Origin of the sequence: Amycolatopsis sp. NPDC004169, assembly GCF_040610315.1 — a bacterium.
Lineage (GTDB): Bacteria > Actinomycetota > Actinomycetes > Mycobacteriales > Pseudonocardiaceae > Amycolatopsis.
Genome location: NZ_JBEXMD010000014.1, coordinates 1 through 112,034 on the forward strand (window position 1 = coordinate 1; position 112,034 = coordinate 112,034).

108 protein-coding genes and 3 pseudogenes (1 of these 111 running past the window's edge) are annotated in these 112,034 nt (G+C 73.2%); 42 read left to right on the forward strand and 69 right to left on the reverse strand.

What is annotated here, in order from left to right:
• Positions 1-125 precede the first annotated feature (125 nt).
• The 3 genes from ABZX11_RS20280 to ABZX11_RS20290 are packed head-to-tail and all read right to left on the reverse strand — an operon-like array spanning position 126 to position 1,960.
• Complete coding sequence (locus ABZX11_RS20280) at positions 126-794, reverse strand: CBS domain-containing protein (protein WP_354914879.1); 669 nt, start codon at positions 792-794, stop codon at positions 126-128.
• Between the two features lie 41 nt (positions 795-835).
• Positions 836-1,348 (reverse strand): universal stress protein, encoded by a 513-nt coding sequence (locus ABZX11_RS20285; RefSeq protein WP_176177170.1) that lies wholly within the window; start codon positions 1,346-1,348, stop codon positions 836-838.
• Positions 1,349-1,372: 24 nt separating this feature from the next.
• The gene (locus ABZX11_RS20290; RefSeq protein ID WP_354914881.1) at positions 1,373-1,960 is read right to left on the reverse strand and encodes a hypothetical protein; all 588 of its coding nucleotides are present in this window, start codon (positions 1,958-1,960) and stop codon (positions 1,373-1,375) included.
• 185 nt (positions 1,961-2,145) lie between these two features.
• On the opposite strand from ABZX11_RS20290, the gene ABZX11_RS20295 reads away from it, so the two are divergent.
• Positions 2,146-2,544, forward strand: a complete 399-nt coding sequence (locus ABZX11_RS20295; protein WP_176177168.1) for a CBS domain-containing protein — start codon at positions 2,146-2,148, stop codon at positions 2,542-2,544.
• 3 nt (positions 2,545-2,547) lie between these two features.
• On the opposite strand, the gene ABZX11_RS20300 is transcribed toward ABZX11_RS20295, so the two are convergent.
• The 6 genes from ABZX11_RS20300 to ABZX11_RS20325 all read right to left on the reverse strand — a co-directional run bounded on the left by ABZX11_RS20300 (position 2,548) and on the right by ABZX11_RS20325 (position 10,711).
• Positions 2,548-3,522 carry a nitroreductase family protein gene (locus ABZX11_RS20300; protein WP_354914883.1) on the reverse strand — a complete coding sequence of 325 codons (975 nt, stop codon included), beginning with the start codon at positions 3,520-3,522 and terminating at the stop codon, positions 2,548-2,550.
• Positions 3,523-3,631: 109 nt separating this feature from the next.
• Positions 3,632-4,996, reverse strand: coding sequence for an MBL fold metallo-hydrolase (locus ABZX11_RS20305; protein WP_354914885.1), 1,365 nt, complete (start codon positions 4,994-4,996; stop codon positions 3,632-3,634).
• A gap of 18 nt (positions 4,997-5,014) precedes the next feature.
• Positions 5,015-6,607, reverse strand: coding sequence for an ABC transporter permease (locus ABZX11_RS20310; RefSeq protein ID WP_354914887.1), 1,593 nt, complete (start codon positions 6,605-6,607; stop codon positions 5,015-5,017).
• Positions 6,604-7,506: an ABC transporter ATP-binding protein gene (locus tag ABZX11_RS20315; RefSeq protein WP_354914889.1), complete on the reverse strand. Its 903-nt coding sequence runs from the start codon at positions 7,504-7,506 to the stop codon at positions 6,604-6,606. Before ABZX11_RS20315 ends, ABZX11_RS20310 begins: the two co-directional genes overlap by 4 nt.
• Positions 7,503-9,746: a phosphoenolpyruvate synthase gene (ppsA, locus tag ABZX11_RS20320; protein ID WP_176177163.1), complete on the reverse strand. Its 2,244-nt coding sequence runs from the start codon at positions 9,744-9,746 to the stop codon at positions 7,503-7,505. The genes ABZX11_RS20315 and ppsA overlap by 4 nt, the downstream gene beginning before the upstream one ends.
• The gene (locus ABZX11_RS20325; RefSeq protein ID WP_354914892.1) at positions 9,743-10,711 is read right to left on the reverse strand and encodes a nitroreductase; all 969 of its coding nucleotides are present in this window, start codon (positions 10,709-10,711) and stop codon (positions 9,743-9,745) included. The genes ppsA and ABZX11_RS20325 overlap by 4 nt, the downstream gene beginning before the upstream one ends.
• Positions 10,712-10,879: 168 nt before the next feature.
• Between ABZX11_RS20325 and ABZX11_RS20330 the strand changes: the two genes are divergently transcribed.
• The 3 genes from ABZX11_RS20330 (at position 10,880) to ABZX11_RS20340 (ending at position 12,513) form a co-directional block, all read left to right on the forward strand.
• Positions 10,880-11,329 (forward strand): universal stress protein, encoded by a 450-nt coding sequence (locus ABZX11_RS20330; RefSeq protein WP_176177161.1) that lies wholly within the window; start codon positions 10,880-10,882, stop codon positions 11,327-11,329.
• A gap of 69 nt (positions 11,330-11,398) precedes the next feature.
• Positions 11,399-11,965, forward strand: a complete 567-nt coding sequence (locus tag ABZX11_RS20335; RefSeq protein ID WP_354914894.1) for a hypothetical protein — start codon at positions 11,399-11,401, stop codon at positions 11,963-11,965.
• A 65-nt stretch (positions 11,966-12,030) separates the two neighbouring features.
• Positions 12,031-12,513, forward strand: coding sequence for a hypothetical protein (locus ABZX11_RS20340; protein ID WP_354914896.1), 483 nt, complete (start codon positions 12,031-12,033; stop codon positions 12,511-12,513).
• A 12-nt stretch (positions 12,514-12,525) separates the two neighbouring features.
• Here the strand turns inward: ABZX11_RS20340 and ABZX11_RS20345 are convergent, their stop codons facing one another.
• The 7 genes from ABZX11_RS20345 to ABZX11_RS20375 form a co-directional block, all read right to left on the reverse strand.
• Positions 12,526-15,135, reverse strand: a complete 2,610-nt coding sequence (locus tag ABZX11_RS20345; RefSeq protein WP_354914898.1) for a cation-transporting P-type ATPase — start codon at positions 15,133-15,135, stop codon at positions 12,526-12,528.
• On the reverse strand, positions 15,132-15,845 hold the full coding sequence (locus tag ABZX11_RS20350) for a hypothetical protein (protein ID WP_354914900.1): 714 nt from the start codon (positions 15,843-15,845) through the stop codon (positions 15,132-15,134). Before ABZX11_RS20350 ends, ABZX11_RS20345 begins: the two co-directional genes overlap by 4 nt.
• Complete coding sequence (locus ABZX11_RS20355) at positions 15,842-16,210, reverse strand: hypothetical protein (protein WP_176177157.1); 369 nt, start codon at positions 16,208-16,210, stop codon at positions 15,842-15,844. The genes ABZX11_RS20350 and ABZX11_RS20355 overlap by 4 nt, the downstream gene beginning before the upstream one ends.
• A gap of 4 nt (positions 16,211-16,214) precedes the next feature.
• The gene (locus ABZX11_RS20360; protein WP_354914902.1) at positions 16,215-17,300 is read right to left on the reverse strand and encodes an acetate kinase; all 1,086 of its coding nucleotides are present in this window, start codon (positions 17,298-17,300) and stop codon (positions 16,215-16,217) included.
• Between the two features lie 11 nt (positions 17,301-17,311).
• Positions 17,312-19,924 (reverse strand): GNAT family N-acetyltransferase, encoded by a 2,613-nt coding sequence (locus ABZX11_RS20365; RefSeq protein WP_354914904.1) that lies wholly within the window; start codon positions 19,922-19,924, stop codon positions 17,312-17,314.
• A gap of 66 nt (positions 19,925-19,990) precedes the next feature.
• Entirely contained in the window at positions 19,991-20,401 is a 411-nt protein-coding gene (locus ABZX11_RS20370; protein ID WP_354914906.1) for an Hsp20/alpha crystallin family protein, read from the reverse strand.
• 144 nt (positions 20,402-20,545) lie between these two features.
• Positions 20,546-22,240: a GAF domain-containing protein gene (locus tag ABZX11_RS20375; protein ID WP_354915342.1), complete on the reverse strand. Its 1,695-nt coding sequence runs from the start codon at positions 22,238-22,240 to the stop codon at positions 20,546-20,548.
• 146 nt (positions 22,241-22,386) lie between these two features.
• Between ABZX11_RS20375 and ABZX11_RS20380 the strand changes: the two genes are divergently transcribed.
• Complete coding sequence (locus tag ABZX11_RS20380; RefSeq protein ID WP_176177153.1) at positions 22,387-23,376, forward strand: nitroreductase family protein; 990 nt, start codon at positions 22,387-22,389, stop codon at positions 23,374-23,376.
• Positions 23,377-23,582: 206 nt separating this feature from the next.
• Here ABZX11_RS20380 and ABZX11_RS20385 read toward each other — a convergent pair whose 3' ends face one another.
• Positions 23,583-24,218 carry a response regulator transcription factor gene (locus tag ABZX11_RS20385; protein ID WP_176177152.1) on the reverse strand — a complete coding sequence of 212 codons (636 nt, stop codon included), beginning with the start codon at positions 24,216-24,218 and terminating at the stop codon, positions 23,583-23,585.
• Positions 24,219-24,381: 163 nt separating this feature from the next.
• Here ABZX11_RS20385 and ABZX11_RS20390 point away from each other — a divergent pair, with 163 nt between their 5' ends.
• The 3 genes from ABZX11_RS20390 to cydD are packed head-to-tail and all read left to right on the forward strand — an operon-like array spanning position 24,382 to position 30,139.
• The gene (locus ABZX11_RS20390; RefSeq protein WP_354914908.1) at positions 24,382-25,776 is read left to right on the forward strand and encodes a cytochrome ubiquinol oxidase subunit I; all 1,395 of its coding nucleotides are present in this window, start codon (positions 24,382-24,384) and stop codon (positions 25,774-25,776) included.
• A 14-nt stretch (positions 25,777-25,790) separates the two neighbouring features.
• A complete protein-coding gene (gene cydB / locus ABZX11_RS20395) occupies positions 25,791-26,810 on the forward strand; it encodes a cytochrome d ubiquinol oxidase subunit II (RefSeq protein ID WP_354914910.1) in 1,020 nt (339 codons plus the stop codon).
• The gene (gene cydD, locus ABZX11_RS20400) at positions 26,807-30,139 is read left to right on the forward strand and encodes a thiol reductant ABC exporter subunit CydD (protein WP_354914912.1); all 3,333 of its coding nucleotides are present in this window, start codon (positions 26,807-26,809) and stop codon (positions 30,137-30,139) included. Before cydB ends, cydD begins: the two co-directional genes overlap by 4 nt.
• A 381-nt stretch (positions 30,140-30,520) precedes the next feature.
• On the opposite strand, the pseudogene ABZX11_RS20405 reads toward cydD, so the two are convergent.
• The 15 genes and pseudogenes from ABZX11_RS20405 to ABZX11_RS20475 all read right to left on the reverse strand — a co-directional run.
• Positions 30,521-31,762: pseudogene (locus ABZX11_RS20405) on the reverse strand (GAF domain-containing protein); the annotation flags it as partial.
• Between the two features lie 153 nt (positions 31,763-31,915).
• The gene (locus ABZX11_RS20410) at positions 31,916-32,521 is read right to left on the reverse strand and encodes a hypothetical protein (RefSeq protein WP_354915364.1); all 606 of its coding nucleotides are present in this window, start codon (positions 32,519-32,521) and stop codon (positions 31,916-31,918) included.
• Positions 32,518-33,075 (reverse strand): inorganic phosphate transporter, encoded by a 558-nt coding sequence (locus tag ABZX11_RS20415; protein ID WP_354915345.1) that lies wholly within the window; start codon positions 33,073-33,075, stop codon positions 32,518-32,520. The genes ABZX11_RS20410 and ABZX11_RS20415 overlap by 4 nt, the downstream gene beginning before the upstream one ends.
• Positions 33,038-33,520, reverse strand: a pseudogene (locus ABZX11_RS20420) (inorganic phosphate transporter); the annotation flags it as partial. The pseudogene ABZX11_RS20420 and the gene ABZX11_RS20415, both read right to left, overlap by 38 nt.
• 3 nt (positions 33,521-33,523) lie before the next feature.
• Positions 33,524-35,869, reverse strand: a complete 2,346-nt coding sequence (locus ABZX11_RS20425) for a phosphoketolase family protein (RefSeq protein ID WP_354914915.1) — start codon at positions 35,867-35,869, stop codon at positions 33,524-33,526.
• Entirely contained in the window at positions 35,866-36,771 is a 906-nt protein-coding gene (locus tag ABZX11_RS20430; RefSeq protein ID WP_354914918.1) for a universal stress protein, read from the reverse strand. The genes ABZX11_RS20425 and ABZX11_RS20430 overlap by 4 nt, the downstream gene beginning before the upstream one ends.
• A complete protein-coding gene (locus ABZX11_RS20435; RefSeq protein WP_176177144.1) occupies positions 36,768-37,376 on the reverse strand; it encodes a CBS domain-containing protein in 609 nt (202 codons plus the stop codon). Before ABZX11_RS20435 ends, ABZX11_RS20430 begins: the two co-directional genes overlap by 4 nt.
• A gap of 98 nt (positions 37,377-37,474) precedes the next feature.
• Positions 37,475-38,587: a CHAD domain-containing protein gene (locus ABZX11_RS20440; RefSeq protein ID WP_354914922.1), complete on the reverse strand. Its 1,113-nt coding sequence runs from the start codon at positions 38,585-38,587 to the stop codon at positions 37,475-37,477.
• A 73-nt stretch (positions 38,588-38,660) separates the two neighbouring features.
• Positions 38,661-39,071, reverse strand: a complete 411-nt coding sequence (locus tag ABZX11_RS20445; RefSeq protein ID WP_354914925.1) for a hypothetical protein — start codon at positions 39,069-39,071, stop codon at positions 38,661-38,663.
• Positions 39,068-39,979, reverse strand: coding sequence for a universal stress protein (locus tag ABZX11_RS20450; protein WP_354914928.1), 912 nt, complete (start codon positions 39,977-39,979; stop codon positions 39,068-39,070). The genes ABZX11_RS20445 and ABZX11_RS20450 overlap by 4 nt, the downstream gene beginning before the upstream one ends.
• Positions 39,963-40,241, reverse strand: coding sequence for a DUF1918 domain-containing protein (locus tag ABZX11_RS20455; RefSeq protein WP_176177140.1), 279 nt, complete (start codon positions 40,239-40,241; stop codon positions 39,963-39,965). The genes ABZX11_RS20450 and ABZX11_RS20455 overlap by 17 nt, the downstream gene beginning before the upstream one ends.
• A 13-nt stretch (positions 40,242-40,254) precedes the next feature.
• Positions 40,255-41,625, reverse strand: coding sequence for a DUF4389 domain-containing protein (locus tag ABZX11_RS20460; RefSeq protein WP_354914931.1), 1,371 nt, complete (start codon positions 41,623-41,625; stop codon positions 40,255-40,257).
• Positions 41,622-42,011, reverse strand: a complete 390-nt coding sequence (locus tag ABZX11_RS20465) for a flavodoxin domain-containing protein (protein ID WP_354915348.1) — start codon at positions 42,009-42,011, stop codon at positions 41,622-41,624. The genes ABZX11_RS20460 and ABZX11_RS20465 overlap by 4 nt, the downstream gene beginning before the upstream one ends.
• A gap of 132 nt (positions 42,012-42,143) precedes the next feature.
• Positions 42,144-42,725, reverse strand: coding sequence for a CBS domain-containing protein (locus ABZX11_RS20470; RefSeq protein ID WP_176177136.1), 582 nt, complete (start codon positions 42,723-42,725; stop codon positions 42,144-42,146).
• Between the two features lie 11 nt (positions 42,726-42,736).
• Positions 42,737-43,519: a universal stress protein gene (locus ABZX11_RS20475; RefSeq protein ID WP_176177135.1), complete on the reverse strand. Its 783-nt coding sequence runs from the start codon at positions 43,517-43,519 to the stop codon at positions 42,737-42,739.
• A 178-nt stretch (positions 43,520-43,697) separates the two neighbouring features.
• Here ABZX11_RS20475 and ABZX11_RS20480 point away from each other — a divergent pair, with 178 nt between their 5' ends.
• Positions 43,698-43,934, forward strand: a complete 237-nt coding sequence (locus tag ABZX11_RS20480) for a hypothetical protein (RefSeq protein ID WP_354914936.1) — start codon at positions 43,698-43,700, stop codon at positions 43,932-43,934.
• Between the two features lie 42 nt (positions 43,935-43,976).
• On the opposite strand, the gene ABZX11_RS20485 is transcribed toward ABZX11_RS20480, so the two are convergent.
• Both ABZX11_RS20485 and ppk2 read right to left on the reverse strand, forming a co-directional pair.
• Positions 43,977-44,168: a hypothetical protein gene (locus ABZX11_RS20485; RefSeq protein WP_176177133.1), complete on the reverse strand. Its 192-nt coding sequence runs from the start codon at positions 44,166-44,168 to the stop codon at positions 43,977-43,979.
• A gap of 15 nt (positions 44,169-44,183) precedes the next feature.
• Positions 44,184-44,990: a polyphosphate kinase 2 gene (gene ppk2, locus ABZX11_RS20490; protein ID WP_176177132.1), complete on the reverse strand. Its 807-nt coding sequence runs from the start codon at positions 44,988-44,990 to the stop codon at positions 44,184-44,186.
• 130 nt (positions 44,991-45,120) lie between these two features.
• Between ppk2 and ABZX11_RS20495 the strand changes: the two genes are divergently transcribed.
• Positions 45,121-46,251 (forward strand): site-2 protease family protein, encoded by a 1,131-nt coding sequence (locus tag ABZX11_RS20495; protein ID WP_354914940.1) that lies wholly within the window; start codon positions 45,121-45,123, stop codon positions 46,249-46,251.
• 85 nt (positions 46,252-46,336) lie between these two features.
• Here ABZX11_RS20495 and ABZX11_RS20500 read toward each other — a convergent pair whose 3' ends face one another.
• On the reverse strand, positions 46,337-48,601 hold the full coding sequence (locus ABZX11_RS20500; RefSeq protein ID WP_354914943.1) for a heavy metal translocating P-type ATPase: 2,265 nt from the start codon (positions 48,599-48,601) through the stop codon (positions 46,337-46,339).
• A gap of 266 nt (positions 48,602-48,867) precedes the next feature.
• Here ABZX11_RS20500 and ABZX11_RS20505 point away from each other — a divergent pair, with 266 nt between their 5' ends.
• On the forward strand, positions 48,868-49,884 hold the full coding sequence (locus tag ABZX11_RS20505; protein WP_354914946.1) for a hypothetical protein: 1,017 nt from the start codon (positions 48,868-48,870) through the stop codon (positions 49,882-49,884).
• Positions 49,885-49,940: 56 nt separating this feature from the next.
• On the opposite strand, the gene ABZX11_RS20510 is transcribed toward ABZX11_RS20505, so the two are convergent.
• Both ABZX11_RS20510 and ABZX11_RS20515 read right to left on the reverse strand, forming a co-directional pair.
• Complete coding sequence (locus ABZX11_RS20510; RefSeq protein ID WP_176177128.1) at positions 49,941-50,564, reverse strand: CBS domain-containing protein; 624 nt, start codon at positions 50,562-50,564, stop codon at positions 49,941-49,943.
• 20 nt (positions 50,565-50,584) lie between these two features.
• Positions 50,585-51,466: a universal stress protein gene (locus tag ABZX11_RS20515; RefSeq protein ID WP_176177127.1), complete on the reverse strand. Its 882-nt coding sequence runs from the start codon at positions 51,464-51,466 to the stop codon at positions 50,585-50,587.
• A gap of 299 nt (positions 51,467-51,765) precedes the next feature.
• On the opposite strand from ABZX11_RS20515, the gene ABZX11_RS20520 reads away from it, so the two are divergent.
• The 3 genes from ABZX11_RS20520 to ABZX11_RS20530 all read left to right on the forward strand — a co-directional run bounded on the left by ABZX11_RS20520 (position 51,766) and on the right by ABZX11_RS20530 (position 54,171).
• The gene (locus ABZX11_RS20520) at positions 51,766-52,638 is read left to right on the forward strand and encodes a universal stress protein (protein WP_354914951.1); all 873 of its coding nucleotides are present in this window, start codon (positions 51,766-51,768) and stop codon (positions 52,636-52,638) included.
• 134 nt (positions 52,639-52,772) lie between these two features.
• Positions 52,773-53,213: a hypothetical protein gene (locus ABZX11_RS20525; protein ID WP_354914954.1), complete on the forward strand. Its 441-nt coding sequence runs from the start codon at positions 52,773-52,775 to the stop codon at positions 53,211-53,213.
• Positions 53,214-53,217: 4 nt separating this feature from the next.
• Complete coding sequence (locus ABZX11_RS20530) at positions 53,218-54,171, forward strand: magnesium transporter CorA family protein (protein WP_354914957.1); 954 nt, start codon at positions 53,218-53,220, stop codon at positions 54,169-54,171.
• Here the strand turns inward: ABZX11_RS20530 and ABZX11_RS20535 are convergent.
• Genes ABZX11_RS20535 through ABZX11_RS20575 form a run of 9 tightly spaced genes read right to left on the reverse strand, consistent with a single transcriptional unit; the run spans position 54,149 to position 64,001 of the window.
• Positions 54,149-56,731, reverse strand: coding sequence for an HAD-IC family P-type ATPase (locus ABZX11_RS20535; RefSeq protein ID WP_354914960.1), 2,583 nt, complete (start codon positions 56,729-56,731; stop codon positions 54,149-54,151). The two genes, ABZX11_RS20530 and ABZX11_RS20535, sit on opposite strands and share 23 nt — an antisense overlap.
• The gene (locus tag ABZX11_RS20540; RefSeq protein ID WP_354914963.1) at positions 56,728-57,789 is read right to left on the reverse strand and encodes a YbdK family carboxylate-amine ligase; all 1,062 of its coding nucleotides are present in this window, start codon (positions 57,787-57,789) and stop codon (positions 56,728-56,730) included. The genes ABZX11_RS20535 and ABZX11_RS20540 overlap by 4 nt, the downstream gene beginning before the upstream one ends.
• 4 nt (positions 57,790-57,793) lie before the next feature.
• Entirely contained in the window at positions 57,794-58,315 is a 522-nt protein-coding gene (locus ABZX11_RS20545; protein ID WP_176177122.1) for a flavodoxin domain-containing protein, read from the reverse strand.
• A gap of 11 nt (positions 58,316-58,326) precedes the next feature.
• Positions 58,327-58,596, reverse strand: a complete 270-nt coding sequence (locus tag ABZX11_RS20550; protein ID WP_354914967.1) for a DUF1876 domain-containing protein — start codon at positions 58,594-58,596, stop codon at positions 58,327-58,329.
• Between the two features lie 9 nt (positions 58,597-58,605).
• A complete protein-coding gene (locus tag ABZX11_RS20555) occupies positions 58,606-60,228 on the reverse strand; it encodes an NAD(P)-binding protein (protein WP_354914970.1) in 1,623 nt (540 codons plus the stop codon).
• Positions 60,228-61,223: a thiamine pyrophosphate-dependent enzyme gene (locus ABZX11_RS20560; RefSeq protein ID WP_354914973.1), complete on the reverse strand. Its 996-nt coding sequence runs from the start codon at positions 61,221-61,223 to the stop codon at positions 60,228-60,230. The genes ABZX11_RS20555 and ABZX11_RS20560 overlap by 1 nt, the downstream gene beginning before the upstream one ends.
• 6 nt (positions 61,224-61,229) lie before the next feature.
• Entirely contained in the window at positions 61,230-62,471 is a 1,242-nt protein-coding gene (locus tag ABZX11_RS20565) for a transketolase C-terminal domain-containing protein (protein ID WP_354914976.1), read from the reverse strand.
• Complete coding sequence (locus tag ABZX11_RS20570; RefSeq protein WP_354914979.1) at positions 62,455-63,111, reverse strand: 2-oxoacid:acceptor oxidoreductase family protein; 657 nt, start codon at positions 63,109-63,111, stop codon at positions 62,455-62,457. Before ABZX11_RS20570 ends, ABZX11_RS20565 begins: the two co-directional genes overlap by 17 nt.
• Complete coding sequence (locus ABZX11_RS20575; protein WP_354914982.1) at positions 63,108-64,001, reverse strand: fructose-bisphosphate aldolase; 894 nt, start codon at positions 63,999-64,001, stop codon at positions 63,108-63,110. The genes ABZX11_RS20570 and ABZX11_RS20575 overlap by 4 nt, the downstream gene beginning before the upstream one ends.
• A gap of 159 nt (positions 64,002-64,160) precedes the next feature.
• Here ABZX11_RS20575 and ABZX11_RS20580 point away from each other — a divergent pair, with 159 nt between their 5' ends.
• Complete coding sequence (locus ABZX11_RS20580) at positions 64,161-64,514, forward strand: spore germination protein GerW family protein (RefSeq protein ID WP_176177116.1); 354 nt, start codon at positions 64,161-64,163, stop codon at positions 64,512-64,514.
• Between the two features lie 6 nt (positions 64,515-64,520).
• Here ABZX11_RS20580 and ABZX11_RS20585 read toward each other — a convergent pair whose 3' ends face one another.
• Entirely contained in the window at positions 64,521-65,015 is a 495-nt protein-coding gene (locus tag ABZX11_RS20585; protein ID WP_354914985.1) for a MarR family transcriptional regulator, read from the reverse strand.
• A 456-nt stretch (positions 65,016-65,471) separates the two neighbouring features.
• Between ABZX11_RS20585 and ABZX11_RS20590 the strand changes: the two genes are divergently transcribed.
• Positions 65,472-65,723, forward strand: a complete 252-nt coding sequence (locus ABZX11_RS20590; RefSeq protein ID WP_176177114.1) for a hypothetical protein — start codon at positions 65,472-65,474, stop codon at positions 65,721-65,723.
• Here the strand turns inward: ABZX11_RS20590 and ABZX11_RS20595 are convergent.
• Positions 65,695-68,301, reverse strand: a complete 2,607-nt coding sequence (locus tag ABZX11_RS20595; protein ID WP_354914988.1) for a SpoIIE family protein phosphatase — start codon at positions 68,299-68,301, stop codon at positions 65,695-65,697. The two genes, ABZX11_RS20590 and ABZX11_RS20595, sit on opposite strands and share 29 nt — an antisense overlap.
• A gap of 546 nt (positions 68,302-68,847) precedes the next feature.
• Here ABZX11_RS20595 and ABZX11_RS20600 point away from each other — a divergent pair.
• The 7 genes from ABZX11_RS20600 (at position 68,848) to ABZX11_RS20630 (ending at position 74,716) form a co-directional block, all read left to right on the forward strand.
• Complete coding sequence (locus ABZX11_RS20600; RefSeq protein ID WP_303247019.1) at positions 68,848-69,540, forward strand: response regulator transcription factor; 693 nt, start codon at positions 68,848-68,850, stop codon at positions 69,538-69,540.
• Entirely contained in the window at positions 69,537-70,916 is a 1,380-nt protein-coding gene (locus ABZX11_RS20605; RefSeq protein WP_354914992.1) for an ATP-binding protein, read from the forward strand. Before ABZX11_RS20600 ends, ABZX11_RS20605 begins: the two co-directional genes overlap by 4 nt.
• 44 nt (positions 70,917-70,960) lie before the next feature.
• On the forward strand, positions 70,961-72,346 hold the full coding sequence (locus ABZX11_RS20610; protein ID WP_354914995.1) for a ferric reductase-like transmembrane domain-containing protein: 1,386 nt from the start codon (positions 70,961-70,963) through the stop codon (positions 72,344-72,346).
• A gap of 14 nt (positions 72,347-72,360) precedes the next feature.
• A complete protein-coding gene (locus ABZX11_RS20615; protein WP_354914998.1) occupies positions 72,361-72,783 on the forward strand; it encodes an FMN-binding protein in 423 nt (140 codons plus the stop codon).
• 35 nt (positions 72,784-72,818) lie between these two features.
• Positions 72,819-73,517: an FAD:protein FMN transferase gene (locus ABZX11_RS20620; protein ID WP_354915001.1), complete on the forward strand. Its 699-nt coding sequence runs from the start codon at positions 72,819-72,821 to the stop codon at positions 73,515-73,517.
• 44 nt (positions 73,518-73,561) lie between these two features.
• Complete coding sequence (locus ABZX11_RS20625) at positions 73,562-74,068, forward strand: DUF2231 domain-containing protein (RefSeq protein WP_354915004.1); 507 nt, start codon at positions 73,562-73,564, stop codon at positions 74,066-74,068.
• Between the two features lie 174 nt (positions 74,069-74,242).
• Positions 74,243-74,716 (forward strand): hypothetical protein, encoded by a 474-nt coding sequence (locus ABZX11_RS20630; protein WP_354915008.1) that lies wholly within the window; start codon positions 74,243-74,245, stop codon positions 74,714-74,716.
• Here ABZX11_RS20630 and ABZX11_RS20635 read toward each other — a convergent pair.
• The 5 genes from ABZX11_RS20635 to ABZX11_RS20655 are packed head-to-tail and all read right to left on the reverse strand — an operon-like array spanning position 74,706 to position 79,123.
• Positions 74,706-75,167, reverse strand: coding sequence for a hydrogenase maturation protease (locus tag ABZX11_RS20635; protein ID WP_354915011.1), 462 nt, complete (start codon positions 75,165-75,167; stop codon positions 74,706-74,708). The two genes, ABZX11_RS20630 and ABZX11_RS20635, sit on opposite strands and share 11 nt — an antisense overlap.
• A complete protein-coding gene (locus ABZX11_RS20640; protein WP_354915014.1) occupies positions 75,164-76,456 on the reverse strand; it encodes a Ni/Fe hydrogenase subunit alpha in 1,293 nt (430 codons plus the stop codon). The genes ABZX11_RS20635 and ABZX11_RS20640 overlap by 4 nt, the downstream gene beginning before the upstream one ends.
• On the reverse strand, positions 76,453-77,205 hold the full coding sequence (locus ABZX11_RS20645) for an oxidoreductase (protein ID WP_176177100.1): 753 nt from the start codon (positions 77,203-77,205) through the stop codon (positions 76,453-76,455). The genes ABZX11_RS20640 and ABZX11_RS20645 overlap by 4 nt, the downstream gene beginning before the upstream one ends.
• Complete coding sequence (locus ABZX11_RS20650) at positions 77,205-78,017, reverse strand: FAD/NAD(P)-binding protein (protein WP_254897349.1); 813 nt, start codon at positions 78,015-78,017, stop codon at positions 77,205-77,207. Before ABZX11_RS20650 ends, ABZX11_RS20645 begins: the two co-directional genes overlap by 1 nt.
• A complete protein-coding gene (locus ABZX11_RS20655; protein ID WP_354915019.1) occupies positions 78,014-79,123 on the reverse strand; it encodes a 4Fe-4S dicluster domain-containing protein in 1,110 nt (369 codons plus the stop codon). Before ABZX11_RS20655 ends, ABZX11_RS20650 begins: the two co-directional genes overlap by 4 nt.
• A 136-nt stretch (positions 79,124-79,259) precedes the next feature.
• Between ABZX11_RS20655 and hypF the strand changes: the two genes are divergently transcribed.
• From hypF to hypE, 4 genes are read left to right on the forward strand one after another with little or no spacing between them, the layout of a single operon-like run.
• Positions 79,260-81,545 carry a carbamoyltransferase HypF gene (gene hypF, locus ABZX11_RS20660; RefSeq protein WP_354915022.1) on the forward strand — a complete coding sequence of 762 codons (2,286 nt, stop codon included), beginning with the start codon at positions 79,260-79,262 and terminating at the stop codon, positions 81,543-81,545.
• A complete protein-coding gene (locus ABZX11_RS20665; protein ID WP_354915025.1) occupies positions 81,542-81,811 on the forward strand; it encodes a HypC/HybG/HupF family hydrogenase formation chaperone in 270 nt (89 codons plus the stop codon). Before hypF ends, ABZX11_RS20665 begins: the two co-directional genes overlap by 4 nt.
• Positions 81,808-82,914, forward strand: a complete 1,107-nt coding sequence (gene hypD / locus ABZX11_RS20670; protein WP_176177097.1) for a hydrogenase formation protein HypD — start codon at positions 81,808-81,810, stop codon at positions 82,912-82,914. The genes ABZX11_RS20665 and hypD overlap by 4 nt, the downstream gene beginning before the upstream one ends.
• On the forward strand, positions 82,911-83,957 hold the full coding sequence (gene hypE / locus ABZX11_RS20675; RefSeq protein WP_354915029.1) for a hydrogenase expression/formation protein HypE: 1,047 nt from the start codon (positions 82,911-82,913) through the stop codon (positions 83,955-83,957). Before hypD ends, hypE begins: the two co-directional genes overlap by 4 nt.
• Positions 83,958-83,962: 5 nt before the next feature.
• On the opposite strand, the gene ABZX11_RS20680 is transcribed toward hypE, so the two are convergent.
• A complete protein-coding gene (locus ABZX11_RS20680) occupies positions 83,963-84,775 on the reverse strand; it encodes a hypothetical protein (RefSeq protein WP_354915032.1) in 813 nt (270 codons plus the stop codon).
• A 610-nt stretch (positions 84,776-85,385) separates the two neighbouring features.
• Between ABZX11_RS20680 and ABZX11_RS20685 the strand changes: the two genes are divergently transcribed.
• Both ABZX11_RS20685 and ABZX11_RS20690 read left to right on the forward strand, forming a co-directional pair.
• Positions 85,386-85,823 carry a pyridoxamine 5'-phosphate oxidase family protein gene (locus ABZX11_RS20685; protein WP_354915035.1) on the forward strand — a complete coding sequence of 146 codons (438 nt, stop codon included), beginning with the start codon at positions 85,386-85,388 and terminating at the stop codon, positions 85,821-85,823.
• Complete coding sequence (locus ABZX11_RS20690; protein ID WP_354915038.1) at positions 85,820-86,122, forward strand: hypothetical protein; 303 nt, start codon at positions 85,820-85,822, stop codon at positions 86,120-86,122. Before ABZX11_RS20685 ends, ABZX11_RS20690 begins: the two co-directional genes overlap by 4 nt.
• Here ABZX11_RS20690 and ABZX11_RS20695 read toward each other — a convergent pair.
• Positions 86,119-86,484 carry an HPF/RaiA family ribosome-associated protein gene (locus tag ABZX11_RS20695; RefSeq protein WP_354915041.1) on the reverse strand — a complete coding sequence of 122 codons (366 nt, stop codon included), beginning with the start codon at positions 86,482-86,484 and terminating at the stop codon, positions 86,119-86,121. The two genes, ABZX11_RS20690 and ABZX11_RS20695, sit on opposite strands and share 4 nt — an antisense overlap.
• Before the next feature lie 152 nt (positions 86,485-86,636).
• On the opposite strand from ABZX11_RS20695, the gene ABZX11_RS20700 reads away from it, so the two are divergent.
• The 7 genes from ABZX11_RS20700 to ABZX11_RS20730 all read left to right on the forward strand — a co-directional run bounded on the left by ABZX11_RS20700 (position 86,637) and on the right by ABZX11_RS20730 (position 92,953).
• Complete coding sequence (locus ABZX11_RS20700) at positions 86,637-87,452, forward strand: NAD(P)H nitroreductase (protein WP_354915044.1); 816 nt, start codon at positions 86,637-86,639, stop codon at positions 87,450-87,452.
• A 64-nt stretch (positions 87,453-87,516) separates the two neighbouring features.
• Positions 87,517-87,891: a nitroreductase family deazaflavin-dependent oxidoreductase gene (locus ABZX11_RS20705; RefSeq protein ID WP_354915047.1), complete on the forward strand. Its 375-nt coding sequence runs from the start codon at positions 87,517-87,519 to the stop codon at positions 87,889-87,891.
• A 1-nt stretch (position 87,892) separates the two neighbouring features.
• Positions 87,893-88,117 carry a hypothetical protein gene (locus ABZX11_RS20710; RefSeq protein WP_176177091.1) on the forward strand — a complete coding sequence of 75 codons (225 nt, stop codon included), beginning with the start codon at positions 87,893-87,895 and terminating at the stop codon, positions 88,115-88,117.
• A 30-nt stretch (positions 88,118-88,147) separates the two neighbouring features.
• Positions 88,148-88,477 carry a hypothetical protein gene (locus ABZX11_RS20715; RefSeq protein WP_354915050.1) on the forward strand — a complete coding sequence of 110 codons (330 nt, stop codon included), beginning with the start codon at positions 88,148-88,150 and terminating at the stop codon, positions 88,475-88,477.
• A gap of 356 nt (positions 88,478-88,833) precedes the next feature.
• Positions 88,834-90,789, forward strand: a complete 1,956-nt coding sequence (locus ABZX11_RS20720; RefSeq protein WP_354915053.1) for a DUF6541 family protein — start codon at positions 88,834-88,836, stop codon at positions 90,787-90,789.
• Positions 90,790-90,946: 157 nt separating this feature from the next.
• The gene (locus tag ABZX11_RS20725; protein WP_354915056.1) at positions 90,947-92,089 is read left to right on the forward strand and encodes a hypothetical protein; all 1,143 of its coding nucleotides are present in this window, start codon (positions 90,947-90,949) and stop codon (positions 92,087-92,089) included.
• 354 nt (positions 92,090-92,443) lie between these two features.
• Complete coding sequence (locus ABZX11_RS20730; RefSeq protein WP_354915059.1) at positions 92,444-92,953, forward strand: hypothetical protein; 510 nt, start codon at positions 92,444-92,446, stop codon at positions 92,951-92,953.
• A 349-nt stretch (positions 92,954-93,302) separates the two neighbouring features.
• Here ABZX11_RS20730 and ABZX11_RS20735 read toward each other — a convergent pair whose 3' ends face one another.
• The 5 genes from ABZX11_RS20735 to ABZX11_RS20755 form a co-directional block, all read right to left on the reverse strand.
• Positions 93,303-93,572, reverse strand: a complete 270-nt coding sequence (locus tag ABZX11_RS20735) for a hypothetical protein (RefSeq protein ID WP_354915062.1) — start codon at positions 93,570-93,572, stop codon at positions 93,303-93,305.
• Between the two features lie 816 nt (positions 93,573-94,388).
• On the reverse strand, positions 94,389-94,850 hold the full coding sequence (locus ABZX11_RS20740; RefSeq protein WP_354915065.1) for a hypothetical protein: 462 nt from the start codon (positions 94,848-94,850) through the stop codon (positions 94,389-94,391).
• A gap of 91 nt (positions 94,851-94,941) precedes the next feature.
• Positions 94,942-96,267, reverse strand: a complete 1,326-nt coding sequence (locus ABZX11_RS20745; protein WP_354915068.1) for a wax ester/triacylglycerol synthase domain-containing protein — start codon at positions 96,265-96,267, stop codon at positions 94,942-94,944.
• Positions 96,268-96,485: 218 nt separating this feature from the next.
• Positions 96,486-97,415: a hypothetical protein gene (locus tag ABZX11_RS20750; protein ID WP_354915071.1), complete on the reverse strand. Its 930-nt coding sequence runs from the start codon at positions 97,413-97,415 to the stop codon at positions 96,486-96,488.
• Positions 97,416-97,774: 359 nt separating this feature from the next.
• Positions 97,775-99,259 carry a hypothetical protein gene (locus ABZX11_RS20755; RefSeq protein ID WP_354915074.1) on the reverse strand — a complete coding sequence of 495 codons (1,485 nt, stop codon included), beginning with the start codon at positions 99,257-99,259 and terminating at the stop codon, positions 97,775-97,777.
• 333 nt (positions 99,260-99,592) lie between these two features.
• Here ABZX11_RS20755 and ABZX11_RS20760 point away from each other — a divergent pair, with 333 nt between their 5' ends.
• Positions 99,593-100,129: an SRPBCC family protein gene (locus ABZX11_RS20760; RefSeq protein ID WP_354915077.1), complete on the forward strand. Its 537-nt coding sequence runs from the start codon at positions 99,593-99,595 to the stop codon at positions 100,127-100,129.
• Positions 100,130-100,172: 43 nt separating this feature from the next.
• Here the strand turns inward: ABZX11_RS20760 and ABZX11_RS20765 are convergent, their stop codons facing one another.
• Together ABZX11_RS20765 and ctaD are read right to left on the reverse strand one after the other, a co-directional pair.
• Entirely contained in the window at positions 100,173-100,916 is a 744-nt protein-coding gene (locus tag ABZX11_RS20765; RefSeq protein WP_354915080.1) for a sigma 54 modulation/S30EA ribosomal C-terminal domain-containing protein, read from the reverse strand.
• Positions 100,917-100,963: 47 nt separating this feature from the next.
• A complete protein-coding gene (gene ctaD / locus ABZX11_RS20770) occupies positions 100,964-102,703 on the reverse strand; it encodes a cytochrome c oxidase subunit I (RefSeq protein ID WP_354915083.1) in 1,740 nt (579 codons plus the stop codon).
• Positions 102,704-102,923: 220 nt separating this feature from the next.
• On the opposite strand from ctaD, the gene ABZX11_RS20775 reads away from it, so the two are divergent.
• Positions 102,924-103,190 (forward strand): hypothetical protein, encoded by a 267-nt coding sequence (locus ABZX11_RS20775; RefSeq protein WP_354915086.1) that lies wholly within the window; start codon positions 102,924-102,926, stop codon positions 103,188-103,190.
• Here ABZX11_RS20775 and ABZX11_RS20780 read toward each other — a convergent pair.
• Positions 103,160-103,339, reverse strand: a complete 180-nt coding sequence (locus tag ABZX11_RS20780; protein ID WP_354915089.1) for a hypothetical protein — start codon at positions 103,337-103,339, stop codon at positions 103,160-103,162. The two genes, ABZX11_RS20775 and ABZX11_RS20780, sit on opposite strands and share 31 nt — an antisense overlap.
• A 34-nt stretch (positions 103,340-103,373) precedes the next feature.
• Positions 103,374-104,237 carry an oxygenase MpaB family protein gene (locus ABZX11_RS20785; protein WP_354915092.1) on the reverse strand — a complete coding sequence of 288 codons (864 nt, stop codon included), beginning with the start codon at positions 104,235-104,237 and terminating at the stop codon, positions 103,374-103,376.
• A gap of 229 nt (positions 104,238-104,466) precedes the next feature.
• Here ABZX11_RS20785 and ABZX11_RS20790 point away from each other — a divergent pair, with 229 nt between their 5' ends.
• Complete coding sequence (locus tag ABZX11_RS20790) at positions 104,467-105,846, forward strand: DUF2867 domain-containing protein (RefSeq protein ID WP_354915095.1); 1,380 nt, start codon at positions 104,467-104,469, stop codon at positions 105,844-105,846.
• A gap of 97 nt (positions 105,847-105,943) precedes the next feature.
• Positions 105,944-106,853, forward strand: a pseudogene (locus tag ABZX11_RS20795) (IS5 family transposase).
• Here the strand turns inward: ABZX11_RS20795 and ABZX11_RS20800 are convergent.
• On the reverse strand, positions 106,850-107,368 hold the full coding sequence (locus ABZX11_RS20800; RefSeq protein ID WP_354915098.1) for a TetR/AcrR family transcriptional regulator: 519 nt from the start codon (positions 107,366-107,368) through the stop codon (positions 106,850-106,852). The pseudogene ABZX11_RS20795 and the gene ABZX11_RS20800 overlap by 4 nt on opposite strands.
• Before the next feature lie 231 nt (positions 107,369-107,599).
• Here ABZX11_RS20800 and ABZX11_RS20805 point away from each other — a divergent pair, with 231 nt between their 5' ends.
• Complete coding sequence (locus tag ABZX11_RS20805; RefSeq protein ID WP_354915101.1) at positions 107,600-108,832, forward strand: glycosyltransferase; 1,233 nt, start codon at positions 107,600-107,602, stop codon at positions 108,830-108,832.
• A 109-nt stretch (positions 108,833-108,941) separates the two neighbouring features.
• Here the strand turns inward: ABZX11_RS20805 and ABZX11_RS20810 are convergent, their stop codons facing one another.
• Positions 108,942-109,625 carry an SDR family NAD(P)-dependent oxidoreductase gene (locus ABZX11_RS20810; RefSeq protein ID WP_354915104.1) on the reverse strand — a complete coding sequence of 228 codons (684 nt, stop codon included), beginning with the start codon at positions 109,623-109,625 and terminating at the stop codon, positions 108,942-108,944.
• Between the two features lie 42 nt (positions 109,626-109,667).
• A complete protein-coding gene (gene folE, locus ABZX11_RS20815; RefSeq protein ID WP_176177071.1) occupies positions 109,668-110,288 on the reverse strand; it encodes a GTP cyclohydrolase I FolE in 621 nt (206 codons plus the stop codon).
• A 257-nt stretch (positions 110,289-110,545) separates the two neighbouring features.
• Between folE and ABZX11_RS20820 the strand changes: the two genes are divergently transcribed.
• Positions 110,546-110,863: a DUF3099 domain-containing protein gene (locus ABZX11_RS20820; protein WP_354915351.1), complete on the forward strand. Its 318-nt coding sequence runs from the start codon at positions 110,546-110,548 to the stop codon at positions 110,861-110,863.
• Here ABZX11_RS20820 and ABZX11_RS20825 read toward each other — a convergent pair.
• Entirely contained in the window at positions 110,828-111,730 is a 903-nt protein-coding gene (locus ABZX11_RS20825; RefSeq protein WP_354915107.1) for a MerR family transcriptional regulator, read from the reverse strand. The genes ABZX11_RS20820 and ABZX11_RS20825 overlap by 36 nt on opposite strands.
• A protein-coding gene (locus ABZX11_RS20830) for a ferrochelatase (protein WP_354915353.1) crosses the window boundary here: on the reverse strand, positions 111,685-112,034 show its end. Its footprint extends 688 nt past the window's final position; 350 of the gene's 1,038 nt are visible here — the last part of the coding sequence; the start codon falls outside the window, past its right edge; the stop codon is at positions 111,685-111,687. Before ABZX11_RS20830 ends, ABZX11_RS20825 begins: the two co-directional genes overlap by 46 nt.

Sequence of the window (112,034 nt, forward strand, 5' to 3'; positions counted from 1 at the left end):
GCGGCGTGCTCCCGGTCGTGATGGCCCGGGGTGGGGCGCCCCCCCGGGGGGGGGGTGGGCGTTGGGCTCTCCCGGTGATTGGCGGCCCCGGTGGTTTGGGTCGGGGGCCCGCTTCTCCGTGGCTCTCAATAGGTCGGCCGCTTCCGGCTCAGCACCCCGGGCGGCCCGGACGGCGTCGGCGACACGCCCCGGTCGTCGAACCGGCCTCGAAGCGTCTGCCGCACCTCCACCACCCCGTCGACCCGGCGGACCAGCGCCACGATCACCGGGATCATGCTCTGCCGCTCCACCGTGCCGTTGAGGGTCACGATGCCGTTGTGCACGGAGACGTACAGCGAAGCGGGGTCCATGGCCATCTCCCGCAGCAGCACCTCCTCCCGGACCTCGTCCCGGATCTCGCGGTCCGTGCGCAGGAACACCCGCAGCAGGTCCGAGCGGGACACCACGCCGACGAGCTTGCCCTCGTCGTCCACCACCGGCAGACGGTGGAAATGGTGTTCCTCGAGCAGCTTCGCGGCCACCGTGACGTCGTCGCCGGTGCGGACGACGACCGCCGGGGCCGTCATCAGGTCCGCCACGAACGCCGCGCCCGCCTTGCGCTTCGCCTGGCGGGAACCGGGCTTGAGCAGACCGTGCGGGGCCTCGCGCTCGAGCAGGTCACCCTGTGAGACGACGCCGAGCACCTTGCCGCCGGAGTCGACCACGGGCGCCCCGCTGATGTTCCAGCCGGCCAGCAGGAGAGCGACCGCCTTGAACGGCGTGTCCGGGCCCACGGTGGTCACTTCGGTCGTCATGACCGAGCCCACCTTGCGGTGACTGGGCATCTCGACCTCCTTCACAGCAGCGGCCCGGGGTAGTACCCGGCCGCGGGCTCCGGCTCCGGCTTCTCGTCCTTCTCCGGCTCCGGGACCGTCCGCGCCGGGATCACCACGACGGGGCAGCTCGCTTCACGCAGGCAGTGCTCGGCGACCGAGCCGACCAGCAGCTTCAGCAACCGGTTGTGGCCGTGGCTGCCGAGGACGAGCATCGAAGCGGTCTTCGACGCCTCCTCCAGTGCCACCGTCGGCGAGTGTTCGACCAGCTCGGCCCGGACGGCGACGCCCGGGTGCTCGGCCCGCACCTCGCCGACGACCTCGTCCAGCTGGCGCCGTTCACGGTCGGCGACCGTCTGCGGTGTCCCGGCGACCGCCGCGCCGAGGTCGTAGACCGGCTCGAACGTCCACGCGCGCAGCGCGACGACCTGCCGGCCGCTCACCGCCGCTTCGGACACCGCCCAGCGCAGTGCGGCCGCGCTGATCGCCGAGTGGTCCACGCCGACGACGATGTCGCCCTGGTTTGCCGTGGTCATGTCGGTTTCACCTTCTCTTCGTCCTCAAGAACGGGTTTTGCGGTCCTGGTCGGCGAACCACTCCTGCTGCCAGCGGGCATAGCGGAAGCGGTCGAGCGAGAACACCGAAAGCCGGTAGGCGACGGCCAGCAGGATCAGCGCCGCGAGCCACAGGCCGAGCCCGACGCCGGCGGCGTCGATCACCACGGCCGCGCTGCTGAGCGGCGGGTCCACCGGGGTGCCGTCGCGATCCACCCAGACGTCGAGCCGGTGCCCCTTGAGCGTGCCCTCGTCGGCGACGACCTGGCCGACGCGGCGAGTTCCGTCCGGGAGCACCCAGGTCGCGTCGGTGGGTGCGCCGCCGCCGAGGGAGCCGGTCCGCGAGTTCACGTTGATTTCGGGGCCATCGGCGAGCAGGGTCGCGGTCACCAGGGTGCGCTCCGCCAGCTCCTGGGCCGACTGCGCCTGCTGGCGCGCGAACGTCTCGGAGCCGACGCTCGCGGCGGCCGGCAACGCGACGAGGGCGAGCAGTACCCCCAGGGCGAGCAGGCCACCCTGGAGCCGGTCCGAGGGGCGCGCCACCGAACCCCGGGGCGGGACCAGCGTGCGCCACATCCGCGCGATCCGGTTCATGGTGGGCGTCCTTCCCTTCGGTGTTCCCTTTCCGCTTCCAGGATCACCGGACGTCCGGGTCCACCGAAGAGGCCTTGGGCCCCGGACCGGAGTCCGTCGGCGGCCGCGCCGGGGACTTAGGACCCTGTGCCGTCCGCGGCACCCGCGGGATGGTCGGAACACCCGCAGGAAACGGAGCAGGAACCATGCGCGCACGCGACATCATGACCACCCCGACGTTCGCCCTGGCGCCGACCGCGACGCTCGAAGAGGCCGCGAAGGTCATGACCGCGCACGGGTTCACCACCATGCCGGTGGTCGACGCGGACGGGCGGCTGCTCGGCCTGCTGTCCGAAGTGGACATCCTGCGGGTGCCGGCCCCGCCGGGCGACCCGGACACCGGCGTGCTGCTCGACGGCGGCCCGCGCACGGTGGGCGCGGTCATGCGCACGAGCGGGCTGGCGGTACCGGCGGACACCGACGTCGGCGAGCTGGCGCGGCGGATGACCGACGCCGGCGTGCGTTCGGCGCCGGTCGTCGAGGGCGGGCACGTCGTCGGGATGATCACCTTCCAGGACGTGCTGCGCGCATCGGTCCGCCGCTGAGCTTCACCCGGCCGTGGTCCGGTGGGTCAGCACCTCGTGCACCGGGCGGCGGCCGGTCAGCCGGGTCGGGTAGCCGTAGCCGATGCGCAGCAGCGTGTGGGGTTGCCCGGCTCCGGCGAAGAGGCGGTCGAGCGACTCCCGCGTGCGCGGCGTCTCGAACGGCTGGGACAGGAACGACGTCGCCAGGCCTTCGGCGGTCGCGGTGAGCAGGACCCGCTGCATGGCCATTCCGGCCCGCACCTCCGCGTGCGGGCCCCGATCACGGGTGAGCACGGCACCGAGCAGGGGTTCCTGTTCGTACTCGCGCGCGGGCAGGTCCCGGTCTTCGTGCGACGCGCGCAGCGAGACGATCCCGGGTCCGTGCGACGGTGGCCCGGACGCGATCTTCGGCACGCCGTCGGGGCTTTCGGGCTCGCGGTGGGTCCAGAACGCGGCTTCGGCGCGGAACTCCTCGTCGTCCGCCTGCAGCGCTTCGGCCTGCCGCACCAAGGAGGCGACCGGGGTGTACCGGCCGGACGCGTCGAGGTACTCGATCTGCCCGCCTTCGTGCAGGGCCGCCGACTTGAGCGTGGCCCGCACGACCGGCGGCACTTCCTTGTCCAGCAGCGGCCGCCGGTTCGTGTGCCGGCGGAACACGGCCTCGGCGAGCTTGCGTTCGGCCGCGGTGGCCTTCTCGTTGCCGTCGAGCCGGATCACCGCGACGAGGTCGGGCTCGGCCGGGTCGGGCAGCAGCCGCACGACCGCGGCGAGCCCGTTGGCCCGCAGGCTGATCTGCAGGTTGAGGGCGGCCGCGCCGCAGGACAGCCGCGCCTCCCGCCCGTGCGGATCCGCGACCCCGAGAACGCGCTCCCGGTCCAGCCAGACCTCGACGACTTCGTCCTCGACGACGAACCGCCACGGCTGGGTGTTGTGCGGCGAAGGCGCGCGCACGGCCGAGGCGAGGGCCTGGTCGAACACGCTGGGCAGTGGTCGGCTCATCGTCGGGCTCCGGTGTCCGGGGAACGGGCACCTTCAGCATCACCGGAGGCCGCCGGGCGCCGCGACGGCCGCGCGTCACGTCCGGGGAGGACCAAAGGCCTTCCCGGTGTCAGCACAGCACTCGCTCACCCTCCTCGGGAACCACCGCGCACCAGTCCGCTTGCGCGTGCAGCGCCTTCGCCAGCGCCTGCGCTGCTTCCGCGTCCCCCTCGGCCACGAACGCCGTCTCGGGCGCCGGGGTGGCGGTCGCCCACGCGAGGACTTCCTCCGGGCCGGCGAACGCACCCGTGCCGCCGAGTGTGGTCACCTCCGCGCGGACCGGGACGTACCGGCCGTGGATCTTCAGGTGGCGGGCACCGTTCGCGAGCTGCGCCGCGCGTGTCCCCGGCGCCGGGTGTCCGCACAGCACGACTCCGCCGCGGCGATCCGGCAGCACCCGGGCGAGGTGCCGGAGGACGCGCCCGGAGTCCGCCGTCCCCAGACCGGCCAGGATGACCGACGGCCCGTCCGGGGGTTCCGCCCGCAGCTGGGAAGCCGGCACGCGCGCACCGCGGCGCAGCTCGCCTGCCGCCTTGCGGTGGACCTCGAGACCGAGGTCGCCGTCCAGGACCACCGGCACCGGTGGGAGCTGCCCGGTCTCCGTGAGCGCCCGAAGCACCTCGACGCCACCGTCCACCGAAACCGGGACGACCACGCACCCGCCCCGCCGCACCGCGCGGTGGATCGCCGCGGCGAACCGGCCGGGCAGGTGGCCGCCGGCAGCCGGCCGGGGTGCCGCGAGGACCAGCACGTCGGAGCGGGGACACGGGTCCGGTGCCCGCAGCAGCGGGTGGTCCGCCGTCCCCAGCGGGCCCGCGAACACCACCGAACGGCCGCCGGCCCGCACCCGCAGCCAGGCTGCGCCCAGCAGGCCGCCGGCGCGGCCGAACTCGATCTCCACGCCGCCGAAGCGGTGCAGCGACCCGAATTCCACCGGCCGGACCAGGGCCAGCGCGCGGGTGACGTCCTCCACGCGGAACGGCGGGACACCCGGCGGCGGCGGGCAGACCTGGGCAGCGTCTTCGGCGAACTGCTTCGCGGCATCGGACAGCACCACCGGCAGCAGCGCGGCCGTGGCCGGAGTCGCGAACACCGGCCCGTGCCAGCCTTCGGCGACCAGCTGCGGCAGGAATCCGGCGTGCCCGAGGTCGGCGCTCGGCAGGATCACCGCGTCGGCCGCGTGCAGTTCGTCCGGCCCCGGCGAGAAGTTGCGGCGCCACGCCGTCTCCGGCCCCTCGAAGAGCCCGCAGCCGACCAGCAGCGTGGTGTCCGCCGCCAGCAGGTACCGGGCGCCGCCCAGGAACGTCAGGAGCGGATCGGCGTGCGCCGGGTGGTGCGCGGTCACGTGCAGCCGCCCCGGCCACGGGCTGGTGCGGTAGCGCGCGGAAGCACGGCGGGCGGCGCTGAGCGCGGCGGCGCGGGATCCGTCGGACATCGAGACTCCCTTCGTGGATCAGCCGGCGATGTCACGCCGGCGGAACCCGGTCACCCCCGCCACGACCAGCGCGGCGCCCAGCGCCGTGAGCCAGAGCAGCGGCGCCGCCTGGACGGTCCCGCCCGGCAGCTTCGGCGAGTGGGTGAACGGCGAGAGGTCGAGCACCCACTGGTCGAACTTCAGCAGCACACCGAACTCGCCGAGCAGGAGGAACGTCACCAGCGCCACCCACGCGGCGGTCAGCGCCCGGCCGAGGAGACCGAACACGACGGTCGCGATGCCGGCCAGCACCCACACCGCGGGCAGTTGCGCGAGCGCGGCGCCGATCAGCCGGGCCACCTCGGGCCCGACCCGGCCCAGGTGGGCGCCGTTCGTCAGCCCGGCCGCCAGCCCGAGCGCGGTCAGCAGGACCGCGGGTGCCCCGGCGGCGAAGGCGAGGTAGCCGCCCAGGAGCCGGCGCCGGTCCACCGCGGCGGCCAGCAGCGGCTCGACACGCAGGGCCCGCTCCTCGGCGCGGAGCCGAGCCAGCACGGAAACCACGTAGGCCGACGTGATCACCCCGCTCGCCGCCAGCTCCGCCGCGAGGAACGCGTCCGAGATCCCCTTCTCGCCACCGAGCGCGGTGATCATGGCCTGCGCCTGGGCGTTCGTCAGCATCGAGCCGACGTTGCCGGCCAGGCTGCCGCACACGAGCCCCAGCAGGACGTACGCGCTCGTCCACACCGCGAGCGTGCCGCGGTTGAGCCGCCACGCCAGTCCCCCGGTGCTCCCCAGCGACCGGCCGGCCCCGGCGGGGCCCGGGTGGTCGGGCAGCAGGCCCGCGTCGAGGTCCCGGACCCGTGCCAGCGCGATGGCGACCCCGCCGAGCGCCGCGGCGGCGACGGCCGGGACGGTGAGCACCCACCAGACGTCACCGGCGAACGGGCGGACCTCTTCGCTCCACCCGATCGGCGACAGCCGGGAAAGCCACCCCGGACCGGCGGAGTCGCCCACCGCCCGCAGGAAGTAGGCGGCGACCAGGAAGAGCACGGCCAGGCCCGAAGCGGACCGGGCGCTCTTGGTCAGCTGGGCCGTCACCGCGGCCGCGCCGCCGAACACCAGGCCCGCGGCGGCCCAGCACAGCCCGAAGGCCAGCGAGCCGCCGGCTGGCAGCCCGGTCGCGGCGAGAGCGGCCGCGGTGGTCAACCCGAGCACGACGCTCGCGCCCGCCGTCACGGCGAGCCCGGCGACCAGCCCGGCATACCGGCCCACCACCGTCGAGCCGAGCAGCTCGCGCCGTCCGGCTTCCTCCTCGGCCCGGGTGTGCCGGACCGCGGTGAAGATCATCACCAGCCCGACCAGGGCGGCCCCGAACGCGGTCAGCTTGAACACCGAGGTCGCGCCGAGCGTCGGCTCGTGCACCGGCCCGTACAGGGCGCGCAGGGACGGCACCCCGTTGATGGCGGCCGCCGCCGCGTGCAGGTCGGCGTCCGTCGGGTAGACGGCCATGGTGGCGGCCGCCGCGGACGCCGCCGTCGCCGCGAACACGAGGATCCAGACCGGCAGCCGGATCCGGTCGCGGCGCAGGGCCAGCCGGATCAGCGCGGCCGTGCCGGCGAAGACGCCGCTCATGCCGGCACCGCCTCCCGCTCGCCGCGGTAGTGCCGCAGGAACAGCTCTTCCAGAGTCGGCGGACGGCTGACCAGGCTGTGCACCCCGCACTGCCCCAGCGCGGCCAGCACCGGGGACAGCGCGGCGGTGTCGACGGTCAGCCGGACGTCGGAACCGTCCACGGCGAAGTCGTGCACCCCGGGCAGCGTGGCGAGGCCGTCCGGCGCCCCCGCCACCCGGGCGGTGATCGTCGTACGGGTGAGGTGGCGCAGGTCGTCGAGGCTGCCCGCGTCCACCACCCGGCCGGCGCGGATGATGCTGACGCGGTCGCACAGGGCCTCGGCCTCGGACAGGATGTGGCTGGACAGCAGGATCGTGCGGCCCCGCTCCCGTTCTTCCCGGATGCACTCCCGGAAGGTCTCCTCCATCAGCGGGTCGAGCCCCGCGGTCGGTTCGTCGAGCAGCAGCAGCTCGACGTCGGAAGCCAGCGCGGCGACGACGGCGACCTTCTGCCGGTTCCCCTTCGAGTAAGCGCGGCCCTTGACCCGCGGGTCGAGCTCGAACCGGTCCAGGTACCGCGCGCGGCGCGCCGGATCGAGGCCGCCGCGCAGCCGGCCGAGCAGGTCGATCACTTCACCGCCGGTCAGGTTCGGCCACAACGACACCTCACCCGGCACGTAGGCCAGGCGCCGGTGCAGCGCCACGGCGTCGTGCCAAGGGTCCCCGCCGAGCAGCCGCATCTCGCCGCCGTCGGCGCGCAGGAGACCCAGCAGCAGCCGCAGCGTCGTGGTCTTCCCGGCACCGTTGGGCCCGAGGAAGCCGTGCACCTCCCCCGCCTCGACGGTCAGGTCGAGCCCGTCGAGCGCGCGGGTGCGCCCGAACGACTTGCGCAGGCCGCGGATCTCGATCGCCGCGCTCATCGGGTGGCCTCCAGCAGGATCCGCCGCTCGGCCGACGCGATCGCCGCGCGGGCGGGGCCGATGACGTCCGGGTTGACGGAAATCGACGTGATGCCGAAACGCACCAGGTGCTCGGCGAAGCCCGGTTTGGTGGAGGGCGCCTGGCCGCACAGCGACGACGTGATGTTCTTGTGCCGGGCGATCCGGACGATCCGCTCGATCGCGTCGAGCACCGCCGGGTCGGCCTCGTCGAACAGCTCCGCGCACTGGCCCGAGTCGCGGTCGACACCCAGCATCAGCTGGGTGAGGTCGTTGCTGCCGATCGAGACGCCGTCGATGCCCATCCCGGCGTACTCGCCCAGCCAGTGCACGACCGAGGGCACCTCGGCCATCACCCAGCGGTGCAGGCCGCGCTGCCGGCCGAGGGGGCTGGTGTCGACCAGCTCCAGGCACTCCTCCAGCTCCCACTTGGTGCGCACGAACGGGATCATCAGGTGCAGGTTCGGCGTCTGCTCGCGCACCCGGGCGAGGGTCTCCAGTTCGAGGGCGAACAGGTCGCGCTCGCGCACGTACCGGTAGCAGCCGCGGTAGCCGATCATCGGGTTGCTCTCCACCGGCTCGAACTCCTCGCCGCCGGCGAGCCCGCGGAACTCGTTGCTGCGCAGGTCGGTAGCGCGGTAGACGACCGGGCGGGTGCCGAACGGCTTGGTGATCTTCAGCAGCGACTCCGCCATCTCGTCCACGAAGGACCGCTCTTCGCCCTTGGCCAGCAGGTCACGCGGGTGCCGCCCGCCGAGGGCCTCGGTCAGGAGGAACTCCGCGCGCAGCAGGCCGACGCCGTCGACCGCCTGCGCGGCGACCTCTTCGGCGTGCTCGGGCATGGCGAGGTTGACGTAGAGCTTGGTGCCGATGGCTTCCGGGGCCACCGGGGCGACGACGGGTGCGGTGTGCGCGGGGGCCTTCTTGGCCGCGCCCGGGCGGACCTCACCCTGGGTGCCGTCGACGGTGACCAGGCTGCGGTCCACCAGCACGCGGGTGGCGTCGCCGGTACCGACCACGGCAGGAACGCCCAGCTCCCGGGCGACCACGGCCGCGTGGCAGGTCATCCCGCCGCCGTCGGTGACCACCGCGGCGGCCCGGCGGATGGCGGGCACCCAGTCCGGGTTGGTCATCGGCGCGACCAGGATCTCGCCGTCGCGCAGGTGCTTGGCCTCGACCGGGTCGTGCAGCACGCGGACCGCGCCGCTGCCTTCGCCCGGCGACGCGCCGAGCCCGGTGACGAGCGCGACGGTGCTCGCCGGCGTGACCGGCGGCAGCGTGGTGATCGGCCGGGACTGCACCAGGAAGATCTCGCTGTCGGCGATCGCGAACTCGATGTCCTGGGGCACGCCGTAATGCTCCTCGACGCGGGTGGCCATCCGGGCCAGCTCCAGCACGACGGTCTCGCTCAGCACCCGGCGGCCGCCCGCCGGCTCCGGCAGCTGGATGGTGACGTCGCCGCCGCCTTCGTCGGCGATGATCTTGTGGGTCTGCTTCCCGATCCGCACCGAGAGGATCAGCAGCTCCTGCTTGCCGACGACGTAGGTGTCGGGCTCGACGGCGCCGCTGACGATCGCCTCGCCCTGGCCGAACACGGCTTCGACGACGACGCGATCGCGGTCGCCGGTGCGCGGGTCGGCGGTGAAGATGACGCCGGAGCGCTCGGAGCGGATCATCCGCTGCACGACGACGGCGATCGCCGGTTCGCCGGTGAACCCGCGGCTGGCGCGGTAGCTGACGACGCGCGGGCTGAACAGCGACGTCCAGCAGTCCACGACGTGCTCGGCGACGGCGTGGTCGCCCCAGATGTTGGTGTAGGTGGCGTTCATGCCCGCGAACGACGCTTCGGCGCCGTCCTCGCCGGTGGCCGAGGACCGGATGGCGACCGGTGTCGACGCGCCGAGCTCGCGGTAGGCCTGCGCGATCTCCTCCCGCAGCTCGCCGGTCAGCCCGGCCAGCCGGACGAGGTCCCGGATGCGGTCGCACTGCTCGGCCAGGAAGTTCGCGTCGTCCACATTGGCCAGAGCCTTGGCGTGCAGGTCGGCCACCTCGGAGCGGACGCCGGCCTTCTCCAGCGCGGCCCAGTAGCCGTCGCGGGAGATCACGAAGCCGCCCGGCACGGGGAACCCGGCGGAGATCAGCTCGCCGAGGTTGGCCCCCTTGCCCCCGACGGTCTCGTCGTCGGTGAGCCGGATTTCGGCCAGGTCGCGTACGTAGGTCATCGGGTTCCTCCTGGAGGTGCGAACAGCTCGCCGAGCGGGAGCCGGGGCGAGGGGGCAGCGGGGACGGCCGGGTAGCCGTAGCGGAAGATCGCCTGCGGGACGCCGGGCAACGCGAGCTCGGACACGAGCCGCGCGCGGAAGCCGGTCAGGTGCAGGGGCTGGGTGATGACCGAGCCGGCCAGCGCCTTCGACGCCGCGGTCAGCCAGGTGCGCTCCAGCGCCGCGCCGGCGGCCAGCTGGTCGGCCCGGTTGTCACCGTCGGTGCAGAAGACCAGCCAGTTCTCCCCGGCCAGCCGGTCGGCGAGCACGGCGTCGTCGGGAATCGGCGTGTCGGGCCGGACGATCCCCGCGAACGGAAGTGGTTCGGGGCCGAGCGCGTCGTCGGCGATGCCGTCGCCTGCGGCGTCCCAGCCGTGGGTGTGGGCGGTCCACACCGCGAGCTCACGCTGGTAGCCGCGGTCGTCACGGAGGACGCGCGCGGCGAAGCCGAGGAGCTGGGCCAGCTTGTCCAGCCGCGCGGGCCGGACGATGTGCACGCCGCTCGTTTCGCCGGCGGCGACCAGCGCGTGCTGCACGGTCGTGGGCACCCGGCTGTGGAAGAACCGGTGCCGGTGACTGCGGCGGCGGCCGATCGCCTGGTACAGCAGGTAGGCGCGGGTGGACGTGGCGCGCCGGCGGCCGATCGTCACCGTGGCCACGACGGCGCCGTCGCCCCGCAGGCCGACGTGGCAGTCCCGGCCGAGCGCGCGGACGGCCAGTTCGAGGTTGGTCAGCGCGGCACCGCAGGAGAGCACGCGGTCCCGGTCGGACGGATCGTGCCGGCGCAGGTGGACGTCCCGGCGTTCGAGCAGGTCGACCTCGGTCCCGCGGACGAGCAGCTGCCACGGCTGGCTGTTGTGCACCGAAGGCGCCCGGCTGACGGCGCGCGCGAGGACGCCGAGCTGCTCCGTGGTCAGGACGGTCATCGCGGTCCCTCCTCGGCGCGGAGCCCGATGCCCCGCCGACGTCATCGTCGCGAGACCGGCGGGGGCCGCACCGGAGCACAAAGTCCTCCGCTCCGGCGGAATTCGTCCCCTACCGGGCCGCGGCCGCCCGGCCGCACGATGGGCCGTCGCAGAGGAAAGAAGGAAGTCATGAGCACTGGTCGCGTCATCATCGTCGGCATGGACGGTTCACCGCGCGGCGACGCGGCCCTGCGGTGGGCCCTCGAGATCGGCGCCCACGAGGGCGACACGGTCCGCGCGATCCTCGTCCTGCCGCGGGACACGCTGCTGCCGGGCACGTCGTTCGCGATCCAGCCGCACGGCCGCGTCCCCGAAACCGGTTTCTCACTCGACTCGCACGTGCGCGAGCTGGCCATCGAGACCCCGGCATCGGTGGAGACCCGGACGGTCCACGGCGACCCGGCGACCGAGCTGGTGACGGCCTCGGCGGACGCGGATCTGCTGGTGCTCGGCGCCCACCGCGGCGGAGCGGTGGCGGATCTGGTGCTGGGCAGCGTGGGCCGGGAGTGCGTGCGGTACTCGCGGTGCCCGGTCGTGGTCATCACGCCGGAGGCAGCGAATCGGCTCGCGTCGGTCTGACCCCCGGAGGCCGTGCAGGCCGACTGGCAATTCCGAGGCGAAGTGCTCATGAGATGAGACCCTTGGCTGATGATCGGCTACCCCTGGCATGTCGTCGCTGCGGCGCCCCTCGCTCTTGATTGGACCGAGCAAGGCGGAGAATGGCTCCACCACTTCTCCAGCGCGCTGGCAGGCAAGTCGGTTTCCGTCGGAGGCCACCGCTATGACGACACGACAGCACCCTTCATCCAGATCACTCTTCAGGGTGAGACTGTTGCCGGGACGGTCGTCCTCCTCGCGGTCACCGATGATTCCGTTTTTGTCCTGATAGCCGGAGAGTCGGATCCCGGTGAGGAGCTCATCGGCATTATCACCGCAGCAGCCGCGCAAGCGACCGCCACCCTTGGCGACGAGGGTGAGGCGATTCCATGGACGGCGATTATCGGGCCTGGACCTGAGCGGATCAGCGGCCACCCGAGCCGACTGACGGCTGACGTGTCGATTGGGCCGATGCGACTGGTGTCCACCGACCAGGTCCTCGTCGAGCCCGAGAGCACCCAGCAGCGTACCCTCATCGCGCGGCTACAACTGGTCTGCGGCCGGTGTCCGCGCGACAAGGGGAAGACACGTTCGACATTTCCTCGGCAACGACATTGACGTTGCCGGAGGGGCTTGATTCGGCCTGGGACCGTATCCAGCGAGAGCCAGTGCTGACTGCCGCATTGGACACCTACCTCGAAGGAATTCAAGCCCTGCCGCGCCACCCCTCCTTCGCCGCGGTGTCCTTCGTCGCCTCCGTCGAGACCATCGCGGGCAAGCTTTTCAAGTTCGAGAGCTGCAAGAAGTGCCGGAACCGGTTGGGCCTCGGAGCAGGTTTCAAAGCTGCGCTTCGCAAAGTCCTGAGCGAGGAAGAAGCCGCAGCCCTGGATCCCGTTTACAGCGCTCGCTCGAAAACAGTCCACGCCGGCATACTCCATGGTGGCGAAACCACGCCCGGCATCCTGTTCCGCGGCCCTTGGAGTCGAAACAACACCGACGACTTCCGCTGGCGAACGCTCTTGCGCCTTCAACGAGCTACCCGTCTTCTCCTGGCATGGGCCATCACGAACCCCTGGCCGGCACGGATTTTGGTTGCGCCGGCTTCCGCCGAAGGGGAACACGTGACCCCCTCCGGCGACGCCTCTGCGCAAGGTGTCGAAGGGTAAGCCCGGCTCTTCTTACACCGACCGGCGGCGGGTGGCCCAGCGGAACAGCTCGTCCGCACCCCACACGATCACCGGCATCGGCAGCAGCATCGCCATCACCCAAGCCGGCAGCGCCGCCGTCCCGAACACCAGTTGCAGCGGCGGCAGGTAGATCAACGCAGCCGCGAAGACCAGCTCGAACACGATTCCACCAAGCAGCAACCGGTTGGTCGTCAAGCCCACCGAGCGCAGCGACACCCGCTCGGTCCGGGCCGCGAACGCCGTGCCCACCTGGCAGAACACGATCGCCGCGAAGCTCGCCGTCGTGGCCTGCAGGTAAGCGTCGTGCAGCGCGCCCGCAGAGACGTCCGCGCCCGGGTGCCAGCCCGCCGCGTACAGCACCGCGAAGAACGCCCCGAGCACCAGTACGCCCGACACCAGGCCCATGATCCCCCACGCCCGCAGCAACATCCGGCCCGTGACCACACCTTCGGAACGGCGACGCGGGCGGCGGGACATCAAGCCGGGCTCCGCGGGTTCGCGGCCCAATGCCAACGCGGGCAGGGTTTCCGTGCCCAGGTCGATCGCCAGGATCTGCAGCACCGTCAACGGCAACGGGATCATCCCGCCCGACACCGCGAACAGCAGGAACGGCAGCACCTCCGGCACCGCGTGCGCGAAGATGTACAGCACGAACTTCCGGACGTTGTCGAAGACCCGCCGCCCCTCCCGGACGCCGGCCACGATCGTCGCGAAGTTGTCATCGGTCAACACCACCGTCGCCGCTTCCTTGGCCACGTCCGTGCCGCCGATGCCCATCGCCACGCCGATGTCCGCGCGGCGCAACGCCGGGGCGTCGTTGACGCCGTCGCCGGTCATCGCCACCACTTCGCCGCAGTCGCGCAACGCGTCCGCGATGCGCAGCTTGTCCTCCGGTGCCGCCCGGGAGAACACGATCTCGCCGTTGGCCGTCAGCGCGTCGTCGAGAGCCGGCTCCGAGAGCTCGGCCAGCTCCTCGCCGCTGATCACCCGGTCCGCGCCGATCCCGACGCGGCGGGCGATCTCCGCCGCCGTGCGGCCGTTGTCGCCGGTCACCACGTGCACCCGGATGCCCGCCGAATGGCAGTCCGCGACCGCGGCGGCCACCTCGGGCCGCGGCGGGTCGACCAGGCCCACCAAGCCGAGCAGGGTCAGGCCGGTCTCGGCCTCGTCGCGGCTGCCCGGCAGCGCGGCCACCCGGCGGCCGGCGACCGCCAGCACCCGCAGGGCGCGGCCCGCCATCTCGTCGACCAGCGCCAGGAGCCGGGCCCGCTCTTCGGCCGGCATCGCGCACCGGGGCAGCACCTGCTCCGGCGCCCCTTTCGTCGAGACCGAAAGCGCATTCCCCACGAGGTCCACAGTGGACATGCGCTTGAGCCGTGGATCGAACGGGTACAAGGCCTTCCGGCCGGCGTCGCGGAGGGACGGATCCGCGCCGTTCGCGTTCGCGTACCGCAGCAACGCCAGTTCGGTCGGGTCACCGCTCGACGCGGTGACGTCGGCGGTGGTGCACCGGGCCAGTGCCTCGACGAACGCCTCGCCCACCGGGTGCACCTCCTCGACGGTCATCTCGTTCCGCGTCAAGGTCCCGGTCTTGTCGGTGCAGATCACCGTCGTCGACCCCAGTGTCTCCACCGCGGAAAGCCGCTTCACCAGCGCGCCGGCCTTGGCCATCGACCGAACGCCCGCGGCCAGGGCCAGGGTGATCGTCGGCAGCAGGCCCTCGGGGACATTGGCCACCAGCAGGCCGATCGCGAACACGAACGCCGCCGACCACGACAGCCCGGCCAGCCAGCCCAGCGGCAGGAAGCCGATGCCGACGACGACGGCCACCAGCGCGATCAGCCACGCGACCCGCCGCACCTGGCGTTCGAGCGGGCTCTCTTCACGCCCGACGCGCGACGACAGCGACGCGATCCGGCCGATCTCGGTGTGCCGTCCGGTGGCGTGGACGACCCCGTGCGCGGCACCGGCGACGCAGACCGTGCCGCTGAAGACGAGCACCGGCGAGTCGAGGGGGCGGGATGCGTCGTCGTGGGCGTCGGCCATCCGGGTCACCGGTATCGACTCCCCCGTCAGCATCGACGCGTCCACGTCCACCGTGCCGTCGATCAGCCGGGCGTCGGCGGGGATCCGGTTGCCCTCCGCCAGGACGAGGACGTCGCCGGGGACCAGCTCGGTCGCGGGCACGTGCCACACCTGGCCGTCGCGCAGTACCGGCGCCCGGTCGGGCAGGTACTTCCCCAGCGCCTCGACGGCCTTCTCCGCCTGCTGTTCCTGGACGAAGGCCAGCAGGCCGTTGAGCAGGATGACGCCGGCGATGGCGATCGCCAGGTTCGTCGTCCCGGCGATCCAGGCCAGCCCGCCCGCGACCCACAGCAGCAACGCGAGAGGGTGGACCAGCTGCCGTCCCAGCTCGATCGGCCACCTCCGGCCGCCGTGCGACGGCAGTGCGTTCGGACCGCTCACCTGCAGCCGGCGGGCGGCTTCCCGTGCTGTCAGGCCGCTCGGCGTGGTCCGCAGGTCCCGCAGCAGCCGGGAGACCGGCTCCCGGGCGTCGACCGGTGGTGCCTCGGCCGGGCCGGGCTTCAGGTGCGTGGTCATCGTGGTTTCCTTCGCTTCGAGGTGGCGAGGCCGACCAGCAGCAGCGCCTGCGGGGTGCCGGGCAGGATCTCGGGCTGCCGGGCCCGCTCGACGAACGTCTGACGGGGCAGCAGAACGCCGCGGGACGCAAAGCTGCGGACGGCCGCTGCGAGCCGGGTGCCGTGGAGTGCGGCGCCCGCGAGGACGTGGTGCCGGCGGCTGTCGGCCTGGGTGGTGACGAGCAGGGCGGACCGGCCCGTGACGTCGGCGCCGAGCTGCTCGAGGGCAGGCACCCAGCCGGGCCGCACGATGCGCACGTCGGTCTCCGGCCAGAAGTTCTCGCTCGCGAGTGCCCCCAGCACGGCCAGGCTGACCGGCCGCAGCTCCGGCTCGTCAAGCCTGCGCAGCGCCGTGTACCGCGCCCATTCGACGCTCGACGGCGGTCGCGGCGGGCCGGCGCGGACGACCGCCGCGACGTCGGGGCGGTCGGTGTCGTCCGGGAACGCCACGACCGGGTCGCGGCCCAGGATCCGCAGCACCGTCCAGACGGTCGACAGTGCCGCGCCGCATTCGATCAAGGCCGCGTTGCGTGCCCGGTCGCGCCGGGACGGCGGCTCGGTCAGGACGACCTCGTCCGGCCGCACTTCGGCGACGCACCGGTTCGGGCCCAGCCGCACCAGCGCGTCGCCCAGCACGGCGCGGGACGAGGTGTCCCAGTGAAACGCGGTCATCTGTCGGGGCGGCAGGTGGCGAGGAGCCCGTCGACGTCGGTCACGGTGACGCGGTTCTCCAGCCCCGGCGGGACTTCCGGCCGGACGTCCGGGTCCGGGGAGACGAGCGCCACCGGCACGTGGTCGCGGACGGCGCACACGACGCCGAACTCGCGCGCGGTCAGCTCGGGCTCCTGGCCGCGGACGTCCACGACCAGGTCGGGCTGGGCGAACGGCTCGTCGAGCGGGCAGCGGCCCCCGACCGCCAGCGCCCGGCAGAGCCCGGCGCGGCTGTGACACCGGCTGACCAGGCAGCCCGCGTCACGCAGGGGCTGGACGAGGAAGTCGGCGTCGCCGAAGGACGCCTCGGTGAGCAGGACGTGCACGGGGTCACCTCACGGACACTCGGGCGAGCGCCTCTTCGGCGCCGCGGGCCAGCTCCAGGTCTTCCCGGGGCAGCACGATCAGGGCGGGCACCGGGGAATCGGCCGCCGTGACGATCCGGTCGACGTCGGTGCGCGGGACGGCTCCGGCCCGCAGGCCCAGCACACCCAGTCCGTCGATGACGGACGTGATCAGCTCGGGCTGGTGCTCGGCGACCCCGCCGGTGAACACCACGGCGTCCAGCCGGGACAGGCTGGTCGTGGCGGCACCGATCTCCCGGCGCAGCCGGTGCCGGTAGACGTCGAGGGCCACCGAAGCGTCGCCATCGCCGCGGGCGGCCGCGGCCAGCACGCGCCGCAGGTCGCCGTTGGTGCCGGTCATCCCGGCCAGCCCGGAACGGTGGAACAGCGCCTCGGCCATCTCGGCCGGGCTCATCGGCGCCGTCTGCATCACGTGCAGCAGCAGGCCCGGATCGACCGAACCCGACCGGGTGGCCATCATGGCGCCTTCGAGCGGGGTGAAGCCCATGCTCGTGTCGACGCCGTGGCCGTCGCGGATCGCGGTCACCGACACGCCGGCGCCGACGTGGGCGCACACGAGTTGCAGGTCCTCGGGCGCCCGGCCCAGCAGTTCGCCGGTGCGGCGCAGGGAGTACTGGCACGACAGACCGTGGAAACCATAGCGGCGCAAGCGGTTCTGCACAGTCCACGCCCGGGGCAGCGGGTACCGCGCCGCCGCTTCCGGCATCCGCGCGTGGAAGGCCGTGTCGAAGCAGGCCACCACCGGCACGTCCGGCAGCAGGCGGCGGACTTCCCGCGTGACCTCCAGCGAGAGCGGCTGGTGGTTCGGTGCCAGGGAGGTGAGCCGTTCGAGGTTGGCGAGCAACGTGTCGTCCACGCGGGCCGGAGCCTTCTGGGAGCCGCCGTGGACGAACCGGACGGCAACGGCGTCCACTGCGGACCACCGGCGGATCGCGTCGCCCACCACGGCCGGGCCGGTCGAGTCCCAGGCGGCCCAGCCGACCGCGGTGCCGTCGACGACCAGCGACACCTTCACGCTCGACGAGCCCGGGTTCAGGGTCAGCACACGCACGGGTCGCTCCTTCAGTCTCGCAGCCGGCGGAGGAACGGGTCTTCGGCCGCGACGGGCTCCAGGCGGGCGCGAACGTCGAGCGCCACGCAGCCCTCCGAGCCCACGCGCACCGGGTTGAGGTCCAGCTCGGCCAGTTCCGGCACCAGTTCGGCGAGCCGGCTGACCTTCAGCAGCAGGTCGCGCACCGCGGCCCGGTCCAGCCCGGCCGCCCAGAGCGCCTTCGATGCGCGCAACCCGTCCAGGAGCAGGTCCGCGTCGGCGCCGGTCAGCGGTGCGAGCCGGGCGGCGTGGTCGGCGATCAGGTCGGTGTCGACGCCGCCGAGGCCGAACACGACCAGCGGCCCGAACACCGGGTCCGAGCGCACCCCGACCAGCAGCTCACGGCCCGGTTCGGCCATCGGCTGGACCGTCACGCCACGCAGGGCGGACCCGAAGCGGGACCGCAGGACCCGGAACGCCTCCACGATCCGGTCGGCCCCGCGCACGTTGAGCAGCACACCCCCGCCGGCGGTCTTGTGCAGCAGGCCCTCGGCGTCGGCCTTGAGCACCACCGGCGAACCGAGGTCGGCGGCCGCGGCGTCCATCGAGTCGCCTGCCTCGACGTAGTGGGTCTCCACCAGGGGGATGTCCGCGAGCCGGAGCAGTTCGACGGCGTCCGACGGCGAGAGCCAGCCTTCGTGCTCGCGGGCGAACGCACGCAATGCGTCCGGCGCTTCCAGCGGCTCGAGGTGGTCGTCGGCTTCGGGCCGGTTCAGCCACTGCTCGTAGCGGACCAGCCGGGCCAGCACCGCGGCGGCTGCCGCGGGGTCGTCGTAGCAGGCGGTGACGCCGCGGCCGGGCACCAGCGGCGCCACCCGGGCGCGCTGCCCGGGCCGGACCGCGAAGACGGTCTTGTACTCGGGCGGGAGCACCGCGGCGAGTGACGTGCCGGGGTCGCCGACCGCGGTGGGCACGGTCGCGGCGATGACCGCGTCGACGCCGTCGTCGTCGAGGACCGCGCGCAGAGCGTCGGCGAAGACCTCCGCACGCACGGCCGCGGTCGTGTCGACCGGGTTGTGCACCGCGGCTTCGGCGGGCAGCAGCTTCGCGAGGCGGTCCCGGGTGTCCTGGGACAGCTCGGCCATGACGAGGCCCTCGCGTTCGCAGGCGTCGGCGGCGAGCACTCCGGCGCCACCCGCGTTGCTCACCACGGCCACCCGCGGGCCGCCGGGCAGGAGCTGCCACGACAGGCCGGCGATGACGTCGACCAGCTCGGCGACGGTGTCGACGGCGATGACGCCCGCCTGCTCGAACAGCGCGTCCCGGGTGACGGCGGGGGTGGCGGCCGCGGCGGTGTGCGAAGCGGCGGCGCGCTGGGCGGTGTCGCCGCTGCCGGAGCGGACGGCGAGCACCGGACGGGTGCGGGCGAGCCGGCGGGCCAGCCGGCTGAACTTGCGCGGGTTGCCGAACGACTCGAGGTAGAGCACGGCCAGTCCGGTGCGGAGGTCGGCGGCCCACCACATGAGCAGGTCGTTGCCGCTGACGTCGTACTTGTCCCCGGTCGAGACCAGGTTCGACACGCCGAGGCCGAGGTCACCGAGAGATTCGGCCAGCGCGATGCCGACGCCGCCGGACTGGGTGACGACGCCGATGTTGCCCGGCTTGACCGGGGTGGCGAGGAACGTCAGGTCGTAGGGGCGGGCCGGATCGGTGGAGACGACGCCGAGGCAGTTGGGCCCGACCAGCCGGAGACCGTACTCGCGCACGGCCGCGTGGACGCGCTCGCCGGCGCCGGTGCCGGTCAGCCCGGAGGAGATGAGGACGACGGCCCGGACCCCGCGCTTCCCGCACTCTTCGACCGCCTGTGCGGCGGCCGGCGCGGGCAGGCAGATCACCGCGAGTTCGGGGGTGCGGCTCAGGGCCGCGACGGAGGGCACGCTCGGCACGCCGAGGATCTCGTCCGCGTGCGGGTTCACCACCTCCACCGGGCCGGGGAAGCCGGAGCCGACCAGGTTGGCCAGCACGGCGTTCCCCACCGAACCCGGGCGGCGCCCGGCCCCGATCACGGCGATCGAGGACGGCCGGAACAGGTGGGCGAGGCTGGCGGCGTCGGCGACCGAATCGCGTTCGAGGACCGCCTCGACGTATGCCGGGTCGTCTTCGAGGATCATCACGACGTCGCGCTCGGGACCACCGACGCTGGCCTCGAAGCGCAGGCCGAGGTCCTTGAAGACGTGGAGGACGTTGGCGTTCTCGGCGAGCACTTCGGCGAGGAACCGTTTCAGGCCGGTCTTCCGGGCGTGGGAGACGAGGTGCTCCATCAGCAGGGTCGCCACGCCCTGGGTGCGCACGGTCGCGTCGACCACCAGGGCGACTTCGGCGTCGGACGAGTCCTTCAGCACCTCGTAGTTCGCGACGCCGACGAGCTCCCCGCGCCGGTAGCAGCCCACGGCGTAGTGGCCGGGACCGGGGTCGGCGGCGATGCCGGCCGCCAGTTTGTCCAAACCGGACGGAGTGCCGAAGAACCGGAAGTAGGTGTCCTGCTTGGTGAGCCTGGTGTGCAGGGCGAGCACCTCGGCGGTGTCGGCCGGGTGCAGCGGGCGCACGAGCACCACGTCACCGTGCGCGAGCAGGGCCCGGGTCATCGCATCTCCTCGGGGCATGAGGGTGGGCGCGGCCGATCGAGGGCCGCGCCCACCGCGGAGGGTCACCTAGTCCTTGGTGACCTGGATCTTCACGTGTCTGTCGCGCGGGTGCTCCGAAACCGGCATCGAGATCTCGAGGATGCCGTCGGTGTACGTCGCCTTGACCTTCGCCGGGTCGGCCCCGGCCGGCAGGCTGACCGTGCGGCTGAAGGTGCCGTAGAAGAACTCACTGCGGCCGCCTTCGGCGGTTTCCTTCGCCTCACGCTCGGCGGAGATGGTCAGCAGCCCGTTGTGCGTGGTGACGGAGATGTGCTTCTCCGGGTCGAAGCCGGGCAGTTCGGCCCGCACGAGGTACTTGCCGTCCTCAGTGGACTCCTCGATCCGGACCGGGTTGTGCTCGGCGAACGGCCAGGGGTTCTCCAGCCACGCCGCGATGCTCGGCAACGCCAGGCGTGAGCCCGGCACCAGGGCAGTCATCCGTTCCTCCTTCCCTGCGACTTCGGGGGTCGCAGGACAAGGAGACCTCGGTTCGGTGGCCCGGCGACGCGGCCGGATTGCCTGAACCCTGAGGACTTTCGTCACTGAAAAGCGGCCGGTGCCGCCGACCGATCTACCGGACGCTCAGCCGACCGGGGCCGACCACTCGATCCTGACCCCGCCGTCGGGGCCGCTGTCCAGGGAGAACGTGCCGCCCGACGCCTCCGCACGGTCACGCAGGTTCCCGAGCCCGCTCGGGGAGATCCCCTCCGCCAGCCCCTTGCCGTCGTCGGCCACCACTACGCGGATCGTCTCCTCCTTCACCGCGATCGACACCGTGACCGTCGAGGCGTCCGCGTGGCGCACCGCGTTGCTCACCGCCTCGCGCACCACCGCTTCGACGTGCTCGGCCAGCTGCGCCGGCACCGTGTCGATCGGGCCCGACATGCTGACCGTCGGCTGCAGCGGGGCGTCGTCGGTCAGCTCGGCGATCGCGTCGTGCAGGCGGTGGCGCAGCCGCAGGCCCGTGGCGCCCGCCGCGCCGCCGTGCAGGTCGAAGATCGCCGTGCGGATCTCCTGGACGATCTCGTGCATCTGCTCGATGCTCTCGCCCAGCCGCTTCTGCAGCTCCGGGGACTTCGTGCGCCGCTGGGTGCTCTGCATCGACAGGCCCACCGCGAACAGCCGCTGGATGACGTGGTCGTGCAGGTCACGCGCGATCCGGTCGCGGTCGCCGAGGACATCCAGCTCCCGCGCCGCCCGCTGCTGAGCCGCCAGCTGCAACGCCAGCGCCGCCTGGTCGGCGAAGGACGCGACCACCGACAGCTGCGCCGCCTCGAAGCCGGCGGAACCGGCTTCGCGGGCCGCGATCAGCACGCCGGTCGTCCGGTCGCCCGCCCGCAGCGGCACCACCATCGCCGGCCCGAAGCGGTGGTCGCGCAGGCTCAGGCAGGGCACGCTGCGCGGCGTCCGGTCCCGGTACACCGAGCCCGGCACGCTCTCGTCGACGTCGATGCGCGTCCCCGACAGCTCGGCCGCCCGCGTGCCCGCGCACACGGTGACCGTCAGGTCGTCGACGTCGTCGCCCCAGTCCTCGTCGACGTCGAGCCGCCCGGAGTTCGGCAGGGCGAGCATCGTGACGTCGGAGCCGGTCAGCTCCAGCGCGCGGCTGGCGATCAGGGTGAGCGCCTCCGCCGGGTCGGTGCCGCCGAGCAGTTCGGTGGTCACCTCGCTGGTCGCGGCCAGCCACTGCTGGCGCACGCGCGCCTGCTCGTAGAGGTGCGCGTTCTCGATGGCGATGCCGGCCGCCGCGGCGAGAGCCTGCACCACGACCTCGTCGTCGTCGGTGAACGGCTCCCCGTTCTTCTTCTCGGTGAGGTACAGCCGGCCGAACACCTCGTCACGCACCCGCACCGGCACGCCGAGGAACGAGTGCATCGGCGGGTGGTGCGCGGGGAAGCCGACGGAGGCCGGATGGGCGGAGATCTCCTCCAGCCGCAGAGGTTTCGCCTCGTCGATGACCACGCCCAGCACGCCGTGCCCCTCGGGCAGGTCGCCGATGCGACGGCGGGCTTCGTCGTCGATGCCGAGGTGGATGAACTCGGACAGGCTGCCGTCCTCGGCGAGCACACCGAGCGCGCCGTACTTGGCCTCGCCCAGCTCGATCGCCGCCTGCACGATCCGGGTCAGCGTCGTGTCCAGTTCGAGCCCCGAGGCGACGGCCAGGACCGCGTCGAGCAGGCCGTCCATCTTGTCGCGCGTGGAGATCAGCAGCTCGATCCGGTCCTGCAGGTCGCGCAGCAGCTCGCGCAGCCGCAGGCCGGACAGCGTGCCGGCCATCCGCCGTGGCTCCTGCCCGGCTTCGCTCACCACGACCTCCGCATCATCGGTGACTTTGTCCCCTTTCCGCGGCACCGCGAGACGAGAGACCGTCGGAACAAGCTTTGGAACCACAGTGTGTCGCACCGCGGCACCAAGGGGAGACCATGACACTACCCATCACTTCGATCGGCTTGCTGGACCCCGATCAGGTGAAGTCCGTCGTCGGCGCTGCGGTGCTGGCGCCGTCGACGCACAATACGCAGCCCTGGCGTTTCCGCTGCACCCACGCCGGGCTGGAGCTGCACGCCGACCCGGACCGCGCCCTGCCCGTGGCCGACGCGGACCGGCGCGAGCTGCTGCTCTCCTGCGGTGCCGCCCTGTTCAACCTGCGCACGGCCATCCAGGCGCTCGGGGCCCACCCGGCCACGACGTTGTTCCCCCGGCGTGACGACCCGACGCTGCTGGCCGTGGTCCGGCCGTTCGCCGCCCGCCGTCCCGACCCCCGCCTGGTCGAGCTGGCGGACGCGATCCCCCGCCGTCACACGAACCGGACGCCGTTCGAGGCGGGCTCGATCCCGACGTCCGTGGTCGCCGACCTGCGCCACGCGGCCGAGGTCGAGCAGGCGTGGCTGCCGCGGCTGAGCGGGCAGCAACTGGAGGGCCTGCGCGAATTGATCCACAAAGGGCACCACGCCCAGCTGACCGATCCGGCGTTCCTCTCCGAGTGGCACCAGTGGACCGGACGTGGTCCGGACAGCCGCGACGGCGTCCCCGAGTACGCGGCCGGGTCGATGCCCTCCAACAACGGCGGCTGGGTGCTGCGCGACTTCGGCTCCCGGACGCGCGGCCGACCGGACGACTCCGAGCCGCTGGTCGTGGTCATCGGCTCGTTCGACGACACCCCCGTCGACCGGCTGCGGGCCGGTCAGGCGATGCAGCGGGTCCTGCTGACCGCGACCGTGGCCGGGCTCGACGCGTCGTTCATATCCCAGCCCGTCGAGGTCCCGGCGGTCCGCACCGAACTGCGGCAACTGCTCGGTGGTGGGTTGTGGCCGCAGATCGTGCTGCGCCTGGGCCGCGGCGCCCCGGTGCCGTGGACGCCACGGCGGTCGCTGGCGGACGTCCTGATGGAGCCCACCGCGCTGAGCACCTGAACGACACGCGTTGCGGCGTCAGGCCCGCAGGAACAGGTGGTCGCGCTCGACAAGGGGTGAGCCGCGGCCGGCAAGCGATGGCGGCGAGCAACGCCGGGGAGGGATGCTTCGTGGACCCGTCCCTTGCAGGGTCGCGAAGTGCATCCCCGGTGCCGGCGGGCCACGACGCCGAGCCGACCGCGGTGGACAGCGAGGTGGTGCGGTGCTCAGCCCTGGTTGCGCAGCTCGGTGGCCAGCACCGCCGCCTGCGTGCGCCGTTCCATGCCCAGCTTGGTCAGCAGCCGTGAGACGTAGTTCTTGACCGTCTTCTCGGCCAGGAACATCCGCTCCGAGATCTGCCGGTTGGTCAGCCCCTCGCCGATCAGCTCCAGCAGCTTCCGCTCCTGGTCCGAGAGGTCGGCCAGCGGGCCCTTCTTGGCCTGGCTGTCGCGCAGCTTCGCCATCAGGGCCGCGGCGGCGTGCGCGTCGAGGAGGGACTTGCCCGCGCCGACGTCCTGCACCGCCGAGACCAGGTCCATGCCTTTGATGTCCTTGATCACGAACCCGCTCGCCCCGGCCATCACCGCGTCGAGCATCGCCTGCTCGTCGGTGTAGGACGTCAGCATCAGGCACTTCAGCCCGGGCAGCTTGGACCGCAGCTCGCGGGCCAGCTCGATGCCGTTGCCGTCCGGCAGGCGGACGTCCAGGACCGCGACGTCCGGGTTCAGCGCCGGGATCCGGGCCAGCGCCTGCGACACGCTGCCGGCCTGGCCGACCACCGTGAGGTTCTCGTCCTCGTCCAGCAGGTCGGCCACGCCACGGCGGACGACCTCGTGGTCGTCGACCAGGAACACACGAAGCACGGAAACCTCCCAAGGACGGGTCGGACAGCCTCAGCGTACGACCGCAAGGTCCCTCACCGTCAGGGACGCGGGACCGTCCGGGAAGTGACCAAAGACCCTAAGCCGGGCCGGGCCGCGCACCGGATGCTCGCCGGGTGACCCGCGAACGAGCAGGAGAACCCCGATGAACGCCCTGGACCTCGCCCGATGGCAGTTCGGGATCACCACCGTCTACCACTTCATCTTCGTCCCGCTGACCATCGGGCTGTCGTTCCTGGTCGCCGGGATGCAGACGGCCTGGGTGCGCACGGGGAACGACCGCTACCGCCGGATGACGAAGTTCTGGGGGAAGCTGTTCCTCATCAACTTCGCCATGGGCGTGGCGACCGGCATCGTGCAGGAGTTCCAGTTCGGGATGAACTGGTCGGACTACAGCACGTTCGTCGGGGACATCTTCGGCGCGCCGCTGGCCATCGAGGGCCTGCTCGCCTTCTTCCTCGAGTCGACGTTCCTCGGCCTGTGGATCTTCGGCTGGGACAAGCTGCCGAAGAAGCTGCACCTGGCCACCATCTGGCTCGCCGCGACCGGCACCCTGCTCTCGGCGTACTTCATCCTCGCCGCCAACTCCTGGATGCAGCACCCCGTCGGCTACGCGGTCAACCCCGCCACCGGCCGCGCCGAGCTCAAGGACTTCGGCGCCGTGCTCACCAACTCGACCGCGGTCGGCGCCTTCGCGCACACGATCACCGCGTGCTTCCTCACCGCCGGGATGTTCGTCGTCGGGATCAGCGCGTGGCAGTTCCGGCGGCAGAAGCACGCCGACGTCTTCCGTCCGTCGATGAAACTCGCCCTGGTCACGGTGCTGATCGCCAGCCTCGGCGTGATCGTCACCGGTGACCTGCAGGCCCGGCTGATGACCGAGCAGCAGCCGATGAAGATGGCCGCCGCCGAAGCGCTCTACGACACCGTCGCCCCCGCGTCGTTCTCGCTGTTCACCATCGGCTCGCTCGACGGCTCGCAGGAGAAGTTCAGCATCCGCGTCCCCGGCGTGCTGTCCTTCATGGCCACCGGGAAGTTCGACGGCCGGGTCGAGGGCATCAACGACCTGCAGGCCGCCGAGCGGCAGCAGTACGGGCCCGGCGAGTACCGGCCGGACATCCCGGTCGCCTACTGGACCTTCCGGCTGATGATCGGCTTCGGCTTCCTGTGCCTGCTCATCTCCCTGGTCGGCCTCTGGCTGTTCCGCCGCGGCCGCACCCCGCGCGCCCGCTGGTTCTTCCCCGTCGCCACGCTCGGGATCGCCCTGCCCTACCTGGCCAACAGCGTCGGCTGGATCTTCACCGAAATGGGCCGCCAGCCGTGGTCGGTGTTCGGCGTGCTCAAGACGGCGGACTCGGTGTCACCGACCGTCTCCGCGGGCAGCGTGCTGACCTCGCTGATCGTGTTCACCCTGCTCTACGGCGTGCTCGCGGTCGTCGACGGCGTGCTGATGGTCCGCTACGCCAAGGCCGGTCCCCCACCGCCGGAAGCCGCAGAACCCGAGTCCGACGAGCCGCGCCCCGCGGCCTTCGCCTACTGAGCCGGAGCACCGCCATGGCCCTCACCGACATCTGGTTCCTGCTCATCGCGGTCCTCTGGACCGGCTACTTCGTCCTCGAAGGCTTCGACTTCGGCGTCGGCACGCTGCTGCGCGTCCTCGGCCACGACGACACCGACCGCCGGGTGCTGATCAACACGATCGGCCCGGTCTGGGACGGCAACGAGGTCTGGCTGCTCGTCGCCGGCGGCGCCACCTTCGCCGCCTTCCCGCTCTGGTACTCGAGCCTGTTCTCCGGCTTCTACCTCGCGCTGCTGCTCGTGCTCGTCGCCCTGATCCTGCGCGGGGTCGCGTTCGAGTTCCGCGGCAAGCTCGACAGCCCGCGCTGGCGCAACACCTGGGACTGGATCATCGTGTTCGCCTCCGCCGCGCCCGCCCTGCTGTGGGGCGTGGCGTTCGGCAACATCGTCCACGGCGTCCCGCTCGACGCTCAGCACCACTTCACCGGCACGTTCTTCACCCTGCTCAACCCGTACGCGCTGCTCGGCGGGCTGGCCACGCTCAGCCTGTTCTCCTTCCACGGCGCGGTGTTCCTGACGCTGAAGACGACCGACGCGCTGCGCGACCGCGCGCGGACGCTGGCCCGCGCGCTCGGCGGCACGGCGATCGTGTTCGGCGGCGTCTTCCTCGCCTACACCGCGGTCGAACACGGCGGCTGGGCATGGCTGTTGGCGGCCGTCGCGGCGCTGCTGCTCGTCGCGGCGGTGCTGTTCGCCGCCGGCGAGCGGGACGGGTTCGCCTTCGCGAGCACCGCCGCCACGATCATCGCGGTCACCTTCACGCTGTTCTGGTCGCTGTACCCGGACGTGCTGCCCTCGACGACCGACCCGGCGTTCAGCCTGACCACCACGAACGCGTCCTCGACGCCGTACACGCTGCAGATCATGACCTGGGTCGCGGTCGTGTTCACCCCGATCGTGCTGGCCTACCAGGCGTGGACGTACTGGGTGTTCCGCAAGCGGATCAGCCGGGCCTCGATCCCGGCCGGCGGCGGCCTGCCCGCGGGCCGCCGGTGAGGCCGCTCGACCCGCGGCTGCTCCGTCACGCAAGCGCGGTCCGGCCGTTCGTCCTCGCCTGCGCCGCGCTGGGCGTGCTCACCGCCATGCTGGTGCTCGCCCAGGCGGAGCTGCTCGCGAAGACGATCACGTGGGCCTTCCTCGACAGCTTCGGGCTCCGGAACCTGGTCCTGCCGCTCGGCCTGCTGACCGCGGTCGTCGTGGCCCGGGCCGGGATCACCTGGCTGGCCGAGACGACCGCGCACCGCGCGGCCGCCCGTGCGCTTGCGCAGCTGCGCGAGACGGTGATCGCGGCCGCGCTGCGGATCGGCCCCCGGCGGGCCGGCCGCTCTCCCGCCGAGGTCGCCGCCCTGGCCACGCACGGCGTCGACCGCCTGGACGGCTACTTCGCGCGCTACCTGCCGCAACTGCTGATCGCGGCGGTCGTCCCGCTCGTCGTCGGCGTGCGGATCCTGGCCGCCGACTGGGTCGCCGCGGTGATCGCCGGTCTGACCGTGCCGCTCATCCCGGTGTTCATGATCCTCATCGGGCGCTACACCCAGCGTGACGTGCAGCGACAGTGGAAGACCTTGTCCGTGCTGGGGAACCACTTCCTCGACCTGGTCGCCGGCCTCGCGGAACTCACCGCGTTCGGCCGCGCCCGCGCGCAGATCCGGTCGCTGCGGGAGATCACCGGGCAGTACCGCAAGCACACCATGCGGACGCTGCGCGTCGCGTTCCTCTCCGCACTGGCCCTGGAGCTGCTGGCGACGCTGTCGGTGGCGGTCGTCGCCGTGTCGATCGGCCTGCGGCTGCTGGCCGGGGAACTGGACCTGCAGACCGCGCTCGTCGTGCTGATCCTCGCCCCGGAGATCTACCTGCCGCTGCGAGCGGTCGGCGCCCGGTTCCACGACAGCGCCGAGGGGCTCGCCGCGGCCGAGGAGATCATCGCGCTGGCCGACACGCCGTCCGACGACACCGGCACCCGCCCGGTCCCCGATCTCACCCGCGTGGCTCTGCGCTGCGAGGACGTCACGGTCGAGGGCCGGTCCGGGCCGATCCTCGACGGCTTCAGCCTGCGCCTGCCGCCCGGCGAGGTGGTCGGCCTGACCGGGCCGAGCGGGGTGGGCAAGTCGACCCTGCTCGACCTGCTCCTGGGCTGGCGGCGGCCCGACGGCGGCCGGATCCTGGTCGGCGGCACCGACCTCGCCGACGTCGGCCGGGCGACCTGGCACCGGCACCTGGCCTGGGTGCCGCAGCAGCCGCACCTGGTCGCCGGGACGGTGGCCGAGAACATCCGCCTGGGCTGCCCCGACGCGACCGAGGACGCCGTACTCGCCGCCGCGGACACCGCGGCGCTCGACGTCCCGCTGTCCACAGTGGTCGGTGAACTCGGTGCCGGGCTGTCGACCGGGCAGCGCCGCCGCGTCGCGCTGGCCCGGGCGGTGCTGCTCGACCGGCCGCTCATCCTGCTGGACGAACCCACCGAGGGCGTCGACGCGGAGACCGAGGCCGCCATCCTGGAACGGCTCCCGAAGGTGCTCGCCGGACGGACCGCGGTGCTGGTCAGCCACCACCCGGCGGTGCTGGCCCGCTGCGACCGGGTGATCTCGCTCGGCGAGCCGGTCGTCCTCCCCGCCGTCCCGGACGCCGTTTCGCCGCGGCCGGTTTCCCGACCGGCCGCGGCTCCGGTCGTTTCCCCGTCCACTGTGGACGTGGCGAAGTGGCGGCCGTTGCGCGAGGCGGTCCGGCCGCACCGGCTGCGGCTGGCGCTGGCCTGCCTGGCCGCGACGGCCGCGCTGGGCTGCGGGGTCGCCCTCACCGCGACGTCGTCGTGGCTGATCGCGAGCGCGGCCCTGCACCCGCCGGTGCTGAGCCTGATGGTGGCGATCGTCGCGGTCCGGACGTTCGGCCTGGCCAAGGGCCTCTTCCGCTACCTCGAGCGGCTGGTGTCCCACGACGTGGCGCTGCGTGCCCTCGCGGAGCTGCGGGTGCGGGTGTGGGCGCAGCTGGTCCGGATCGGCCCGGCGGGCACCGCCCGGCTGCGGCGCGGCGACCTGCTGCACCGGCTGGTGTCCGATGTGGACAGCCAGCAGGACGTCCTGGTCCGCGGCCTGGTCCCGGGCGTGTCGACGTTCCTGGTGCTGACGGCGACCGCGGTCACCCTCGGCGTCATCCTGCCCGGCGCTCTTCTTCCGGCGGCTGCGGGTTTCGCGATCGCCGGCCTGCTGGCGCCGGTGGTCGCGGCCGCGGCCGCTCGCCGGGCGCTGCGCTCGACGGCGCGGCTGCGCGCGGACCTGACCGCCGGGACGGTGGAGCTGCTGCAGGCGTCAGCCGACCTGATCACGCACGATGCGGCGACCCGGCGGCAGTCGAGACTGCGCGAACTCGACGCTCTCCTGACGGCGTCCCAGCGCCGGTCGGCGGTGTGGCGCGGCCTGGGTGGCGGGATCGCCGCGCTCGGCGTCGGGCTGACGTCGGTGACGTGCCTGGCGCTGGGCATCCTGGCGGCGGTCCCCGGCCCGGCACTGGCGGTGCTGGCGCTGACGCCGCTGGCCACGGCCGAACTGGTGGCCGGGCTCCCGGAAGCGGCCCAGCGGCTGCTCGGCGCGTCCGGCTCCGCACGCCGGCTCGCCGAGCTGGACGTCCTTCCCGCGCCGTGCGCTCCGGCCACCGCTCTCGCCCCGGCGGCCGGCCGCCTGGCGGCCGAGCAGCTGTCGGTCCGCTGGCCGGGTGCGCCGTCCGACGCGGTCCAGGGCGTGAACCTGCGCCTCGGCGACGGCCGCCGTCTCGCGTTGACCGGTCGGTCGGGCGCGGGCAAGAGCACGGTGATCGCGGCGCTGATGCGCTACCTCGACCCCTCGGCGGGCCGCATCCTGCTGGCCGAGACGAACACACTGACCTGCGACGGCGACTCGGTCCGGTCACGCATCGCCTGGTGCGGCCCGGAGACGCACCTGTTCGACAGCACGCTGCGGGAGAACCTCCGCTTGGCCTGCCCGTCCGCCTCGGACGCGTCGCTGGAGGCCGCGCTGGGCCGGGCCCAGCTTTCGCGGTGGCTGTCAGATCTGCCGGAGGGTCTCGACACGGCGCTGGGCACGCACGGAACACCGGTGTCCGGAGGCGAGCGTCAGCGCCTGGGCGTGGCCCGCGCGTTGCTGTCGGACCGCCCGATCCTGCTGCTGGACGAACCGACGGCCCACCTGGACGCCCCGACGGCCGCGGCGTTGGCGGCCGATGTCCTGAAGGCGACCGAGGGCCGGTCGGCGCTGGTGGTGACGCATCGGCCGGCGGAGTTCGCCGAGCTGCCGGCGATCGACGCCTCCGGCGGCGCGGCCGGCGTGCGCTGACCGCGTCAGCCCGGCCGCAGCGGAACCCACCACACCAGTTCGCCGGCCCGCACCTCCCAAGCCGCACCTCGGCCGGGCTGCTGTCCCGGCGAGTTCGGCCGGGCCGTGCTCGGCCGGGCTGCCGTCGTGCACCAGGGAAAGCGTCAGCCGGTCCGCACCCGACCGCACCGACACCCGGACCGAGGCCGCGCCGGTACCGTCGGCGATCAGCGCCAACCCGGCCCGCAGCGCCGTGAGCAGTTCGTCGGTCAGCTCCGCCGGAAGGCCGTCGAGCTTCCCGGAGAATTCCGTCGACGTGGTGAGCCCGGGGTCCGCGAGCGCCTCCAGCACCCGCTCGTGGATGCTCTCCGTACGGCGGGGCAGGACGTCGTCCAGCTCGAATACCGTCTCGCGAACCCGGGTGATCACCGCGTCGATGTCGGTGATCGCCGTGCGGACCCGGCGGGCCACCGCCTCCGAGCGGGCCGCACCTGCCGTCGTCTGCAGGGACAGGCCGATGCCGAACAGCCGCTGCACCACGTCGCTGTGCAGCTCCGCCGCAATACGGTCGCGCTCGTCGTACAGCTCGTTGCGCTGCTGCTCGGCGCGGGCGTCGGCCAGCTCGATCGCCAGCGACGCCTGGCCGGCGAACCCGGCCGCCATCCCCAGGTCGTCGCCGGTGAAGCCCGGGCGGCCCACCTTCCGGGCCGCGGTGAGCACACCGTTCACCTCGCCGGCCGCGGTCAGCGGGACCAGGAGCGCCGCATCGAGATCGGTCCGCTGCGGCGGCCGGCCGCCCGTCCGGGACTGCCAATCGGTCCACGACGCCAGGAGCGGCTCGCCCTCGGTGAAGACCTGACCGGCCATCGTGCCGACGAGGTCGACGGCCTCCCCCACCAGTTCGGCGGCACCGTCGCCGACGGCGACCTCGATGCGGAGACGCTCCCCGTCGGGACGCAACACCGTCACCAGGTCCGCCTCCGCCAGATCGAGGGTGTATCCGGTGATCAGCTCCAGCGACCGCCCGTTCTGCACCGCGAGCAGCTCCCGCGTGATCGCGGCCGACGCCTTGAGCCATTCCTGCTGCTTGCGGGCGGTCTCGTAGAGCCGCGCGTTGGCAATGGCCTGGCCCGCGGTCGCGGCCAGCGCGAGCGCCAGCTGCTCGTCTTCGTCGCTGAACTCGCCGTGCCGGCACTCGGTGAGGTAGAGGTTGCCGAACACGACACCCCGCACCCGGACCGGCACGCCGAGGAAGGTGCGCATCGGCGGGTGCTCGGCCGGGAAGCCCGAGGAGCGCGAGTCGTCGGCGATCCTCGCCAACCGGATCGGCCTCGGATCCTCCACGACGGCCCCGAGCAGGCCTTTGCCCTCGGGCAGCCGGCCCACCAGGGCCACCGTCTCGTCGTCCATGCCGACGTGCACGAACTCGGTGAGCTGCCCGTCGGTGCCGATCACCCCGAGCGCGGCGTACCGGGCACCGAGCAGCTCTCGGCCCGCTTCGACGATCCGGCGCAGCAGCGTCGGCAACGCGAGGTCACCGGCGACCTCCTGGTTCGCCCGCAGCAGGCCCCGCAACCGGCCCTGGGTGCCCATCACTTCCTGCGCCCGTTCGACGAGCTGACCCAATAGCTGGTCCAGCTCCATCCTCGGCAGGTCCGGGAACGTCAGCCCATCCTGGTCGTCATTCGCTCGGTTCACACCCACCACCCCGCTCGCCCTGCGCGGCAGTCCTCCAGTTTGCCGCGACGGAGGGGGCGGCCGTCAAGCCCTGTGGTGCGACGATCCGGTGAACGATCTTCAGGAGATCTTGCAGACGGCGTACCAGGTGCGCCGGCCCAGCCGCTGGACCGCCAGCGCGAGGTGCTCGGCCCGCCGGTACAGCTCGCGCAAGCGCATCTCGCGGCGCGGGTCCGGCTCGGTCTCCAGCCCCGCGATCGCCCGGCGGTACGCGTGTTCCGCGGCTTCCAAAGTGGACAGTGCCGCGTCGGCTTCTCCCGCGGCTTCGTTGTGCGGCAGGGTGTCCAGCGCTTTGTGCAGCATGTCGAAGGCGGTCACCACGGTGAGGACCATCGCCGTCAGGTGGTCGTCCGGCGGGGTGCGGGACAGATCGGACTCACGCACGAGCATGTACGCCGCGTCGGCGATCTCCCCGAGCCGCTCGGCCAGCTCGAACACGTCCTCGGCCTCGATCGGCGTGCTGAACGCCTCCCGCACGGCCAGCAGCACGTGCCGGCGCTCGGGCGACTGCACCAGCAGCGGCGTGTGCAACTCCCCGCCGGTCGGCAGGCCGCGGGCCCAGCCCGCCAGCGCCGTCAGCAGGTCGCCGACCGTGTCGGCCTGGTCGCGCAGCAACCCGAGCACGTCCGGGTTGTGCGGCAGGAACCACGTCTTGGGCAACCTCATGCCCACCACCTCCACAACGGGAGCGCGGCGGCCCCCAGCACGGCGCACGCCGGCAGGGTGACCAGCCACGCGGAACAGATTTCCCCCACCACGGCCCACCGCACGTGGCGGACGCGGCGGCTCGCGCCGGCGCCGACCACCGAGGCGGCGACGACGTGGGTCGTGCTGACCGGCGCCCCGGCCGCCGCGGCGGCGAGGATGACCGCGGCCGAGCTGCCCTGGCTCGCCAGTCCGTCGGCCGGCCGCATCCGGTAGATGCCGCGCCCGACCGTCCGGACGACGCGCCAGCCCCCGGACGCGGTGCCGAGGGTCAGGGCCACCGCCGCGGCGAGCTTGACCCACAGCGGGACGGCGAAGACCTCGAGGTGCCCGGTCGCGACCAGCAGCAGCGTGATGACCCCTATGGACTTCTGGGCGTCGTTCGCGCCGTGGCTGAACGCCAGCGCTCCGGCGGTCAGCCACTCCGCCCGCCGCAGCACGGTGTCCACCCCGCGCCGCGCGCCGGCGCAACGCCCGCCGCACCAGCAGGTCGGCGGCCGCACCGAGGCCGGCACCCAGGACCGGCGACAGCGCCAGCCCGGCCAGGACGCCGAGCACGCCGGAGACGTGGAACCCGTCGATCCCGCCCCAGCGGACGCCGGCGAACCCGCTCGCCCCGACCAGGCCGCCGACCAGCGCGTGCGACGAACTGGACGGCAGGCCCCGCCACCAGGTGAGCAGGTTCCAGGTGATGCCGGCGGTGACGGCCGCGCCGACCGCGGGCAGCACATCCTCGGCCGGCAGCCGGACCACCCCGCCGACGGTGTCGGCGACCGTCGTCCCCGCCAGCAGCGGCCCGGCGACGTGGCAGGCGGCCGCCGGCAGCAGGGCCGCACCCGGGGTGGCCGCGCGGGTCGCGACCAGCGCGGCCACCGAGTCGGCCGAGTCGTGGAAGCCGTTGGTGAAGTCGAAGACCAGGGTGATCGCGATCGCCGCGGCCAGGACGGCCGCGGCGCTCACGTCTCAGCCCTCCCAGGTCCAGTGCCGGATCTCCGGCAGGTCCTCGCCGTGGGCGCGGATGTACCGGCGGTGCCGCCCCTGCGCCTCGGTCATCCGCTGCCGCAGCACCCCGGCCGTCGCCGCCAAGCCCGACACTCGGTCGAGCACGTCGATCACCAGCTGGAAGCGGTCCAGGTGGTTGAGCACCAGCATGTCGAACGGCGTCGTCGTGGTCCCGTGCTCGGTGTAGCCGCGCACGTGCATCCCCGCGTGGTTGGTGCGACGGTACGCCAAGCGGTGGATCAGCCACGGATAACCGTGGTAGGCGAAGATCACCGGGCGGTCCGGGGTGAACAGCGCGTCGAACTCGCGGTCCGAAAGGCCGTGCGGGTGCTCGGACTCCGGCTGCAGGCGCATCAGGTCCACGACGTTGACCACCCGGACGGCGAGCGAAGGCAGCTCCTGCCGCAGGATCTTCGCCGCGGCCATGACCTCCAGCGTGGGAGCGTCGCCCGCGCAGGCGAGGACGACGTCGGGCTCGCGGTCGGTGTGCGTGCTCGCCCAGTCCCAGATGCTCACGCCACGGCTGCAGTGCAGCGCGGCCTGCTCGGCGTCGAGCCAGTTCGGCGTGTCGTTCTTGCCCGCGACCACGACGTTCACGTAGTCGCGGGAAAGCAGGCAGTGCGCCGCGACCTCCAGCAGCGTGTTCGTGTCCGGCGGGAAGTACACCCGCACGACCTCGGCGCTCTTGTTCGCCACGTGGTCGACGAACCCGGGGTCCTGGTGGGAGAACCCGTTGTGGTCCTGTCGCCAGACGTGCGAGGTGAGCAGGTAGTTCAGCGACGCGACCGGGCGCCGCCACGGAATCTGCCGGTGCACGCGCAGCCACTTGATGTGCTGGTTGACCATCGAGTCGACGATGTGCACGAACGCCTCGTAGCAGGAGAACAGCCCGTGCCGGCCCGACAGCAGGTAACCCTCCAGCCAGCCTTGGCACAGGTGCTCCGACAGCACTTCGAGCACGCGGCCGTCGCGCGCCAGGTGCTCGTCCACCGGTTCGACCGCGGCCTGCCACTCCTTGGCGGTGACGTCGTAGACCGCGTCGAGCCGGTTGGACGCCGTCTCGTCCGGGCCGAACAGGCGGAAGTTCGCCCGGTCGGCGTTGAGCGCGAAGACGTCCCGCAGGAACCGGCCCAGCACCCGGGTGGGCTCGGCCACCGTCGCGCCCGGGCTCGGTACCGGCACCGCGTGGGCCGCGGTGTCCGGCAGGGGCAGCGGCCGCAGCAGCACGCCGCCGTTGGCGTGCGGGTTCGCGCCCATCCGCCGGTCCCCCACCGGGATCATCGCCGTGACGTCGGCGACCGGGCGGCCGGACTCGTCGAACAGCTCCGCGGGGCGGTAGGACAGCAGCCACTCCTCCAGCTGCTTCCGGTGGCCCGCGTTGTGCCGGACCTCGGCGAGCGGTACCTGGTGCGACCGCCACGTCCCCTCCACCGGCTTTCCGTCCACAACGGACGGTCCGGTCCAGCCCTTGGGGCTGCGCAGCACGATCATCGGCCACACCCCGCGCCGCTCGGCCAGGGTGGCGACGGCCGCATCGAGCGCCGCCGCCATCGCCTGGTGCATCGGCTCCGGGTCGCTGCCCTCGACGTAGAGGGGTTCGTAGCCGTAGCCGCGCAGCAGGGCGTCCAGCTCGGCCGGGGCGATGCGGGAGAGCACCGTCGGGTTGGCGATCTTGTAGCCGTTGAGGTGCAGGATCGGCAGCACCGCGCCGTCGCGGGCCGGGTCGAGGAACTTGTTGGCGTGCCAGGACGTCGCCAGCGGCCCGGTCTCGGCTTCGCCGTCCCCGACCACGCAGGCGACGAGCAGGCCGGGGTTGTCGAACGCGGCCCCGAAGGCGTGCGCGAGCGAGTAACCCAGCTCGCCGCCTTCGTGGATCGACCCGGGCACCTGCGGGGCCACGTGGCTCGGCACGCCGCCGGGGAAGGAGAACTGCCGGAACAGCTCGGCCATCCCGGCGGCGTCCCGCGTCACCTCGGGCCACGCCTCGGTGTAGCTGCCTTCGAGCCAAGTGTTGGCCAACAACGCCGGGCCGCCGTGGCCCGGGCCGGTGACCAGCATCGCGTTCAGGTCGTGAGCCAAGATCGCGCGATTCAGGTGCGCGTAGACGAAGTTCAGGCCGGGTGAGGTTCCCCAGTGCCCGAGCAGCCGCGGCTTGACGTGCTCCGGCCGCAGCGGCTCGCGCAGCAACGGGTTCGCCATCAGGTGGATCTGGCCGGCCGAGAGGTAGTTCGCGGCCCGCCAGAGGGCGTCCACCTGGGCCAGCTCGGTGCCGCCCAGCACCTCCGGACGAGCTTCGACGGCGGTCACGCCTTCCGCTCCGGGCGGACCACGAGCACCGGGCACTCGGCGTGCTGGACCAGCGCCTGGCTCGTCGAGCCCAGCAGCATGCCGGTGAAGCCACCGCGCCCGCGGCTGCCCACGACGACCAGCTGCGCCTCCTCGGAGATCCGCAGCAGCGCGTGCCGGGGCCGGTCGCGTACGAGGACGCGCCGGATTTCGACGTCCGGGTACTTCTCCGGCCAGCCGGCGAGCCGCTCGGTCAGCAACCGGTCTTCGCCTTCTTCGAGGCTTTCGGGCTGGGTCAGGATCCGGGCGGTGCCACGCGTGTCCTCGTAGACGATGTCGTTCCAGGCGTGCACCGCGACCAGCGGGACGCCGCGCAGCGAGGCCTCCTCGAACGCCACGGCGATGGCCTGCTCGCTGTTCGGGCTGCCGTCGATGCCGACCGCCACCGGGCCGGCGCCGGGGACGGCCGTCGAGTCGTGGCGCCCCCGGACGACGGCGACCGGGCAGTGCGCGTGGGCGGCGACCGTGGCCGCGGTTCCGCCGACCAGCATGCCGGTGAACCCGCCGGTGCCGGTCCGGCCGACGACGAGCATCCGGGCGTGCCGGGACTCCTCGATCAGCATCGGCACCGGCGGATCGTTGGGCAGGTCCGTGCCGATGACCAGGTCCTCGTCGATCGACGCGGCGAGGGCGCGGGCGTCGGCGATGGCGCGTTCGCCGTCCTTCTGGACCGCCTCGAACAGCGTCGCCGCGCCGATGCCGGTCATCCCGCCGCCGTAGTAGAGGCCGGCGACCTGCAGGCCGTGCACGATCTTCAGCTGGAGGTGGCGCCGGGAGGCGAGTTCCGCCGCCCACCTGACGGCGGCGGCCGAGCCGGCCGAGCCGTCCACGCCGACGGTGATCCTCGGATCGTTGGCGGTCATCGTGTCTGCTCCTCACCCGCGTACGCGGTTTCGGCGGCGACGACGCCCGGCACGGCGAGCGCCAGCAGCTGGGCGACGTGCCGGTCGGAGTCGTCGTCGAACTGGTCGGTGATGTGCACGAGCCCGTCGTGGACGTCGACGTGCCAGCGGCCGGTGCCGCCGTAGATCTCCAGGCGGTGCTTGACGTCCCGGGCGATCTCGGTGTCGTCCCGGGCGAGCACCCGCACGACGTCGCCGCGGGTGACGATGCCGACGACGGCCGAGCCGTCGACGATCGGCATCGCCCGGATCCGGGCGTCCACCAGCGCCTGGCACAGGTCGGCGACGTCGGTGCCGGTGCTCATCGCGGTGACCGGAGTGGTCATCAGGTCGCCGACCGTCTTGCCGGCGGCGGGTTCGACGGGTTCGTGGACGTACCGGGGGTCGGCCGGGATGCGGCCGCGGATCAGGTCGGCCTCGGTGACGATGCCGACCAGGCGGTCGTCGTCGTCGGCCACCGGCAGTGCGGTGAAGCCGTGCGCCGCCAGCAGCTCGGCCGCCTCCTTGGCGGACGTCCACGGGTGCACGGTGATCACCGGCGAGGTCATCAGGTCGCGTGCTCGCATCGGGAATTCCTTTCCGGTCCCCACCAATCTAGGAAGGCCGGTCCCCGGCCACCGCCGTCATCGGTCACCGGTCGCAGGGACTTACGTCCCTTCGCCCGTCATGTCCACAAAGGACCGAAGTCGATGCGGCACCACGCCGCGGGCAGCTCCTCCGCGCACCGCTCGGCCGTCTCCGCCTCGGCCGCCAAGACCGCGTCGAACCCGCCGTGGCGCGCCTGGAGGACGCGCAGGTGCCCGCGGGCGACCACGGCGTCCTGGAACTCGCCGAGGAGGTCCTGGAAGGCTCGAAGCGCCGGCCCGTCCACCGCGATGACGGCCGCTCCCGCTTCGAGGGCGTACCGGAGCCGCTTGGCGGCCTTCCGGATGTCGTGGACGGCGCGCTCCCGGTCGGGTGCCGCGGCCAGGGCGGCGATCCGCCCGTCCACGTCCTCGGCCACCGCGCGCGCCAGCCGGGGCAGCACCTTCGCCGCCGGACGGTGGGCGGCTTTGGGCCACTCGTGGCGCGGCTGTTCGGCGAGCACCACTTCGAGCACGTCGAGGGCGTTCAGCAGCTGCAGGTACCGGTAGCTGTCGAGTGCGCGCCGCACGCGGGCGTTGGCGTCCTCGGTGAGCTGCGCGAAGTACGCGTCCGTCCGCTCGTGCGCCCAGCCCCGGGACCGCGCCCACTGCACCTCGGTGTCCCGGGCGGGCGCGAGCTCCCCGCCCAGCCGGCGCAGGGCCCCGCCGAACTCCTTCAGCAGCTTCCGGCCGCCCAGCACCGGCGCGTAGGCGGCGAAGACCGCGCGCAGCCGTCGCGCGGCGACGCGCAGCCGGTGCACCGAATCGGGCATTCCCCGCCGGACGGCCAGGTCCGCGGCGGCCAGCGCGGCGATCTGCGTGCGCACGTACTCCAGGACCACGCTTCGGGCCGAGCCGTCGCACGGCCGGAGCGGCACCGCGATCCGGTCGCCGAGGCGGGCCCGCAGCTCCTCCCGGCCACCGCGGAGCCGCGCGACCGGGACCAGCCGGTCGTCGCGGGTGTAGGCGCGCACGAGCCGGGACAGGGTCGGCGGTACCCCGCGGTCCGAACCGGTCAGGCTGATCGGCCCGTCGGGGGTGTCGAGGCACCACCGGCCGGCCTGGATGCCCAGCGTGAGGCCGTGCCGCAGCAGCCGCAGCGAGTCGGTGTCGAAGAACTCGGTCTCGTGCAGGCTGGTGACGGTGGCGCTCATGCGCACACCTCGCTGACGCTCGGTGCGGCCTGAGCGGACCGCGCAGTGTCGAATGATTCGCTCGCAAGCTCGCTCATGACGCCACCAGCCGGTGCCGGGCCAGCAGCGCGAGCCCGATCAGCACCGCCAGCAGGCCCACGGTCACCCACTGGACGGGGGCACGGACTCCGATCACGCCGAACTGGATCGCCAGCCATCCGGTGAGCACCGCACCGGCGGCCAAGGCCGCGGCCGGCGCGCGGAAGTCGCTCCGCCAGGCGAACACCGACGCCGCGGCCAGCGACCCGCCGACGACGAGCACGAGCGCGAAGCCGGGCAGCACCCAGCTGGTCAGCCCGAGCGGTGCCAGCCACTCGACCGGCATCGCGAATCCCGGCGCCCGGGCGATCAGCGAGACGCCGCCGTACACCGCGCTCGCGGCGAGCAGGCTTTCGAAAGTCGCCAGCAGGCGCATCGTGGCGCGGGTCCGGGCGGTGGTGGTCACGTCCCGCTCCCGGTCGGCTGGGGCCGCACGACCGCCACCGGGCACGGCGAGTGGGCGATCAGCGCCTGGCTCGTCGAGCCGAGCAGCATGCCGGTGAACCCGCCGCGGCCGCGGCAGCCGACCACCACCAGCTGCGCGCGGTCGCCGCGTTCCAGCAGCGTGCGCACCGGGCGGCCGCGCACGACCTCCAGTTCGATCGGCAGCTCCGGGTACTTGCGCTGCCAGCCGGCCACCTGATCGGCCAGCCTGCCGCGCTCGGCGGCTTCGATCTCGGCCGGGTCTTCGCGCAGCGGGTGCGGGCGGAGCATGCCGTCCGCGAGCACGTCGCTCCACGTGTGCACGGCGACCAGCGCCGTGTCGCGCAGCCGGGCCTCTTCGCAGGCGAAGGCGAGCGCGGCCTCGCTGTCGGGCGAACCGTCGGAGCCGACGACCACCGGCCCGGTGCGCCGCGGTGGCTCGTGCGGGGTCCGGCCCCGGACGACGACGATCGGGCAGTGCGTGTGCGCGGCCACCGCCACGGCGGTCGAGCCGACGAGCAGGCCGGTGAAGCCACCCAGCCCGCGCGAGCCGAGCACGATCAGCTCGGCGTGCTGCGACTCCTGGACCAGCGCCGTGACCGGGCTCCACTCGCGGGCCGCGGTGATCACCTCCAGGCCGGGGTGCTCGGCGAGCACCCCGGCTTTCGCGTCGGCCAGCCAGCCCTCGGCTCGCTCGGCCAGCCCGGCCCGGACCCGCTCGTGCGTGCCGAACGCGACGGGCGCCTTGACCTGCGGCAGTGCGTAGACCTGGACCAGGCGCAGTGGCCGCCCGCGGCGGACGGCCTCCGCGGCGGCCCACACCGCGGCCTGGACCGCCGAGCCCGAGCCGTCGATCCCGGCGACGACGGCGCCGTCAACGAACCCGGACATGGCCGTCCTCCTCGTGGATGAACCGCCGGACCCGGTCGAACCGGGTGCGGGCGCGGGCTTCGGCGGCCTGTTCCTCCTCGGCGGTCACCACGATCGCGTCCGGACCGGGGAAAACCGTCGAGACGTGGTCGTCGGCCGTCCAGCGGACGACGTACGGCGGTGCCCCGTCGGGTGAGTGGACCTCGAGGATCCGGCCACGCTGTTCGGGCGCGTCGACCCACGGTCCCTTGACGACGAGCCAGTCGCCCGGCTGTGCGTGCATGATCGCCCCTTCCTCAGACGTCCACAGTGGATGGTTCAGCGGCCGCCGGGCGCTGCGAGGCCCGGTGCGCGGCCACGGCGATCAGGACGACTCCGCCCGCCAGCACCACGAGACCGGACACCAGCAGCGCCAGTGCGACCCAGCCGAGGCCGGGCGCGGTCGCCCCCGCCTCGGCCCGCACGGAGATCCCGCGCGAGGAGTCCGCGTTCATCACCACGGCGGTCCACTGCCCGGTCGACACCGGCCACGCGACGGTCTGCGTGCCCGCGCCGGACGCACTGGCGATCCACACCCCGGCATCGCCGGGCGGGGCGGCCGGAGCGCCGCCGAGGTGCGTGCGGTTGCCCGCGGTCGTGTACTCGGTCGCGGCCAGGTAGCGCTCGACCGCGTCCGTGCGGCCGATGCCCACGAAGACCGGGCGGCCGCCGGTGTCCGTCACCCGGATCCGGACGTCTCCGACGAAGCTCTCGAGCTTCGGTACCGACACGCCCTCCAGCCGCACCGGATCGGTGGCCACGGCGTACCCGCCGGAGACGAACGTGGAAGAGGCGCTGAGGTAGCCGTCCGCGTCGCGCTGGGTGCGGTCGGCCCACAGCGCGGCCGCGCCGCCGGTGACCAGGCCCATCGAGCCGAGCACCAGCACGGCGCCGGTGACCGCGGCGGCGATCCGCCCGGCGGTCCAGCCGGTGGCGTGCGGGTGGGGCGGCTGCGGGTGCGGCGGCTCGTGGCCGGCCTCGGCGCCGCCCATGTCGAGCCGGAAGGGCGGGTACGCGTCGGTCATCAGCGACACGTAGGCCGCCACGCGCAGCGCCCAGCGGTCCATGCCGAGGACGAAGTCGAAGATCGGCCGCGGGTAGCGACCGGTGAACAGCAGCACGACGCCGGCCACCACGACCAGCACGCCGACGAGACCGCCGGCTGCCCAGTTGAAGGTGCCGTCGCCGGTGCGGGACGCCAGCCAGGTGCCGCCGCCGACGAACAGGCCGACGACGATGAAGTGCGGGATGGCCAGCAGCCACCACTTAACCAGCACCAGGCCACGCGAAAGCCGATCCGGGTAGGCGATCTCGAGCCGGGCCGGGTAGTCCGGGACGTCGGCCAGGGTGAACGGCGGGTAGCGGTCGGTCCCGAGCGCGGCGTAGGAGTAGTAGTGCACCCGCCAGCTCCAGCGCAGCACGCCGGTGGTGAACTCGAACAGCGGCCGCGGGTAGCGGCCGGTGACGAGGATCGCGAAGAAGGCCGCGATCGTGACGAACGCGTAGGCGAACCACAGGAACGCCAGCACGAGGTAGTGCGGGATGGCCAGCAGCCATTTCACCAGCCACAGCCCGCGGGACAGCGGTTCGTCCAGCGTCGCCTCGACGCGGACCGGGTAGTCGGTCATGACACGCTCCTTTCCAGGCGGGCGAGGCTCGTCCCGATCTCGCGGCCCCAGGCGCGGATCGTGGGCCAGTCCCGGTTGTCGGCGTCTGCGACCCGCAACGCCGCCACGACGGCGCGTTCGGGGAACTCGAGGGTGCGGCGGTCGATCCGGCCCCCGAACAGGCGGTGCCCGCGGGCGTTCAGCCGCCGCACCAGGTCCTCGACGACGACCGGCTCTTCGGCCGGGCGCCTCTGTTCGCCGACCGGGCCGCTGGAGAACAGCCAGACCGGCACCCGGCCAAGCTCGTCCGCGAAGGACTCGGCCAGCTTTCTCGCCGGCTCCAGCCAATGTCCCAGGTAGACGGCGCTGCCGAGGACCACGGCGTCGAGCCCCTCGACCGAGTGCACGAGGCCCGCGTCGCGGACCTCGACCTGCGACCGCAACCCCGGCGTCGGTCAGCGCGGTGCCGAGCGCGGCGGCCACGCTTTCGGCGATCTCCCTGGTGGCCCCGTGCCGGGTGGCCACCGCGACGAGGACCTTCATGTCCGCACCGACGCTTCCTCCCACAGCTCGACCCCGACGACGCCGTAGACCGTCTTCGCCAGCGCCGTCACGACCCGGCGCTCGGCCTCGTCGGTGAAGGCGCCGCGGACGGTCACCATGCCGCCGGTGACCGAAACCGCCCACCGGTCGCGGTGCCCGCAGTAGTCCGTGAGCAGCGCGTTGAGGTGCGAGGCGATCGAGTCGTCCTGGCGCACCAGCGGGCTGAGCATGTCGCGGCGGCTGACGATGCCGACGAGGACACCGTCGTCGTCGGTGACGGGAATGCTGCGGCGGCGGTCACCCAGCATGCGGCGGGCGATCTCGGTGACGTCGGTGTCCAGCCGGACGGTCTCGGCCGGCGTCGTCATCATCGTGGCCACCAGCACGTCCGGTGCCGCGCCGGTGATCCCGCTGCGGAGCGCGTCGGCTTCGGTGAACACGCCGAGCACCGCGTCGTCCTCGCCGACGACCGGCAAGGCCGCGACACAGTGTTCGGTGAGCAGCACGATGGCTTCGCGGACCGGCGTGGCGGGTCCGACCCGGACCACCGGCCTCGTCATGATGTCGCGTGCCTTCACTTCGGCTCCTTTCAGTGCACGACGGCGACCGGGCAGGCCGCGTGCGCGAGCAGGGTGTTGCCGGTCGAGCCGAGGATCCCGCCGGCGACCGGGCCACGGCCCCGCGTTCCGATGACGATCAGGCGGGCGTCCGGGGCGGCGTGCTGCAGCGCGCGGGCGGGGACCCGCTCCGGCACGACCTGGGTGCGGACCTCGAGATCCGGGTACTCGCGTCGCCGGCCGGCGACGCGGGCCGCCAGCCCGGCGTCGTCTTCGCCGGCGTGGACGACCAGCACCGGTGCCCGGGTCGCCGCCGCCTCCTCGAAGGCGAACCGCAGCGCGTGCTCGCTGGATTCGGAGCGGTCGATGCCCGCGACGACGGGCCCCGTCCGGACCGGCTGGTGTGCCGGCACGACGACGACGGGGCACGGCGCCTCCGCGGCCACGCGCAGGGCGACGGAGCCGATCAGCGCGCCGCGCAGGCCGCCGAGGCCGTGCGAGCCGAGGACGACCAAGGCCGCCTCCGCTGACTCCTCGAGCAGCAGCTCGGCGGCGAGCCCGAGCCGGACGACCGTCTCGACCCGCACGCCGGGCGCCCAGTCACGGGCGATCCCGGCCGCGTGGTGCAGCCAGCGGTAGATGTGCTCCAGCAGGAGCTCGTCGTGCTCGCGGGCGGGGGTGTCCTCGAAGATGCAGGCGTGCAGCAGGCGCAGGGTGGTGTCGCGCCGCCCCGCTTCCCGCGCGGCCCAGCGGACGGCGGCCAACGACGATGCCGAGGCGTCCACCCCGGCGAGCACCGGCCGGTTCGCGGTCATGAGTTCCTCCTGGGAGTCCGGGAGGTTCAGCATGGGTGGGGCGGGTACTCGCCGGTCAGGGCCCGAAGTCCCTTTCACCGGGGACCAAATCCGACTGTCCGCGCCACCGCCGGAAGGAGACCCACTCCGCAGCGCGCCACCGCGGGATGGTGGCTGCGCGCCTTAATCGAACGCTGGCGTGGCCTGCCTGACGGCCGAACTCGACGCCGTTCCGAGTGGACCCTGCTCGGCGACCGGCCGGGCGCCGAGTTCGCTCGGTGTCGCGGGCAGGTTCTGGAAGCCGGTGATCACCTGGCGCCGGGTGGAGGCCGACGACTTCGCGGCGTTCGACGACCCCGGCTTCGGCAAGCTCGTGCGCCGGCCGTGTCGACGCGCGCACCGCATGGTGCTGCCGGCGCACACCCGGTCCGGATGAGTGATCCGCAGAGCCGGCCCTCGCGGCCTACACGCGCGCCGATCAGCCCTGACGCTCCCCCGCCGGCTGCCGCGGCTCGTCCGCGGCGGCCGGGGGAAGGTCCTCGTCGTTCTCCTTGACCGCGTGCTGTTCGACCACGTGCAGGTACCGGCCGACCTTCGGGCCGTGCCGCCCGCGCTCGGCGACGTCGCGGCGGGCGTCGGCTTCGATGGCCGCCTTTTCCTTGTCGTCCATGGTTTTTCCTCCTGTTCAGTGCGGCAACAGGGTCGCCGCGTGGTCGGGGACGTAGGTCTGCAACCGCCGGTCGGGCCGGAAGTAGCCGGTCGGTTCCGGCCGCGGCGGCAGCGACACCGCCTGGCGGGGCACCTCGTAGTAGGGCACGCTGGCGAGCAGGTGCGCGATCATGTTGAGCCGCCCGCGTCGCTTCTCCTCGCTTTCTACGACGTGCCAGGGGGATTCGGCGGTGTCGGTGTGCACGAACATGTCGTCCTTCGCCCGCGAGTAGTCCTCCCAGTGCGTCACCGACTGCAGGTCGATGGTGGAGAGCTTCCAGCGGCGCATCGGGTCGCCGATCCGCGCGCGGAACCGGCGTTCCTGCTCGTCGAGGCTGACCGAGAACCAGTACTTGCGGAGCAGGATGCCGTCGTCGACGAGCAGGCGCTCGAAGATCGGGCACTGCTGCAGGAACCGCCGGTGCTCCTCGGGAGTGCAGAACCCCATCACCCGCTCGACGCCGGCGCGGTTGTACCAGCTGCGGTCGAACAGCACGATCTCGCCCGCGGCGGGCAGGTGCTCGATGTAGCGCTGGAAGTACCACTGCGTCCGCTCGCGCTCGGTCGGGCTGGGCAGCGCCGCGATCCGCACCACGCGGGGGTTGAGGTGTTCGGTGACGCGCTTGATGGTGCTGCCCTTGCCGGCGGCGTCCCGGCCCTCGAACACCACGACCAGCCGGGCCCCTTCCGCCCGGACCCACTCCTGGAGCTTCACCAGCTCGGCCTGCAGGCGCAGCAGTTCACGCTCGTAGACCGCGCGCGGGAGCTTCTTGGTTCCGGGCATGCCCCGAAGCTACGAACACGGTGGCGGTTCGTGCTGCGGCCGGACGTCGGCGGAGCCGGGGTCTTTGGTCCCTCACCCCGGGGCGGTGCGGCCCTCGCGGGCATCGGGGCCGGGCGCGGACGGTCGAGGCATGCATGCCACGTTCCCGCTCGGGCGCCCGGCCGGTATCCGCGTCGGCGCGCACTGGTCCGTGCTCCTGACCATGGCCCTGCTGGCCTGGCTCTTGTCCCGGTCGCTGCTGCCGGACGCGGTGCCCGGCCGGTCCCCGCTGGTCTACTGGGCGACCGGGACGGTGGGGGCTGTGGTGTTCCTGGCGTCGCTGCTGGTCCACGAGCTCAGCCACGCACTGGTCGCGCGGCACCGCGGACTCACTGTCGAGAGCGTCACACTGTGGCTGTTCGGCGGCAGCACGGAGCTGACCGAAGAGGCCCCGACACCGCGCACCGCGTTCGCGGTCGCGATCGCCGGCCCGGCGGCGAGCCTGCTGGCCGGGGCCGGCTTCCTCGGCGCATCGTTGCCGCTGCCCGGCGCCACCGGCGTCACGCTCGCCTGGCTGGGCTGGACGAACCTGGTCCTGGCGGCGTTCAACCTGCTTCCCGGCGCACCCCTGGACGGCGGGCGGGTACTGCAGGCACTCGTCTGGCGGCGTACCGGCGACAAGCGGCGGGCCCGGGCCGCGGCGGCCCGGTCGGGGCAGGCCCTCGGGCTGGTCCTCGCCGCACTGGGATTCGCGTGGCTACTGTGGTCCGGCAGCTTCGCCGGGCTGTGGCTGGCCGGCATCGGCTGGTTCCTGGGCTTGAGCGCACGGGCCGAACTCGCCGTGGGCCCGGCGCGCGAGCTGCTGGGGCGGATCCGGCTCGGCGAGATCATGACACCGGTCCCGGTGACGGCGCCGGGCTGGTTCACCGTCCAGGCGTTCGTCGACCAGGCAGCGGCCGCCCGGTTCCGCACCTACCCGGTGGTCGGGTTCGACGGCCGTCCGGTCGGCGTGGTCAGCCTGGCGCTGCTCGCCCGGGTGCCGGAGCAGGAGCGCGCCGCCACGCGGGTCGAGGACGTCTGCGCCCGCCCGCCGGTGTGCCCGGTGGCAACGCCGGAGACGCCGCTGACGACGGTCCTCGGCCGGATCGGCGGGCGCCCGGGGCAGGACCTCGCTCTGGTCGTGGCGGACGGCGCGCTCGTGGGTGTGGTGAGCCCGGCTGACGTCGCGCGGACGTTGGAGCTGGCCGTGCTGGGCGCGAAAGCCCGCCGGCCGGCGAGGTGACGGACGGCTCGGCGAAACGACTGTTCCCGGATGCGCCGCTTACAGTCCCACGCCATTCCGCCGGGTGCCGCATCAGGCGAGTCGCTCAGGACGAAGGGAGCGTGAAGTACGCTTCCTCCTCCTGCGCGAAATGCAGCGTCAGCACGGCATCCAGCCCGTAGAGCGTCGCGCGCAGGTCGTCGACCTGGTCGGGCTGGATCCCGTCCGGTGCCTCCGCCAAGTGGCGCTCCAGCCGGCGGGCCAGGCGGCCGATCTCCGCGTGCTCGCGGCTCATCGTCACCGTGCTCTCCGGGCCGCCCAGTGCCGTCGACAACGCCGGGTACAGCTCGGTCTCCTCCGCCTGCTCGTGCGGCAGCAGCTCCTCGGCGAGCAGCCGGGCCGCCGAGCGGAGCGCCGCGTCCGCGGCCGGGGTCGCTCCTTCGGCCAGCGCGTCGGCCGCTTGGCGGACCGCGGCCCGGGCCGGCAACAGCTTCTCGTGCTCGGACTCGAACCGCCGGACCATCGCGGCCGGGGCGGGGCCGTGGATCTTCCGGTCGCCGAGAGCGCGCAGCGCGTTCAGGATCACCACCACGTCGATGGCCTCCTGGACCAGCGCCCCGGCCACCGGCACCAGGACACCACCGGCCGCGGCGAGCATGGCCACCAGCGACAGCAGGGTGCCGGCCACCGCGCTCTGCACCGCCAGCCGATGGGATCGGCGGGCGATCTCCGCCGCGTCCGCGAGGCGGTCGAGGCGGTCGTCGAGGATCACCGCGTCGGCGGCCTGCGCGGCCGCCGTGGCGCCCCGCGAGCCCAGCGCCACGCCCACGTCGGCCGCCGCCAGTGCGGGCGCGTCGTTGACGCCGTCGCCGGTCATCACCGTCACGCCCCGGGCGCACGCGGCCTCCACCTCGCGGAGCTTGTCCGCCGGCGTCACCTCCGCGCGGACGTCGTCGAGCCCGAGCATCGCGGCGACCTCGCGGGCGTTGTCGACGCGATCACCGGTGAGCAGCCGGACCTCGCCGATCCCCGCCGCCCGCAGCCGGCGCATCGTCCGGGCGGCGTCGGGCCGGATCGGGTCCTTCGCCAGCAGGGCCGCGACGGGCTCGCCGTCGGACTCGACCCACAGCACCGACGCGAGATCCAGCCGGCCGCGGCGGGCCGCGCCGCGCGCCCACGCGGGCAGGTCCGCATCGAGCCGACGGCCCACGCGGACCCAGTGGCCGCCCACGCGGCCGCGAACACCCGAGCCGACCTCTTCGGTGACGTCCTCGGCGGACGCGGGGGTCGCTCCGGCCGACGCCGCGGCCCGCACCACCGCCGCCGCCAGCACGTGCGGCGAATACTGCTCCACCCCGGCCGCGAGCGAGAGGACATCAGCTGCGTCACGTCCCGGCGCGCACACGACGTCGGTGATCTCCGGACGGCCCTTGGTCACCGTCCCGGTCTTGTCCATCAGCAGGATCGCGGCGCGCCCGAGCGCTTCGAGGGCGGCGCCGTCCTTGACCACCACGCCGGCCTTCGACGCCCGGGACATGCCGCCGGTCACGGCGATCGGGACGGCCAGCAGCAGCGGGCACGGCGTCGCGGTCACCAGGACGGCGACCGCCCGGTCCGCCTCCCCGGTCAGCAGCCAGGCGAACGCGGCGATCAGCAGCGAGGCGGGCAGGAACCAGACGGCGACGCGGTCGGCGATCCGGGCGATGCCCGCGGTGCGGGCGGCCGCCTGCTCGGCGAGCCGCACGACTCCGGCGTAGGCGCTGTCGGCCGCGGCGGCGCTCGCCCGGACGTCGACCGCGGCGCCGGCGTTGACGACTCCACTGTGGACGGTGTCGTCGGTGGGCCGCGCGACCGGCAGCGGCTCGCCGGTCAGCGCGGACTCGTCGAAGGTGCCGCCGTCGGGCAGGACGCCGTCGACCGGCACGACTTCTCCCGGGAGGACCACGATGAGGTCACCGGGCCGCACCTCGCCGACCGGGACGGTTTCGTGGCCGGTCGCGGTCCGAAGGTGCGCCACCCGCGGCGCCCGGTCGAGCAACGCGGTCAGGTTCCGGCTCGCCCGCCGCTGCGCACCCGCTTCCAGCACGCGGCCCGTGGCGACCATCGCCGCGACGATCGCGCCCGCGAGATACTCGCCCACCGCCAGCGTGGCGACCAGCGCCAGGACGGCGAGCAGGTCGGCACCCCACCGGCGAGCCCGCAGATCGGCGGCGACCCACACGACGGCCGGCACGAGGGTGACCAGGTCGGCCCCGGCCCAGACGACGTCGGCGGCGGCCGGCGCGCCCGTCCACCAGGCGATGCCCCCGGCGGTGACGAGCAGGAGGACGAGGGCCAGCAGGCCGGCTTCCCGGCGGGTTTCAGCTCGCACGGCCGTCTCCGGTCGTCAGCTCGGCGAGGCGGCGCGAGCTGGGCGGGTCGAGTGCGGCGGCAGCAGCTGCAGCCCGGCTGACCGCGTGGGCGAAGGGATCGTGCGGGTGCATGGGTCCTCCCGGGGTCCGTGCCCAGGTTCGGCTGCCCGCCGGGTGCCGGAAAGGGCCGAAGGGCCTCGACCGGGTCACCTCCGCGAAGCCCTTGGCCCCTGTGACCGGCGCACCGCCGCGGCGAGCATGGAGGCACTCGATCCGAGGAGGAACGATGGACCTCACCACGCCGGACGCCACCACCGTGCGGGCAGCCGTCGCGCTGGCGGTGCGTGCCCCCTCGGTGCACAACTCCCAGCCGTGGCAATGGCGGTTCAGCGGCCGCACGGTCGAGCTGCGCGCCGACCCGGTCCGCCGGCTGCCCCACGCCGATCCCGACGGCCGCGACCTGCTCGTCAGCTGCGGGTGCGCCCTGCACCACTTCACCGTCGCCGCGGCGGCCATGGGGTGGGCCGCGCGCATCCACCGGCTGCCCGAACCCGGCCTGCCGGCGAGGATCGACCTGGTGCCCCACGACACGCGCGACGACGATATCGCCCTCGCCGCGGCCATCCCCCGCCGCCGTTCGGACCGGCGTCGGTTCGCCCGGCGGTCGCTGCAGGCGCGGGACGAGGTGCTGTTGCAGAAGAGTGCCTCCGACCAGGGCGCGGCCCTGCACGTGGTGACGGCGGCTCCGCACCGGACGGTGCTCGCGACCGCGGCCGCGGAGGCCGCGGGGCTGCACCGGGCCGACCAGGACTACGAAATCGAGCTGGCCGCGTGGAGCGGCCGCGACCACGCCCCGGACGGCGTGCCGGCCCGGAACGCCGTCTTGGCCCTCGCGCCCCGCCGCGAGCTGCGGATCCGCGAGTTCGCGGGCGGGCGCATCCCGGACACGGCTGGACCCGACGGCGCGGTCCTGACCGTGCTCGCCACCCAAGGCGACACCGAACTCGACCGCCTCCGCGCCGGGGAAGCCGCCGGCGCGGTCCTGCTCACCGCGACCCGGCTGAACCTGGCGTCCTGCGTGTACACCGAGCCGTTCGAGCTGACGAGCACCCGCGGCCTGGTCCGCGACTGCGTCCTCGGCGGCCGGCTCGAGCCCCAGCTGGTGGTGCGCCTCGGCTACCCGCCGAAGGGTGCGAAGCCGCTGCCGGCGACCCCGCGCCGGCCGATCGACGAGGTCTTGCGGCCGCTCCCCCGCCCGTACGGCGTGGGCCTGCCGATCCCGGAACAGCTGCGCGGCCGCTGAACCGCAGCGAAGGCCCTCCCACTCCGGGAGGGCCTTCGCGGGTGCGCCGCTGCGGCTCAAGCCACGTCGTTCCACACGTAGTCGAGGCGGTTGCGCACCTCCACCACCCCGGACAGCTCGCTGATCAGCCGCGTCACCGGGTCGATGTCGCTGCGCCGCTCCACGCGGCCCACCACCGTCACGATCCCCGCCCGCACCTCCACGCGGACCCGGTCCGGGCCCCAGCCCAGCTGCCGGATCCGGGAGCACACCTCGCGGTCGAGGTCCGCGTCGCCGCGGGTGAAGGTGCGGACCAGGTCGCGGCGGGACAGCACGCCCACCGGTTTTCCGCCCCGCAGCACGAACAACCGGCGGACGCCGGAGCGCGCGAACTTCGCCGCCGCGACGGCCAGGGAGTCCTCCGCGTCGATCGTGACGACCGGGCTGGTCATCAGGTCTTTCGCGGTGCACGCCGTCGCCTTGCGGGCCAGCCGGCGGTCGCGGCGGCGGGGCTTCGGGTCGTCCCACAGGTGCGGGAGCAGGTCCGCTTCCGAGACGACGCCGACCAGCGCGCCCGTCTTGTCGACCACCCCGACCGCGCTGATCCCGTTGCCGGTCAGCAGTTCGGCGATGTCCTTGAACGGCGTCTGCGGCGAGACGGTGATCGGATCGGCGGTCATCACCGCGGAAACCGTGGTCATGGCAGGTACTCCTTCTTCGTTCAGGCGTTCTCGGTGCGGACGACCAGCACGGGGCAGGCCGCGTGGTGCAGCAGGGCCTGGCTCGTCGAGCCGAGCACCAGCCCGGTGAAGCCACCGCGGCCACGGCTGCCCACGACCAGCAGCTGCGCGCCGCGGCTCGCCGACAACAGGCGGTGGCGCGGCTTGTCGTGCTCGACGCGGCGCTCGACCTCGACGTCCGGGTACTTCTCCTGCCACCCGGCGAGCCGCTGCGCGAGCAACCGCTGCCCCGAGTCGCGCAGGGACTCGCCCTGGAACGCGATGTTGCCGTCGCTGAACAGGCCGGCGGTATCGCCGTCGTGCCAGGTGTAGATCGCCACGAGCGGCGCGTTGCGCAGCGACGCCTCCTCGAACGCCCACGCGATCGCCGCTTCGCTCAGCGGGCTGCCGTCGACGCCCACGACCACCGGGCCGTCGACGCTCTCGCGGCCGCGCACCACGACCACCGGGCAGTGGGCCTTGGCGGCGAGGTCGACGTCGGGCGACCCGCTGAACAGCCCGGCGATCGGGCCGACGGGCTCCCCGGTGACGAGCAACCGGGCCCGCTCCGACACCCCCAGGAGGGCCGGGACCGGCCCGCGGTCACTGGCCTCGGTGTCGACGGCCAGCCCCGGGACGGCGGCTTCGAGGATCGCCCGCGTGCGGCGCAGCACCTGATCCGCTTCGGCCTCCTTGACCGCCAGCCAGTCCGACGGCGGGTAGACCTTGCCGCCGAACGCGCCGTCTTCGTAGCCGTACGCGGTGAAGACGAGCAGCGAAGCGTGCCGCCGGGCCGCTTCCCCGGCCGCCCACAACGCCGCCGCAGCCGCCGTTTCCGAGCCGTCCACGGCCACCACGACCGGCGCGTTTCCGGTTGCGCTCATGACGTTTCCCTCCGGGGTTGCAGTTCGTGATCCCGAAGGTAGGGCGCACGCGAACGCGGACGCTGCGGCCGTTCGTCCCCGCGGCCGGTGACCTTCGGCCGCTCCTGCCCACCCGCCTGGAAACGGATCGTGCTAGGTACACGGCGTCCGCACGGTGGCGGGCCACGGTCGGCCGTGCTGCGGGAAGAGTCCGGGATGCTGACCGCCGGAAGTCCCCTCGCCGAGTGACTTCCGGCCGCAGCGGACGGCCGCACCGCCGTCCTACGGTCGGCGCACGACAGCCGGACCGGGAGCCGCCGATGAACACGCCGCACCAACCGATCGTCACCGGGATCGACGGGTCGGGCGAGGCGCTCGACGCCGTCCGCTGGGCAGCCCGTGCCGCCCGGCTGCGGGATGTCCCGCTCGAAATCGTGCACGCCCTGGACTTCCCGGCGCTGCTGGCCGGCGGGGTCGTCCCGCCGCCGGAGGAGATGAAGGACACCCTCCGCGCGCACGGGCGCCGCTACCTGCGGGCGGCGCAGGAGATCGCCGAAGCGCAAGGCGCGACCGCGGTGGCCACGCGGCTGGATCCCGACCGGGCCGCGCAGGCCCTCATCCAAGCGTCGCGCACGGCGGCGCTGGTCGTGGTCGGCTCCGGTGGCCGCGGCCGGCTCACCGGCCTGCTCGCCGGCTCGGTCGCCTCGGCCGTCGGCGCGCACGCCGCCTGCGACGCGGTGGTGGTCCGCGGCGACTCCTGGGACGACCCGGAGGCGGCGAACCGGCCGGTCGTGGCCGGGATCGACGGCAGCGAGCCCAGCGCCCGCATCCTCGCGGCGGCAGTCGCCGAGGCCCACGTGCGGAAGGTCCGCCTGGTCGTGGTCCACGCGTCCGCGGACGAACCGCGCCCGGAAACCGATCCGCACCTGGACCAGCGGTCCGCCACCGAGGCCGGCGAGCAGCTGTTGGGCGAGCTCACCGGCGAACACGACACCGGCGGCATCACCGTCGAACGGGTGGTCGTCCGCGGTCACCCGCGTCGCGAGCTGATCGAGCGCAGCGCGGCCGCACAGCTCGTCGTGCTCGGCGACCGCGGCCGCGGCGGCTTCCCCGGTCTGCTGTTGGGATCCACCGGCCAGGCGCTGCTGCACAACGCGGCGTGCCCGGTGTACCTGGTCCGCACCGTCGGCTGACGGAAGTCCTCGCGCCGATGGGCCTTCGCCCCACCGGAACCGGGGTCCCCGTACCCCGGCAACCGGGGCGGTCCGGCTCTCCTTCCCCGGCCTCGCCGAGCGGACTCTGGGATCCGACGAAAGTGAGGCACACCATGGACAGCGATCCCGGATTCGCCCCGGCGACCACCGCCGAGCCGACGTCCCCCCGCCGCAACCGCCACGACCGGCTCGCCCTGCGACCCGCCGACTTCGCCGACGCCCGCTACGCCGACGTCACCGACCGCCGGCTGGCCCGCACGCTGACCGCGGAAGACCGGTCCGAAGAGGACGGCCTGGACCCGCTGGAGCGCGTCACCTGCCGCACCCACCGCCGCTGGCTGCACGACTGCGTCGCCTCCCCCCTGCACGTGGTCATCATCACCGGCACCCGCTGGTGCCGCGCCTGTGAATGCGCGCTGAACGTCGCGATCGACCAGCTGGCCGGTGACGTCTCGGTCCGCTGCCCGGCCTGTGGCGACACCCCCGCGACCCGGGCCACCCGGCAGCTGGTCCGAGCCTGCCGCGCCAGCCTCGCCGCCGCGCACGACGGCTGAGCCGATGGTGCGCAGCCGGTTGTACCGCAGCGGCGTCCTCGAGCGGGAGGACTTCCCCGCCGCCGAAGCCGCCCGCCACCTCGCCGACCCGTCGGTGACGCTGTGGCTCGACCTGGACGCTCCCACCGCCCACGACCTGGCCGCGCTCGCCACCGAGCTGGGGCTGCACCCGCTGGCCGTGGCGTCCGTTCTCGACGAGGACCACCAGCGCCCCAAGTTCGTCCGCTACGACCGGCACTCGTTCCTCGCCGCGTACACGGTGCGCGTGACCGACGACGCCCTGGCTGCTTCGGAGCTGGACGCGTTCGTCACCGACCGTGTGCTGATCACGGTGCACCGCAACAACACCACCGACATCGACGCGCTCGTGACGCGCTGGGACACCACACCGGACCTGGCCAAGAACGGCCCCGCGTTCCTGCTGCACGGCCTGCTCGACTACGTCGTCGACGGCCACCTCGACGCCGTCCAGGCCCTGGACGAGCAGGTCGAGGCCCTCGAAGATCTCGTGTTCGCCGACCACGCCGACCCCACGGAGCTGCAGCGCCGGTCCCTGACGCTGCGCCGGAGCCTCGGCCGCCTGCGCCACCTGGCGGTGCCGATGCGCGAGATCGTCGCCGCCCTGATGCGTCGCGACGACACGCTCCTGCCGTACTTCCAGGACGTCTACGACCACGTCCTGCGCGTCACGGAGTGGACGGAGTCCCTGCGCGAGCTGATCGCGACGATCCGCGAGACGCAGCTGAGCATCCAGGCCAACCGGCTGAACACGATCATGAAGAAGGTGACCAGCTGGGCGGCGATCATCGCGGTGCCGACCGCGATCACCGGGTTCTACGGCCAGAACATCCCGTACCCGGGCTTCGGCTCGGCTTCGGGCGTGTGGGTCTCGACGCTGGCCATCCTGATCATCTCGGCGACGCTGTACGCGCTGTTCAAGCGCCGCGACTGGCTTTGACGGTGTACCGGTGCCAGAGCAGCTTGTCCGTCTCCACCACCGCGAACGCCATCACCGAAGCCCCGGCCACCCACAGCCACGAGACGACCCCGACCGGCGCCGTGTGGAACCACGTGTTCATCACCGGCACGTACGTCAGCAACAGCTGCAACCCGGCCGTCAACCCCAGCCCCAGCAGGAACATCCGGCTGTGCCCCGGCCACGCGCGCAGCACCGGCCGATCCAGCGACCGGCAGCTCAGCAGGTAGGCCGCCTGCACACCCACGAACACGTTGATGGCCGTCGTCCGTGCCTCGGCCAGCGAAGCGGAGAGACCGAGCTGCAGGCGATACGCGCCGAAAGCCGCCACCACCAGCAACAACGACACGAGCACCACCCGCCGCAGCAGGGAGGCGGTGAACAACGGCCGCTCGGGTGGGCGCGGCGGGCGTCCCATGATGCCGTGCTCGGTCGGCTCGAACGCCATCGTCAGGCCCAGGAACACCGCCGTCGTCATGTTGATCCACAGGATCTGCACCGGGACGATCGGCAGCGTCGCGCCGAGCAGGATCGCCACCAGGACCACCATGCCCTCGCCGATGTTCGCCGGCAGCGTCCACGCGATGAACTTGCGCAGGTTGTCGAACACGCCGCGGCCCACCCGCACGGCCGCCTCGATCGACGCGAAGTCGTCGTCGGTCAGCACCATGTCCGCCGCCTGGCGGGCCGCGTCGGTGCCGCCCGCGCCCATCGCGACGCCGATGTCCGCGCGGCGCAGGGCCGGGGCGTCGTTCACCCCGTCGCCGGTCATCGCGACCACGTGCCCACGCCGCTGCAACGCCCGGACCAGGTCGAGCTTCTGCCCCGGCGACACGCGCGCGAACACCTGCGTGCCCGCCACCGTCTCGTCGAACTCGTTCTCCGGCACGGCGGCCAGCTCGGCGCCGGTGAGGACCCGGCCGGCAGCCAAGCCGACCTCGCCGGCGACTGCGCGGGCCGTGCCGGCGTGGTCGCCGGTGATCATCTTGACGTCGATGCCCGCGCTCCGGCAGGCCGCGACCGCGGTGACCGCTTCCGGCCGCGGCGGGTCGTGCATGGCCTGCAGGCCCAGCAGCACCGGCGTGGTCCCCGGCGTCACGCGGGCGAAGGCCAGCACCCGCAGGCCCTGCGCGGTCAGTGAGGCGTGCACCCGGTCCAGGGCATCGCGGTCGAGCGGACGCACGACACCACCGGGCGCCACCTCGGCCTCGCAGCGGGCCGCGACCTCCTCGACCGCGCCCTTGAGGTAGGAAACACCGCCGTGGACCGTCGTCATCGTCCGGGTCTCGGACTCGAACGGCACGGTGTCCGTGCGCGGCGCGGCCGCCCGGATCGCGGCGGGGTCCAGGCCCGCCGCGATCGCCGAGCCGAGCAACGCGATCTCGGTCGGGTCTCCTTCGTCGAGTTCCGCGTCGTTGCACAGAACTCCCGCCACCAGGCACTCCCGCAGCGTCTCCCCCGCCTCGGTCAGCGAAACCGGTGCCCCCGCCGCCGCGAGGGTCGTCACCGTCATCCGGTTGCGGGTCAGCGTGCCGGTCTTGTCGGTGCAGATCACCGTCGTGCCGCCGAGGGTTTCGACCGCGGGCAGGTGCCGCACGATCGCGCCGCGCCGCGACATCCGCACGACGCCGATGGCCAGCACGATCGCGACCGCGGCCGGTAGCCCTTCGGGAATCGCGCCGACGGCGAGGGCGACCACCGCGGTGAACATCTCCGGCGCCGGTGTGCCCCGCGCGACGCCGAGCACGAAGGCCGCGGCCGAGACCGCGACGATCACCACGCTCAGCTGCTTCGAGAACCGGGCGAGCTTGCGGGTGAGCGGCGTTTCCACGACCTGGGCGGTGGCGACCAGGTGCTGGATCCCACCCAGCTGGGTCTCGCCGCCGGTCGCGGTGACCAGCCCACGCCCCTGCCCCCGGGTGACCAGTGTCCCCGAGTAGGCCGAGCCGGTGCGGTCGGCGACCGCAGCCGACGGCGCTACCGTGCCGGTGGCCTTCACCACCGGCACGGACTCGCCGGTCAGCGCGGACTCGTCGACCTCGGCCAGGTGCACCTCGATCAGCCGGAGGTCGGCGGGCACCCGGTCGCCCGCGGCGAGTTCCACGACATCGCCCGGCACCAGCCGGGCCGCGGGGACGCGCTGCGGGACCCCGTCCCGGACGACCGTGGCCGTCGCCGGGACCATCCGGGACAGTGCCTCCAGCGCGCGCTGGGCCCGGGATTCCTGGACGAAGCCGACGACGGCGTTGAGCAGGACCACCCCGGCGATCACGCCGGCGTCGACGTGCCCGCCGAAGACCCACGTCACCACACCCGCGAGCAGCAGGACGTAGATGAGTGGGTTGTGGAACTGCGCCAGAAACCGCCGGATCGGCCCGGGCCCGGCGGGCACGCGCACGACGTTGTCGCCGAAGCGCGCCAGCCGCGCTTCGGCCTCGGCGCTGGTCAATCCTCGCGCCGGGTCGACGTCGAGCTGCGCGGCGACGGTGGTCACGGGCAGCGCGTGGAACTCCGCCGTGCCGGTCACTGTTCCGGAACTCACTGTGCTGCCTCCAGGCTCTCGTCTTCGGTTCCCCGGGTCGCCGCGGCGAGCCGGGCGGCGAACTCCGCCGGAGTGGCCGACACCGCCCGCAGCGCACGCTGCCGGACCGCGCCGCCGCCCCGGTCCGCGAGCGCAGCCCACCCCCGGTGCACCACCTCGAGATCGCCGACCTCCTCGAGTGCGGGACGGACGTGCGCCAGCAGCCGCGTGGCGGCGGCCCGGTCGAGGCCGTGCCGGGCGGCGGCCCGGAGCGACCGGGCGAGGGCAGCGTCGGACGGCTGCGGCCCCACCTCGCCCCGCAACGCCGTGGTCACGAGGGCCCGCACCAGCCCGGCGAGCACGACGGCGTCGGCGACGTCGAGGCAGACATCGGCGATGCGTACTTCCACGGTCGGGTGGCGCGGCGACAGGCGGGCGTAGAAGTACACCGCGCGGGCGTCCGGCGCGGCACCGCTGCCGATCGCCTCGGAGACGGCCGCGTCGTACTCGGCGACGTCGAGCCACGCGGCGGGCGGCCGGGCCGTCGGCCAGCGGGACCAGAGCGGGTACCGCGTGCTCGCCCACCCGGAGTCGGCGCCGTCGACGTAGGGCGAGTTCGCGGTGAGGCCCAGCAGGACACCCAGCCACGGCCGCAGCCCGGCGAGCGCACGCAGGCCCGCGGCCCGCGACGGGATGCCGACGTGGACGTGGCAGGCGCAGGTGCCGGCGCCTGCCACCAGCGCGGGAAAGAGCGCGGCCAGCCGTTCGTACCTCGGTTCGGCGGTGACCAGCGGCACGGTGCCGAAAGGCGCGACAGCGGTGGCCACGGCCAGGCACCCCGTGTCCGCGGCCGCCTCGCCCACCCGGCGGCGCAGCCGCGTCAGGTCCGCACGGACCTCGGCGAGCGAGTGGCACACGCTCGTCACGGTTTCGATCTGGAAGCGCAGGAACTCCGGGACGACGCCGGGCTCCCCGCGCAGCGCCGCCAGGAGGCGAGGAGCCGCCGGGACGGCCGCCCCGGTGTGCGTGTCCAGCAGCACGAACTCCTCCTCCACGCCGACCGCCGGGGCGTCCGCCACGGCTTCAGGTGGCGGCGCGGACCAGCGCCGCCCCGAGCGCCGCGCCCCACGCCTCGGCTCGTTCCGGTTCACCGGGTTCCGGGCCGATGTCGATCGGTGTCGTTCCGACGAAGAAGCTCTCCGCCGGCAGGACGAGCCGGCACCCGCGACGGCGCAGCCGCTTGGCCGCCCCGAGCGACGCGGCCCCGGTGAACACGCGGGGCTTGTCGATCCGGGTGTCGAAGGCCGCGGCGGCCAGCCCGGCCGGCACCACGTCGAGCGCGTCCAGCCACTCCCGGATGCCCGTCGACGAGTGTGCCGGGTAGTCCACCTGGTCCGCGGCCGACTTGCGGGTGGCCGGGCGGCTCATCCCGTGCACGTGGGTGGGGCCGCCGACGACGAGCAGGTCGACGCCGGTCAGGTCCCGGGGCGCTTTGTCGACGTTGACCACTTCCGCCGGGGCCGACACGGCCAGTCCCTTGCCGATCGCCTTGGCCACCTCCTCGGTGGCGCCGAACATGGACTCGAAGACGACGAGGATCCGCATGTCCGCTCCTTTCAGTGGTCGAGCCGGACGGGTTTGCGTGTCAAGGCTTCGATGTCGCCTGCCGCGCATTCGAGCAGGTTGTGGGCCAGGTCGCTCAGCGCGCGCGAGGCGGCCAGCTCGTCGCCGATCTCGGGCACGGCGGTGTCGGCGGGGTTGAGCCGCGCCACGCCGGTCCCGGAAACCCGGGTGTCGTCGGCCGTGTGCAGCCGGGCGGTGGCCCGGGTGCGGCCGTCGTCGTCTTCGTCGATGTGCACTTCGACGTGCCAGCGCTTCTCCTGCATGGTTTCTCCTCAGGTTTCTTCGGGCACCATTTCGATGGCGCCGCAGGGACATTCGGCGACGCAGATCCCGCAGCCCTTGCAGTAGTCGAGGTCGATCGCGTACCGGTCCCCCGGTTCGAGCTTCAGCACCGCGTTGTCCGGGCAGACGCCGTAGCAGTTGTCGCATTCGAAGCAGTTGCCGCAGGACAGGCAGCGGCGTGCTTCGAACAACGCCGTCGACGCGTCGAGCCCGCCCTTGATCTCGTCGAACGTCGACACGCGCCGAGACAGGTCCAGGTGCGGCCGGACGGTCCGGTCGGCGTCGCTGTAGTACCAGGTGTTGAGGTTGTCGAAGGTCGCCTCGCGCCGCGCCGGCGGCCCGGAGACGGCCTGCCCGCGCAACCACGCGTCGATCTCGCGGGCCGCCTTGGCCCCGTGGCCCACCGCGACGGTCGCCGTCCGACCCGAGGGCACCATGTCCCCGCCGGCGAAGATGCCCGGGTGCCCGGTCGTCATGCCGGGGCCGACGCGCACGACGCCGTCGGCGCGCTCGACGTCCGGGAGCTCGTCCATTAAGGACAGATCGGTGTCCTGGCCGAGTGCCAGCACGACGGTATCGGCGGCGAGCCGTTCGAACTCGCCGGTCGGCTGCGGGAACCCGGACTCGTCCAGGCGCATCTTCTGGACGGTGATGCCTTCGCCGTCGATCTCGCTGATCGTCGACAGCCAGCGCATCGACACCCCTTCTTCGACCGCCTCGGTCACCTCGGACTCGTGCGCGGGCATCTGCGCTCGCGTCCGGCGGTAGACGACGACGGGGTCGGTGGCGCCGAGCCGCTTGGCCGTGCGGGCGGCGTCCATCGCGGTGTTGCCGCCGCCGTAGACGGCGACCCGGCGGCCGAGCAGTGGCTGCTCCCCGGTTTCCACGTCGTGCAGCAGCGAAATCGCGTCGAGGACGTGCGCGGTGTCGCCCGCCGGGATGTAGGCGCGCTTGCCGACCTGGGCACCGACGGCGAGGAAGACGGCGTCGAACCCGGCTTTCGCCGCCACGACGTCGGTGACCCGGCTGTTCTGCTCGAAGACGACGCCCATGTCGGCGATCCGGCGGATCTCGGCGTCGAGGACTTCGCGCGGCAGCCGGTAGCGCGGGATGCCGTAGCGCATCATCCCGCCGGGAGCGGCTTCGGCGTCGCGGACGACGACAGCGTGCCCGAGCCGGGCCAGGTGGTGGGCGGCGGACAAGCCCGCCGGGCCCGCGCCGACGACGAGCACCCGTTTGCCGCTCGGCTCGGCGACCGGGATCGTCCAGCCCTGCTCGATTCCCTCGTCACCGAGGAACCGTTCGATCGAGTTGATCCCGACGGCTTCGTCGAGCTGGCCGCGGTTGCAGGCACTCTCGCACGGGCGGTAGCAGATCCGGCCGAGCACCGCGGGCAACGGGTTGTCGGCCATGATCCCGCGCCACGCGGTCTCGTAGTCGCCCGATTCGGCGTGGTAGAGCCACTTCTGGATGTCCTGGCCGGCCGGGCAGGCCTGGTTGCACGGCGGCAGCAGGTCGACGTAGACCGGCCGTTCGGAACGCCAGGCGCCGGTCTTGTTCGCCCGGCTCGAGCCGACGTCGAGGGTGATCGCGAACGGCTTTTCGTGCTCCATCAGACCTCCTCGAGCAGGGCGAACCGGCGGACGTTGCGGTCGGCGAGCGCCTGGATCTTCTCGATGACGTCCGTGCGCGGCGGGTCGCCGAAGAGGTGGGCGTACCGGGTCTGCCGCCGCAGGTAGTCCTCGACCGGCACCCGGTGCCGGATCTTCGAGGTCGCGACGATCTCACCGTGCTCGGCTTCGAACACCGGGAAGATCCCGCTTTCTTTCGCCAGCCGCGCGATCCTGATCGTGTCGTGGGAAGCGCTGCCCCAGCCGAGCGGGCACGGCACCAGGACGTGCAGGTAGCGGGCGCCGCGGAACTCCATCGCCCGGGTCACCTTGGCTTCGAGGTCGCGCAGGTCGGCGACGGTCGCCGTGGCCACGTACGGGATCTCGTGGGCCAGCGCGATCATCGGCACGTTCTTGCCCTGCCCGAACACCGCACCCGGCTCCGCGCCGACCGCCGGGGTGGTGGCCGTGCGGGCGGCCGGCGGCGTCGCGCCGGAGCGCTGGACGCCGGTGTTCATGTACGCCTCGTTGTCGTAGCAGATGTACAGCACGTCGTCGTTCCGCTCGAACATCCCGGACAGGCACGCGAAGCCGATGTCGACGGTCCCGCCGTCGCCGCCCTGCCCGACCACGCGGACATCCGTCCGGCCTTTGGCCCTCAGCGCCGCGGCCACCCCGGTCGCGACGGCCGGCGCGTTGCCGAACAGCGAGTGCAGCCACGGGATCCGCCACGATGTCTCGGGGTACGGCGTCGAGAAGACCTCCAGGCACCCGGTGGCGTTGACCGCCACCATCCGGTTCCCGGTCGCGCGCATGGCCGCGTCGAGTGCGTACCGCGCGCCCAACGCCTCACCGCAGCCCTGGCACGCCCGGTGGCCGCAGTCGATCGAGTTGATCCGCTGCCGGCCGGACTGCACACTGCGCTGGTCGTCGCCGAGCAGCCGGCCACCGACCGCGAAGCTGCCGGTCTGGTAGAACTTGATCGGCGTCACCGCCATCTGTCATCACCCGATTCGCGAGGCGACCGCACCGAGGTCGCGCAGGAGGTTTTCGGCCGTCGGACCCGACCGGCGGCCTGCCGCGAGGCGGCCCAGCTCCCGGTCGATCAGCGAGCGGTCGAGGTCGAGGAAAGTCAACGGCGGCAACCGGTCCGCCTCCCGCAGCACCCGGCTCAGGGACTTTTTCGTGATCGCCCGCCCGCCCAGACCCGCGATGACGGCGTGGACCTCGGCCGCCGGAGCCGCCGCCACGAGGTTCTGCGTGACGATCCCGCCGACGCCGGCCTCGAAGGCCCGTTCCAGCACGACGACGCGTCGGGCGTGGCCGATCGCCGCGCGCACCGCATCGGCGGGGAACGGCCGGAAGCACGTCAGCCCCAGCACACCGACGCGCAGGCCGTCATCGCGCAGTGCGTCGACGGTGTCCTTCAGCGTGCCCAGCACCGAGCCGAGCGCGACGACGATCGTGTCCGCGTCTTCGGTGCGGTACGAACGGGTCAGGCCGCCGGAGTTGCGGCCGAACGCCTCGGCGAACCGGTCGGCAACGTCCGGGACGACGTCGAGCGCCTCCATCAGACGGGCGTGCCCGAGGTAGCGCACCTCGGTGAACGCCTCCGGCCCGACCATCGCGCCGATCGACGACGGCTCGGCCGGGTCCAGGACCTGGCGCGGCTCGTACGGCGGCAGGAACGCGTCGACCGCGTCCTGGCCGGGGACGTCCACCGGCTCCCAGGCGTGGGTCAGCACGAAGCCGTCCATGCACACCATCACCGGCGTGGACAGCTCCTCGGCGATCCGGAACGCCTGGACGTGCAGGTCCGCGGCCTCCTGGTTGGTTTCGGCGTAGAGCTGGATCCAGCCGGCGTCGCGCAGGGCCATGCTGTCGCTCTGGTCGTTCCAGATGTTGATCGGTGCCCCGATCGCCCGGTTGGCCACCGTCATCACGATCGGCAGGCCCAGGCCGGCGGCGTTGAACACCGCCTCGGTCATGTACAGCAGGCCCTGGCTGGCGGTCGCGGTGTAGGCCCGCGCCCCGGCGGCGGACGCGCCGATGGCCACGGACATCGCGGCGAACTCCGACTCGACGTTGACGAACTCGCACGGCGCGAGCGTCCCGGACTTCACCAGTTCGGCAAGGCCCTCGACGATGTGCGTCTGCGGCGAGATCGGGTAGGCGCAGACGACCTCCGGCCGGCACGACGCCACGGCTTCGGCGACGGCCCGGGAGCCCTCAATCTGCCTGAGCACCGGCCAGCTCCTCCCGTTCGGCGCGCACGAATTCGTAAGCCCCGGTCGCCGCGGCGAGGTTGCCTTCGACCGCCGGGCCGCGGAACCGGCCGGAAATGGCCGACAGCACACTCGCGAGGCCGACGATCCCGGTCAGGGCGGCGAACCCGCCGAGCAGCGCGGCGTTCGGCACCGGGCGGCCGAGGTGCTCGCGGGCCAGCTCGGTCGCCGGGACGACGAGCAGCCGCTCGGGCCGGAACCCCTCGGTGAACTCGGCCAGCCCCAGTTCGGCGAAGCCGTGGGCGGAATTGATCAGCAGGTAGCCGCCAGGACCGAAGCCTTCGAAAACGTTCACCTGGTGCAGCAGCGTGGCGTCCTGGACGATCAGCACGTCCGGCGCAACGATCGGCTCCCGCGTGCGGATGACCGCGTCGGAGATCCGGCAGAACGAGACGACCGGCGCGCCGGTGCGTTCCGAGCCGAAGCTGGGGAACGCCTGCGCGTGCCGCCCTTCGGTGAAGGCGGCCACCGACAGCAGCTCGGCCGCGGTCACCACGCCCTGGCCCCCGCGGCCGTGGATGCGCACTTCGGTGACATCGGGGCTTCGCCCCGGGCCGGGGGCTTCGCCACCCGGACCCCCGAAGGACATGGTGGTGCTCATGCGCTCGGGTACTTGGCGAGGATGTCCCGCAGCGCAGAGACGAACCGCAGGGATTCGTCGTGGTCGCGCTGCCAGACGTTGCGGCCGAAGATCAGCCCGGTCGCGCCGGCTTCCATGGCTTCGCGGGCTTTCTCCAGCATGGCGTCATCGCCGGCCTTGCTGCCGCCCGACACCAGCAGCAGCGTCCGCCCGGCCGACCGGACCACCGCGTCGATCGCCTCCTGGCCGGTGATTTCCCGTGCGTAGGCGCCGGGCACGTTGTCGATCTTCGCCGGGTGCGGGAAGTTGACCTTGACGACGTCGGCGCCGAGTTCGGACGCGGTCCGGGCGGCGTAGTCGACGGCGTAGAACGAGTCGCGGCCGCCCTTGGCTTCGATGGCCGAGCCGCGCGGGTAGGCCCAGACGACGAGCGGCATGCCGAGCCGGTGCGCGTCGGCCCGGACCTGCCGCAGCTGCGCGAAGTCCTGCTCCTGCGCCGGAGTTCCGACGTAGAGGGTGTAGCCGACGGCGTCGGCACCGAGCCGGACCGCGTCCTCGACGCTGCCGTGCAGCGGAGACAGGGCCTCGGCGTCGGAGGGGATCTCGGTCTTGCCGTTGAGCTTCAGCACCAGCGGCAACTCGCCCGCGTAGTCCCAGTAGAACTTTTCCGCCAGCCCGATCTGGATCGCGATGCCGTTGAAGCCGCCCTCGACCGCCAACTTGAGGATGTACTTCGGGTCGCCCGCGGCCGGGTTGGCGAAGAAATCACGGGGACCGTGCTCCAGGCCCTGGTCGTAGGGCAGGAAGAACGCGGTGCCGTTGCGGAGACCGTGCTCGTGCAGGATGCGGTGCAGCCGGGTCTTCTTGCCGGTGTTCAGCCCGAGCTCGGCCAGCGGGGGACGGTGCGCCATGACGGCCTCCGGAGTCGCTGATTTCGTGTGCGCCCAGCAAATCGCGGGCGGGTGACCACCACCGCGGGCGAACGCCACCGGCACCGGGGCCCTCGGTCACCCGCGCAGGGGACCATCGGCTCTGGGGCCGGCGGGCGACCGGCGGGGAGACTTCGCCGCATGAAGGTCGACGAACTGCTCGCGAAGGCGAAGGACGGGCTGGAGACCAGGATGGTCTACGGCGAGCCGTACGAGGTCGACGGCGTCACGGTGATCGTGGCGTCGGCCGTCGGCACCGGCGGTGGTGGCGGCGACAGCCGTGACGAGAAGGGCCGCTCCGGCGAAGGCGGCGGGTTCGGGCTGTCGGCCAAGCCGGTCGGGGCCTACGTCATCAAGGACGGCAAGCTCCGCTGGGAGCCGGCGGTCGACGTGAACCGCCTGCTGGCGACCCTCGGCGCGGTCGCGGTGGCCGCCCTCTTCGTCGCCACGCGGTTGGTGAAGTACCGGGCTTCCCGCGAGACCGGGGAGTCCTGACCGCGGCTACCCGGCCGGGTGGTCTTCCTTCCCGGCGGACCGGACCTGTTCGGTGAGCGCCTCGGTCAGGGCGCCGGGCTGAGCGGCGCGCTCTCGCAGTCCCTGGGCGACCCTGGCGAGGACGACGGTGAACTCGCGGATGTGCTCGGGTTCCGAGTGCGCGACCGCCTGGTAGACGTCGGCCGAGAACAGCGCGAAACTCGCTTGGATGGCCGCCCGGCCGCCGGGGGTCAGGACGACCAGGACACTGCGCCGGTCGGTCGGGTGCCGCTCGCGGCGGGTGTAGCCGGCCGCTTCGAGGCGGTCGAGCAGCGCGGTCACGCTCGCCGAAGCGATACCCAACCGCTTCACCAGCGCGGACGGCGGCAACGGCCCCTCGTGCAGCAATTCGCCCAGCACCGCCGCTTCGTGCACGCCGACCCCGAAGGCCGACGCCATGGCACGCCGATATTCGTCGGTGGCCACGATCACCGCTCTCAGCTGCTCAGCCAGACGTTCCATACCCCACAACCCACAAGATCAATTCCAAAATATCTCGTTAAACTAGATTTTAGCTCATCTAGTCTCCCGGCGCCCGTGCCTCACCGCGGCAGCCTTCTCGTGCCGCACAGGCGATCTTCCGCATCGTTCGCGCAAAGATAGGGCAACGCCCGGCACGCCCCGCACCCGCCACGCCGACCGGAAGAAAACGGCCACCGGACAGTCGAACGCGGCGAAGATTCTCCGCTGCCGAAATAGACCACAGCCGAGAATCACGACGCCGTCCACCCCGCAGCTTCGTTGCCGCGCAGGAAGCGCACGAAAACGGCCGGACACTTTCCGACTCCGATAAATCGACGCGCGAAATCAACGCCGAGATACCACAAAACAAAGAAATTTCATTGATGCATCCGGCAGCGAATCGGCTCCCGCCTCGTTAACCTGGCCACAGCACGCCGTTTTCGAGGAGATCCACCGATGTCCGACACCCTCTTCCCGGAACCCGCCGCCCCGCAGCCGGAAGCCGCCCTCCTCCGCCGCGAACGCAACCGCTGGCTGCGTCACGAAGCGAACCTGCTCCTGGGCCGCCGCCCGGCGGACGAGCCCGAGGCGCAACAGGCCCGCACCGCACACCTCGTGCTCACCTACGCACTGGCGATCGTCGAGCAACGGCCCGCCGTCATCGGGTCCTTCGCCGATCTCACCCGGCCGTACCGAGACCGGAGCTGAAGCCGCGCTCGGGCAGTTCGGCCGGCGCCGGGCGCGCCGACGGCACCGGCAGGTAGCGCAGGCACACGAGGGCGATGTCGTCCCGGGCCGGGGTGTCCCCCACCAGCACGTCGACGAGGCCGTCGCACAGGTCCTCCGGCGCGGCCCTGGCGTACCGGGTCGCCGCGGCCAGCAGCCCGGCGAACGCCTCGTGCGGGGGCAGCCGGTTCTGCTCGATCAGCCCGTCGGTGTAGCAGACGAGCGCGGAGCCCGGCAGCACGGTGAGTTCGGCTTCCGGGCGCCCGTGCCGCGGCGGCAGGCAGAGCAGCGGCGACCGGGCCCCGTCCAGCAGGGCGACCGTGCCGTCCGGGGCGACGAGCACCGGCGGCGGGTGCCCGGCGGCCGCGTAGCGGAACCGGCCCGTCACCGGGTCCAGCTCGGCGACCAGCGCGGACGCGTGCTCGGCGCCGGCCGTGCGCCCGGCGACGAGGTCCAGCCGGTCCAGGACCGCGGCGGGGCGGAGACCGGCGAGGATGAGCCCGGTCGCCGCGCTGCGCATCTGCCCCATCACCGCGGCCGCCGGCAGGCCGTGGCCCACGACGTCCCCGATGGTGACCGTGAGGTGTCCGTCCGGCAGGGTGACCAGGTCGTACCAGTCGCCCCCGATCGAGAGGTTCCGCTCGCTCGGCCGGTACCGCGCGGCGGCCGCCACCCCCCGCGGGAGGGCCGGCCGCTGCGGGAGCTGGCTGGTCTGCAGCGTCCAGGCGACCGACCGTTCGCGGTCCGCGACCCGCGCCGCGTGCAGCACCAGCCCGGCACGGGCGGCGAGGTCCTCCGCCAGCACGAGGTCCTCTCCGGTGAACCGCGGTCCGGAGCCCGGGCGTCCCAGCACGAGCGCGCCGCGCACGGCACCCTCGGCGGTCAGGGGCACGCCGATCAGCGCCCCGGTGCCCTGCGGTTCCCCGGTCGCCAGCACGGTCTTCACGACCGGCAGGCCGCCGCCCGGCGCGGCGGCCGCGGCCGGGTCGCCCGCCGAGACCGCGACCGTGTCGCCCGCATCGCCGAACTGGGCGACCGCGAAGTCCGCGAACGCCGGCACGAGCGCGTCGGCGAGGCGCTGCGCGCGTTCGGCCGTGGTGCCCGGCGTGCTCAACGTCGACATCAGGTCGCTCATCAGCCGCTGCCGCCGTTCGCCGTCTTCGGCCCGGCGGCGCTGGCGCTGCTCGGCTTCGTACAGCCGCACGCGGTGCACCGCCTGGGCGGCCTGGGCGGCCATCGTCAGCAGCAGGGTGCGCTGGGCACCGGGTCCGGCACCGGGCTCCCGGAAGTAGAGCCCGAGGAACCCGAAGACCGCACCCGTCGTCTCCAACGGCAGGATCGCCGCCGCACCGGTTTCCGCCCCTCCCGGGATCGGATGGCCGCCGGTGCGGAACAGCGGTTCGCCGTCGCGCACCACGCGGGCCTCCGCCGTCTCGGCCGGGACCGCCGTCCTGCTCACCGGACCGGTCGCGGTGGCGATCCGGGCTTCGAGCCCGCCCCCGTCATCGCGGACCCCCACCGCCGCGGCGGCCAGCGCACCCGCGTGGACGTCGACGAACACCGTCACGATCCGGTCGATCCCGGTCGCCACGCCGAGCCCGCCCGCCACGGCCTGCAGCAGCCGCGCCCGCTCGTGCGCCGCGTGCTCGGCCTCGGCCACCGATTCCGCGCGGCGCCGCCGTTCCTCCGCGACCGTCGCGCCGCGGACCGCGGCGTCCCGTTCGGTGACCGTCACCGCGAGCACCAGCATGGTGAGCAGCACGACCGCGAGCAGCACCTGCAGGTGGACGAGCCCGGACGCCGGAGCGACACCGGCCCACGGTCCCCGGCCGGCGGCCGTGGCCGTCGTCGCCACGAAGGCGACCACCACGCCGGCCGCGCTCACGGCCCGCGGTCCCCACCACAGGGCCACCCAGCCGAGCACGACCACGCCGGCGTACCCGGCCACCGCGAGGTCCGCCCAGAACACGAGGACGGCGAGCCCGCCGATCGCGGCCGCCGCCAGGACGCCCCCGGCGCGCCGCACCCCGGCCGGTTCACGGCTGCACCACACGAGCAGCGCCGTGCCGATCACCAGGACCCCCAGCCCGTCGCCGAGCCACCACCGGCCGGCCACGGCCCACCAGCCGTCGGTCGCGCCACCGGCGAGGGTGGCGGTGGTCGCCCCGAGCACCGCGCCCGCGGCCGGACCCCCGAGCACCCCCGCGGCCACGAACCGGGCGAGCCCGCGCCAGGTCCCGGTCGGCCGAGCCGCGCCCAGCAGCAGCGCGCCCAGCACCGGCTCGGCGGTGTTCGCGACGGCGAACCCGGCCGCGGCGACCGGGCCGAGTCCCTCGGCCAGGTCGACGAGGATTTCCGCGACCGCGACACCGAGGCAGGCGAACCGCCGGAACGGCCGCGGCAGCAGGCACAGCAGGGCCAGGCTGAAGCCCGCCGACGGGAAGAAGGTCGGGCCCCCGCCGCCGGAATCGAGCACGGTGAAGGCGACCTGGGAACCGGCCGCGTACCCGATGGCCGCCACCGCGAACCACAGCGCCGGCTTACCCAGCTTCTCGCCCACCACAGCCACTCCCCGCGCCCCGCGCGGAACACTCTGCTCGACAACGGTCACCCGGGCAATACCCCGTTCGCACGGCAGACCCGGTCTCCGGGCGGTTCCGCAGCGCGGTGGCCATCGGCTGTCGGACGAGGCGGGCGGAGGTCACCAGTCCGGATGCTCGACCTCCGCGGGCAAGTCGACGATGGGCGGGAGAGCCCGCGGTTCGCGGTCCACCCTGACCGTGGACGGCCGGGCGGCCCGGCCGACCGGGGTCGAGTGCCCGCACCGTCCACATCGGACCACGGCACCGCCGGCGGCCCGGGGGGCGAGGCCGCCGGCGGTGCTTCCCTGACTGCGTCACCCCGCGCCGGGGGCGGTGGACCCGGGACGACCCGCTCAGGCTGACATCCCGCATCCGGGCGGCGGAGCCACCGAACGGAGGAGGGATCGCCCGGAGAATTCCGGAAAACGAGAATCCTGGCCGCGGAGCGGATGTCGTTTACCGGCCGCTAACCTCCGCGGACGGGCCGGACACCTGGCGGGACGGGACGCCCGGGCGCAGGCATGATGGCGGCCATGCCACACCGTGTCCTGCTCGCCGACGACGACCGCGCCATCCGGGAATCGCTGCTCCGGGCGCTCGACCTCGAGGGTTACCAGGTCACCGAGGTGTCCGACGGCGTCGGCGCGCTGGCCACGGCCCGGCGGGACGAGTTCGACGTGATCGTCCTCGACGTGATGATGCCCGGCGTCGACGGCCTCGGCGTCTGCCGTGTCCTGCGTGCCGAAGGCGACCTCACCCCGATCCTCATGCTCACCGCCCGCGTCGAAACCCCCGACCGGGTGGCCGGGCTGGACGCCGGAGCCGACGACTACCTGCCCAAGCCGTTCGAGCTCGACGAACTCCTCGCCCGCTTGCGGGCCCTGCTTCGCCGCACGTCGCCGGAGCCGGACGCGCGGCGCACGCTGCGGCTGGGCGAGCTGGCGGTCGACCCGGCGGCGCGGCGGGTGTGGTGGCAGGGCACCGAGATCACGCTGTCGAAAACGGAGTTCGATCTCCTGGAACTGCTCGTGCGCAACGCCGGGATCGTGCTCGACCGCAGCACGATCTACCAGCGGATCTGGGGCTACGAATTCGGCGCGGACTCCAAGAACCTGGCCGTGTACATCGGCTACCTGCGGCGCAAGCTGGAGCAGGCCGGGGCGAGCGGGCTGATCCACACCGTCCGCGGGGTCGGCTACTCGGTGCGGCCGGCATGAACCTGCGCAGCAAGCTCGCGATCGCCTTCGCCGGGGTCGGCGCGGCCGCGGCGATCCTCGTCGGCGTCTTCAGCTACCAGGCCGCGTCCCAGCGGATCAACGCCGAACTCGACCGGTCTCTGCTCACGACGTCGGCGGAAGTCGCCGCCGGGGCGACGCAGGTCCTCGCCCCGAGCCCGGTCACCCGCGGTCCCGATGACGACGACCACGACGAAGCCCAGCCCATGGTGGCGCAGGCGATCGCCCCGGACGGCAGCACCCGGCCCCTCGGCGGGCGGCCGGTGCGCCTCGACACCGGCGACGACGACCGGGCGCTCGCCGCCACCGGCGCTCTCGGCGATCACCGCTACACGAACTTCACCGCGGGCCGCGACGACTACCGGGTGATCACCGTGGCCCTCGGGCCCGGCCGCGGCGCGATCCAGCTCGGCATCGACGTCGACGAGTCCCGGCACGTCCTCAAGGGCCTGGCCGCCCGCATCACCGGCGTCAGCGCCCTGGTGCTGGCCGCCGCGGCACTGGCCGGGTGGCTGCTGGCCCGGCAGATCACCCGACGGCTGGTCCGGCTGACCGACGTCACCGAGCAGGTCAGCGACGGCCGCCTCGACGACGTCGCCGTCCCGACCGGTGGCCGCGACGAGGTCGGCAGGCTCGCAACGTCGTTCGACCGGATGCTGGGCCGGCTCGCCGACGCCCGCGCCGACCAGGAACGCCTGGTCCAGGACGCCGCCCACGAGCTGCGGACTCCCCTGACCAGCCTGCGTACAAACGCCAGCGTCCTGCGCCGGTTCGCCGAGCTCAGCCCGGACTCCCGCGCCCGCCTGCTCGACGACGTCGACGGCGAGACCCGCGAGCTGACCCACCTGGTGGATGAGCTCGTGGACCTGGCCACCCGCCGCTACGAGGCCGAGGAACCGGGGCCGGTCGAGCTGGGCGAGATCGCCGGCCGGGCCGCCGAGCGCGTCCGGCGGCGGTCCGGCCGGGCCGTCACCGTCGAGGCCGGCGCGTCCGCGCTGACCGGGCAGGCGAAGGCGCTGGAGCGGGCGGTGACGAACCTGCTGGAAAACGCCGTGAAGTTCGCGCCCGAGGGTCCGATCGAGGTCGTCGTGCGCGACGGCCGCGTCGAGGTGCTCGACCGCGGCCCGGGCATCGGCGACGACGACGTGGCCCGCGTGTTCGACCGCTTCCACCGCGCCGACGGCGCCCGCGGGCTGCCCGGCTCCGGCCTCGGGCTGGCCATCGTGCGGGACATCGCGCTGGCCCACGGCGGGTCCGTCTTCGCCGGGCCGCGCCCCGGCGGCGGCGCCGTGGTCGGGTTCACCGTCGGCGCGGATCTTCTCTTACCGAACTCTCACCCTCGTCACGTCGACGGCTAACCGGGCTTCGGAAGGGTGGACGGCGATCACCCCCGAGGAGTCCGATGTCCGCCACCACGCTCGCCACCCGCCGCCTCGCGCGGCCCACCGTCCGCGTGTGGTGGCGCGACGCGGCCGGGCTCACGGCCTGGGCGAGCGTGCTCTTCGTGGTCGCGCTCTGGGTGTCCGGCCGCGGGGTGCAGGACCTCGGCTCCGACTTCTTCACCTCCGCCGGACGGCTCACCGGCCTGCTGTCGGCGGACCTGCTGCTCCTGCAGCTGCTGCTCATGGCCCGGATCCCGTGGGTGGAACGCAGCTACGGCCAGGACGAGCTGGCCCGGCGGCACCGGATCGCCGGCTTCGCCTCGATCGCGCTGCTGGCCGCGCACCTGGTGCTGATCACCCTCGGCTACGCCGCCACCGACCGTTCCGGGGTGCTGGGCGAAGCCTGGACGCTGGTGACGACCTATCCGGGCATGCTCCTGGCCGCCGCCGGGACCGCCGCGCTGGGCATGGTCGCCGTGACGTCGGTGCGCGCGGCCCGGCGGCGGCTGCGCTACGAGTCCTGGCACCTGCTGCACCTCTACGCCTACCTCGGCGCCGGGCTCGCCCTGCCGCACCAGCTCTGGACCGGCGCCGACTTCACCGCTTCCCCGGTCGCGACGGCGTTCTGGTGGACCGCCTACGCCACGGCCGCGGGCGCCGTGCTCGTGTTCCGCGTCGCGCGGCCGATGTGGCTCAACGCGCGGCACCGGCTGGTCGTCGAGCAGGTCGTGCCCGAAGGCCGCGGGGTCGTCTCGGTGTACCTGCGCGGCCGGGACCTCGACCGGCTGCCCGTCGCGGCGGGCCAGTTCTTCGTCTGGCGCTTCGCCGACGGCCCCGGCTGGACGCGCGGCAAGCCGTTCTCGCTGTCAGCCGCCCCCGACGGGTACGGGCTGCGGATCTCGGCGAAGGATCTCGGCCCGGGCAGCCGCCGCCTGGCCACGCTGGCGCCGGGCACGCGGGCGTTCTTCGAAGGACCCTACGGCCGGTTGACCGCCACTGTCCGGAAAGGACGGAAGATCGCCCTGTTCGCTTCCGGGATCGGGATCACGCCGTTGCGCGCGCTGCTGGAGGAACTCCCCTACCGGCCCGGGGAAGCGGTGCTGTTCCAGCGGGCCGGGCGCCAGGCGGACCTGCTGTTCCGCCGGGAGCTCGAAGACCTCGCCGCGAGCCGCGGAGTCCGCATCCACCACCTGCTCGGCCGGCGTTCGCGGGACCGGGCGTCCTGGCTGCCCGCCGGGTACGCGCCGGTGCCCGACGAGCAGGTGCTGCGCCACCTCGTCCCCGACATCGCCGACCACGACGTCTACGTCTGCGGGCCCGACGCCTGGACCGGCGCGGTCCTCGGCAGCGCCCGTCGCGCCGGTGTGCCCGCCGACCGCGTCCACTGCGAACGGTTCGCCTGGTAGGAAAGGAGACTTCGATGCGCCGGATCGCCATCGCCGCCGCGGCGACCGTGTCGGTCGTCGTGCTGCTGTTCAGCTACCGGACCAGCACGGACGCCACGCCCGTCGCGACCGGGCGGCCCCAGCCGTCCCGTCCGGCGAACCCGCCCACCGCCGCCGGCGGCGACGGGACGTTCACCGGCGACGCCGCCGACACCCGCTACGGCCCGGTCCAGGTCCGGATCACCGTCACCGGCGGCCGCATCACGGCGGCGGACGCCATCGACTACCCGCAGGAGAGCGGCCGTGACGTCCGGATCAACTCCGCGGCCGTGCCGGAGCTGAACCAGGAGACGCTGCAGGCCCAGAGCGCGCAGATCGACACCGTCAGCGGCGCCACCTACACCTCCGAGGGCTACCAGCAGTCCCTGCAGTCGGCGATCGACCAGGCCCACCGGTGACGGCCGCGCCCCGGCGATCCTGGACGCGGCCCGTCATGGGCACCCAGGCCAGCCTCCACCTGCGCGGCCGGCGCATCGACTCCACCGCGGGCGTCGAACCGGCCGTGGCGGCGGTCTTCGGGCACCTGCGGGCCGTCGACGAGCTGTTCAGCACCTACCGGCCGGACAGCCAGGTCAGCGCGTTCCGCCGCGGCGAGCTCCCTCGCGAGGACCGGCACCCGTGGCTCACCGAAGTCCTGGCGCTGTGCGACGAAGCACGCGACCGCACGGACGGCTACTTCGACGCGTGGCTGCCGGGCGGCTTCGACCCGTCCGGGCTGGTGAAGGGCTGGGCCACGGAGAAGGCCACGGCGTGCCTCGCCGGGCTGTGCGGGTTCGACCACTACCTCAACGTCGGCGGCGACATCGCCGCCCGGGTCGGCGTGACGACGGCGCCGCCGTGGCGGGTGGCCGTCGAAGATCCCACGGATCCGGCGGCGTTCCTGGCCATCCTCGACGTGCGCACCGGCGGCGTCGCCACCTCCGGAACGGCCGCCCGGGGCGACCACATCGTCGACCCGCACACCGGCACCTGCCCCGGTGGGCTCCAGGCCGTCACGGTCACCGGGCCGACGCTCCTGTGGGCCGACGTGTTCGCCACCGCCGCCTTCGCCCGGGGCGGCGAGGACGTCGCGGACTGGGTGGCCGGCCGGGCTCCCGGCTACGAAGTCGCCGCGCTCGCCCGGGCGCCCTGAGGAAGCCCGCGTCCCTGCCCCCGCATCCCTCCACGAAGGACACCATGACCACCGTCAACGGCCTGCCCGCCCACATCCTGCTCGTGCACGCGATCGTCGTGCTGCTCCCGCTGTCCGCCCTGCTCCTGGTCCTCAGCGCGCTGTGGCCGGCCGCGCGCGCCAAGCTCGCCGGTCCCAACGCGATCCTGTCGGTCCTCGTCGTGATCCTGGTCCCGATCACCACCGACGCGGGCGAATGGCTCGAACGGCGCGTCGCGCGGACCCCGCTGGTGCGCACCCACACCGAGCTCGGCGACACGGCGATCTGGGTGGCGCTCCCGGTGGCCGTGCTGGCCCTGCTGGTGTGGTGGCGCCGCCGGGAAACCGGGCGCTCGGGCCGCACGTTCCTGGCCCCGGCTTCGACGGCGGTCACGGTCGTGGTGGCGGTGCTCTCCATCGCGGCCGCCGGAGCGGCGGTCTTCGACATCTACCGCATCGGCGATTCCGGCGCCCAGGCCACCTGGCAGGGCCAATTCGGCTCAGCGCCGGCCGGGGGCGACTCGGACGGCTGACCCCGTCCGCCCGGCGTCCGAGGCAAGGCGTGTCGACGTGGCCACCGTCGGCCTGCCGCAGACTACGGCGGTCCGTCGGACGGAGGACCTCGGACCCACCACGGATGGCTTTGTACTCTTCCGGTCCGCCCACCGCCGGACGACGGTGGGCGGATCCGGACGAGAGGGAGGGTCATGTCTCGCCATCCAGGAGCCATCGTGCTGGCGACCGCGCTGCTGCTCGGCTTTTCCCCCGCGGCGATCGCCGCCTCGGAAGGCAGCCTTTCCGTGCAACCGGCCAGAGGTGCCACCGGAGCCCAGGTCGAAGTCCGGATCGTGTGCCCGGAAGAGCAGCCGTTCCACTTCCGGCCGCTGCTGCCCGTCGAGTCGACGGCGCTGGCCGTCTCGGGAGCCGTCGACCCGCTGCGCTCGACCGCCGACCTGCCCGCGACCGTGCGGACCGTGCCGCCGGGCCGGTACTCGGTGTCGGTGCGCTGCGAAGGCCGCGGTGGCAACGGCCTGATCGCGTACCGCACGCTCACCACCACCTTCACCGTCGTCCCGAAAACCACCGCATCCTCGACGCCGCCGCCGAAGAAGCCGCAGGTTCCGCGGGTGCCCCGAGGAGGCGTCGCGACCGGCGACGGAACGTTCTCGGCTATCCGGTGAGCGAAGCCCCGAGCCGGTCCCGCACCGCTCGGACCACCTCGGGGACGGCGGCCCGCACCGCCGGGGTGAGACCGGTCCCGAGGTCCAGATCGGCCGCCTCGACCGCGTACACGACCAGCTCCTCCGGGACCCGGCCGAGCGCCGCGCCGAGCCGGACCGCGTCCGGGATGCCCAGTGCGTGGGAGCTCGCCGAGCTCGCCCGGGGTGGCCACCCATCCACAGTGGACGTCCAGACGCGACCCGGCGTCGAGGGCTCGCAGAGCACGGCGTCGACGACCACCGCCGTGTCCACATCGGACCAGGCGTCGAGCAGGGCCGCCGGTTCGCCGTCGCACAGGACGGTGCGGACACCGGGGATCGGGTCCGCGTCGAGCGCGGCCAGCACCGCCACCGCGACACCGTCGTCACGCCGGTACTCGTTGCCCACGCCGATCACCACCGCCCGGATCACCGGCGCTCCCAGGTGATGTCCAGGAAGTGCGCGGCGCACGAGATGCACGGGTCGTAGTTGCGGATCGTGCGTTCGGCCAGCGTGGTCAGCTCGGCGTCGCCGAGGTCGAGGTGGTCCTCGACGACCCGTCGCAGGTCGGCCTCGATCGCGGCCTGGTTCTGCGACGTCGGCGGGACGATGGTCGCGGTGCGGACCAGGCCGTCCGCACCGAGTTCGTAGCGGTGGTACAGGGTGCCTCGCGGGGCTTCGCTGATCCCGTGGCCGGTTCCGGCGCGCGGCGGCACCTCCACGAAGGCCCGCGGCGGACGTTCCCACGCCTCGATGATCCGCAGCGCTTCCTCGATCGCGTGCACGATTTCGACCCCGCGGACGAGGATGCTGCGGAACGGGTTGCGGCACGCCGGCCCCAATCCCGCCTCGGCCGCGGCCTGCCGCGCGGTCTCCGACAGCTGCGCCGAGTTGAGGGTGTACCGCGCGAGAGGCCCGGTCAGGTAGCGGTGGCCGTCGAGCGACGCGTGCAGCGCCGTGGAGTGCGGGACATGCGTTTCGACGACGTGGTCCGGGAATTCCTGCGGCGTGAACGCGAGGCCCGAGGCGGTGTGCAGGCTGCCGTCGGCGATGGCGTAGCGGCCCGGCTCGGACGCGGCCAGCAGGTCGTGGTCCAGTTCGACGTCGGGAAATTCGAACCCGGCCGTCCACCGCACGGTCGCGAGGGCGTCGTCGAGGGCCCGCCGCAGCGTCTCGTCGAGCGGGCGGAGGTCCGCCCGGGTGGGCAGCGAGTAGAACCCGCCGACCCGGACGTTGACCGGGTGGATCGCCCGGCCGCCGATGGTCTCCAGCAGCGTGTTCCCGGCCTTCTTCAGGGCCAGGCCGCGTTCGACGACGTCGCGGTGCCGGGTGGCGAGGCTGATCGCGTCCGGGTGGCCGAGGAAGTCCGGGGCGTGCAGCAGGTAGATGTGCAAGGCGTGACTGGAAATCCATTCGCCGCAGTAGAGCAGCCGCCGCGCCTCGGCGATCCCGGGGTCGAGGGTGACGCCGCAGGCGTCTTCGATCGCGTCGCACGCGCTCGTCTGGTAGGCCACCGGGCAGATGCCGCAGATGCGGGCGGTGATGTCCGGAGGTTCGGTGTGCGCCCGGCCGCGCAGGAACGCCTCGAAGAACCGCGGCGGCTCGTAGATGTTCAGCTCGGCCCGTTCGACCCGCCCGTCGGCGATCTGCACGCGCAACGCGCCTTCGCCCTCGACGCGGGCCAGCGAGCTGACCTTCAGCTGCCGGCTGCGGTGGCTCACGGTTCCTCCCGGCGCGTTTCCGTGACGGTGAAGGTGCTGAAGACCCGGTCGACGTCGGCCTCGCTCATCCCACGTGACCGCAGCAGCGGGATCAGCACCGGGGTGTTGGGTTTCGCCATCGGCCCGAAGCAGCCGAAACAGCCGCGGTGGACGCCCGGGCAGAGCGCACCGCAGCCCGCGCGGGTGACCGGGCCGAGGCACGGCGTGCCGTCGGCGACCAGCAGGCAGGTGAGCCCGCGGCGCTTGCAGTCGGTGCAGACGCTGGTGTCCGGCAGGTCCGGCGCGCGCCCGGCGAGCAGCGCGGTGATCGTGCCGAGCAGCTGGCCGCGGTCGATCGGGCAGCCGTGCAGCTCGTGGTCCACCCGGACGTGGGCGGCCACCGGCGTCGACGTCGCCAGCGTGTCGATGTACTCCGGGTGCGCGTAGACGATCGAGGCGAACTCCCGGACGTCGGCGAAGTTCCGCAGGGCTTGGACACCTCCCGCCGTCGCGCAGGCCCCGATCGTGACCAGCACCTTCGAAGCGGCCCGGACCTCCCGGATGCGCCGCAGGTCGGCCGGGGTGGTGATCGATCCTTCGACGAGCGACACGTCGTACGGTCCGGGCACCACGGTGCCGGACGCTTCGAGGAAGTGCGCGATGCGCACCTTCCCGGCCAGCTCCAGCAGTTCGTCCTCGCAGTCGAGCAGGCTCAGCTGGCAGCCGTCGCAGGAGGCGAACTTCCAGACGGCGAGGGTCGGCGTCGTCATCACAGCTCCTTCACGGCGAGCAGCGGACCGGCGACGGTGTAGTCGACGACCGGGCCGTCCCGGCAGACCAGCAGCGGCCCGAGCTGGCAGTGGCCGCACAGGCCGATACCGCACTTCATCGCGCGTTCCAGGGAAACGCGGATCGCCGCCGCGGGGACTTCCTTCGCCAGCAGGATTTCCGCGCACGCACGCATCATCGGTTCCGGGCCGCAGAGGAACGCGCGCGTGGCCGCCGGGTCGAGCTCCAGGGCCGACAGCGGCTCGGTCACGAAGCCGACCGGTCCGGTCCAGCCCTCGGCCGGGCGGTCGACCGTCCGCAGCACCTCGACGTCGTGCCGCCGCGCCCAGGCGGCCAGCTCGTGCGGGAACAGGAACTCCGCCGGGGTCCGGGCCCCGGCCACGACGACCAGCCGGCGGTACCGGACCCGGTCGGCGAGCACCGCGGTGAGCACCGGCCGCAACGGGCACAGCCCGGCACCGCCGGCGACGATCACCACGTCGTGCCCGGCCGCGTCCTCGACGTCCCAGCTGGTGCCGTACGGGCCACGTACGCCGACCACCCGGCCCGGGGTGAGGTCGTGCAGCGCCCGGCTGACCGCACCGACGGCGCGGATGGTGTGCATCGGCCCGGGTCCGCTGACCGAGATCGCCACCTCGCCGATCCCCGGGGCGTACAGCATCATGAACTGCCCGAGCCGCGCTTCCGGCACCGGCTCGCCGACCGGCTCCAGCCGCACCGTCACCGAGTCGGCGGTCTCCACGACCCGCCCGGCGACCCGGTACGGCACCGGCACCATCGCTTCGGCCGTCACGAGCAGCCCCCGGCCAGCTTCGCCGCTTCCTCGGTGATGTCGATCCCCGCCGGGCACCAGGCGATGCACCGGCCGCAGCCGACGCAGCCGGACATCCCGAACTGCTCGTGCCAGGTGCCGAGCTTGTGGCTGAACCACTGCCGGTAGCGGCCCGCCCCGGACGTCCGGACACTGCCGCCGTGCACGTACGAGAAATCGAGTTCGAAGCACGACGCCCAGCGCTGGTGGCGTTCGGCGTGTTCGCCGGACAGGTCGGTGACGTCCTCGGTGGTGGTGCAGAAGCACGTCGGGCAGACCATGGTGCAGTTGGCGCAGGTGAGGCAGCGGCTCGCGACCTCTTCCCACAGCGGGGACTCGCGGCTTTCCCGGATCACCGACGGCAGGTCGACGGCGGGCATCACCCGGCCCATCCGGTCCGCCGCGGCGGCGACGGCTTCGCGGGCCGCGCGGACTTCGGCACCGCGGGCCGGTTGCGTACCGACCTGGGCCAGCAGGCGGGCGCCGTCCGGGCTGCCGACGTCGACGACGAAGCGGTGCCCGTCCCCGTCGATGCGCTCGGTGAGGGCCAGGTCGTACCCGGGGCCGGCCGCGGGGCCGGTGCCCATGGAGGCACAGAAGCAGACTTCGCCCGGCTCGGTGCAGTTGGCGGCGACGACGAACAGTTCGGCGCGGCGTCGCCGGTACGAGCCGTCGGGGTGCGCGCCGCCGCCGAGCACGCGGTCGAGGACGGCGATCGCGGCGAGGTCGCACCCGCGTACCCCGAGGAAGGCGTAGCGCGTCCGGTCGGGTTCCCCGGCGGTGAACCGGCCGTCCACGGTGGCTTCGAGAAGTTTGCGGCGCGGCGGGTGGAGGTACCGTTTCCACCCTTGCGGGCCCGCCGAATGCCCGAACACGGCGCGGTCTTCGCGCCGCCGGAGCCGGTAGCGGCCCGGTCCCGTGGTGACGCCCCACCCCGCCGGGAGCTGCTCGGCCGAGTCCAGCTCGGCGAGCACGATCGCGTCGTCGCGCACGGTCGGCCCGATCACCCGGTAGCCGTCGCGGATCAGGGCGTCCACCAGCCCGCCGAGTCCCGCCAGGTCGATCGTCACCGTGCCGTCGCTCGTCATCGGACCTCCCGGGGGCCACTGAACCGGCGGCGCCGGCGACGGGCCTAGGGCCGAAGGTCATCGCCACGGGTACTTCGTGCTCTGTCGGCCGGGCGGCCCGGCGGGAACCGTGGTGCCCCGGGACGCGGGAGGCGGCATGGCGGAGACACCGGGCGGTGACCGGCTGCGGATCGACGTGCGCGGGACCGTGCAGGGTGTCGGCTTCCGGCCGTTCGTCCACCGCCTGGCCACCGAACTCGGTGTGGGCGGGGACGTGCGCAACGCCGGCGGCCACGTCGTGATCCGCGCGGCGGGTGGCCGGGTGGCCGACTTCGTCGCCGGACTCACCGCAGCCGCGCCCGCGCAGTCCCGAGTGACCGGCATCGACGTCACCGTGCTGACCGACCGGGTGACGCTCGGCCCCGGCTTCCGCGTCGCCGCCAGTGTCGAAGGCCGCGGGGGTGAGGTCCCGCCGGACCTGGCGACCTGCGTCGAGTGCGTCCGCGAACTGTTCGACCCGGCCGACCGCCGCTACCGCTACCCGTTCCTCACCTGCACCGCCTGCGGGCCGCGCGCGACCATCCTCGGGCGGCTGCCCTACGACCGCGCGCGGACGGCGATGCGCGCGTTCCCGCTGTGCGCGGCGTGCGAAGCCGAGTACCGGAACCCGGCGGACCGGCGGTTCCACGCCGAACCCATCGCCTGCCCGGCGTGCGGGCCCCGGCTGCGCTGGGCGCCCGGCGTCCACGGCGAAGACGCCCTCGCCGCCGCCTGCGCCGTCGTCGCGGGCGGCGGGATCGCCGCGGTCAAGGGGCTCGGCGGCTACCAGCTGGTCTGCGATGCCGCCGACGAGTCCGCGGTGCACCGGCTCCGGCGCGTCAAAGACCGGCCCGCGAAGCCACTCGCCGTGCTGGCTCGCAGCCTCGCCGAAGCCCGCGTTCTGTCCGAAGTGGACGAGCACGCCGCCGTTGTGCTCACTTCGGCCGAGGCACCGATCGTCCTGCTCCCCCGCCGCCCCGGCGCACCGCTGGCCGAAGGCATCGCCCCCGGACTGGCCGAGATCGGTGTGTTCCTCCCGACCACCCCGCTGCACCACCTGCTGCTGGCCGAGCTCCGGCGCCCCTTGGTCGTCACGAGCGGCAACCGCGCGGGCGGCCCGATGGTCGTCGACGACGCGGAAGCGCTCGTCACCCTGGGACCGGTGACCGACGGCGTCCTCGGTCACGACCGGCCGATCTGGTGCCGCTCCGACGACTCCGTCGTGCGGGCACGGCACGGCCGGACCACGACGATCCGGCGGGCGCGCGGGTACGCGCCGGCGCCGTTGCCGCTGCCGTTCGCCGCCCCGGAACCGCTGCTCGCTCTCGGCGCGCAGCTCAAGCACACCTGCGCGCTCGCTCGCGACGGGCTGGCCCACCTCGGGCCGCACACCGGTGACCTCGAGGAGGCCCGGACGCTCGCCGCCTTCGAACGCACCGCCGCGGACCTCGCCCGTTGGCTCGACGCCGAGCCGGCGTGGTGCGCCCACGACTTGCACCCGGGCTACCTGTCCACCCAGTACGCCCGGCGCTGGCCCGCCGGGCGCCGGATCGGCGTGCAGCACCACCACGCCCACGTCGCCGCCACCGCCGCGGAACACGGCGTCTCGACGCCGTTCGTCGGGGTGGCGCTCGACGGGCTCGGGCTCGGCGACGACGGAACGCTCTGGGGTGGTGAGGTGCTCCTCGCCGGCTACCGGGAGTTCCGGCGGTTCGCCCGGTTCGCCACCGCCCCGCTGCCGGGTGGCACGGCCGCGGTGCGCCGTCCGGCCCGCATGGCGCTGGGTTACCTCTACGGGGCCGAATCGTTCGGCGACCCGGTGCCCGAGCACCTCGCCGGCGCCCTGCTGTCCCGAGTGGACAGTCAGGAGCACACCATTGTCCGCACCATGATCGCGCGAAACCTCAACTGTCCGCGGGCCTCCAGCGCCGGGCGGCTCTTCGACGCCGTCAGCGCCTTGCTCGGCCTGTGCGACGACAACAGCTACGAAGGCGAAGCGGCCGTCCGCCTGGAGGCGGCGGCCATGCGGTACGACACGCAGAAGGCCCTCGAATGGGAGCTGCACGAGCGGGACGGCCTGTGGGTGTACGACCCCGTCCCCACGCTCCGCGACGCCCTGCGGTCCGCGGCGGACGCCCCGGCCGGGGAGGTGGCCGCGCGGTTCCACCGCACGATCGCCGAGGTCGTCGTCACGCTCGCGGTGAAGGCCGCCCGCGCCTCGGGCACCGACGTCGTCTGCCTCGGCGGCGGAGTCTTCCAGAACAGCTTGCTCACCGCGGGTGTGGTCGACGGGCTCGCCACCGCGGGTTTGCGGCCGCTGCTGGGCGAACGCGTTCCGGTGAACGACGGCGGCATCAGCTACGGCCAGGCGGCGATCGCCTGCGCCCGGATCACCGGGAGGTGAGCGCGGTGTGCCTCGGCGTGCCCGGGCGGATCGTCGCCCTGACCGGCGCCCCGGACCTGCGGATGGGCACCGTCGACTTCGACGGCGTCCGGCGGCCGGTGTGCCTCGCCTACACGCCCGAAGCCGAGGTGGGCGACTACGTGATCGTGCACGTCGGCTTCGCGATCAGCCAGGTCGACGAGGTCGAGGCCGCCCGGACGCTGGAGGTGCTCCGCGCGATCCCCGACGCACTGGCCGGCGAGCTGGGTCCGGAGTTCGCGCCGTGAAGTACCTCGACGAGTACCGCGATCCCGTCCTGGCCCGCCGGTTGCTGTCCGAGCTGCGGGCGACGGCCACCCGGCCGTGGGCGATCATGGAGGTCTGCGGCGGCCAGACGCACACGCTCGTCCGCCAGGGCATCGACGAGCTGCTGCCGGCCGGCATCCGGATGATCCACGGCCCCGGCTGCCCGGTCTGCGTCACCCCGCTGGCCACGATCGACGCGGCGGTCGCCATCGCGGCCCGCCCGGACGTGATCTTCACCAGTTACGGCGACATGCTCCGCGTGCCCGGCACCGCGGGAGACCTGCTCGGCGTGAAGGCCCGCGGCGGCGACGTCCGGGTCGTGTACACCCCGCTCGACGCGGTCCGGATCGCCCGCGAGCACCCGGACCGGCAGGTTGTCTTCTTCGCCGTCGGGTTCGAGACCACCGCGCCGGCCAACGCCATGGCCGTGCTGCACGCGGCCGCCACCGGCCTGCGGAACTTCTCCGTGCTGGTGAGCCACGTCCTGGTGCCGCCCGCGATCACCGCGATCCTGGACGCACCCGACAACCAGGTGCAGGCCTTCCTCGCCGCCGGCCACGTCTGCGCGGTGATGGGCTGGACCGAGTACGAACCGATCGCGCGGTGCTACGGAGTTCCCGTCGTGGTCACCGGGTTCGAACCGCTGGACCTGCTCGAAGGCATCGTCATGGCGGTCCGGCAGCTGGAAGCCGGCCGTGCCGCGGTGGAGAACCAATACGCGCGAGCCGTCCGGCGGGACGGCAACACCGCCGCGCAGCAGGCCGTGCGCCGAGTCTTCCGGGTCAGCGAACGGACCTGGCGCGGGATCGGCCCGATCCCGGCGAGCGGGCTGGCGCTCACGGCCGAGTTCGCCGCTTTCGACGCCGAAGCGCGCTTCCCGGCCGGCGGGACACCCGCCGTCGAGCACCCGGACTGCATTGCCGGGCGGATCCTGCGGGGAATCGCCGTTCCCACCGACTGCCCGGCCTACGGCACCCGCTGCACCCCGCTCAGCCCGCTGGGGGCGCCGATGGTGTCGACCGAAGGCACGTGCGCGGCGTTCCACCACGCGGGTCGCCGGAAACCCCCTGTGGAGGCACGATGACGACCATCGATCCCGAGCAGCTCACCTGCCCGCTCCCCGGGGCCGAGACCGAACGCATTCTGCTCGGCCACGGCTCCGGCGGCCGGCTGATGGCCGACCTGCTCACCACCGTGATCACCGGCGAACTGGGCGAGCGCGGCCCGCTCGAGGACGCCGCGCTGGTCGGCGCCGACCTGGTGGTCAGCACGGACGGCTTCGTGGTCACGCCCCGCTTCTTCCCGGGCGGCGACATCGGCTCGCTGGCGGTGTACGGCACGGTCAACGACCTCGCCATGCGCGGCGCCCGGCCGGTCGCGCTGACGCTGGCGTACGTGCTCGAAGAAGGCCTGCCGCTCGCCGAACTGCGCGAGATCACGGCCTCGGTGGCCGCCGCGGCGCGGGAGTGCGGCGTCCGCGTCGTCACCGGCGACACGAAGGTGGTCGGCCGCGGCGCCGCCGACGGCTGTTACCTCACCACCACCGGCATCGGCAGGCGGCTGCCGTCCGCGACCCCGACGGCGGCGGGCGGCGTGCCCGGCGACGTCGTCCTGCTGTCCGGCCCGATCGGCGCCCACGGGACGGCGATCCTCAGCGTCCGCGAAGGCCTCGGTTTCGAAGCGGACATCCGTTCGGACAGCCGCCCGCTGCACCGGCTCGTCGCGGCGATGGTCGAAGCGGGCGGCCACGAGGTCCACGCGCTGCGCGACCCGACGCGCGGCGGTCTCGCCTCGGCGCTGAACGAACTCGCCGAAGCCTCGGACGTGACGGTGGAGATCGACGAGCCCGGGCTGCCGGTGCCGGCCGCGGTGGCCTCGGCGTGCGAACTGCTCGGCCTCGATCCTCTGCACGTGGCCAACGAGGGCTGCCTGGTCGCTTTCGTCGCCCCGGCGGCCGCCGACGCCGTGCTGGCGGCGATGCGCGCGGACCCGGCCGGCCGCGAAGCGCGGGCGATCGGCACGGTCGGGCCGCCCGGCGGCCCGGCCCGGGTCGTCGCCCGCACCCTCGTGGGCTCGACGCGGGTGGTCGACATGCTCATCGGCGAGCAACTGCCCCGGATCTGCTGAACCGGCTACCGGCGCCGCCACTCGACCGCGCGCCCGGTGAAAGTCTGCGGGTCTTGGGAGAAACCGACCACCACGTCGTGGTCGTTCACCGCGGCGGGAGAACTCCACGTGGCCCCAGGCAGAGCGCCGAGGTCTTCGGGTTGCCCGGCCGGGTTCCAGTACACGGCGTGAGTCGCGTGGTCCGAGGTGCCTGCTTCTCCGATGACCACGCCGCAAGCGTTGATTCCGAGGGCCCTGCTCCAGCTGCCGCCCGGCAGAGTCCCCAGATCGGCGGGGCGGTCCCGCGGGTCCCAGCGGATCGCGTGCGGCACCCCCGGCACCTCGGAGTAAGCGCTCCCGGCGACCACCCCGGAGTCGTTCATGCCGCCGTCGGGGTACGTCGATTTCGCGCCGAACGGCAGCCCGAGATCGGTGAGCCGGCCGGACCGGTTCCAGTAGACGGTGTTGTGGCAATCGCACGAGGCCTGCTCGGGGCGATCGGCGATGCCCAGGATCTTGCCCGAGCGCGCGATGGTCCCGGCCCAGTTGTACCGGCCGCCGAGGTCGGGGAGTACGTCAAGGCGACCGCGCTCGTCCCAGATGGCCGCCCGGCTTCCGCCGGAAGCGGTGTCGGCGCTGCCGGTGATCAAACCGGTGTCGTCGACGTCGGTCGCTGAGCTACCGCCGGCGCCCGGCAGCTGCTCCAGCGCGGTGATCCGGCCGGCGCGATCCCAGCGGGCCGCGTGGTTCTTGCCGTCCCAACCGACGAAGCCGCCTACGTGGACACCCGAGCGGTTGCCCGCACCGACCCAGGCGGAATTCCGGGGACGGGAGGACAACGGCACGATCGTGCTCCCAGAGCACGGGGCGGGCGACACCGTCTTCGCCGACGGCAGAACCCACCACCATTCCGCGCCGGTCGAGGCCGGTCACGGTGGTAGCGGTGGCCTCCGGCGCGGTCGGCAGCTCGACGATGCCGCCGCCGGGTGGCCACTTCACCGGCACCGCCACCCGTCGCCCGTCCGGCCGGTCGGGGAACCAGACGTTGCCGTAAGCCGTGCCGTCGTCGGCGACCACGAGCGCGGTGCTGCTGAAGCTGCCGGGCGGTAACGGCAGTGCGATCAGGTGCCACGCCGGAATCTCGCCGGCACCGGCTCCCTCGCCGCTCACTCCGGTGAGCACCGCGGCACCGGCCACGGCCACAGCCACGCGGACGCCCGTCCGCCGTACCCATCCGTCCAGCTGTGCGCTCATGAGCCCTCCCTTGCCGATCCGGCACTTTGGTCCACGCTCGCGAGCACGGCCACCGCGGCATAGAGGACAACGTCCCTTCCAGCGGACCCGGTGGACTTCCGTCCCGCCGCCCGGTGACCTCGGCCCCTGGGGCCACCGCTGTCACCGGCGCAGCCTGGGCTGGTTCACCCGATCCGCCGGCCCAGGACGTCGCCCATGAGCACTTCGCAGATCCACGCCTTGAGCCACGACCGTTGCCGCGCGCTGCTCGCCTCGGTCCCGCTCGGCCGGGTCGCCTTCGTCCGCGCCGGGCGGCCGGTCATCCGGCCGGTCAACTTCACCGTTGCCTGCGACGCCGTCTGGCTGCGCGCCGGCCGGAACGCCTGGGCCGACCGGATCGACGGCGAAGCGGTCACCTTCGAGGCCGACGCCTACGACCCCGGCGACCACACCGGCTGGAGTGTGATCGTCACCGGTGTGGCCGGCCTGGTCACCGACGTCGCGACCGTGGCCGCCCAGTTCGGCCCCGGCCTGCGTTCGTGGGCGCCGCCACCGCGTGACCGCCTGCTGCGGATCGGCCTCGACCGGATCGACGGGCGCCGGATCGCTCTGCGGCCGGACGCCGACGACGCCACCGAATCGGGCCTGCGGTGAAGCGCGCGTCCGCGGCCGTGTCCGTCGCGCTGATCCTGCTCCTGGCCGCCTGTGCCCCGGCCGCGAACGCCTACGCGGAAACCGCCGCCCGGCCCGGTTTCTGGCCCGGGCTGTGGCACGGCTTCATCTGCCCGATCACCTTCCTGGTCTCCCTGTTCAACGACCACGTGGGTGTCTACGAGGTCCGCAACGACGGGCACTGGTACGACTTCGGGTTCGTGGTCGGCATCCTGCTCGCGGCGAGCGTCTTCCACAGTCCCCGCTACACCCGCTCGCGAGGTGACCGGCGCGCACGCTAACGGGTCGCCGGCGGCCGCCGGATGGTGTCCGCGCCCTTGCGGTGCCGGGCCCGGCCGTACTTGGTCTCGAGCACGCTTTCCAGCTTGTGCGCGGCACCGTGGCAGGCTTCGAGCACCGTCTCCGCGTGGTGGCTGACGACGACGGGTGCGTGCCCGGCGGGGCGTGCCTCGAGCACGCACCGCCGATGCCGGCCGCCGGGGTTCGCATCGCCGCCGAGGTGGACTTGCAGGGTGTCGATCTCCCCGGCGAAGCGCGCGAGCGCCGTTTCGAACTCGCCGGCGAGGCGCCGCGCCAGGTCGTCGCCGCCGTGGACGTTTTTGCTGGTGTCGATCCGGATCTCCATGTCCCCGATCTTGTTCACCGCGCCCGCGCCACCCCAGGTCCGGAAGTCCCCGGCCGAAAGGACCAAAGGCGTCCGGCGCCGACGGTGACCCGAAGTCCCCGGACGCGGGGCCCTCCGGCTCTCCCGGCCCACCGCGGCCCGGTGCCACGGTGGGAACCGGAGGCGAACCGATGGACCGACGAATCCCGGACACGGCCACCGTGGAGGCCGCGGTGGCGCTGGCACTGCGTGCCCCGTCCGCCCGCAACGCCCAGCCGTGGTGCTGGCGGATCGGGTACAGCACCCTGCACCTGTTCTCCGACCGGGACTGTCCGGCGCCGGAACGGGACGTGCTCCTCGGCTGCGGTGCGGCCCTGCACCACGTCCGAGTGGCCTTCGCCGCCCTCGGCTGGCACACCGACATACAGCGGCTGCCGGATCCGGACGATCCCGCACACCTGGCCGTGGTGACTCCCCGCCCCGCCGGACGCCCGACGGAGGAAACCATCGCACTGGCGGCCGCCATCCCCCGCCGTCGCACCGACCGCCGCCCGCCCGCGGCGTGGCCGGTGCCCCGCGAACACCTCGACGCGCTGGCTCGCGCGGCGGCCCGCGAAGGCGCCCGGCTGCAGGTGGTGCCGAAGCCGATCCGGCCAGGGACCGCCGGCCGCGCGCCGGGCGCCCTCCTCACCAGGCCGGCTGTTCTCGGGACGGGCGGCGAAGTACTCGCCTTGACCGCGGCCGACGACGACCGGCCGGCCCTGCTGCGCGCGGGCGAGGCGACCAGCGCGGTGCTGCTGTCGGCAACGGCTCTCGGCCTGGCCTCCTGTTCCCTCACCGACTCGTGGGACGCCTCCGAGGCATCCCGGGTGTTGCTTCGGGTCGGGTGGGCACCACCCGGGTCCGAGCCGCTGCCGCCGACGCCGCGGCGCCGCCTGGGGCACGTCCTCGAACCTCTCCAGGCGCCGTCCAAGTACCACCACCGTCCGATGCGCAAGGAGGACTGAAATGTCCACAAAGGACCATGGGCCCGAGACGCGCCCGCATCGCTCGGCCAAGGATCGGGTTCGGTTGTTCAACAAGCATGTCCTCAACCCGGCCATGCTCCTGCTGGCCGGCCGCAAACACTGGTACGCCTCGGCGCTCGAGCACGTCGGGCGCCGGTCGGGCCGCACCTACCGGACACCCGTGGTGGCCGGCCGCGTGCCGGGCGGCTTCGTCGTGCCCCTGCCGTACGGCAGCGAAGTCGACTGGCTGCGCAACGTCCTCGCGGCCGGGACGGCGACCCTCCGTTCGGGTGGGATCACGTACGTGGTCAGCGAACCCCGGATCATCGACGCAGGTGCGGCCTTCACACAGGTTTCCCCCGCCTACGCCCAGGCCTGGTGCCGCTTCGGCATCGCCCGCTACCTGCGGCTGACGGCCGGCGAGAAAAAGGGTGAGTGACATGGGGTTCCTCCACCACGACAACGACCCCGGGCCCGCCCGGGCGGGCGGGTTCCCCAGCGGCCTGCACGTGCGGGCCCACGGCGGCCGGTTCGACGGGCGGACCGGCGTCGTCGTCGGCCGGTCCCCCGACCTCCGCCCGGGCTCGGTCTGGGTCGAGTTCACCCCGGGCCACCCCCGGCTGGTCCCCGGGTACCGGCTCGACGCCTCCGAACCGGAAGAGTGAACCGCCCACACCGACCGAGGAGGGAGCGCGATGCTCGGGACCACCGCGGCCGGCGGGCCGTCACCCGAGGAACGCAGGCGTGCCGCCCGCACGGTGCAGCGGCACGCACGCAACGATGACGACGAAGCGGAACTGCTGGCGATGCTCGGGCTCGACCACACCGACCCGCCGCCGGCCGAACCCCGCCCCGCCAACAGCCGGTTGACGGCGGACGAGCTGCGCGAACTGCTGGCACCGTTCGCGGAGGAACACGCCGGCCCGGCGCCACTCCGGAACAGCGCACCGGACGACGTTGTACCTGCCGAGCAAGGACTTTCCGCTCTGGGCACCGCCGGTACCGCGGACGAACCTCGAAGGTGAGGGAGCGGCCCGGGCCTGCAGATCCCCGCAACGGGCGCCCTCCCTCCCGTAACGGTGGTGGTGGTTCAGGAGTGGCCTCCCCTCCCCTCGCCGCCCGGCCATCACCACCGTTTCCGACGGTCCGGGGCGATCATCCGACGAGCGCGATTCTCCTGAAAGAAACGAGAGCTCGGGAACGGCAGCCGCGATTCAGCGCCGTTTCTGCGCCGCGGAATTCCGGTTTTTCAAACCGTTCCACTGCGGATTCGGCAATTGACTGCGAAACGAGTAACTTCTGCCGGTCCGGCGGCGATGACGCCACCAGTGCACGCCGATTCCCGGCAGGGCGCCGGGTTTCCGTACCAGGGGGTTCGACCATGTCGTGGCTCGACGCTGCGCCGGCGGCGGTGCTCTGCGGAGCGCTGCTCATCCTGCCCGGGCTGCCCCTCACTCACCTGCTCGGGCTGCGACGGCTGGCGATGGTGGCGCTCGCCCCGGTCGTCGTGGTGGCACTGGTGGCGGTGACGGCGATCGTCGCGGCGGAACTCGGCATCCGGTGGTCGCTGCCGCTGGTGCTGCTCGTGTTCGCCGGGTCGGCGGTCGTCGCCGGGTGCGTCGTCCTGCCGCTTCGGAGACGGCTGCCGCAACCCGCGCCGGGCGACGGCCTGCCGGTCGTCGCGGCGGCCGCGGGCGGCCTCGTCGTCGCGCTGGCGCTCGGGGCGCTCACCGTCCGAGCGGCGATCGGCAGTCCCGAGGAGCTGGTCAAGACCGACGATTCGTCCTTCCACTACAACGCCGTCGCCAACATCCTGAACAGCGGGGTGGCGTCCACGTTCCGGATCGACACCCTCGGCGTGCCCGGACGCGTCCGCGGCTTCTACCCCGCGGCCTGGCACGATCTGGGCTCCCTGCTCGCCATGCTCACCGGCGGCTCGGTGCCGGCCACGGCGAACATCCTGTCCGTCACCATCGCGCTGGTCGTGTGGCCGCTGGGCTGCGTCCTGCTGATGCGGCAGCTGGCCGGGCCGGACCGGCAGGCACTGGCCCTCGCCGGCCTGCTGAGCGTCGCGTTCGGCGCGTTCCCCTGGGAACTGCTCGGCTGGGGCATCCTCTGGCCCAACCTGCTGGGGCTCTCGCTGGTCCCGGCCGGGGTCGCGGTCGTGATGTCGATGGCCGGCCTGGCCCGGGAGGACGTGATCGGCCGTGGGCGGGCGTTCCTGCTGGCGCCGGTGGCGCTGACCGCGATCGCCATCGCACACCCGAACGCGGTCGTCAGCCTGACCGCGATCACCCTCCCCGCGATCGTCGTCGCCCTCGCACGGGCCGCTGCCCGGCGGTACCGGGCCGGCCGGCGGCCGCAGGCCGCCCTGTTCGCCGCGCCCATCGTGCTCGCCGCGCCGGCGTACTGGCTGGTCGTCGTCAGGCTGGGCGTGTTCGCGGGACCGATGACCGCGGACTCACCGCCCTTCGAGTCGCCGTCACAGGCACTCGGTGAGGTACTGACCGGGGCGACGAACCACCACGGCGCGGGCTGGGTCCTGGCCGGGCTGGTGGTCGTGGGGGCGGTGTCGTGCTTCCGGCAGCGCTCCCGCCGGTGGCTCGTGGCCGGGCACGCCCTCTCCGGCGGCCTGTACGTGCTGGCCGCGGGCGTGCCCGGAGCGACTCGCCGGATCTTCACCGGCTTCTGGTACACCGACTCCCACCGGCTGGCCGCCATGCTCCCGGTCACCGGCGTCCCGCTCGTGGTGATCGGCGTGCTGGCGGTCGTCTCGGCGGCGCGTGCCGGGCTCGCGCCGGACGGCGTGCTGCGCCGGCTTCGCCTGTGGCCCCCGGCCGCCGCCGTGGTGGTGGTGATCGCCTTGCTGCTGGCGACCGGCGGCCTGCACCACGCCGACCACCGCGACCGGGTCCTGGCTGCGTACCCGAAAGCCGCTCCGCTCGTGACCCCGGACGAATACGCCTTATTCACGCGGATCGGCCGGCGGACCGAGCCGGGCACGATCGTGGCCCAGATGCCGTACAACGGCAGCCCGGCGGTGATGGCCCTGACCCGCCGCCAGGTCCTGTTCCCCCAGCTCAACCTGGGCCGGCTGACGACGGACCAGGTGTACCTGGCCCAGCACCTCAACCAGGCGGCGAGCGATCCCCGCGTGTGCGAGATCGTCAACCGGCTCCAGGTCAGGTACCTGCTGACCAATGACTTCGCCCGGGGCAACCGGTGGGACGGCACCGCTTACCCGGCACCGTCGGCCGGGTTCCGCCAGATCGACCAGGGTGGCTCGTTCCGGCTGTACCGGGTCAGCCCGTGCGACAAGGCCGCCGACTCACGCTGAAGCGCCTACCCCGACGGGCACACCCATGCGGCAGGGCATCGTCGCGCATGCGACAACAGAGGAATTCGCCCTGCTTCGCGGCGACGTGCGCCCCTTTCCCGCGCGCTGCCCGCAAGAAGACACTGCAGGTTCCTGCACCCTGGGAGGGGAGCGTGTCATGCCCGGCTGCACCCGTTTCCGGCCGAGGTCCGTGACGACGGCCGTGGTGCTGCTGCTGATGTCCTCCGTTTCCGCGCCGGCGGCGAACGCGGCCGGACCACGCACGGTCGTCGATCTGGGCGCCTTGCCCGGCGGCTTGAGTTCGGCCACCGCCCTGAACGACAACGGCGTCGTCGTCGGCACCTCCACCACCGGGACGTCGACGGTGCAGCACGCGGTCCGCTGGAACCGCTCTTCGCGGATCACCGACCTGGGCTCGGTCGACGGGTCCGACACGTACGCACTCGGCGTCAACCAGCGCGGCACCACGTTCGGATTCGCGGATAACTGCGCGTTGACGTCCGGTTCGTGCAGCCTGCGGTGGTCACCGGACGGAACGTTGCACCGGCTGCCCGCCTTGGCCCCGGGCGCCGCGAGCCATCCCCAGGCGATCAACGACCACGACGTCGTCGTCGGCTCCGCGGGCGCGCCCGACGGCCACGGGCACCCGGTGCGCTGGACGGCCGGCGGGCAGGTCGTCGATCTCGGGTTGCCACCGGGTGCCGTCGACGGAACCGCTCTGGGCATCAACAACCGGGGTCTGATCGTCGGCTTGGCCGACTTAGCCGACGGGTGGGCGCACGCGCTCCTGTGGGACCACGACCGCGGGGTGATCGAACTTCCCCCGGCTCCGGGCCAGGTGGTCAGCTGGGCTCTGGGGGTCACCGAAGACGGTCTCATCGTCGGCGACGTCAACACCACCGGCTACCACATGGCACGCTGGCAGTACCGCGACGGCGTGATCCGGCCTCCCGAGGTGCTCGAAGCGGACAGCTACCTCTACTACACGAGCCGATCCGGCATCGCCGTGGCTCCCGGCCTCCGCTGGGATCGCTCCGGCCGGGTGACCGAGCTGAAGCCCCTGCACCAGGGCGGTGGCAGTTACCCGAACGCGGTCAACGACGCGGGAATCGTCGTCGGGTCCTCGGGCCGCCCGGACGGAACGGCCACCTCGGTGTGGTGGGACCGGGCCGGGGCTCCGCACGAGTTCCCGTCGCCGTCGCCGTCGCCGGTGATCGGCGTGCGCGCGATCAACGAAGCCGGCACCGTGGCCGGCAGCGCCGAATTCCCCGCCGGCCGGCACGCCGCGGTGTGGCGCTGATTCCGCCGTCGGGCGAACTGCCCGCGACCGGCCTCCGCCGTGTTCCGGACGCGGACGAGGGCAGCACGTCCCGGCGACATCCCGCAGGACGCAACGTCCCCGTCTGTTCCACTGTGGATTGAGCGCACGGCGGTCCGCCGCGCCGCTCGGCGATCCGTTCACGCCCACCGCGACCTGCCTGCCGAGGCCGAAAGTCCCGCGACCGGCAGTCCTGCGACCCTGCCCGGGCCGGTGACCCAGCGACGAAACTGCCGTGGTGAAGGTCACCCTGTCCGGCGTGGCCGGCGCGGCCGCACCGCGGAACTCCGACACCCGAGACGAATCCCACCCGCCGTGGCGGAAGGAGCCCGAACCATGCGGAAGCCGACTGTGATCCTCCTGGCCGCGGCGATCACGGCCGCGAGCGCCGCGTGCGGCGGCAGTCCGGGCACCCCGGAGCCGTCCGGCACGACGCCGGCTTCGATCACCGAACCGCCGGCGACCGGAGTCCCCGGCGTCGAAGCCGGCGTCTACCTCGCCGCCATGGCACCCGTGGCGAACGCGGTCGGCGCGGCGATCGCCGGCATCCCGGCCGTCTGCGGGCCGTCGAACGTGCCGGAGTGCCGGGATGCACTCAGGAAGGTGCACGACGCCAACGCCGCTCTGGAGAAGGCGCTGGCCGGCCGGACCGTTCCCGGCTGCCTGCACGAGGCCGATGCCGAAATGCACCGCTCGACGGAGCTGATGGACCGGGGCATGCACGACTGGTTGAAGGCGGTCGACGGGCAGGACTTCGCCGCCGTGAACAGGTTGGACCACGAGCTCGGCCAAGCGAACGCCCACCAGGTCCGCGCCTTCGATCTCCTCACGCACAGCTCGTGCTGAGCGGTGACGACGGCCCGGTTCGCCCGTCCGGATCAAGGCGAACTCGTCGAGCCGCCACCGGCCGTGGTGCGGGCCCGCAGCAGCCCGGCCTGATCCGGCAGCCCGCGCGTGGCGACGGCCGCCCACCGGAGTCCGGCCGACGGCAGCCGCCGTTCCTGCACCGGGGCGATGTCCGTGCGCCCCGACCGGGGGAGTCTCGCCGACGGACAACCGCCGCCTCGGTGCCGGTGAGCCCGGCGACGGCGGTCGCGCGCCGCGCGCGGGCCGCGTCCGGCTGCCTGCGTGCGACGCGCGGCGAAGTCGACGAGATCCGCGCCGGCACCGGCGCTCGACCACCCGGCCCGGGCGCTCAGGTGGCGGCGTCCTCCGGGACGATCCGGAACACCGGGACGTCCGCGGCGATCCGGGCGAACTCCTCGAGCGGAGCCCGCCGGTCGACGGGGATGTGGGCCCGCGCCCCGGGTGCGACGGCCAGGTACCGGCGGAGCACCGGCGGGCGTTCCTCGGGTGCGACCTCTTCCAGCCGTACGGCTTCGCGACGGCCGTGCCGGAGTACCACGTGACCGTCCGCCGCGCGGACGTTGCGCACCCACTGGGTCCGCTCGCCGAGCATCGCCACCAGGTAGCGCTCCCCCCTCGTGGTGGGCCACGACGAGTGGTACCCGGACTGGCCGGCCGGTGAGCCGGCCGGTCACCTCCAGCGTCACGCCCCGCTTCGGCAGCAGGCCGGCGGCGTACGCGAGCGCGTCACCGCGGTTCAACACCCGCGCCACGCCGTGGGGCCGGGCCCCGCGGTACTGCCGGCGGGCCCAGCGGTGGACCGGGCCACTCGCAGGCACGGGACGGCGACCGGCGAGGGCGGCCGCGTCATCGCGGATCGTGCGCAGCGTCGCCTGCATGACGAAGCGGACGAACGGCCGGACCAGCCACCAGTAGCGCGCGAACCGGCGTGCCGACACCGGATCCGTGGTGCCAGTCCGAGCTTCGCAGGTGATCAGCGTTCGCGCCGGGCCGAAGGGCCGCACCGAGATCGCCGCGGCGATCCGGCACCGGTCCGGCTCGGCGAACGCCGTGAACTCGGCGGGCGTCATCGTCCGCACGTCGTACCACTCGACGCCGGGCTGCCAGAACCGCCCGACCGCACCCAGAACCACCTCACGGCCCGGTGTCTCACCCAGCCGCAGCCATCCGGGGAGCGGGATGTCCCCGGCGAACGGCTTCAGCGGTTCCGGCGTGTTCCGCGCGAACACCGCCAAGTGCGTCAGGGGTGCGCGGACCCGCCTCAGGTCCAGGTCACGCACGGCCCGCCAGGTCTCGCCGAGGCCGGCTTCGGCCACGAGGTGCTCGGTCACGGTCACGTCGAACCGGGGCAGGAACCGGTCGATCAGCAGCTCCTCACCGGTCGCTGCCACAGTGACGACGGAGTCGGTCATGATCACACCTTTCGCTCGACGGGAGAACCACCCGCGCGCCCGGCCCGGACCAGGTCCACCAGCCCGGAGATCAGCCCGAGCACGGATCCGGCGATGCCGATCGCCAGCACACCCCGGGCCACCGCAGCCCAGTCGACCGGCGTCGCGCCGAAGTCGAGGGGGAAGACCAGCCAGATCCGCACGAGGGCGACCAGGCCGGCGCCCGTCGTCACGAAGCCGTCGACGATGACGAGCCGCTCGGGGTCGTGCCACAGGTGGAGGAAGCCGGTGACCAGGCCGGTCACCAGCGCGAGGTCGACGGCCCCCAGCACCGAGGAGAACCCGGCAGTGAGGAACGGCACGGCCACCCAGCCCGGCTGCCCGTTGATCAGGGCGAGCAGCACGCCGTTGACCACCACCCCGGCCAGGTACCCGGCGAGCCGGGCCCGGACGGGTGGTCGGCGGGACCGCACGCCGGTCGTCATGGTGGCCTCCGTTCGCCGCCGATCGTCGTTCCGGCGGGACAGACCCCGGCAGAGTCGCGAGTCCACTGCGCCGGAGCCGGAAGACCCCATCTCACCGGGATTCCCGGCACACCAGCGCCAGCTGCGCCGCCAGGCCGTCGGCGAGCGCGTCGAGGTCGGGACACCGGGCGGCGTCGGCGAGCACCGACACCACCAGGCTCCCGGCGTAGGACAGCACCTCGAACACCACCGACAGATTGCCGCTCGCCCCGACGCTGAGCGGAACGGCTTCGACGACGGGGACGCCACCGAACGTCACCGGCCCGGCCGGTCCGCGCACGTGGCTGACGAGCGTGTGCATCCGGTGCTGGTGGTCCAGGTACCACCGGTAGAGGCCGAGCGTGGCCGACAACCGGAACAGCGCGCCCAGCACGGCGATCGGCGGCGGTCCCGTCGCGGCCGCTTTCGAGGCACGGACCCGGGCCGCGACGAGGGCGAGCCGCCCGGCCACGTCGCCGGTCGCCGGGACGGTGAGCAGCAGCGGGCTGACCGCGTTGCCGAGGTGCGAGGCATCCGCCGCCGCCCGGCCGGACACCGGCACGGCGACCGCGAACGCCCGGACGTCTTCGTGGCGCGTCAGCAGCAGCCGGTGGAGCGCCCCGGCCACGGCGACCAGGACGGCGTCGTTCACCGAGGCCCCGTGCCGGTGGGCGGCGGCCCGCAGCGGCGCGAGCTCGGCCCGGACGACCGCGAGCCGGCGGCGGGGCCCCGCCGGCCCGAGCAGCGAACACGCGGTGGCGCGGGGCGGGTGCAGCCCGCCGGCAGCTCCGGTCGACGCGAAGAGCGCACGCACGGCCGGCCCGATCCGGCACACCGACCGCAGCCGGCCGGCCAGAGCCTCCCGGCGCAGCGCCGGCGCGTCCGGCGACGGACGCGGAAAGGGGGCCGCAACCGCGGGAGCGCCGTCGACCAGCCGCGCCAGGACGGCGAGGCCGCCCACCCCGTCCGCGAGCACGTGGTCGAGCACGACGACCAGCGCCGCTTCCCCGCCGGTCAACCCGGTGAGGAACGTCGCCGACCACGGCGGGGCCTCCCGGGGCAGCCGCGCCGAAACCAGCGAGAGCGCGGTGTCGAACACCGCTTGCCGGTCCCCCGGCGGCGCGCACACCGCGGGCCGGACATGGCGGCGGACATCGAACCCCGGATCGTCGACCCAGATCGGGCCACCGCCGCCCCACGGTGCCGGCACCAGCCGGCGACGAAGGCGCGGGACGGCGGGGAGCCGTTCGCCGATCAACTGCCGCACCCGAGCCAAGTCGAGTCCCCGGGCCGGGCCGAGCAGCAGGAGGACACCGAACTGGACCGGCCCGTCGCCGGTGCCCATCGCGAGGAAGGCGCGGTCGGTGGGACTCGCGCGGTCGACCTGGATCCGGCTCATCACCTCAGCCGACCCGGCGGACCCGGAACGGCACAGGGCCGGAAGTCACCACCCGCGGAGCTGAAAGAGCCTTTCCGCGCATGCTTCGATCCGCCAGGCCGGCCGGACCAACGGCGGGTGCGGGCGTCACTGCCGTAGCGGCAACCCTGATGCCGGAAACCTGACTTCACCGCTCTTTCCGGTGCCGCAGCAGCTGCCGGGTTTTCCCGCACGACGGATCATTCGATCAGCACCTCGGCGAGGTCACGGCGCGCCGACGGCGTCGCAGCGCGGCCACGGCCGAGCGCGAGGAGCGCTTGCGGCCACACCGCCCCTCCCGAAAGCGCACGCAGCTCGCGCCGCGCGGACCCGACCTCCACCGGCGCGGACCAGAATCCTGCGTCCAGCCCGGCGAGCGTTGCGGTGAGCAGCACTCGCTGCAGGGCCTGGCCGGCGTGCAACCACGCAACCGGCCCATCGTCGAACGAAGCGATCAGGACCAGGAGCGGCACCTCGTGGCCGGCGCGAGTCAGCGCAGCCGGACGGCGAAACTCCCCGGAAGCCGGCAGTCCATCACTGGTCCGACCGCGGCCGGACCACCGCGACCGCTCGGCCCGGAACTGCGGATCGGCCAGCTGAGCGCGGCAGGCTCGCGCGATCAGGGCGGCCACCTCGGCCCGTTGCCTCTCGGCGAACACGACCAACCACGACTGTTCCGCCTCAGCCGCGTGCCGCAACTCGGCGATGACCGCGTCCGGAACGGCGCAGGCGGTCACGGCAGCCCGGGCGGTGCGGCGCCGCGGGATGGCTTCGGCCAGCCGGCTCACGGACCGGTGGGGGGCGGCGGTCGGCACCGGGCGAACGGCGGCGAACAGCGAAGGATGCCCGGGGCGGGGCCGTACCGTGCTGATCGGCAGGAAGCCACGATGGTGGATGGCGGTCCGGAGGTTGAACAGCGCGGCCCCGCAGGAGAGCGCCAGCTCCCGGTTTTCCCCGTCGGTGACCGGAAGAGCCCTGCGGAAGTCGCCGTGCACCTCGACCTCCCCCGTCGTGCAGCGGAACAACCACGGCTGGGTGTTGTAGATCGACGGTGCCAGCACCGCAGAACGGAGAACCGCGCTGCTGGCGGACGACGTAAGCGGTCCCACGGCTCCCACCTCCGAGCACACGCTCCCCCACCTCCATCCGGCTGGACAGGATGATCACGCACCGGCAAGCGCCCCGACAGAGACCAAAGTCATGACCATCGACGGCGAACGGTCCTCGCCAAAACGGCCCGACCGGGCAACCACAAAAGATGCACAAGCGCTACAACGAAGGCGAAAGCTCCCCGATGTCCGACGAACCGGCTCGTTACCGCCACAGTTGCGTTGCGTCCGATGCCACGCAGCCCGACGAGCGACCAACCCACCTCGCGGATCGGGTGCAGTTCTCACCGGTCGCCGACCGGGCTGCGCATGACCTCGTTCTCCGCACTGGTGGATCTCCTGGTGAGGCCGGTCTCGACGGCCGGAGGGTTCCCCGGTCGTCATGGCACCAGGTGGGCCCGGAGCCGGTCACGGGTCAGCACGGTGCCGGCGGCCCAATCGCGACCGAGCAGCTCGGTGAGGCCCGGGTCCGGCGTCCCGCGGAGGGCGTCGGGATCGGCCGTCAGGTCCGTGAGCAACCGTTCCAGCAGAAGAGCGAGTTCCGCGCGGCCGCGCTCGTCGCCACCCCAGCCGTAGGCCGACCGCGGGGCCCGCGGGGCGAGGTGCAGCGTTCCGGCATCATCCCGGACGAAGACCGGATCCTCGAGGACGACCTCGCCGAGCGTGGCCGGCGAGGCGAGCCGGCGCGGAGCCAGGACCCGCACCGCCCGCGGATCCCGGATCGGGACCACCGCGGGGGCGTCGGACTCGGGATCGACGAGAGGCGCCCCGGTACCCAGCGGGTCGGCGAGTGCGTGGACCGCCCGCCGTCCGCAGGAGCGCAGCCGGGCCGCGAATTCGGCGCCGGCGGCCGACCGCAGGGACACGGTGACGACCTGGGGATGTGTCAACGGGGTACCGCCGTCCCAGTCGTGAACCAGCCGGATGCACTGTTCGGCCAGGAGGTCCTCGCGGTTCTGGACCTCGCGCCACCCCAGCCGGATCACCGGATCAGGCGGGTCGACCGGATCGGCGGGCGCGCACCCGTCGTCGACGGCCGCCAGCGAGATCTGCTCCGGCCGCAGCACCGACAGCTCCCGGTCGGTCGGCACGCCGGCGGCGCGCTGGCCGGAAATGCGTTGCGCCGTGTGCACGAGCGCGCGGTGCACCGGGTGCCCGACCGGGTGCAGCGCGGCCAGTTCCAGCAACGGCCACACCGGCAGCACCGTCATCGCGGGGTGCCGGACGACCGGGTCGCCCGGCCGCCACCGGCCGATGAGCTCCGGGTCACGCAGACCCGGCGGCCAGTAGGGCGCGGCGAGTCCCAGCACCCGGGCCAGATCCGGCCACGCGCACGGCTGCGGTGCGGCCGAGGGATCGGCTCCGGTGACCGAGACGATTTCAGGACCGGTTCCGGTCCAGCGGGTTCCGACGCGCAGGCACGCGGCCGCGGCGGGAACCGTGCGAGCCACCTCCGCCAGCGGCACGGGCCGGCCGTCCAGGCACCAGCTCACGACCACCCGGCCCCCCGTGGCGGCCCACTCCTGCAGGACCGCCCGGGGCCGGAGGTCGAATCCGGCCCCGAAGAGGGGGATGGCCCGGACCAGCGTCGCCGGCCGCGTGGCGTCCGGCCACCAGTGCAGCGGGAATCTCATCGCCTCGAACCCGCCCCCGGCGTTCAGCCAGGCCCGCGCCGTCGCGGTTGACCAGAAGTCGCCGAGCCGGTCGCGGTCATTGGGCTCGGGAAGCCGGATTTTCCGGCGCCGCCGGAACCGGCCACGGCCCGCGCGCAGCGCGGCCTTCAACTCGGATGCGTAGACCCGTCCGCCGCACACCATGACCAGCACCTCCGCGCTGCGGCCACACCAGCCCCCCGACTGATTCAAGATCGATCCATGACACTGTGGACAGTCGGCGACCCTCTCGCCGTTCCACAGAGGAATCGATCACTCTTTTCCCGAATATGCGGTGATATTTCGACCTGAGCCGCCAGTACGCCGCTTCGGCCACACTAACGAGCCGCTCCGAAGCCTGGCTGCGGTGAATCGAGTTTGAATCGCAGTTCCTTCCCTCCCGCGATCGAGTGGTTTGCCCTGGTCGGCCGGACATCACCCCCTGGTACCGGGGTGCTCGCCCACCCGATCGGACCAGCGGCAGCGGCCAAACCCGGCTACGTTCGGCACAGCAGACGCACTACCGACCGGAGTACGGAGGGCACCATGGCGGACGTCGTACGAGCCGAAACCGACGTGGCGGCTTCGGCCGACACCACCTTCAAGTGGTTCACCGACTTCAGCCACTACCCGAGGTTCATGCGCTCGGTCGAGCAGGTGTTCCCGGTCGACGGCCACCCCGACCGGTTCCAGTTCGTCTACACCCTCGCCGGGATCCCGCGCCGCTACAGCATCGACGTCACCACCGACCCCCAGCGCCGGACACTGGACTGGGTCAGCGCAAACGGTCCCCGGCACCGGGGGCACGCCGTCGTGAACACCGACGGCCCCGACTCCGCAACCCTGACCCTCGAGCTGGAACTGGAGCTCGAAGAGCTCACCGAACGGATCGCCCAGGCACTCGGGCTCATCACCACCCGCGCCCGCGCCGACCTGCGGCGGTTCGCCAAGTTCGTCGAGGACGTCCACCACGCGGCCGATCCCGCCGAAGCCAAGGAAATCGCCGACGGGGAAACGTCCCACCGCACGCCGCTGCAGTGGCTCTTCGACACCGTCTTCCCCACCGACGAGTCCTCGCACTGACCCCGCAGCCGACGACGCGCACGACCGTGGCCTCCGAGAGGCGTCAGGTCGCGGTGACCAGCCCGTAGTGCCCGTCGTAGCGCTGGTAAAGCACGACCCCGCGGTCGGTCTCGGCGTCCCGGAAGAAGAGGAAGGGCAGTTCGAGGGCATCGAGCCGCTCGCAGGCGGCGCGGGCGTCCAGCCGGGGCACCGGGTGGACGTTGACGACCCACGGGGTCGTCACGGTCCCGGCCGGCGGAGACAGGCCGGCCAGCCGGGCGAGCCGGTACCCGGTCGGACCCCCGCGGTACACCACCGCGTCTTCGCCGGTGTCCGCGTCGACGAAGAGGTGGACGCGATAGTCCATCAGGTCCATGGTCAGGGCCGCGTCGTCCGGGCGGCACGTCCGCAGCGGGTACTGTTTGCGGCGCACGACCTCCCGCTGCCCGGCCGGACGCGGAACCGACGGCGGCTCATCGCGCGGTGGCGGCCACGGCCGCGGCACGGCCGGGTTCTGCAGCCGCACCAGCTGTTCATTCAGCCGTTTCCGGAGCAGCGTGGCCGCCTCCTGGAAGAACGCGCCGGTCAGCTGGGCACGCACCGGCTGCCCGTCGGCGATGAGGTTCACCTGGACGAGCGCCGGCCGCGGCACGGCCGGTTTCCGGTACACCGTGAGTTTGAGCTTCGCGGATTCGACCTGGGCCGGTACCCGCCGGAGGAATGCGCCGATCCGGCGGCGGACGTACTCACAAGCGCCCGGGACGACGTCGCCCGAGATGTCCACGGCCAGGGTGAGCGTGCTCGACACCGAGTGCCTTTCGTCTGTGGTGATCGGCAATGGCACAACAGGTTTCGTCATCGATCCGCGGGCAGCCGCGGCGGGTCCGCGTCGGCGGCGTGTGCCTTCGGCTTGCCGGTGAAGGTGATTTCGCCCTCGCGGCGGAGGCGTTCGACCATGTGCGGGTAGTGCAGCTCGAACGCGGGCCGCTCGGAGCGGATCCGGGGCAGCTCGGTGAAGTTGTGCCGCGGCGGCGGGCAGGACGTCGCCCACTCGAGCGAGTTGCCGTAGCCCCACGGGTCGTCCACCGTGACGATCTCGCCGTACCGGTAGCTTTTGAAGACGTTCCAGATGAAGGGCAGCACCGAAACGCCGAGCAGGTAGGCGCCGACCGTCGAGATGGTGTTGAGCGTGGTGAACCCGTCGGTGCTCAGGTAGTCGGCGTAGCGGCGCGGCATGCCTTCGTTGCCCAGCCAGTGCTGGACGAGGAACGTGCCGTGGAAGCCGAGGAACGTGGTCCAGAAATGCCAGCGGGCCGGCTTCTCGTCCATCATCCGGCCGGTGATCTTGGGGAACCAGAAGTAGATGCCGGCGAAGGTGGCGAACACGATCGTGCCGTAGAGCACGTAGTGGAAGTGCGCAACCACGAAATAGCTGTCCGACACGTGGAAGTCCAGTGCCGGGGCCGCGAGGAGCACGCCGGACAGGCCGCCGAAGAGGAAGGTGACCAGGAAGCCGACGGAGAACAGCATCGGCGACTCGAACGTGAGCTGCCCCTTCCACATCGTGCCGATCCAGTTGAAGAACTTGACCCCGGTGGGCACGGCGACCAGGAACGTCATGAAGGAGAAGAACGGCAGCAGCACGGCGCCCGTGGCGTACATGTGGTGCGCCCACACCGCGACCGACAGGGCCGCGATGGACAGCGTCGCCCAGACCAGGCCGCGGTAGCCGAACAGCGGTTTCCGGGAGAACACCGGCAGGATCTCGGAGACCACCCCGAAGAACGGCAGAGCGAGGATGTAGACCTCGGGGTGGCCGAAGAACCAGAACAGGTGCTGCCACAGCACCGCGCCGCCGTTGGCCGGGTCGAACACGTGCGCCCCGATCAGCCGGTCGGCGAGCAGCCCGAACCCGGCCGCGGTCAGGATCGGGAACACGATCAGCACCAGGATGCTGGTGACCAGGATGTTCCAGGTGAAGATCGGCATCCGCCACATCGTCATGCCCGGCGCGCGCAGGCACACCACGGTGGTGACCATGTTGACGGCGCCGAGGATCGTGCCGAGCCCTCCGACCGCGACCCCGACGATCCAGAGGTTGGCCCCGACGCCCGGCGAGTGGATGGCGTCCGACAGCGGGGTGTAGGCGAACCAGCCGAAGTCGGCGGCGCCTCCGGGGGTCAGGAACCCGCTCAGCATGATCAGACCGCCGAACAGAAAGAGCCAGAACGAGAACGCGTTCAGCCGCGGGAACGCGACGTCCGGTGAGCCGATCTGCAACGGGAGCACGAAGTTCGCGAACCCGAACACGCTCGGCGTCGCGTACAGCAGCAGCATCACCGTGCCGTGCATGGTGAACAACTGGTTGTACTGCTCCTGCGAGAGGAACTGCAGTCCCGGTCGCGCCAGCTCGGAGCGGATCAGCATCGCCATCGCGCCGCCGATGAGGAAGAACGCGAACGTGGTGACCAGGTACATCACGCCGATCTGCTTGTGATCGGTGGTGCGCAGCAGCCGCAGCAGCCACGCACCCTTGACGCGTTCGCGTCCCACCTGCGGTCGGATGGCAATCGGGCCGGGCCTCGTGGCCGTCACGGGTGCTCCTGTCTGTCCGGTCGTCACGCGGCACAGTCGATCGCGAGACCCGCTCCGCCCGACAGGGACCAAAGTCCTCTGTGGATGTTCCAAAATCCTCCCGGGGGCGGCTGGACCGCTCCCGTCACGGCTCGGAACTCGATCACCAGGCGGGCCCGGACCCGAGATCCCCTTGATCACCGCCTCGAAGATCGGGACCGGGAGGACTCCGCCCGCCGGGATGCCGACGCACACCAGCCGGCCGCCGCGGCGCAAGGAGCGCAGCGCCTGCTCGAACGCGCTCGGCGCCGCGGCCACCCCACCCCACAGCTCCGACGTAGGCCGGCTGGGTCCGCGGCGCAGAACGACCAGGATCACCGTGACCACCGCGGCGGCCAAGGCGGCGATCTGGACCGCGATGCCCGCCCTCGAGCCGGGCACGAGACCGAGATCGGCGAGCACGGTGGTCAAGTTGACCTACACCGCGACGCTCGACCAGCCCGCGTAGACACCGAGCAGGCTGCGCAGCAGCACCCGGCCGGCCGTGCTCATCCGGTCGCTCGTGCCGTCGAGGCGGCGCATCGCGATCAGCAGTAACCCCAGCATGGCCGCGGAGACCACGACAGTCCCCCACACCGGCCCGGTCCTGGTGATCACCAGCCATCCGCCCGGCAGATCGCGGCGACTCCGTTCAGGCCGCGGTCATCGCCCAGCGCACGACCTTCACCAAGCTGTGCCCGGCGAGCGGGACGACGGTCGCTTCGGCGACCGGCAGCCGTGGCAGGCGCAGGTGCGGGCGCGTCCACGCCGGCAGCATCGCCACCGCCGAGGCCGCCAGTGCCGCGTAGGGCAGCCGGGCCGGCCACGGGACCGGCGGGGTGAGCAGGAGAAACCGGGCGGCTTGCCGGGCCTCCGGGGTACCACGCAGCTCGGGCCGGTACTCGGCCAGCGCCCGGTCGAGCCCGGCTCGGGTCACCGGCGGGTCGGGTACCCCGAGCGCCCGGGCGATCACGGCCGTCTCGGCGACGTAGGAGTCGCACCCCGCCTCGTCGAGGGGCCGCGCGCCGTAGCGCTGGTGGGCACGCAGGAAGCTGTCGACTTCGGCGATGTGCACCCACGCCAGCAGCCGCGGGTCGTCGGCCCGGTAGGGCCGACCGTCCGGGGCCACTCCCCGCACCCGCCGGTGGACCGCGCGCACGGTCTCGACCGCGCGCGCGGCGTCCTCGGCCGTGCCGAACGTGGTCACGGCGAGGAAGGTGCTCGTGCGCTGCAGACGGCCCCACGGATCGCCGCGGTAGCCCGAGTGCGCGGCCACCGCCGCCATCGCCAACGGGTGCAGCGACTGCAACAGCAGCGCACGCAGGCCGCCCACGAACATGGCCGTGTCCCCGTGCACCCGCCGGATCGCGCTGTCCGGCCCGAACCAGCGCTCTCCCGGCGCGCCGTGGATGCGTGCGCGGTTGCGTGGCCCGTCGGGCCCCGCCACCCGCGCGAAGAGGGCGTCGCGCAGCCGCTCACGGACCAGCGACACCCCGTGCGGGAAGTTCGGCTGCATGGCACCTCCACGACGTCGAGCCTGCCCTCCGCTGCAAAAGCGATGCAGACTCCGTGACTGGGCGGCATCCAGGATGACGACCCGCCACCGATCCTACCTGTGCTTACTCCCGAAAGCGCACGAGAACGGACCGGCCGCGCTGAGCGCAGAACGGATCTTTCCCCGGCGGTCGCAGCCCGGACGGCTTACGTTTGTGACGTCTCTGCATCGTCTGAGGAAAGGACGTCGCATGGCCGACAGCGGCCTGCCGCCGCGCTGCACGGTGCTCGGCGCGACCGGGTTCGCCGGCCGGGCGCTCGTCGCCGACCTCGCCGCCGCCGGGCACCCGGTCCACGTCCTCTCCCGCACGGCGGAGCACGGCTTCCCGCACCGGATCGACGTGACGCTCGGGGACGCCACGGACCCGCGCGCGCTCGAGACCGTGTGCGCCGGCGCGGACGTGGTTTTCCACCTCGTGCACTCGCTGGCACACGCGGACTTCGCCGGCCGCGACCGCACGATCGCGCGGCGCCTCGCCGCCACCGCCGCGGCCGCCGGGGTCCGGCAGCTCGTCTACCTCGGCGGGCCACGGCCGGCGGCCACGACGTCGCCGCACCTGGCGTCCCGCTCCGAAGTGGCCGAGATCCTGAGGGACGGCGAGGTCCCGGCGATCGCACTGCAGGCGTCGATGATCCTCGGCCGCGGCTCGGCCGGGGTCGAGCTGCTCTCGCGCACCGCCCGGCTGCCGGTCCGGCCACGACCCCGGTGGACCGCCAGCCGCAGCCGCCCGGTCGCGCTCGCCGACGTCCGCCACTACCTGCGAGCCGCGGCCTGCCACCCGCCGCTGCGGGGCCGGTTCGACGTCAGCGGGCCGGAAACGATCAGCTACGACGGCCTCGTGCGGCGGTGCGCCCGAATCCTGCGGCGGGCCGCCGCGCCCGCCCTGCCCTCGCCGTTCTGGTCCCACGAAACCGCCGCGCGGATCGCCGGGCTGACCTCGCCCGTGCCCGCCACCGTCGCGGGGCCGTTGTTCGCCTCGCTCGAGCACGACCTGCTCCCGGCCGACACCCCGGCCGAATCCGTGCTGCCGCCACCGCCGGGCGGACCGACCAGCCTCGACAACGCCCTGCGCACGGCCCTCGGCGTTCCGGTTCCGCAGGCACCCGCCGGTCCGGCGTACCAGGACGAACACACCCGGCTCGCGAAAGCCGGCCCGGGCCGGCTGTGGCAGGCGATCACCGCCCTCGGCGGCGACCACGGCCGGTTCCCGCCCGCACCGGCGTGGGCTCTGCGCGGCCTGCTCGACGGGCTGCTCGGCGGGGCGGGGGCCTACCGCGGGCGCCCCGACCGGCCGGTGGCCGGCGACGTCATCGACTTCTGGACCGTCCGCCGCCGCGACGACACGCGTCGCGAGCTCGTGCTGACCGCGGACATGCGGCTGCCCGGCGACGCCGAACTCACCCTGCGCGCGGACCCGGCCGGCTCCGGCAGCCTGCTGCGGCAGCGGGTGCGCTTCACCCCCGGCTCACCGCTGGGCCACGCCTACTGGCACCTCCAGAAACCAGCGCACAACCAGGTGTTCGCGTGGCTCGCCCGCTCGATCGTCCGCAACGCCGAACGCCGGACCTGAGGTCAGAACGGGGCGCCGACCGACAGGATGCCGTCGACCGCTCCCGCGTGCCGGAGGGCTAGGGCGTGTCTGACAAAGGTCTCGGCTGGTTGCTGGGATGCTGCTGGTTGTGTCGCGGTTTCAGTTGCTCTCGGATGCTCAGTGGGCGTTGATCGAGGACCTGCTTCCGACCCGGACCGGTAGGCGCGGGCGTCCGTTCTCCGATGCGCGGGCGATGGTGGAGGGGATCATTTACCGGTATCGGTGCGGGATCGCCTGGCGGGATGTGCCGGCGGTGTTCGGTCCGTGGCAGACGATCTGGACCTGGCATCGCCGGATGGCCGGTGACGGCACCTGGGACACCGTGCTGCAGCGACTGCTCGCCGAAGCCGACGCGGCCGGCCTGGTGGACTGGTCGGTGTCGGTGGATTCCACCATCGCCCGGGCGCATCAGCACGCCACCAACATCACCCGTCCCACAGGGGGCTGGGTCGAACTACACGGAGCTGCTGACCGAGCCGCCTGACCACGCCATCGGCCGCTCCCGCGGCGGCTGGAGCACCAAGGTGCACCACCTCGTCGACGGCAACGGCCGACCGCTGGTTGCACTGGTCGGTCCTGGTCAAGCTGGCGACGCGCCCATGTTTCCGCATCTGATGCGGCATCTACACGTCGCCCGGGTTGGACGCGGTCGGGCCCGGACCCGGCCTGACCGGGTCCGCGGCGACAAGGCGTATTCCTCGCGCGCGATCCGCGGACACCTGCGCGACCGCGGCATCACCGCCGTAATCCCGGAGCCAGCTGATCAGGCTGGACATAGCAAACGCCGCGGTTCCCGCGGCGGGCGACCACCCGCGTTCGACGCGGTGGACTACCGCGGACGCAACGTCGTCGAGCGACGGTTCAACCTGCTCAAGCAGTGGCGCGGCCTGGCTGCTCGTTCCGACAAGCTCGCCATCGTCTACCGGTCAGCAGTCGTCCTGCACGCCGTCATCGCCTGGACCAAAGCATTATCAGACACGCCCTAGCGTGGCACGGCTGCGCCGCGGTGGAGCAGGTCGACGAGTGAGTCGAGCCACGGGCCCGTGGGGTCGGCGTGTTCGAGGAGCACCCGGTGCATGATCGCGCCGACGAGGCTGAACACCACCTGCTGGGGGTCGGTGTCTTCGTTCCACTCCCCACGACGGCGGGCCCGCTCGGCGATGGCGAACACCGGCGTCGCCTGCTCGCTCATCCGGCGAGCGGCGAGAGAAGCGATGTCACTGGTGGCGCCGCTGCCGATGGCCGCCCGCGCCAGCGCGGCGCCTTCAGGGCGCGACAGGAACTCCGCGATGGGCTCGGCCAGTGCGTGCAGGTCATCTCGCAGGTTACCGGTGTCGGGACTGTTGGCGAACTCGGAGCGCAACCCGTCCATCGCGGCGGCGACCAGGGCTTCTTTGGTGGGCCAGCGCCGGTAGACGCTGGTCTTGTTGACCTCGGCGCGGTGCGCGACGCGGTCGACGCTCAGCTTGTCGAACCCGCTCTCGGCCAGTTCGGCGCGCACTGCCGCGAGGATCGCCGCCACCACGGGGGCGCCACGGGGGCGTCCCGCGTCACGACGGCTCGGCGCGCCCTGGCCATCACCCATCCCCCGCTCCGATCCTGCCGCACCGCCGCGGCCCGCCCGACGATATCGCGATCGCACCGCGCACCCGCGGCCAATGACGGCCGAAGGTGGACGGCACGACGTCACGCTGCCTATTATTGCAACATCAAGTTGCAATGGAGGTCACCTGTGCCGGTCTGCGTCGTTGCCATCGACACGCGCGGCGGTATCCAGCCGTACGCCGCCCTCGCCCTCGGCCTGCAGCAGGCGGGACACCGGGTCCACGTCGTCGCGCCGGAGGACTTCACCGACTGGCTGACCGGCCTGGGGCTCGATGCGGTGCCGCTGCCCGGACGCATGGACGACGCCGCCCGCGCGGCGGCCGAGGCCGGGTTCTCCCGCGGTGTCGTCCCCAGGGGCATGCGCGAGCAGCTGCTCCGGCAGTCGTTGCGCCACGCTCGCGCCCTGCTCGACTACGCCGACGGCGCCGACGCCCTGCTGGGAGGTATCGGCGGCGCGGTACTCGGCGTCGACGTGGCGGAGCGGCTCGGCATCCCCTTCGTGCACGCGCACCTGCAGCCGGTGGGAGCGGTCTCCGCGGCGGTCGCCGGTGTGCTGACCCCCTGGATCCCGGCCTGGACCGGAGCGGCGGGCAACCTGATCGGCTCGGCGATCACCGAATCGGCTCTCGCACTGCCTTTCCGCGCCGCCTCCCGTGCCGTGCGCGCCGAGGTACTCGGCCTGCCCCCTCGCCGGTCTCGGCCGAGAAGCTCGCGGCTTCCGGTTTACGGGTTCAGCAGGCACGTCGTGGCCGTGCCGGCGACCTGGGATGTCACCGGCTATTGGTTCCTGCCCGAGGATCCGGCGTGGACCCCACCGGCAGAGCTCGTCGCGTTCCTGGGTTCGGGTGAGGCGCCCGTCTGCATCGGCTTCGGCAGCATGGCGAGCGCTGATCCCGCCGCGACCGCCCGCACGGTCACCGAAGCGATCCGGCGAGCCGGGGTGCGGGCGGTGCTGCTCACCGGATGGAGCGGGATGAGCGACATCGCCGCCTCCGACGACGTGCTCGTCATCGACCAGGTGCCGCACTCGTGGCTGTTCCCCCGCTGCGCGGCGGTGGTACACCACGGCGGTGCCGGCACCACTGCGGCCGCTCTGCGGGCCGGCGTTCCCGCTGTGGTCGTGCCACACGGAGTCGACCAGCCCTTCTGGGCGAAAAGGGTCGCCGAACTCGGCGTGGGGCCACGGCCGCTGCCCCGGTCCCGGCTGTCCGCGACCTCTTTGGCCGCCGCTCTCCGCACGACGCTCGCAGACGACGGCATGCGCGCCCGCGCCGCGCACCTCGCAGAACTGCTCAGCGCCGAAGACGGCATCACCACGGCAGTCGACCACCTCAGCCGCGGCCTCACCCAGACGAAATGAAAGCGGCGTCACCACCCGAATAAATTCGATGATCCGTGACCGCCGAACAGCACTGACGAAAATCCTCTGCGTCGGCACGGATCACGCCTGCCCTGTGCGCCCGCGGGATCTACCCCACCTCGGCAGTCCCCGTCTCGACGGCGTCGACGATCCGGCGGATCGCGGCCTCGAGGTCGGCACCCGGAGGCAGCCGGGGCGGCCGGCCGGCGACGGCCCGGTCCGCGAAGCCGGTCTCCATGTGCGGCAGCCGGGCATCCACGACCCGGACACCCCGGCGCCGCTGCTCGATCCGGACAGCGGTCAACCACGCCGACAGAGCGGCTTTCGAAGCGGAATACACCGCCATGCCCGGCATCGGACGTTCGCTCACCACCCCGGTGAGGGCGGCGATCGCACCACCGGACCGGAGCAACGGCAGGGCTGCACGCAGCAAGGCGATCGGGGCCAGCGTGTTGACCGCGAAAAGGTGTTCGGCGACGTCGTCGGGCAACGACTCCGCCGCCCCGAACGCGACGGCACCCACCGCGACCACGACGACGTCCAGTCCTCCCAGCGCCTCGGCCGACCGCGCCACGACATCGCCGGCGCCGTCGAGGTCGTAGGCGTCGAAGAACTCGGTGTGCGCGCCGAATTCGTCGGAGAGCTCCTGCAGGCGAGCAGACTGCCTCCCCGCCACGGCCAGCGCTGCTCCCCGAGCCGAGAACTCACGGACCAGCGATCCCCCGAGCACGCCGGTGGCCCCGGCCACCAGCACTCGGGCGCCGTCGAGCTCGAGCCGCTCACCGCGAGCCATGCCGAACCTCCGTCATCCACGCTGCGGAACGGGCCCGGAACTTCAACCGGGGATCCCCGCCACAGCGAGGAACTCGGCCCGCGTCTTGCGGTCGTCGCGGATCAGGCCGTGCAGCGCCGAAGTCACCGTGCTGGAGCCGGCCGCCTGAACGCCTCGAAGCGACATGCACAGGTGCTCGGCTTCGATGACGACACCCACTCCCCGCGGCTCGAGGTTCTGCTGCAGCCAGTCGGCGACCTGCTTGGTCAGCCGCTCCTGCACCTGGAGGTCACGGGCGAACAGCTCGACGACCCTGGCGAGCTTGGACAACCCGAGGATCCGGGCCCCGGGGAGGTAACCGACGTGCGCGATGCCCTGGAACGGCAACATGTGGTGCTCGCACAGTGACCGGACCGGGATGCCGCGCGCGACCACGAGCTCGTCGTACTGCTCGTCGTTCGGGAACGTCGTCAGCGAAAACTCCCGCGGCGTGATCAGCTCGGCGTACGAGCGGGCAACCCGCTTCGGAGTGTCCCGGAGGTGCTCCGAACTCGGGTCCTTGCCCAGCGCGGCCAGCAATTCGGCGACGGCACGCTCGGCGCGCACCAAGTCGATGTCCGGCCGCCGCGAACCACTCGCCGGCAGCTCTCGTCTCGGCTCGGCTGTCGTGACCGACTCGAGCATCCGTTCCTCCAAGGTGGTTCCACCAGCTGGTCTCCCCGAGATCATCGAGAGACACCGAGAAAATGGCGACATTTGCATCGTGGTTGAATCGCACTCGGCGATCCCCTGACGGATACGGTCGCGGGCGGCGGCAGGTCACCCAGGTCACCGATGCACCTGCGATGCATCGCTCCCACCCGGGGCGCTCCGGGCGGAAGATCGAACTGTGCCCGACCGGTTGCCGCCATCACGCTCCACAGATCAGCGCCGTCAAGGAGATACCCGTGAGCAAGAACAGCCCCGCGGTCCTCATCACCGCCGCGGCACCTTCGGCGGATCAACAGCTGGATCGGCGGCGACGCAAATACGTCGTCATGATGGCCTGCCGGGTCCCGTTCTTGATCCTGGCCGGTGTCACCGCGCACATCTGGTGGCTGGCGCTGCTGTTCCTCGCGGTGTCGGTCCCGCTGCCGTGGATCGCCGTGCTCATCGCGAACGAAGCCCCGGTTCGCAAGGACGAGAACGCACACCGGCTGGACCGGGCCGGCCGGGCGCAGCTGTCAGCGGCTCAGCTCGACCATCGCCTCGGACAATGACGACGGCAGCGGTTCACCCACCACCGGCAGGCCGCGCCAGCCCGGGCCGGCCGGCCGCACCGGCATCCCTTCGGCGTGCAACACCTGCAGAATGCGCACATCGGCCGAGTGGGCCGTCATCGACCACACCACCACACTGCGGGGCTGCAGCCGAGCGGCGACCACCCGAAGAACGTCCACGGACACCAGACCGCCCAGGTGCACCGCCGGCACTCCGTCGTCGCGCAATGCGGCACCGGGTACCTTGATCGGCAGTTCATGGCGCTCCACCGGCGTGCTCAGCAGGACGACCGGCGGACGCCCGGTACGCGCCGGGGCGGGCGCCGGGTACCGGTCGACCGCTCCCGACGCCGCGGTGGCCAGCGCCCACTCCGCGGCCATCGCCGTGCGATCCCCGTTCTTCGCCCAGCGCAGGCCCGCAGCACGGAGTACCGGGGCGAGCACGTCAGTCCAGGCTTTGGCCACCCCGAGGCTGCCGAACGCGTCATCGACGACGCCGCCGACGGTGGACAGGTCGAGGGCATCCGCAGCCGCGGCGAGACACTCGCGGCGCCGGGCGGCCGTCATGCCCGCCGCCCAGCGCGACAGCACCAGAGACGCCGCGTCCCGCGCCCCCACACCTTGGGCCTGCAGGGCGCGCATCCGGCGAAGACGTTCGACATCGTCGGCCGTGTAGCGACGCCGGCCATTGCGATCGCGGGCTCGCGCCCCGATTCCGTAGCGATGTTCCCACGTTCGCAACGTCACCTGCGAGACGCCCAACGTCCGCGCCACCTCCCCGGAACCGAGCGCCCGCCCTTCCCCCGCAGTCACCCGCGATGTCACCGCTGCGCCCGCCTGGACGGCTCGCAACAGCCGACGGCACACGGCGCCCCGTTGATCGAGCACCCCGCAGCGGCCATCGCCGAGAGCTTCCTCGGCCGGGTGCCGGAGGTGTGCTCACGCACCAGCTCGACCACCATCTCGGCGAAGCGCGGGTCGGCGCCGGCTGTGGCCGCCCTGACGAACGCCATACCGTGCGCAGCTGCTCGCTCGCGAGCCTCGTTGTCGAGGTCCCAGACCACTTCGAGGTGATCGGAGACGAACCCGATCGGCACGACCACCACGGCCCGGACGCCCCGGGCGTGCAGCACATCCAGGTGGTCGACGATGTCCGGTTCGAGCCACGGCA

Bases quoted from the DNA above. Each gene is read 5' to 3' on its own strand.
- ABZX11_RS20280 (WP_354914879.1), bottom strand. From the start codon at position 794: ATGACGACCGAAGTGACCACCGTGGGCCCGGACACGCCGTTCAAGGCG.
- ABZX11_RS20285 (WP_176177170.1), bottom strand. From the start codon at position 1,348: ATGACCACGGCAAACCAGGGCGACATCGTCGTCGGCGTGGACCACTCG.
- ABZX11_RS20290 (WP_354914881.1), bottom strand. From the start codon at position 1,960: ATGAACCGGATCGCGCGGATGTGGCGCACGCTGGTCCCGCCCCGGGGT.
- ABZX11_RS20295 (WP_176177168.1), top strand. From the start codon at position 2,146: ATGCGCGCACGCGACATCATGACCACCCCGACGTTCGCCCTGGCGCCG.
- ABZX11_RS20300 (WP_354914883.1), bottom strand. From the start codon at position 3,522: ATGAGCCGACCACTGCCCAGCGTGTTCGACCAGGCCCTCGCCTCGGCC.
- ABZX11_RS20305 (WP_354914885.1), bottom strand. From the start codon at position 4,996: ATGTCCGACGGATCCCGCGCCGCCGCGCTCAGCGCCGCCCGCCGTGCT.
- ABZX11_RS20310 (WP_354914887.1), bottom strand. From the start codon at position 6,607: ATGAGCGGCGTCTTCGCCGGCACGGCCGCGCTGATCCGGCTGGCCCTG.
- ABZX11_RS20315 (WP_354914889.1), bottom strand. From the start codon at position 7,506: ATGAGCGCGGCGATCGAGATCCGCGGCCTGCGCAAGTCGTTCGGGCGC.
- ppsA (WP_176177163.1), bottom strand. From the start codon at position 9,746: ATGACCTACGTACGCGACCTGGCCGAAATCCGGCTCACCGACGACGAG.
- ABZX11_RS20325 (WP_354914892.1), bottom strand. From the start codon at position 10,711: ATGACCGTCCTGACCACGGAGCAGCTCGGCGTCCTCGCGCGCGCCGTC.
- ABZX11_RS20330 (WP_176177161.1), top strand. From the start codon at position 10,880: ATGAGCACTGGTCGCGTCATCATCGTCGGCATGGACGGTTCACCGCGC.
- ABZX11_RS20335 (WP_354914894.1), top strand. From the start codon at position 11,399: ATGATCGGCTACCCCTGGCATGTCGTCGCTGCGGCGCCCCTCGCTCTT.
- ABZX11_RS20345 (WP_354914898.1), bottom strand. From the start codon at position 15,135: ATGACCACGCACCTGAAGCCCGGCCCGGCCGAGGCACCACCGGTCGAC.
- ABZX11_RS20350 (WP_354914900.1), bottom strand. From the start codon at position 15,845: ATGACCGCGTTTCACTGGGACACCTCGTCCCGCGCCGTGCTGGGCGAC.
- ABZX11_RS20365 (WP_354914904.1), bottom strand. From the start codon at position 19,924: ATGACCCGGGCCCTGCTCGCGCACGGTGACGTGGTGCTCGTGCGCCCG.
- ABZX11_RS20370 (WP_354914906.1), bottom strand. From the start codon at position 20,401: ATGACTGCCCTGGTGCCGGGCTCACGCCTGGCGTTGCCGAGCATCGCG.
- ABZX11_RS20375 (WP_354915342.1), bottom strand. From the start codon at position 22,240: ATGGCCGGCACGCTGTCCGGCCTGCGGCTGCGCGAGCTGCTGCGCGAC.
- ABZX11_RS20380 (WP_176177153.1), top strand. From the start codon at position 22,387: ATGACACTACCCATCACTTCGATCGGCTTGCTGGACCCCGATCAGGTG.
- ABZX11_RS20390 (WP_354914908.1), top strand. From the start codon at position 24,382: ATGAACGCCCTGGACCTCGCCCGATGGCAGTTCGGGATCACCACCGTC.
- cydB (WP_354914910.1), top strand. From the start codon at position 25,791: ATGGCCCTCACCGACATCTGGTTCCTGCTCATCGCGGTCCTCTGGACC.
- ABZX11_RS20410 (WP_354915364.1), bottom strand. From the start codon at position 32,521: ATGAGGTTGCCCAAGACGTGGTTCCTGCCGCACAACCCGGACGTGCTC.
- ABZX11_RS20430 (WP_354914918.1), bottom strand. From the start codon at position 36,771: ATGACCGCCAACGATCCGAGGATCACCGTCGGCGTGGACGGCTCGGCC.
- ABZX11_RS20435 (WP_176177144.1), bottom strand. From the start codon at position 37,376: ATGCGAGCACGCGACCTGATGACCTCGCCGGTGATCACCGTGCACCCG.
- ABZX11_RS20440 (WP_354914922.1), bottom strand. From the start codon at position 38,587: ATGAGCGCCACCGTCACCAGCCTGCACGAGACCGAGTTCTTCGACACC.
- ABZX11_RS20450 (WP_354914928.1), bottom strand. From the start codon at position 39,979: ATGTCCGGGTTCGTTGACGGCGCCGTCGTCGCCGGGATCGACGGCTCG.
- ABZX11_RS20455 (WP_176177140.1), bottom strand. From the start codon at position 40,241: ATGCACGCACAGCCGGGCGACTGGCTCGTCGTCAAGGGACCGTGGGTC.
- ABZX11_RS20460 (WP_354914931.1), bottom strand. From the start codon at position 41,625: ATGACCGACTACCCGGTCCGCGTCGAGGCGACGCTGGACGAACCGCTG.
- ABZX11_RS20475 (WP_176177135.1), bottom strand. From the start codon at position 43,519: ATGACCGCGAACCGGCCGGTGCTCGCCGGGGTGGACGCCTCGGCATCG.
- ABZX11_RS20485 (WP_176177133.1), bottom strand. From the start codon at position 44,168: ATGGACGACAAGGAAAAGGCGGCCATCGAAGCCGACGCCCGCCGCGAC.
- ppk2 (WP_176177132.1), bottom strand. From the start codon at position 44,990: ATGCCCGGAACCAAGAAGCTCCCGCGCGCGGTCTACGAGCGTGAACTG.
- ABZX11_RS20495 (WP_354914940.1), top strand. From the start codon at position 45,121: ATGCATGCCACGTTCCCGCTCGGGCGCCCGGCCGGTATCCGCGTCGGC.
- ABZX11_RS20505 (WP_354914946.1), top strand. From the start codon at position 48,868: ATGGACCTCACCACGCCGGACGCCACCACCGTGCGGGCAGCCGTCGCG.
- ABZX11_RS20510 (WP_176177128.1), bottom strand. From the start codon at position 50,564: ATGACCACGGTTTCCGCGGTGATGACCGCCGATCCGATCACCGTCTCG.
- ABZX11_RS20515 (WP_176177127.1), bottom strand. From the start codon at position 51,466: ATGAGCGCAACCGGAAACGCGCCGGTCGTGGTGGCCGTGGACGGCTCG.
- ABZX11_RS20520 (WP_354914951.1), top strand. From the start codon at position 51,766: ATGAACACGCCGCACCAACCGATCGTCACCGGGATCGACGGGTCGGGC.
- ABZX11_RS20525 (WP_354914954.1), top strand. From the start codon at position 52,773: ATGGACAGCGATCCCGGATTCGCCCCGGCGACCACCGCCGAGCCGACG.
- ABZX11_RS20530 (WP_354914957.1), top strand. From the start codon at position 53,218: ATGGTGCGCAGCCGGTTGTACCGCAGCGGCGTCCTCGAGCGGGAGGAC.
- ABZX11_RS20545 (WP_176177122.1), bottom strand. From the start codon at position 58,315: ATGCGGATCCTCGTCGTCTTCGAGTCCATGTTCGGCGCCACCGAGGAG.
- ABZX11_RS20550 (WP_354914967.1), bottom strand. From the start codon at position 58,596: ATGCAGGAGAAGCGCTGGCACGTCGAAGTGCACATCGACGAAGACGAC.
- ABZX11_RS20555 (WP_354914970.1), bottom strand. From the start codon at position 60,228: ATGGAGCACGAAAAGCCGTTCGCGATCACCCTCGACGTCGGCTCGAGC.
- ABZX11_RS20560 (WP_354914973.1), bottom strand. From the start codon at position 61,223: ATGGCGGTGACGCCGATCAAGTTCTACCAGACCGGCAGCTTCGCGGTC.
- ABZX11_RS20570 (WP_354914979.1), bottom strand. From the start codon at position 63,111: ATGAGCACCACCATGTCCTTCGGGGGTCCGGGTGGCGAAGCCCCCGGC.
- ABZX11_RS20575 (WP_354914982.1), bottom strand. From the start codon at position 64,001: ATGGCGCACCGTCCCCCGCTGGCCGAGCTCGGGCTGAACACCGGCAAG.
- ABZX11_RS20580 (WP_176177116.1), top strand. From the start codon at position 64,161: ATGAAGGTCGACGAACTGCTCGCGAAGGCGAAGGACGGGCTGGAGACC.
- ABZX11_RS20585 (WP_354914985.1), bottom strand. From the start codon at position 65,015: ATGGAACGTCTGGCTGAGCAGCTGAGAGCGGTGATCGTGGCCACCGAC.
- ABZX11_RS20590 (WP_176177114.1), top strand. From the start codon at position 65,472: ATGTCCGACACCCTCTTCCCGGAACCCGCCGCCCCGCAGCCGGAAGCC.
- ABZX11_RS20600 (WP_303247019.1), top strand. From the start codon at position 68,848: ATGGCGGCCATGCCACACCGTGTCCTGCTCGCCGACGACGACCGCGCC.
- ABZX11_RS20605 (WP_354914992.1), top strand. From the start codon at position 69,537: ATGAACCTGCGCAGCAAGCTCGCGATCGCCTTCGCCGGGGTCGGCGCG.
- ABZX11_RS20610 (WP_354914995.1), top strand. From the start codon at position 70,961: ATGTCCGCCACCACGCTCGCCACCCGCCGCCTCGCGCGGCCCACCGTC.
- ABZX11_RS20615 (WP_354914998.1), top strand. From the start codon at position 72,361: ATGCGCCGGATCGCCATCGCCGCCGCGGCGACCGTGTCGGTCGTCGTG.
- ABZX11_RS20620 (WP_354915001.1), top strand. From the start codon at position 72,819: ATGGGCACCCAGGCCAGCCTCCACCTGCGCGGCCGGCGCATCGACTCC.
- ABZX11_RS20625 (WP_354915004.1), top strand. From the start codon at position 73,562: ATGACCACCGTCAACGGCCTGCCCGCCCACATCCTGCTCGTGCACGCG.
- ABZX11_RS20630 (WP_354915008.1), top strand. From the start codon at position 74,243: ATGTCTCGCCATCCAGGAGCCATCGTGCTGGCGACCGCGCTGCTGCTC.
- ABZX11_RS20645 (WP_176177100.1), bottom strand. From the start codon at position 77,205: ATGACGACGCCGACCCTCGCCGTCTGGAAGTTCGCCTCCTGCGACGGC.
- ABZX11_RS20655 (WP_354915019.1), bottom strand. From the start codon at position 79,123: ATGACGAGCGACGGCACGGTGACGATCGACCTGGCGGGACTCGGCGGG.
- hypF (WP_354915022.1), top strand. From the start codon at position 79,260: ATGGCGGAGACACCGGGCGGTGACCGGCTGCGGATCGACGTGCGCGGG.
- hypE (WP_354915029.1), top strand. From the start codon at position 82,911: ATGACGACCATCGATCCCGAGCAGCTCACCTGCCCGCTCCCCGGGGCC.
- ABZX11_RS20685 (WP_354915035.1), top strand. From the start codon at position 85,386: ATGAGCACTTCGCAGATCCACGCCTTGAGCCACGACCGTTGCCGCGCG.
- ABZX11_RS20700 (WP_354915044.1), top strand. From the start codon at position 86,637: ATGGACCGACGAATCCCGGACACGGCCACCGTGGAGGCCGCGGTGGCG.
- ABZX11_RS20710 (WP_176177091.1), top strand. From the start codon at position 87,893: ATGGGGTTCCTCCACCACGACAACGACCCCGGGCCCGCCCGGGCGGGC.
- ABZX11_RS20715 (WP_354915050.1), top strand. From the start codon at position 88,148: ATGCTCGGGACCACCGCGGCCGGCGGGCCGTCACCCGAGGAACGCAGG.
- ABZX11_RS20720 (WP_354915053.1), top strand. From the start codon at position 88,834: ATGTCGTGGCTCGACGCTGCGCCGGCGGCGGTGCTCTGCGGAGCGCTG.
- ABZX11_RS20725 (WP_354915056.1), top strand. From the start codon at position 90,947: ATGCCCGGCTGCACCCGTTTCCGGCCGAGGTCCGTGACGACGGCCGTG.
- ABZX11_RS20730 (WP_354915059.1), top strand. From the start codon at position 92,444: ATGCGGAAGCCGACTGTGATCCTCCTGGCCGCGGCGATCACGGCCGCG.
- ABZX11_RS20740 (WP_354915065.1), bottom strand. From the start codon at position 94,850: ATGACGACCGGCGTGCGGTCCCGCCGACCACCCGTCCGGGCCCGGCTC.
- ABZX11_RS20745 (WP_354915068.1), bottom strand. From the start codon at position 96,267: ATGAGCCGGATCCAGGTCGACCGCGCGAGTCCCACCGACCGCGCCTTC.
- ABZX11_RS20760 (WP_354915077.1), top strand. From the start codon at position 99,593: ATGGCGGACGTCGTACGAGCCGAAACCGACGTGGCGGCTTCGGCCGAC.
- ABZX11_RS20775 (WP_354915086.1), top strand. From the start codon at position 102,924: ATGCCGACGCACACCAGCCGGCCGCCGCGGCGCAAGGAGCGCAGCGCC.
- ABZX11_RS20785 (WP_354915092.1), bottom strand. From the start codon at position 104,237: ATGCAGCCGAACTTCCCGCACGGGGTGTCGCTGGTCCGTGAGCGGCTG.
- ABZX11_RS20790 (WP_354915095.1), top strand. From the start codon at position 104,467: ATGGCCGACAGCGGCCTGCCGCCGCGCTGCACGGTGCTCGGCGCGACC.
- ABZX11_RS20810 (WP_354915104.1), bottom strand. From the start codon at position 109,625: ATGGCTCGCGGTGAGCGGCTCGAGCTCGACGGCGCCCGAGTGCTGGTG.
- folE (WP_176177071.1), bottom strand. From the start codon at position 110,288: ATGCTCGAGTCGGTCACGACAGCCGAGCCGAGACGAGAGCTGCCGGCG.